The following is a 94,245-nucleotide window of genomic DNA, read 5'->3' as shown; positions in this document are numbered from 1 at the left end:
AATTCAGGGGAAAAGGTACGGCGTTGTTTGGTCATCTGACACCTCGTTCTGGCGAGCATTCTCGCCTAAATGGGTGTCCGGTTTCATTAGACCACTACACAACTCCCTTTGCTAAAGCAGGGCAGTTTACTCCAGTAAAAGCAGTAACTCCCCCAATTCAAAGTCAGCCGCTATAGCGGCAAGGACGAAGTCATGCCTGAAGAAACTGTTTTGATCCAGCCTGTTGCTGTCGTGCGGGATGAAGACGGCTGGTGGGATCATCCCGATCTGCCCGACTTCGATGAGGACTACGCGGCCTTCAAAGCCTGGATCGCTGAGCAGTGCCTGGTGCTGCAGCAGTGGCACATGAAGGCTGATATCGACGGTCATCACCCCTATGACGACGGTGAGTTTCACTGCCTCGGCTGGGACCCTGTCGCACCTGCCCCGGAGTGGTTCCTGATCGGGATCGTCGATACCGAAGACGGACCTTGCGTGAGCTGGGCACGTCGACTAGTTACGCCATGACCCACCAACCCAAAGCATGTGCTGCACTTGCCAGCACGCCCGCCACGACTGCAGCGCCCTTCCCTTTAAAGCCATGCCGCCGATTCAGCGCGACATCAGCACAGTCATCGTGAGGTGCACTGACTTCAAGCGCCAAACCTGAAAAAACTCAACAACCCACTACCGACAATCGAAGCGGCATGGAGATATAACCATGAACACACAATTCCTGCTTTTGGCACAGTACGGTGGCCAAGCGATCATCCCACTCGAACGGGTATGCGCTGATTACTTCAGCCACCTGACGCCCGAGAAGATGAAAATGAAAGTGACGTCTGGCCAAATCGACCTTCCCCTGGTACCGATGGAGCGCAGCCAGAAGTCCGCGCGAGGGGTTCACCTTAATGACTTGGCGGCGTATCTCGATGCTCAGCACAATCGCGCGCGCACCGAGCATGACAAGCTGATGCGCAACTCTAGTCTTCGTCGCGTTTTTTGATTCGCTTCCGGGCCTCAATAATGGGGCCCGCTATTATCCGTTCCAGCCAAGGCCAGTCTTTATAGTGGTCTCCCTCCCCCTTCAAATGCGTATATCTGCGCATCGAGTTCCAATCCCGGTGGCCGGAAACAGAGGCAACTTTCGGGATATCCCAACCCATCTCAAATAGACGGCTCACACCATCATGACGAAGGTCATGAAAGTGCAAATCTTCGATTCCAAGAAAGTGGCAAGCACGCGTAAATGACGCAGAGATCGAGCGGGAGTTGTAGGGGAAGATATCTTCCGCAACCTTCGGCATGGACTGCATGATTCGCCACGCTTCATCAGGCACGTGACACCAAACGTCATTGCCATACTTCTGGCCCGGGTTTTTCATATCGGTGACCAGAACCATTTGACGGGCCTCGTCCAGGGCATTCCATTTGATGCGAGTGATCTCTTCCTGCCGGCGGGTAGAGAACAAAGCAAACGCGGTGACGCGCACCATGTCGATTTCTTGCTTGCGCCTATCCCGCATTTCGCTGAAATACTCAAACAGCTTATCCAGCTCTTCCAGTGTTGGGCGACGGTTCCTCTCCTTGCTGCGAGTCACCGCACCCATCTTGCGCAGAACCTTACGCGCATCCGGCATAGCCATCGGGTCGATGTCATACCCCCAGGCTGGCCGCGCCACTGAAAGCACCGCTCCTAAGTGGGCAAGGTCATTACCCACAGTCTGAGCCTGAATCCCGTCATTCATCATTCGTCCATCAGCGTACTCAACCAGTTTCTGGCTGGTGATCTCCCTATCCTCGAGCTTACCCAGCCAAGTCTCACTGATAGCTCTGAGCGTGGCGCGCTTTGTCTTGCCCAACGGCCTGAGCTTTTCGTACTCCAAAAGGTAGCGTTCGATCATTTCCTTGACCGTAACACCTGATCGGTTGGCCTTCTCGATTGCACCAGGAGCTGACATTTCGGTTTCGACACGTTTGATCCAGGCCTGAGCGGTCGCCTTGCGGTCGAACGTCTGGCTTTCCTGATAAACTGTCACACCCTTTTGCATGATGCGGATCTGCGCGGTGTAACCCGTCGATCCATCCTTGCGCTTGCGAACGGTGATAGTGCCCATGATTTTGCTACACGAATATTCGGATTTGCTACATTGTAGCAACGAGCATTCAAAAACAAGCAAAAACAACGGTAAACAGAAGTAAACGAGAGTTACCAGAATGCCCACCAAACCCGCAGAAAACCTAGGCTCAGCAGCAAATCTGGTATCTAGGAGGTTTTCTGTTGCCCCCATGATGGATGATACGGACTGAGCCACCAGCCCCTTTAAAACAAGGGTTTACGCCCTACTTAATTTTTCTCTGTACCATTTTCGTACCAGCCAACTTTTACCTCTCTCCCCTTAAAGTCCCAGTCTTGAGCCTTCTCGTCGCTCACAGCACATCCAGTGCAGCAAACAATATCGACCCAATACATCTACCCAATGCATCTATCTCATCCCATGCACCCTCAAGCGGTATGGTCGGGACTGTAGAGTCGAGCACGTCAGACAGAGCTTTCCCACCGGCCTGAATGAATTCTCCGGTTGAGATTTAAAGTGACTATTAAAGATATTTTATTTTCTTACCTACTCTCTAACCCACAGAGACAAAGGCTTTCAGAGCTTTCATCAACCCTATTTTCCAGACCACCCCAGCTATTTATGGGGCTATCAGGACTGGTATTTTGCTAACCACGTCAACCACCTGATTTATATAGGTTTCATACTTAAATACCTTTCTAAATAGTCCTCCTGACCATTTTGTCGCCATGTATCAAAGCCACGTTCTGCAAGGGCTGTAGAGCATTAATCATCCCGTTCTGCTGGGGGTGGCTAAAAATAGCTACTTTTGACGGCTACCCGGGATTTCCCTTCTTCAAGGGGTGTTTCCAACCATTGATGAGTTGGAACCACGAAAGCTGCCTCCTGAAATCAAAGGTAATCAGGCATGCACCCTTGATTCTGCTCCTCTTTCGTACCACCCTCAGCAACCATCCACCTTCAACTGATGCGTTTGTCCGAATGTCGCCTGATGAAAAATTGCGTTTTAGGAGTTTAAATGAATTTTGATACTGAAGGCTTCACGGGAGAAAGCGGAGCTGCCATAAGAAAACAGCAACACGAAAAACACATGAAACTGTTCGCCTTTGCGAGTGCTTGCTCCAAATACGCATTACAAATATCTCAGCTCTTACCTGATTCCGAGTCAAAAACTGGGCTGGCCTCGCGGCTTTTCTTTGCGCGCAGCATCTCTCACTTCCAGGCTGCAATATGTTTGGCAGAGGGGGGAATGACGATCGAGTCGATGGTAATTTGTAGAAGTCTGATTGAGACTTTTTTTGTTCTCAATGCACTTGCGGAAGGTGTTGTCACGCCAGCGGAACTAGCAAGCCAAGATGGGGCATCGAGGAGATCTCATGCCAACGCTCTTTTAAACAGAAAAAGTACGTATCCTGGGATCGCCCCCTATGAAGACACATTAAGGAAATTCATTGAGGAAAATGCCGGGGCAATTGACATTAAAATTTTTGCGTTAGCGCAAAAAGGCAACACGTTAGCTGCATACGATGGCTTATATAGACACCTATCCCATCATGCAGCACATCCATCATTATCAGCCGTTGACCCCTACCTCATTGAGTCAAGCGAAAAACAAGTGCACGCCCAGTTCCGCCCGGTCTTGGAATACACGCCTAAAGCCGTACTTAGCGCCTGTATCGGAATTCTGATGTCTTGCTTTGCATGTGAAAAATTGGGCGTTATAAATTCAAAAACAAGTGAAGTTGGCTCAAAGCTATGGGAGGAGTATCTAACGATAGATGAAGCCCATAATTTATGGGGCTGATGTTCACTTCAACAATTACGATGTTTCTATTGTAACTTCTGATGGATCCTCATGCCTTGTTAAGAATAGATCTCAACAAAACGATAATTTTCGGCGGACCTGAACTGACCTCATGAGGACGAATCTGATCTTCGACAGTGTGCAGTCCCGTGAAATCCACCAAATACGCTACAAATCCCGTCAGTCGTGGTACACAGGGAATTCAGCCTCTCCCCGCATACCATCAATACCCGCCCGAAAAAGATCGTGTGCGCTTTTGAAAATACACCGAAACCCACATTTTAATATTTTCACCCAATGAATCCGGGCACTTGACCGTGTCCCGCTCCGTGACCGCCTCGCACACCAATGTGTAAGCGTGCTTCATTTCCCTGCAAAACTTTGCATTCTGTGCAATTGCCGATCCTCTGCAGAGGCCCACAGCCAGCCTGGGCTGCAGGTTCGTTTACACTACATCCGGATTTGCACAAAAAAAGGACACAAGGCCCGTCGGCGGGAGGGGGATAAGTGCTTTTCTAGCAAATTATTCTTCTCCGCCTCAAATTTCAATGAAGCGTAAAGTGCAGATGAGAAAACCACACCACTACATTATTATTTACTTGCTCAAGATTTAAATAGAAGGAGTCATACACTCCCTTGCGACAAACTTGTTAACAGGTGGCCTGAGCTTTTCTAGCGTAGAAATGCATAGCCATATGCCACTACCCGGGTTAGAATTGTAATCCTTGAACAGCTAGAAATTAATCTCAGATAAGCAGGAAGTTGCATATGAGCACACCTATAAAATACCACCTAAAACTTGTCGATTTTGACAACAATCCGAAGCTCGAAATTAGCGAAGCTGAGTATTTTGAGCTTATCGAAGCTAAAGGTTTTCTTTCTGCCGCCCTTAGCATTGAAGAAAAATACGAACTAGTACTAGGGAACTTCATGGATCTAGAAAAGGAACTACTATCCATCACTATGGAAAGAGTGATAGATAATAGTTTCGATTACAATCGGGCCTACACCCTTAACAGCACTGTAAATCGTAGACTGGTCAACTTTATATTAGCTGGAAAGATGTACACCGAACTAATTCACAGCATGGCTTCAAAGTGCGTAAAAAACACAGCAGAAGTCAAAGAAACGATCAGCACACTAAAAAGCAAACACTATGATGAATCTTTAGATTATCATTTAATGGAGAAGCTAAGGAATCATGTTTCGCATAGCGGACTTGCAGTACATGGCGTAACCGGCCCTGACACTTGGATTAGAAATGAAGAAGGAAAAGCCGTAAGCCGTGTCTACAACACAGACTTCTATGCCTTGAGAGCACGATTTGCTGAGAATGATCGTTTCGAAAAAAAACTTCTAGAAAAGCTGCCTGAGAAAATTGATTTAAAAAAAGCAGCTAGATCTTATATGGGGGCGATCAGCAACATACAAGATTCAGCTAGAAAACTTATAGCTGAATCAATTACAAGCGCACGCTCAACCACTATAGAAACTTTAGATAAATACGCTGCCATCAACAATGGCAATTCTTTCCCGCTTGGCGTATTTTCCTCAGAAAACAATGGGCATGAAAGTGAACCAATTATTATTTTCCTAGATTGGGATGATGTGAGAGTCACATTAACTAAAAAAAATGAACCCATTTCCAACATAGAAAAAAGACACATAAGCAATGCAATAACCTCAAAGTAGCGCTATCACCAAAAAAATCGCAAATACACTTATTGCAACATTTACAGGCAGGCCACACATGGATATCGAGAACTTCAACCAGTGCCTTCAATACTTGCAGATAGCACAAGCATCGCAACTAGCAGAGTTAGCGAAGGAGAAAGGCCCGATAGAGAAATTCATACCACTCATCGGAACCTTATCAGGCGCGGTCGTAGGTTTCTTTCTAACTCAACTTGTTTCAAGATCAAAGGAAAACAAAACAGAATCCAATAAAACCATGTGTTGCAAAGAGGATATAGGCCGACTACAAGAATCCGTTCAACTCCTAATCAAAGAAGCCTATCGAGCTTCCGAAAACATAGCATTACAGGAGACTTCTGTCAGTCATCAATTTCCAGCCAGCATTAGCTCCTTATTTCTGGCTGAATACTTTACTGACGTCGCACATAAATTCAACAAAGAACAACGCCACTGGATTCAACTGGCACTGCAGAACATAGAAGAAATAAACAAGTTACTTATCATCATGAGAACATCAAAAACCCCAACAAATGGTTACCCGTACTCATTACATCTCTTAAACCTGACAAATATCGGAACAAGAACATGGCTAGCGTGCCAAAGCACCTTAAAGAACGAAACTGAAAAGTTATCCTCTGACGAGCTAGCTAGGGCTGCAGGATGCACTGAGGACGATATAAATTACAAAAACATGCTAGAAAAAAACGCCAAAGCTCGTAATAATTTTTTGGACTTGTAAAGTCAGGGGGATTTTTTATCAATGGGAATGCCCAGAGCGTCAAAGGGTTAGTACTGTTTAACTTGACTAAAGCTTTACGGCTTCGAGTTTAACATTCAAATTATTAGCTATATTCGCTGCAGAAGAAAAAGCCGTAGCATTTGCTGGTACAGGCGTAGCCCCATGCGTATGCCCCGCCAGTTGCACGTTCATCTCCTGCACCAGGTCGAGCAAATCACACACCACCTGAAACAGGTTCACGCTCTCAGAGCCGATCCAGTTTTTAGGCGCGATCAACCGCTGGCCCTCCCCCGCCACGCTCTTGCGCAGGCCTTCGATCCGCTCCTGCATATCGCCACCCACGGTGGCGTTGTACTTATCCCCAACCACCAGATTAAGGTCGCGGCCCGTTGCCTGGTGCAAGTCATCTACAGCCGCCACGCTCATTGACCCGCCTGAAAGCAGTTTCATTGCACCCATCGCTTCGAGTGTTTTTATACCGCCGACCGTCTCTTTTGAATGGTCATCCACTTCTTGGGTGTGGCTTTGATAGTGCTCCTGGTTGTCCAGAGCCTGAATTTCGCGATCAGCTGAAAAGTCCTGTATGCGGCCATCGGTCTGCCGCGACCAGTTGCCGTCGGCGTCCACGCGCTGTTGGGCGGTTTCGCTGTGCTGCCATACCTGATCCCCTTTGGGCACCTTGGGCAGGCTCAGGCCGTGGGGCAAGATGGTCTGGATAAAGGGCTTGCTGGGCATGCCGTAGGCGAAGTTGACCACCACCATGGTGCCTTGCCCATCTCATCACCGCCCACGGGCACTGGCAGCGGTACACCGGCCAGGATCGGCAGGTTGGGGTCGGGTTCGCCGTCTTCGGCCAGTACCTGCAGGTCTACCGCGTACCGGGGCCGGAAGTTGTCGCAGATGCCGGACTGGGCCGGGGCATCGGCCACGCCTTGCACCAGGGCGAATCTGGGCAGGTGGTAGCCGCCGCTCAGCTCGGGGAATTGACGTTCTACGGCACGTTTTATTGCTTCTTCCACTTCAAACCCATTTGATTCGCGGCCAGCGACACCGAAACGATGCGTTGTGCCTGGTTAAAGGTTGCACCAGGGCGAATGCCTGGCATGGCGGCGACCATGGCGCTTTCATTGCCCTGGTAGCCGTCAAACAATTCGATTGGCAACTGCAGCGGGTCCCGGGCACCAAAAAAGCTGTCGGCCCAACTGCCCACAAAGACTTCGCCGTCACCCTGCTGCTGCCAGATCGGGTCGGGGCGGAAATGCTAAACCCCGGGCCAGGCTGATAACTGCTGCAGTTGCACCACCAGCACCGCGCGTGCGGCCTAAAAGCGGATTGTGCGTCAATCTGCGAATCTACTGCCTGACAGGGCATGTGTGTTTTTTAGGGGAAGCCATCGGAAAAAGGTAAGAACGGTAAGAGTTTTTGGAAAACCTCTGAAACGCACGGATTCAATGGGTGACAGCCGATAGCTACAGGTAATATCCGAGTAACTTAGAAGTAATCAAATTACTCTCTTATTAAGTAATTACCTATAAGGCTCAGCCCCTTACAAATCAATCATTTACGATTAAATTACCTTGCACATCACTCAAAATAACTTCTCTGTGTAATACACCAAAGCCAACAAACACGGGGCTTCCAATACCGTATCGAGGCCCTTGCCGGACGAATTACCTGTTTCCGTCGACGTCCCTGAGAATTCCTGCCATAGGTCCTGGGTACCCCCTCACCGCCGCTGCAAAAGACCTTTGCCATAAAAGCACTAACCATGCAGGGATTCGCAGGCTTATCCCCCCCCAAAAATCCTCAAGCCAGCCAACAGCCCAGCCCGCTGAGAGCCTGGTGCGGAAGTGCAGAAAAAAACACCTATATAGCCCGCAGGCGAGGTGGGGGGACGACGGCGCGCGATAAGGCGTACGCTGACGGGGGACAGGTCCGCCTCCTGAGTCTCTAATAGCCCGCACAAGAGGCACCAAACCATAGCTGCCACCAATCAAGTAACACACCGAACGGGTCGCGTGTACGCTCTCAACGCTTTGTGGGGTGCGTTTCGATTGAGTGTTTTACAGTGAGAAAAAACCGCCTGACGGCGATCCGCAGCGACTCCGGCGTCCAATGCATAGGGCTCCTTGGTTTTATTTGTCAACACAACACCGCAGATAAGAAATGATCGAAAAATGAAAGCTTGCTATCAGAAGTCATCTGTATAAAGGCACTGCTTCTCGCCAATAGCGCTTTGAAGCCAGTGTTCAACACCGAAGCCTGTACGTCATGTCTACATTTGACGCAGCAGAAATAACTCAAATCAAGGCCCCAATTGTGATTATTCAAAACAACCATTCTCTAATAGATGCCATTCGCTGCAAGACCGACAACAATGATGTCTCTAATAAAACAATCAAAAAAATAACGTCAAAATTAGAATCTGCAAAAAACACTTCAGATATAATGAACTCAGGTGCTCTAAAAGAATTGAGAATGGAAATAGACAATATTAAAGGTGAAAAGGCACGATCAAAGCTAGACAAAGCTCTTGACAAATTCGAAATGAAAAATGTGCATCTGCGCTTTGAAAGCCAGATAGCGCTACTCAATATGAGTCTTAAGATATCTATTAAGGATCAAGTTAAGGAAAGCAATACATGCAGAGATCTAACCTCCCAAATTGGAGAGATCGCTACACATGGACAAAACAATATTGAAGCGCGAGAAAGCTGCTACCAAACTTTAAGCAAAGCCAACATGCTTATTAATAAAGGCGACATAGATAACCTCAAACTAGTTTTAAAAGAAGCAGCTTCAAATATTTATAACTAGTCGAAAGGCAAAAAAAACAGCAACTAAATTTTCTCATTTTAATTTATCACCATACAAGCTGCCGAAGCAAACTCAGAGACAAAATTGAGAGTTGAAAAACCCGAATCCGGACTTAGTAAATGAACAATAAAAACAATTAGACCTTACTAGCTCTGACTGATTATCGAATACAAATATAATACAGCTCGCTTAGGCTTTTATTGTGCTGGCGATGCTATTTTGAGCACTTGGCCAGACCGATATTTCCCGCTCAGAATCCAATCTTTGCTCACCGGATTATTGCTTTTTTAACCGCCTGGGGCTTTATGAGGCCCCGGCGATTTCATACGGCTTAAACCTCACCACCTCCTCCCCCAGCCAGTCATTCAACTGCGTCATCCGCGCTTGAACCGGCTCCAACTCATTCGCTACATAAATCTCGGCAGCCTCCCGAATCGAGCCAAACCCACCCGCGTTCTGCGGCACGATGCCCATCAACTGCGGCGGTATGCGCAGGCTGGCCAGCACGTCGTCGCGGGTCTGATTTTTAATCGAGCTAAATTCGTCTTTGGCCGCGACCTCACTAACCGGGATCAGCTGAATCCCGTCCTTTTTGCCGTTAGGCGAGTAGACAAACAGGTTGCGGAAGTTGCCCGGCCCCTTGGAGTCCTTCAGCGCTTTACGCAGGGCATCGACATCGGATTCGTTCTGCGCGGGGTCAGTCATGTAGAGGATGAAGCCCGCGTGGCTGCCGTTTTCGTAGTACTTGCGGCGAAACAACGTCGCCGACTCGTTGAGCAACGCCGACTGCAGGGCGCTAATCCATTCCGGTAATCCGTACACCTCCTGGTGCAGATCAGCCTCGCGCAGGTGGAAGATGCTGCCCCCGTCGAATTCGTGCTCTTCCTTCCACCCCTGAACCAGAAAATAGCGACCGTCCCGCCCTGCCCTCATGTACTTGGCCAGCGCCGGTTTCAGTTGAAAGGTCGACCCCAGCATTGAACGTCGCGCCTCGATATACCCATTGCCCAGACTCAAAAAATCCAGCGCAAACTGCTCAAACGCAGCCCGTGACAACAGCCGGTGCGGGATAAAGGTCTTACTCAGCAAGTTGCGTTTGAAGGTCAGGCCCGAGTGCAAATGCACACTGGAACCCACCGAGCGCGACAGCCCGTCCAGCGACAACGGCGGCTCATACCAACGCCCGTTAAACCAGCACTCCAGATAATCAAACACCGCCCGACCACCCAGCACCGGGGTTGGTTCACCAAAGCTGAATGCCTGAATAGCCTGATTAACTCTGCCGCCTGCAACTTGAGGCGCAATATCAGCCGGTTTATCGTTCATCAAAATATCTCCATCCGCCCGGTATTGGCAGTGGTCTGCCCCTCCAGCGGTTCGTTGTGCAATGCGTGAAAGAGCGCCCAGGCCAGATCGGCGTGGCCGGTGGTGTCGTTGCGCCCTGCGGTGTAGGTGTATTGGCGACCGCCTGCGGTGACGGTTTTGCGGATGGCCATCAGCGACTGCGCCATATCGGTCCACCCTGCGTCGAACTCCAGCCGACCGTTGTGGATCACGTCATAGGCTTTGAGCACCAGGCGGGTTTTGACTTCCGGCGAATAGCTGAAGGTGGTGACGTTGGGGAAGAACTGGCGCACCAGCTGCGCGACGCCACTGCCCAAGCCGGTGACATCGATGCCGATGTAGGTCACCCAGTAGCGGTCGCAGACGCTTTTGATAAAGGCCGCCTGCGCCGCGAAATCCATGCCTCGGAACTGATGCCGCTCCAGCACGCGGAATTTACCGCCTGGTACCAGGGGCGGCGCGCACACCACCAGCCCCGAGCAGTCCCCCGTCTCGGCAGGGTCGTAACCGATCCAGACCTGTCTGTCGCCAAACGGCCGTGAGGCAAAGGGCTTGTAGTCTTCGGCCCATTCGACCCAGCTATCGACCATGCACGTCTGCAGCAGGGCCAGTGGAAAGATGCTCGCGCCGTCGTCGATAAACTCGCACATCAACAGGTTGGTGTACGCCTCCGGGCTGTACTCGTGGCGTATTTCCTCAATATCGAACAGGTCGCAACCACCCCGCTCCGCGTCAAGGATGGTCACGATCTGCCGCCACAATCGATCCTCACAGAACCTCCCTTGCTGCAGGCTGCCGTGTGACACATCAACTTTGGTGTGTTGCGCAGCGGGTAAGCCCTTGTTGAAACGCTCCCCCGTCCAGAAGGTATACGCCTCATGGGCCATGCTGGAAGGCGTCGAGAAATAGGTTTTGCGCCACTTCTTGTGCAGCGCCATGCCCGAAGCGACCTTGTTCAGCTCCTCAAACTTGAACGTCCAGAAGAACTCATCAAAGTAGAAGTTGCCGTGGTAGCCCTGGGCCGTCCGGGCGTTGGTACCCAAAAAATGCAGCTCGGCGCCGTTGGGCAACACAATCGGGTCACCGGTTAGCTCGATCCCACAGACCTCACGCACAAACGCCAGAATGTAGCCCCTGAACAAGTAGGCCTGGTTCTTCGAAGCCGAAAGAAAAATCTGATTACGCCCGGTTTCCAGCGCATCGAGAAACGCCTCACGGGCAAAGTAGTAAGTGGCGCCGATCTGCCGGCTTTTGAGAATAACCCTGGTGCGTTGATTCCCTGCCCGGTACCAGTCTTTCTGATAGTCGAAGCAGCCATCGATAAACGCTTCACGCAGCAGCTCGATGTGGTCTTCGCTGATCTCGTTCTTGACCGCTTTTCTCTTCGGCTCGCTGTTGCGCTTGGCCAGGTTCGGGTTGAGGTCGGTTTCGGTACCGCCGCCCTGGTACCGCACAATGCGCGCCTGCCGCTCCAGCTGGCGGTGCAGCAGATCGATCTCCTTAAAATCCCCGCCGGTCTTGCCCTCTTTGAGGATCAACTGCACCAGCCGTGCCTCCAGCGCACCACCGATTCGCTCGACGTTATCCGCCCGATCCCACTCGTCGCGGGTCTTCCAGCTGTGTAGCGTTTTCTCTTTTTCGCCCGTAGCCTCGGCGATCTCACAGATGCGCCAACCCATCCAGTACAGAAACTTGGATTGGCGGCGGGCGTCCATGGGTAACAAAGCGGTCGTAGTCATGGCCGCGATGCTGCCGCCCGCGCCCTCTACTCAGTAGCAGCCCCGCTTGTAATCCCCAGCCCTACAAGGGCGCCTCGTTGCCGCAACACGCGCGCGTCCCGACCATGCCCCTCATTGCAGCGCATTTTTTCCGACAGGAACGCGCCCCACGCACTGAGGATTCTCGGCATGAAAAAGTTTCGCAGTAATTGGTTCTGTGTCGCCGTAGAGGGCGCGACCTCTGACAAACGCACCATCAAGCGCGCCTGGCTGGAACAGGCCGCGAAAAACTTCAACCCGGCCACCTACGGCGCTCGCATCTGGCTGGAACACTTTCGCAGCCTGCTGCCCGACAGCCCGTTCAAAGCCTACGGCGATGTACTCGCTGTGAAGACCGACGAAATCGATATCAACGGCCAGAAAAAACTGGCCCTGTTCGCTCAGGTCGAACCCACCCCCGAGCTGATCGCCCTGAACAAGGCCAAGCAAAAAATCTACAGCTCCATCGAGATTGACGACAGCTTTGCCGACACCGGCGAGGCCTACATCGTCGGTTTGGCCGTGACCGATTCGCCGGCCAGCCTGGGCACTGACGTGCTGGCCTTCTCGGCGCAAAAGCCCGAATCCAGCCCCTTCAAAAACCGCCACTACTCCGCGACCTCAATGTTTACCGAGGCACTGGAAACCACCCTCACGTTTGAAGAAGTCGAGGTAAAACCCAGCATCGGTGCCCAGCTTTTCAGCAAGGTTCAAGACCTGCTCAAGCGTAAAGAAGCCAAGGACGACAGCGAATTCGGCGCCATTGGCCAAGCCGTCGAAGCCATTGCCGAACATGGCAAAAGCCTCGGAGAGCAATTCACTGCCGAGCAAACCCGCAACACCGAGCTGCGCGCCCAAGTGCAGCAGCTCAGCACGGACTTGAGCACGCTCAAAACCACCCTCGGCAACACTCAGGATCACTCCCAACTCGCACGCCCCCCGGTAACCGGCGGCGGCAGCCAGGCACTGGCTGAATTCTGAGCTGACGGCCCATATACGCCTGTCCACGACCGGAGACACCCATGCGCAACGACACCCGAAAACTCTTTACTGGCTACCTTGGCCAAGTGGCCAAACTCAATGGCGTCGAATCTGCCAACGCCACGTTTAACGTCGACCCGAGCGTCCAGCAAAAGCTCGAAACCAAGATTCAGGAATCGAGCGAATTCCTGGGCAAAATCAACATCATTGGCGTTGATGAGCAGGAAGGCGAAAAAGTCGGACTGGGCGTTGGCAGCACCATTGCCGGCCGAACCAACACCAACGTCAAAGCCCGCGAACCCCGCAGCATCGGCACCCTGTCGAGCGACAAGTACAAGGCCGAGAAAACCGACTTCGACACCTTTGTCACCTATCGCCAGCTCGATGCCTGGGCCAAATTCCCGGACTTCCAGACGCGTCTGTCGGGCGCCATTGCCCAGCGCCAAGCGTTGGACCGCATTCAAATCGGTTTCTACGGCGTCAAAGCTGCAGAACAAACCGACCGCGTCGAAAACCCGCTGCTGGAAGACGTCAACATCGGCTGGCTTGAGCAGTACCGCGTGCATGCCCCCGACCGCGTACTTCAGGAAGGTGCCGAGAAAGGCAAAATCCGTATCGGCAAAAACGGCGACTTCAAAAACATCGACGCCCTGGTGTATGACGCCATTCAGTTGCTCGACCCGTGGTATCGCCGCAATCCGGGCCTTGTGGTGCTGACCGGGCGCGAACTGGTGCATGACAAATTCCTGGCCTTGGTCAACAGAGAACAGGACGCCACCAACACCCTGGCCAGCGACCTGATCATCTCGCAACGCCGTGTCGGCGGCCTGCCGCTGTACGAAGTGCCTTATATGCCCGAAGGCGCCGTGCTGATCACCACCTTCGCCAACCTGTCGGTCTACTGGCAACTCATGGCCCGCCGCCGCTACCTGAAAGAAGAGCCGGAATGGAACCGCATCAGCAACTACGAATCGTCGAACGACGCCTACGTGGTTGAGGACTACGGCCTCGGTTGCCTGCTGGAAAACATCACCCCGGTGGACGCCGCTGAACCTGATCCAGAGAGCGAGGCTTAACCCATGGCCCTCAGCCTTGCCCAGGCCCACCAACGCCGTGCCCGTGCGGCGATGGAGTCGGCGAAAACCGCGCCCCTGCAATCAATGGCGGGCGCCACCGCCTACGAACATCAGCTCAACCAACTGCTGCAGGACCGGCTGCGCCTGAAGGCCATCCAGTCCAACGAAGGCAAAGCCACGCTCAAGCTGCAGCTGTTGCCCGAGTACATCCCCTACGTCGAAGGCGTGCTTGAAGCCGGTAACGGCGCGCAGGACGAAGTCATGACCACCGTGATGGTCTGGCGGATCGATGCGGGCGACTACTCGGGCGCACTGGATCTGGCGGCCTATGTGCTCAAACACAAACTGGTAATGCCGGATCGCTTCGAACGCACCACCGGTTGTTTGGTGGCAGAAGAAATTGCCAGCGCCGCACTCAAGGCACAGAAGGCGGGAGACCACAGCTTCGACCGTACAGTGCTGTACCGCACGCTCGAAATGACCGAAGACCAGGACATGCCCGATCAGGCCCGCGCCAAGCTCTATCTGGCATCCGGGCGCGCCACGCTGGTCGGGATTACGGCCGATACACGCGGGCAACCGGGCCAGCTTGAGGCGGGCATCGACCTGCTCAAGCGAGCGATTGAACTGCACGACGGCTGCGGCGGCAAAAAGGATCTGGAAGGCGCCGAGCGCCTTCTGAAAAAACACACGGCGGCAGCCTGAACAGCTGCTGCCGTTAACCGAGCGTCCCCACGCACCCCGCCGGCTCGGAGCTGAACAGGACCCATAAGGGATACAGCCCTGTGATGCCCCGATCACCGGCGACCTATTTAGAGCTTGCGCATGAGCGGATTCGTAGCCAGCGGCAGCACACCCGGCGGCCATATCAACACCGACCCGTTCTGGCCGTCCATCGACCTGGACGCGCTGCGCGGCACCTTGCGCATCGACGCCAGTGTCACCCCGGCCCGACTGGAAACCGCGTGCATCACCGCAGCAATCAACCTCAACCGCGAGTTGAAAGACTGGCGCACCCTTCAACAAGCAGCGGGTTACAGCAAGCTGACCGACGTGCCTGCCGAACAAGTGCAGAACGTGTCTGTGCTGGTCCACCTGTATCGCCGCGCCATTGAAGCCGGTACCGGCGCCGAAGTCTGCGAGCGCTACCGCTCTTACGACAGCACCAACAGCGGCAACAAAAACGCCGAAGAACTGACCCCCACCATCGACGACTACCGCCGCGACCTGCGCTGGGCCGTGCGCGACTTTCTCGGCATCAACCGCAGCACTGTGGAGTTGATCTGATGACCACCACCGTTCGCACCCAGCAACACGACACGGTCGACGCCCTGTGTTGGCGTCATTACGGCCGCACCGCAGGCGTGACCGAGGCGGTACTGGACGCCAACCCCGGTCTCGCGGAGCACGGCCCGTTCCTGCCCCACGGCACCCTCGTCAACCTGCCCGACGCCCAGCCCGCTGCGCCGCAACGGCACATGGTGAACCTATGGGACTGAACCGCAGCAGAACCTCAAACCCACGCCCTTTGGACAAAGGAAAACACCCCATGCCTGAACGTCCCGACACCTGGGCCTGGCTCGCCACCTGGCTCGAACAGAACTGGCCGACCCTATATGCCGCCGCCCTGGCGTTGGTCATCGCGGCCCTGCGGGTGATGTATGGCGGCGGCACATTGCGGCGCGTGTTGATTGAGGCACCGCTGTGCGGCGCCCTGGCACTCACCGCCAGCCACGGCCTGGCACTGATCGGCGTGCCGATTACCACCGCCCCGTTTTTCGGCGGCGTAATCGGTTTGCTCGGCGTGGAAGGCACCCGCGCTGCGGCCAGAAAGTTTTTCATCCGTAAGGTAGAACCGTCATGAACACACTGCGCCACGGCGACCGCTCGCAAGCGGTGCGCATCCTGCAAACCAACCTCAACAAGCACGGCGCCAAGCTCAACACCGACGGCGCATACGGCGACCTGACCGAAGCCGCCGTGCGCACCTATCAGTTGAAAGCCGGTCTGGTGGCCGACGGCGTTGCTGGCAGTAAAACCCTCGGCAGCCTGGCCGGTGGCGATTGCCAGCGACTACTGAAAAACCATGACCTGGTTAACGCCGCTCAGCGCCTCGACGTGCCGCTGGCCAGCGTCTACGCGGTCAACGAAGTGGAGTCCAAGGGCAAGGGGTTTCTCGACAACGGCAAACCGGTGATCCTGTTTGAACGGCACATCATGTATCGCCAACTGACCACCGCTCGCCACAAGGGTGACGACCCGGCCCAGCTTAAGCAGCACGCCGATGAACTGGCCGCCTTGAACCCCGCAATCGTCAACCCCAAACCCGGCGGTTATGCCGGTGGCAGCGCCGAACACCAGCGCCTGAGCCATGCGCGCTTGATCGACGACAACGCCGCCCTTGAGTCCGCCTCCTGGGGCGCGTTCCAGATCATGGGCTTTCACTGGCAACGCCTGGGTTATGCCAGCGTGCAAGCCTTTGTCGCGGCCATGAGCGCCGACGAGTCGCAGCAATTCGACGCCTTTGTGCGCTTTATAGAAGCCGACCCGGCGCTGCACAAAGCCCTCAAAGCACGTAAATGGGCTGACTTCGCCAAGCTCTACAATGGCCCGAACTACCAACGCAATGTGTACGACATCAAGCTGCAGCGAGCCTTTGAACGGCATGCAGACTGCGGTTGTGGTCAGGCGGTGGCGGCATGATCGATCTCGATGAAGTCCGCGCCCTGCGCGTGCAAGACGGCGACCTGCTGGTGGTGCCCGAAAACACCGAAACCGAAGGCATGCACGACCTGATCGAGGCGCTGCGCCATGTGCAGCCCGATGCACGGGTCATCATTATTCGTGGTCCGGTCGAGCATCTGGACATCGCCGCCATGAACCGACGGGGCTGGTACCGCGCATGAACAAACCCGACAGCCTTCGCGCCCACTTGCTCGCCACCATTGCCGAACTCAAGCACAACCCCGACCGGATGCTGATCTTTATCGACAACGGCAAAGTGCGCTGCACCGCAGCGGCCAGCCTGTCGTTTGAATACAGCTTCGACCTGCAAATCATCCTCACCGACTACGCCGGCCACCCCGACAGCGTGATGCTGCCGCTGCTGGGCTGGGTCAGCGTCAACCAGTCCGAACTGCTGGAAAACCTCGACAAGTCCGCCCTGGGCATCAAGTTTGAGGCGGATGTGCTGGACAACAGCAAGGTCGACCTCAGCATTCGTTTACCGCTGACCGAGCGTGTCGTGGTGGGCCAGGACGCTGCCGGCAACACCACCGTCAAACACCCCCGCGAACCGCAGCGGGTCGCCCACTACCTCGACCCCGCATGGCGCCCTGGCAGCCTGGGCCTCGACGGCGAATGGATGATCCATGATGGCCAATGACCTGGACGCACTGGAAGACTGGGCCGGCGTGCTGCTCAGCAAACTGGAGCCCGCTGCCCGTAGCAAATTGGCCCGGTCATTGGCGCAGAAGCTGCGTCGTAGCCAACAACAGCGGGTTAAACAGCAGCGTAATCCCGATGGCAGCCCGTATGCGGCGCGCAAGACACGGGATCTGAAAGGCAAGAAAGGGCGGATCAAGCGTCAGGCGAAGATGTTCCAGAAACTGCCCAAGGCCAGCTATCTGAAGGCCAAGGGCGATGGGCAGTCGATCACCGTAGGGTTTAGCGGGCGTGTGGCAAGAATTGCGCGGGTGCATCAGCACGGATTACAGGACAGCCCCGGAGCCAATGCACCGCAGGTTCGCTACAAACAGAGGGCATTGTTGGGATTTACGGCGTCGGATCTGGAGGTGATTCGGGATGATCTGTTAGCTCACCTGACGCAATGACGCATATTGCATGGATACAGTTCACGCCCTACCAGCGCCGGTTTCAAACACACATAAACATCTGCACACCTAGCAACGTTGACATCGCCATTGACCGTGGCATTATTGGATCACTACTCAGCCCCGTACGCAGTGATTCAGTTCGCTGGCTGTTGGGGTGAAAAAACCGGCCTAGCGCCGGTTTTTTCGATTTCAGGGGTTGGCTATCTTGCGTACAGCGTGCTTTGTAGACGGATATAACCTGTTTTATGGCCTGCTCGCAGGTACCGAGTACAAATGGCTTGATCTGCCGTCATTGCTGGCACATATCCTTCGTGTCGAACATCCTGAAAATACCCTGATATCCGTCAGCTTTTTCACTTCAGGTGTAAAACCCTCCCTTGCCAGTCGTGGCAACCTTTCCAAAGAAGCTCAAGACAGTTACTTGCGCGCCTTGATTGCACGGGGTGTCAGCGTGACTTACGGGCGCCATCAATTGGAACCGGGCAAAGCGCCTCGCTTCATTGACAAGAAAACACCAGCCTCCAGACTCGATCAAGTCGATATCTGGAAGCTTGAAGAAAAGGAAACAGACGTTCATATCGCAATCAGCCTGTATCGACTTGCTGCCCGGCAAGCCAGCTTGAAGCCGCATGAACGCATTCAGCAGTTTGTCCTGGTATCCGCCGACACCGATATGACCCCCGCCTTGCAAGCGCTGCGAGAAGACTTTCCAGAACTGCGGATCGGGGTGATTTTGCCTCACCGTGAAGGTATCAAACGAGCGCCCCCCGGGTCTCTCAAAGCCCATTCACACTGGATGCGTCACGTTGTAACGGTTGAAGAACTTGCCCGTCATCAGTTCCCCACACGTGTCCCTACGCTCAAAAAGCCCGCCATCAAGCCTGAATACTGGTAACGCGAAACCATTGGCAACCTCTGACAAGGTCGCCCTCAGTGTATTTTTATCTGGTACCGATTGTTCGACAGGTTAAGAACGGCTTCGATGATCACTCGAGTATTGCCATACACCGTTGGCCGTATGGCCTCGTAAGTGCAAGGCATGATCGGATAAAAAGCTGACATGTCAGCTCTGTTTATAAGCAGCTTAAGATCAGTGACATCGTATTTTTGCTCAATATCTTTCATCAGCCGGCTACAAGCTTCTGCACCATTATCAGATTTCGGCACTGCCTTGGCTTTCTTCTCCTCTGCCAATTTCTGTGCCTGCCTTTCAGCATTCTCGAGCGCAAACACCTGCTTCCTCAGCGGCTCAAGTCGCGGATCCTCCTCATAAGGAACATCTTCACACCCGATGGCTTTAACTGAGGCACTGGCCTGGAATAGGTCTAGGGTCAGTTCTTTCATACGTGCACATGACACGCTTGAGTAGTCTTTACTTGCGATGCAGGCAGGCGCGGCGGCGATATAGCGCTGGTCAATTTTTTTGAATTCGGTCATATCGCAAACCTCTGCCATGGCGGCGGCAGGCGCTAACAAAGCGGTGAATAGAACAAGATTCTTCATTATCGATCACTTAATCTGTTTGGATACTGCGGTTGCCAAACATTACACCCGGCGCACTGCTCAAGGCGCTCGCACCCGCAGAATCGGAAAGCCTATACCTAATAATGAATAACGTGGCACAGGAGCGGATTAAAGCTTTGCTGCTGTGATACAGGAAGGGGGTCATCAGGATACGAAGCAACATCTGGTGCATGACATCTGTAAGTGAGCACGGTATTAAAAACTCCACGCCCAGATATCAATAACGCGCCTGTCGCCAATCAGGCGCGTGCTGCATCAGTGCATCGCTACACCGTCCAACGATTTATCGACATACGCCCTGGCCAGCTCCACCAGGTGCATGACCGACAACACCCGATCGCGCTCGGCCCCGCACAAACCATCCCCCGCCTCACTCGCCGAAGCAACCGCACAGCACAACAAGTCTGATGCTTGGGCCAAAGCCGCTTCTAAATTGACACTGTTCGGGATGGCAAACATCGCCGTACTCATAGGGCGAGCAGGCAAATGGTCTTGCAGGTAGTAATTGAGCGCACGATCAGCGGCGGCACGGTCCAGCGACTGTGTATCGCACTGAGCAGCATCTTGCAGGGTAAATGAAGGGGGATCGGGGGCGACTTTTTTCATTGCGCTAACTCCTGGATTCTAAGAGGAGCTGTCACTTATCGCGACCAAACGAATGGGTGGCAGCCGTACGCAGGTTAGTCGACCGGAGAAACCAGGAACCCGGCGCGCCCTAAGGCGCCCTACGCACGGCCACCAAAAAGCGGAGGCAAAAAAACGCCTCTTTGAGGTGGCGCTGTGCGCCTGGTTTCACTACGGGCGACTAAACCCGACCGCTGATTTTGCAGCGATGGGCCGAGACTATTCCCCGATTTTGGCAGGCGCAAGCGAGCGGGATTTTCTCGGATGTTTCGCGAGATGGAAAGCGAAACGTCGTACGAAAGTCCTGATTTTCTGTCGGTAAGCTCACCTCCAATTTTCAACTGCCATACGAAGAATGAACATCTAGGAATGAAGCCTCTCGATCAAACTCGCCTTCGCCAGGAGCTGAGACAGATACCCACACAGGCTCACCGGTACCGTCAGGAAGCGGCTGACCGCACTGCAGCGAGAAAAGGAGCCGCTGAAGGACTGGTAGCCTCACTTCGAGTATTCCGCATGCATGAAGGCCCCTGCTTTTGATGTCAGCAACACAGCCATGAGAAATGAGCTTGATTTTATATCGAAACAGATATAAAGTTTCTCTAGCAGGCACGGATTCGCACACGCGAATCCATAGCTGAGACTAGCAACATGCCTGTTCGATTTTTGACCAGAGAGGGAGCGACCGATGACTACTTTCAGATGCTTAAAATGCTTGATAAGACGGAGGTGCAGCGATGCCCAACCGAGAAATGAAGGAAATTACGTGGGTTGGAAGTAGCTTGCAAGACCTGCGGGACTTCCCCGAAGTGCCTAGGCAGCGAGCGGGTTTTCAGCTAGAACTACTGCAGGAAGGGGAAGAACCTGACGACTTCAAGCCAATGAAATCAGTTGGCAAGGGTGTTCAGGAAATCCGGATTGCATGTGATGACGGGGCTTTTCGCGTGTTTTATGTGGTCAATCGGCCGGAAGCAATCTATGTGTTGCATGCCTTCCGTAAAACCACTCAAAAGACGGAAAAGCGTGATTTGGATCTGGGTAGAACCAGATACAAATTGCTGGGTTGAGCGTAGGGTGGCGTGGCGATCCCCTTTACCAACGGTGAAGGGGTAAAGCCCTAGCTATGACCTGACTCAAAAAATATATTCCTGTCACTTTTTAAAAGAACTTGTAGCAAAACAGTTGTCCAAAAATTAGTAAGCAAGTGATTGATCAGAGGAAAAGTGTATGTCAAACGAACGCCCTACCAGTGTCTGGGATGCGTTGGTTGATACGCCAGAAGAAGCCGAGAACCTGCGCGTCCGTTCTCAGTTGATGCGAGCCATCAGACGGGTTGTGAAAGCCTGGGATGTATCGCAAAAAGAAGCGGCCCAGCGGCTGCATATCACTCAGCCAAGGCTGAATGATCTGCTTAAGGGGAAAATTGAAAAATTTTCTCTGGATGCTTTGGTGAATATGTTGGCCAGTGCAGATCTGGAACTCGAAGTTCGCATCAGTAACAAGGCAGCCTGATTTTCAGGTGGTGGTATCAAGCAAGCAAAAAGGCTGGCCATGATGTGGCTGGCCTTTTTTCGTTTTAATGGCGCACAAGGACGAAAGTATGACGAACACAAATGAAAAGGCTGAACGCTTGGTCGAATGGGAAAGCGATTTAAGCATGATGCTTTCGGGGTCGCTCAATGCGTGGCGAAAATCGTTGTGCCTACAGGTCAGTGAGATGCATACCGACGGACTGATCAGCGCAGAAGAAGCTAGGGCAATGCAGGGCCGTGTTGAACGGTCGTACGAGCTACGGCTCGCAAATATCTGATAGCCCCAGCCAAGTGACTACACTGTGCCATCACCTACAAGGAGTAATACCGATGGCAGATTTTTTGATTGGTGATGTAAAGCAGGTGCGTGAGCTGACTCAGCAAAGCATGGTGAATAGCCACCTCAAAGGCGGTTGGGTAATGTTGAGCGCGGCCACCGCCGCATCGCAGGAAATGGATGGTCTTGTGTCGCGTTATATTTTGGGCTGGCTTGGTGATGACGAGCCTTTGCCGGATTACAAGTATTAAGCAGTGCGAATAACGCCGTTATGTCAAATCGGCCCCCACACTGGAGGCCACTGACCCGGAACAGGAAGAGTTCACCATGCCGTTACCCGTCACTCCGTCTTATCAGCGCGCTCTGCGCACGCTATCCCCTGATACAGCAGCACTGGCCGAGCGCATCGCACTGGCCCTAAAGTCTGAACTGTTGGACATTACACCCGATACCCTTGAGTCCCAGTTACTCAATCACCTGCAGGCGGTCGGGCAACAGCAGACGCGCAGCGCGACACGGTTCTCTGTCTGGTTAAACGCAATGGCTCGCGACGGGATGTTGACCCATCAACAGGCCGCAGCCTTTATGTGTGAAGCGTCCACCTTGGGTGGCCCGTCTGGCGTGGTACCAGAATGAGCAGCCGTGACGGTTCCACTGCTCACTACGGCTTAGAGCTCGGGCTAACGTGTTGGCATATTCAATGGGTTCTGGAGTATGAAGGCGTGACGTGCACGCTTTGCGGTGTCTGCCAAAGCGTCCAAGAGGCAGACATTCCTTTTGCTCATGTGGCTGATTGCATAGGCGCCGCCGAAGTGGCACAGCACCCTTGGCGCGAGCTAGCAGCAGTTCTACGCCATTTACCGGTCGTGCTCGATAAATGATTGGCGAAGGAATTCACGAAGACCGCTGCAGCACCTGGTGCAACAAAACGCGGCCCGGGAGTTTGCCTTCAGTTGTCACGCAAATCAGACGATATGGACGTTTCCCGTCAGGCTCGGCGGGCCGTACTCCCGGCTAATCCCAGTGCGCTCAAGCCGCGAAGTGATCCGCACCTGGACCAGCCTGACGGCGGTAGGCCGATTTGCCGAAGAACTGGGGTGCGGGGTTTTGCAGTAGAGCTGTGACCCGCCGCTGCGACTAAATCACAGACAAAAAAAACCGCCTTTAGGGAGGCGGTTTTTCCGTGAGCGTCGGTTAGGTCAACGCTCGACATCCTCGTGGGATGCACTGACGTATATCCATCTTACGGATAGGACTTCATGTCAGCAAGAACTTGTGGTCTGGTTCCTCATAGAAGATATCTAGGGATGACAAAATTTGGTGACGAACGGTCTAATGCCGTACCCATGGAGCCTACGTTACTTTTTCCACTTTCATACACAAATCAAACATGGATTCAAGCCGAGATCCTACGTTGCACAAGGCACTAGCCCCCGTATACTGCGGATGTAGCACATTGATAGCTGTTCAGCGCTGCCGATCTGGGGCCTTCTGATGCGGAGTTAAGGGACCGTGCGGACTTGTTCAGAAGGGACCACCAAAATTACGTCACCTCGTGGATGCACTGACGTGCAAAACCCAACTCTGTACGTACTCCGCCAAGTACAGAGGAAGAGGATGGCCTTACATGGATTGCCGACATGAAGGCTCTATTCGTGGTTGCGCAACTCGCATTAACTTTGCATCGGGCGTTTCGTCTATTCAAAGAATTGTGGGCTGACCGCGACATGTAAGCACTGCAGATAAGGAGAAGCCTCGACTTCGGCCGGGGTTTTTTTTCAAAAAAAATAGCGCTTAACTGGCGTTTTCATTCCGCTCGGTTGTAGAGATTAACTCTACACCCCCTGCCTGCTGCACTCCCACCCACGTAGCGCCACCATCGGCGCCATGACCAACCTCCCCGCCCTCGCACGCATGATCGAAAACCTCATCCGCTTCGGCACCATTGCCGAAACCCAGATGAAACCGCCGCGTGTGCGTGTCAAAACTGGCGAGCTGCTAACCGGCTGGCTACCCTGGATCACCTTGCGCGCCGGGACCGATACGGACTGGGACCCGCCCACAGTCGACGAACAAGTAATCCTGTTCAGCCCCTCAGGCCAGCTCGCAAACGGCATCGCCCTCACCGGCATCTACAGCACCGCGCACCCAGCCAACGGCGAGCGCGAAGGCCTGCACCGCCGTACTTACCGCGACGGCACGATGATCGAGTACGACAGCGTTGCCCACCATTTAAACGCGGTGCTGGCAGACGGCGGCACCACGAACCTGGTCAGCACCGGCGGCATCACCCTCATTGGCCCTATCACCCATCAGGGCGATTACATCCAAACCGGCAATCAAACCGTCACCGGCACGGTCACTGTTTCCGAGGATGTGGTGGCCGCTGGCATTAGCCTGGTCAAACACACCCACGGTGGCGTGATGAAAGGCAACGCTCAGACGGAGGTGCCTAAGTGAACCGCGAAAACGGCTCCGCTATCAGTACGGTCGAACATATCGGCCAGTCCATCAGCGACATTCTGACCACTCGCCTCGGCACCCGCGTAATGCGCCGCGAATACGGCAGCCTGCTGCCCGAGCTGGTGGACCAACCGTTTAACGACGCCACGCGCTTACGGGTGTATGCCGCCAGTGTGATGGCGATCATGCGTTGGGAGCCGCGCGTCAGCCTCACCCGTATTCAGCTTCAGGGTGCCAGCCTGCAGGGCCAGGTCGTGATGGGGATCGAAGGCCGCGTCCTTGACCGCAATCAGGCGCTGAGCATGAGCCTTCCCCTGCAATTAGGGGGCAGCGCATGAACACCTTTGCCGCCATCGACCTCAGCCTGTTGCCCGCACCGCAAATCGTGGAGCAGATCGATTACGAGCAGATTCTTGCAGACCGAAAAACCTATGCCATCCGCCTTTGGCCGATTGAGCAGCAGGCTGAAATCGCAGCACGGCTCGATCTGGAATCCGAGCCACTGACCAAGCTGCTACAGGAGAACGCCTACCGCGAAACCCTGTGGCGGCAACGGGTGAATGAAGCCGCTGTGGCCAATATGTTGTCACTGGCAACCGACAACGACCTGGACAACCTCGCTGCCAATTTCAACGTTAAGCGCCTGGTGATTCAGGAAGGTAATCCCAAGGCCAGCCCACCCATGGCCCGGGTGATGGAAAGCAACGATAGCCTGCGTGAGCGCGCGCAAATGGCATGGGAAGGTCTGAGCACGGCAGGTCCGCGTAACAGTTACATCATTCACGCCCGTGCCGCCGATGGCCGGGTGGGTGACGCTACCGCTGAAAGCCCCAGCCCTGCGGTGGTGGTGGTCACTGTGCAAGCCCTGCTGGGCGATGGCAGCGCCGGGCCGGCGCTGCTGGCCGCCGTGCAAAATTATCTCAGCGATGACAACCGTCGCCCTGTGGCGGATCGCCTGACGGTTCAGGGCGCAGACATCCTCAATTATCAGGTCAACGCCAAGCTCTACCTGAACACCACCGGGCCTGAATCGGAACCGATCTTTGTCGCCGCTGAAAAACGCCTGTTGGCCTATGTGCATCAGCGCCGCCGTTTAGGCATGCAAGTGTCGGAATCGGCCTTGCATGCGGCCCTGCATGTTGAGGGCGTGCGCAAGGTGGAACTGCTCAATTGGGCGGATATAAACGCCACGCCCTATCAAGCGCCCTTTTGCACGTCCGTTGACCTCTCTCTGGGCGTCGAGCCGTGACCGAACTGCCGCTGTTGCCGCGCAATGCCAGCCCTCTGGAGCGTCAAGCAGCCCAAGCCTTGGCGCAAATTCAACATGTGCCCGTTCCGTTGCGTCAGCTGTGGAACCCCAACACATGCCCTACGCAGTTGCTGCCGTATCTGGCCTGGACGTTGTCGGTCGACCGTTGGGACGGTAAGTGGACGGACGCTACCAAGCGCGCTGCGATTCGTGCGTCGTTTTTCATCCACTCACGCAAAGGCACCATCGGCGCGCTGCGCCGGGTGGTGGAGCCGCTGGGCTATTTACTTGAGGTAATCGAGTGGTGGCAGACCGTGCCGCTGGGCGAGCCGGGCACCTTCGCGCTCAAGGTCGGCGTGCTGGAAACCGGCATCACCGAGGACATGTACCGGGAGCTGACGGCCCTGATCGACGACGCCAAACCGCTTAGCCGCACTCTGACCGAGCTGGTGATCAGCCTCGAAAGCACCGGCAACCTCAACATTTACTCCTGCCTGTACGAGGGCGAGGTGATCGACGTGTATCCGCCTGCGCCGCGCGACATCGAGGTCACGGGCCACTTCGGTCCGGTCGGCCGGGAACATCAAATCGAAACCCTGGACGTGTACCCATGATTGATCAAAACAGCCAGTTTATGGCGATCCTCACTGCGGTGGGGGAGGCCAAACAATCCAATGCTGATGCCTTGGGCGTGCCGTGGACGTTCGCGCAAATGGGCGTCGGCGATGCCGGTGGCGCCGACCCGATCCCCGATCGCGCCCAGACCAAGCTGATTAACGAGCAACGCCGGGCGCCGCTGAATCAGGTCAGGATCGACCCGAAAAACAGCAACGTGATCATTGCCGAACAGGTGATCCCGGAAAACGTCGGCGGCTGGTGGATTCGTGAAATCGGCCTGTATGACGCAGACGGTGATCTGGTGGCGGTGGCCAACTGCGCCCCGAGTTTCAAACCCTTGCTTGCCCAAGGCAGCGGCAAGACCCAAGTGGTGCGGATGAATTTCATCGTCACCAGTGCGGCCAATGTCACCCTCAAGATCGACCCGAGCGTGGTGCTTGCGACCCGCCAATATGTGGATGAACGCCTCATTGAGGCACTGCCACCAACCTGCATCCCGGGCAGTTACACCAAGGTGCAGATCGACAAGCGCGGCATCGTGATGGAGGGCAGCAACCCAGACACACTGGCGGGCAATGGCATCGAGGATGCTTACACCAAAAACCAGATCGACGACTTGCTGAACAGTCAGGCGTCAGGGCGCCTGATTGGCGTAAAAACGTTCAACACCAATGGCACTTACACGCCCACCCCAGGCACCACCAGTGTGATCGTCGAAGGCGTGGGCGGCGGCGGTGGCTCGGGCGGGCTGCCTTCAACACCGGCAGGTGCAGGCTGTATTTCGGCCTCTGGCGCACCGGGCGCTTACGCAAAAGGCCGTTTCACCGCAGGGTTTACAGGCGTGGCTGTGGTGATAGGTGCTGCCGGCGCGGCGGGCTCAAACTCAAGCAACGGCGGAGCCGGAGGCACGACATCATTCGGTGCCGTAATGACCATTCCCGGGGGCGGTGGCTCGGGCCTCGGACAAGTCGGGACAGTGACAAACGCCAGCGGCGGCGGGCCCGCCAGTGCTCCAACGGGCGGCAACATCATAGCGGCGGCCGGCACGATGCCCCCGTTCGCGATTCTGGCGGCGGCATCGATTGGCACCTTGAACCAGTCCGCTGTCAGCTTGCTTGGCCAGAAGGGCGCAGGCGCCGCAGGCGGGTATTCGGCACCCTCGTCTGCCGCGACCGTGGGCAACGCAGGCGTCAGCGGTACGTTAATCATTTGGGAGTACGCGTGATGAAGATTTATGCGCGAGTGGATAGCGCGATGGTGGTGGAAATCATTCCCCCCTACGTCAACGAAAGCAGTGAAGAGGTGCCCATTGAGCAGCGATACACCGCAGAGTTTGTCCTGACCCTGGTGGACATTACCGGGGAGAACCCAATGCCTGTGGAGGGCTGGACCTATGACGGCTCAGCGTTCGCCGCCCCGGTTGCCCATGTACCCACCGCCGCTGAAATAATCGCAAGCAACACCCAGCAGCGGGCATCTCTTATTGCCTTTGCGGCACAGTCTATGAACCCAGTGATGGTGGCGCTGCAATTGGGTAATGCAACAGACGAGGAAATCGCCATTGCCAAAGCATGGCAGGCCTATTATCGGGCACTGAAAGAGGTCGATGTGTCTGCGGCGGAACCTGAGTGGCCCTCTGCCCCCAACTAAAAGAAAGATGCAACCTTCCGGCTCAAGCATTCAGAGCGTCGCCCCTCAACGCCCTGTAGCTGTATTGATTACAAGCCTCACTGCTCGCCCAATCGCCATGCGCGCGTCAGCCTGTGCAGTGTCATTCCACTGCGCAGGCACAACCCATGGCCGATTACCTTCACGGGGTGCGGGTCCTCGAACTCAGCGACGGCACCCGTCCCATTCGCACCATCCCCACCTCCGTTATCGGCATGGTCTGTACCGCCGAAGATGCGGACGCGGCATTCTTCCCTCTGGATACGCCGGTACTGATCACCAATGTACAAACCGCTGTCGGCAAAGCCGGGGTCGCGGGCACCCTCGCCGCCAGCCTGCAAGCCATCGCTGACCAGACCCGGCCTTACACCATCGTGGTACGGGTCAAGCAAGGCGCCGACGATGCAGAGACTGCCAGTGCCATGATCGGTACTACCACCGCAGACGGTAAATACACCGGCATGAAAGCCCTGCTCGCTGCCAAGGCCCGCGTGGGTATGGTGCCGCGCATTATTGGTGTGCCGGGTTTGGACAGCCTGCCGGTGGCCACCGCCCTGGTGAGCACTGCCCAGCAACTGCGGGCCTTTGCCTATGTCAGCGCCTGGGACTGCAAAACCAAAGAGGAAGTGGTCGCCTACCGCGAGAACTTCGGTGCCCGTGAGGTGATGGTGATCTGGCCGGACTTTCTCAACTTCAACACTGCCACCAGCAAAACCAACGTCGCATCAGCCGTGGCCCGCGCCCTGGGCTTGCGCGCCAAGATCGATCAGGAGGTGGGCTGGCACAAAACCCTGTCCAACGTCGCAGTCAATGGCGTCACCGGCATCAGCGCCGACGTGTTCTGGGACCTGCAGAACCCGGCCACCGATGCCAACTACCTCAACAGCAACGAAGTCACCACGCTGATCAACGAGGGCGGCTATCGCTTCTGGGGCAGCCGCACCTGTTCCGACGACCCGCTGTTTGCCTTTGAAAACTACACCCGCACCGCGCAAATCCTCGCTGACACCATCGCCGAAGCGCATATGTGGGCGGTGGACAAACCCATGCACGCCTCACTGGTGCGCGACATTGTTGAGGGGGTTAACGCCAAGTTTCGCGAGCTGATCTCGCAGGGTTATTTGATGGGTGGCAGTTGCTGGTTCCCGGACGATATCAACAGCAAAGACACGCTCAAGGCCGGCAAGCTCTACCTCGATTACGACTACACCCCGGTGCCGCCACTGGAGGACCTGACCCTGCGCCAGCGCATCACCGACCGCTACCTGATCGACTTCGCCAGCAAGATCAACCGTTAAACGGAGAGCATTCCCATGGCCCTGCCCCGCAAGCTGAAAAACATGAACCTGTTCAACGATGGCAACAGTTACACCGGTGTCGCCAAGTCGGTCACCTTGCCTGCCTTGGGCCGCAAGATGGAGGCCTATCGCGGCGGTGGCATGAATGGTCCGGTGAAGGTGGATCTTGGGTTTTCCGACGACGGCATTCAGTTTGAGTGGAAGACCGGCGGCCTTGATCTGATCTCGCTCAAGCAATTTGGTGCGGTCAATGCCTCGGGCGTTGCCCTGCGTTTTTCCGGCGCCTTTGAACAGGACGACACGGGGGAAGTCAGCGCCGTGGAGGTGGTGGTACGTGGTCGGCATGAGTCCATTGAGATGGGCGAAGCCAAGCCCGGTGATGACACTGAGCACAGCATCAAAACCACCTGCACTTACTACAAATTGACCGTCGATAACGCAGACATCATCGAGGTCGACTTGCTCAATTTTATCGAGAAGGTCAATGGCGCAGACATGCTGGAAAAACAGCGCAGCGCCATCGGCCTATAACTTCGATAACCCTTTCCCCCGGAGCCTTTTATGAAAACCAACGACACCCCTGCCATCGATGACAACTGCGTCAGCCTCGACCAGCCAATCAAACGCGGCACCTCGGAAATTACCTGCATCACCCTGCGCAAACCCTCGTCGGGTGAGTTGCGTGGTGTGTTGTTGATTGACCTGCTGAACCTGGACGTGGCCAGCCTGATCAAGGTGATCCCGCGTATCAGCAGCCCGGGCATTACTGCCCCGGAAGCGGCCAGCATGGACCCCGCCGACCTGCTGGCCGTCGGCAGCAAGATCGCCGGTTTTTTGTTGCAGAAGTCGGCGAAGGCGGAAGTATTCCTCGTTGCGTAGAAGACGCCATGGCCGATCTGGCCGTGGTGTTTCACTGGGCGCCGGGGGAGATGAATCACCTGGGCCTGCAAGAGCTGATGGACTGGCGCGAACGGGCCAGGGTGCGGAGTTGCGCGGATGGCGAATGATCTGAAGTTGCGGGTGTTGTTGAGCGCTATAGACAAGGCAACCGGCCCTCTCAGACGCATTGCCGGTGGCAGTACCGCAACGGCCAGAGCGCTCAAGGCCGCACGCGATCAAACCATTCAGCTCAACCAGCAGCAGCGCGATATCAGCGGATATCGCATCGCCAATATTGAGATGGCCAGGCAGGCACGCGCCATGCGCGAGCTGAACCGCAAAACCACCAACAACACAGCGGCCCTCGACCGGCAGCGCACGGCTCACGCCAACATAAAGGGCAACCTCAAGTCGGCCCAATCGGAATACAACAAGCTGTCCAACGCCTTGATCAATGGCAAGGGAACCTCCGCCCAGTTTTCCCGGGAGCTGGATAAAACCCGAATAAAACTGCAAAGCGCTCAGCAGGCCTACAGTCGTTCATCCAGCAGCATCAAGACGTATCAGGACCGCATTCGCGCCGCCAACAACCAGCTTGGGCAGTTGAACACCCAGCACGCAGGTAGCCAGCGCAAATTGGCCCAGTACAAAACCAGACTTGATCAAGCAGGCATCGGTACTGACGGTCTGGCAGGCAAGGTGCGTCATTTGCGCAACCAACAGAGTCTGCTTAATGGCGTGATGGACAAGCAAAAGGAAAAGCTGCGGGCACTGACCAAAGCGCAACAGCGTTTTCAGCAGGGCAAGCAAAACGCTCAAGCAGTGGCAGGCAAAGGCGCTGCGGGCATGGCTGCCGGGGGAGCTGCCTTGTACGGCAGTGCACGGGTACTCGCCCCCGGCGTTGCCTTCGACGCCAGTATGAGCCGGGTGCAGGCTATCAGCCGTCTGGACAAAAAAGATCCGCAACTCAAGGCGCTGCGCAACCAGGCACGCCAGCTGGGCGGTTCCACCCAGTTCACAGCAGGCCAGGCAGCAGATGCTCAGGGCTTTCTGGGTATGGCAGGGTTTGACCCAAAAGCGATCAAAGCGGCCATGCCCGGCATGCTCGATCTGGCGGCTGCCGGCGGTGCAGATCTGGCGCAGACCGCTGATATTGCGTCGAACATCATGTCCGGGATGGGCCTGCAAGCGGATCAGATGGGCAAACTGGGGGATGTGTTGGTGGGTACCTTCACCCGCTCCAACACCAATCTGCAAATGCTGGGTGAGACCATGAAGTACGCCGCGCCCATGGCCAGGACCTATGGCGTAGAACTGGAAATCGCCGCCGCAATGGCAGGAAAACTGGGTGATGCCGGGTTGCAAGGCAGCATGGGCGGCACCGCTCTGAGTACGATCATGAACCGCCTGGCGGCACCGCCCAAGGCCGCACGCAAAGCCCTCGACGAGTTGCAAATCAGCGCCGTGGACACCAACGGCAACCTGCGCCAGATGCCCGAGATCCTCAAGGATATTTACGACAAGACCCAGACTATGGGCAGCGCCAAACGGGGGGGATTGTTGAAGGCCATCGCCGGTGCCGAAGCGGTCAAAGGCATGGCGCAACTGGTGGATCAGGCCGGGGTTGGCGAGCTGCAAAAGCTGATTGCTACCCTGCGCGAAACCCAAGGTGAAGCCGCCAAAACCGCCCGTGTCATGGCTGACAATCTCAAAGGCGATATCACCACGCTGGGCAGTGCTTGGGAAGACTTCGGCATTGAACTGGAGGAACAACAGGACGGCATGTTGCGTGACCTGGTGCAGTCCATCACCGGCATTGTCCGTGGTGTTAAAAACTGGGCAAAAGAAAACCCTGCTCTCAGTGCCGGGCTGGTCAAAACCGCCGCGATCATTGCGGGGCTTGCTCTGGCCATAGGCGGCCTGATGATCACTGTCGCCAGTGTGCTGCTGCCTTTTGTAGCTCTGCGTTTAATGCTGGCTCAGCTGGGCATTCGTCTGCCGGGCTTAATAGGCATGTTCCTGAAACTCAGCAAGAACGTGCTGCCTTTTGTTGGCAAGGCCCTGCTGTGGCTTGGGCGAGCGCTGATGCTTAACCCAGTGGGCATCGCCATCAGCGCCATTGCAGCGGCTGCCTACCTGATCTACGACAACTGGGACGCGGTCAAACGCTACTTCGCCAGTGCCTGGGCAGAAATCAGGGCCGGTTTTGACGGTGGTGTGGGCGGCATCATTACGGTGCTGGCCAACTTCAATCCGGTCGGGCTGATGTACCAGGCCTTTGCCGGAGTGCTGAGTTATCTGGGTATCGACCTGCCCAACCGCTTTACCGAGTTCGGCAACATGATCGTCAATGGCCTGGTCAACGGGCTGTATGCCGGCCTGGGAAAAATCAAAACCGCCATCAACAACATTGGCGACTCGACCATTGCCTGGTTCAAGGAAAAGCTCGATATCAACAGCCCGTCGCGGGTGTTTGCGCAGTTGGGGAACTTCACCATGGCCGGCCTGACACAAGGCTTGGTCGATGGCGGTAAAGGCCCGCTCAAGGCCATAAACCAGCTCAGCAAGCAACTGACCGCCACCGGTGTACTTGCCCTCGGCACACTTGGCACACCGGCGCTGGCCGTCGACATGCGCCGGCCAATCGCTCCACCCGCGCCGTCTACCTACGACAGCAACGACCACTACGAAATCAATATCCACCCCGCCGCCAATATGGATGCCCAAGCCATCGCCCGGGCTGTGCGCGCCGAACTGAGCCGCATCAGCAACGAAAAATCGGCCCGGCGCCGCAGCCAACTCTCTGACCTGGACTAACCACCATGATGCTTGCCCTCGGCATGTTCGTGTTCAGCCTTTCAACCCTGGCCTATCAAGAGCTGCAGCGACAAACCGAATGGCGCCATCCCGGCAGCAGCCGGGTGGGTGCAGCGCCGGCACGGCAATTTGCTGGGCGTGGTGACGACATCATCACCCTGCCCGGCATTCTCTTCCCCGAGTTGGCCGGCACCACGCTGAGCCTCGATGCGTTGCGGCTGATGGCGAACACCGGCAAGGCGTGGCCGATGATTGAGGGCAGCGGGCGGATTTACGGCCTATGGGTGATTGAGAGCCTGAGCGAAACCAAAACGGTGTTTTTTCGCGACGGCACGCCGCGCCGGGTTGAGTTCACCCTGAGCCTGAAGCGTATCGATGATGATCAACTGGACCTGATCGGTGCGGCCACCGATGCAGGTGTCAGCTTGTTGCGAGGTTTGCTGTGAGCGCAATCGCGGGGGACGCCGGGTATCCCACCCCGGTGTTTCGCCTCACGGTGGAGGGGCAGGACATTGCCCAACGGATCAGTCCGCGCCTGATCAGCCTGGAGCTGACCGATAACCGTGGGCTTGAGGCCGACCAATTGAGCATCACCTTGAGCGACCATGACGGCTTGCTCGCCATACCTGCCAAAGGCGCGCAGTTGCAGCTCTGGCTCGGCTGGAGCGACACCGGCCTGGTGGACAAAGGCAGCTACACCCTCGACGAAATCGAACACAGTGGCGCCCCGGATACCCTGAGCCTGCGGGCCAGATCGGCTGACCTGCGCAAGAGCCTCAAGAACAAACGCGAACGCAGCTGGAGCAATACAACCCTGGGTGAAGTGATCCGTGACCTTGCTCTGGGCAATGGCTTGAAACCGACCATCGCGCAGAAACTGGAGGGGTTGCCCATCCTGCAGCTCGATCAGGCCAACGAATCCGACGCCAACCTGATCTGCCGCCTGGGTGAAGAGTTCGACGCGGTGGCCAGCGTGAAAGCCGGTTGCCTGTTGTGCCTGCCGGCCGGTGGCGGGCAGTCCGTGAGCGGTACCGCACTGCCCCATATCACCCTCACCCGTGCCGATGGCGACCAACACCGGTACCTGCAGGCCGACCGCGACAGCTACGACGGCGTGCGGGCGTATTACTACGACATCAACAGCGCCAAAAAGCAGCAGGCCATTGCCGGCGGCGGCGACAACCTCAAAGACCTGCGCCATACCTACAGTGATCAACAATCAGCACTCCGAGCCGCCCGGGCGGAATTCAGGCGCCTGCAACGGGGCAGTGCCACCCTCAGCTACAACCTGGCCATGGGCCGAGCGGACTTGATTCCTGAGCTGACTTACACGCTCCAGGGCGTAAAGGCGGAAATCGACGCGATCATCTGGTACGGCGGCAACGTGCAACACCGCCTCACCGCCGATGGCGGCTACACCGTGAGCCTGGAGCTGGAAAGCAAGTTACCGGAGGATGGCGTTGAGGATCTGGCTGAAGACCAACAGGGGGAGTACTCGGGGGTGATTGCGTATTACCGCGATCTTAAAACGGGCAAGCAACGGTCGGTGACTGCAGGGGATCAGGCTAAACCGAAGCGGCTGCTTTACCTGTATGTCAGCAAGGAGACTGCCAGGCGGGCGGTGGATCGGGAGTGGGCGAAGATGGCGCACGTAACAAGCCCTGCGTAGTGCAGGGCTGAACGCTAGCGCTTAGTGAATCAGCCGAGCGGCCGTAAATGCGATACCCGCCAGTACGGCGGCCGTGGCGACAAACCATTTGGTTTGGTTGTTAAACCCTTCAATGACGGAGGTTTTCAACTCGGCCATGGAGACTTTGAGATCGCCCAAGTCCGTTTTTGTGGCCATGGTTTTTTCAATACTGTCCAATTTGGTCTCTACCCGCACCATCCGTTCGCGGATGTCGGGGAGCGCTTTTTCCAGAGCTTCGACTCGGCTTTTCAATTCATCATCTCCTGGAGGACCTGGCGGCGTTCCACTCCCTTGATTATCGTTGCCACTTGCCTTTCTGTCACCGCCCAGGCGACCAGAGCGCCTTTCACTCAGGTACACCAGTTCAAACGGTTTGGTCATGAAGACACTCCTGGCCCGACGTTGATGTCGCTGGATTCAATTAGCACCCCGTCCAGTGCATCGAGTGCATGCAGACGCATGAAACCGCAGTATTTGCAGTACAGCAGCACGGCGGATGGGCCGTTGAGCGCGAAATTTGGCCCAAACGCCCAAGGAATCCTGACGCCTGTGGAGCCTGTCATGTGCGGTAACGCCCAGTCGTCTTGCTCACACAATGGGCACTCCGGTTTTGTTATGCGCTCCTTAAATATTTGCGCTAAACGATCTGTATCAAGACTTTGATCATCACTGGACACAGGACCTCCTGCTCAGGCTGGGGTTAAACGAAACGTCTAGCGTTCCAGAATCTCAACCCTCAGATCAGGGTCATAGTGGGTTGTCGCCCAATACCCCGGCGACTGTTGTTGTCCAAGGGTATAGCCAATAAAAGTTCGCTCGGTTTTTCGGGTTGCGGTTGCCTTGATTGTTTCTGCTACGGTTTTTAATTGTTCTGGTGACAGTTTATGCGCCAGCCGTACTTCAACTGTTCGTTTAATTGGCCCCATGTAAACATCACGCTCAAGGTAAAATGAATTGGCCAGTTCACCCAAAGCATACGTGTCTTTGCTGTTGTCATTACCCTGGGTATCGCTTTCGCTGCATGCAAGAAGCAAGAAGCAAGGCACATAAAACGCTGATGACAGATAATCTTATTAGATTGATCACTTGCCCTATCCCCTGACCTTTCGTCCTTACATCGCCGAGCTATCCGGCGAGCCGGAACAACCATGGGAGCCCAAGCGAACGCTTGGGCTGATGAACGATATAAGTTCAACCCGAGGTCGCTGCAATCACCTCCGCCACTCGACGAATATAACGCCTATCAAGTTCGGACATTTCCCTATAAAGAGTAAGTAACATCTTCTCGTCATGGGTTAACGACTCGGTTTCTACGGCCACTTCAATTACTTGACTGTCATTGGACTTAGATGGGTCCGACATGCTAACTGCTCCATTGATCGCATAGTCGGGGGGACGGTAACGGGGGTATTCCCAAAGTTAAGCGGGACAGATACGCCGTAGCTTGAAAGACTATTCTTTTCCTTTAGCAGATTGTTCCCACATGGCACCGACGATTCGATGAATAGCCGCCTGATCGGCCTCAGGTAATACCCTGTATTGATTTACCAGTTTGTCTTCAGCAGCGGTAAAGCCTTCGACGACCTGCGGGGTTGCCGCGCCTGTGACGACGTAGAGGATGTCGACGCCTTTTTCAGCCACGGCCGCGAGATAAGCCGCGTCGGGACAACGCTCACCTTTTTCGTAGTTGTACTGGCTGTTTTTCGATGCGCCAGCGACTGCCGCAAATTCAGTCTGGCTGAATCCCAAGCGTTCACGCTCTTCTTTGAGACGCTCACCAATTCCCACAATCGTCTCCCTATAGGCTTTACAATCCCACAATCATGGGAAATACTTCGTCTGTCATCACACTAAATCACACGATCAGAGACTATGCCGAACACATCCCGTTTTGAGCAAGCCTGCCAAGAGGCCCGTGAGCACCTGGGACGACTCGGCATCACGACCAAAGAGTGGGCTGAACAACATCGGTTTAACCCCTCTACGGTGTACGCGGTATTGAACGGGCAGAAAAAGTGTTTGCGTGGTGAAGCTCACCGGGCAGCCGTTTTGCTCGGAATCAAAGATGGCGCGACTACACACCAAGGCCTTGGGCGCCAAGGAGAACACTGCGAATGAAACGCCCGGTTTTGACTATCCGCAAGGACGTTGTACTGCCCCGCGCAGGAGCCTGCCGATGAGCACTTACAAGTTGATATGCCCTCACTGCCAGTCACGTATGCGAATCCGCACCAGCGAGGGCAAACATATCTTTCTGCGCGTGGCCTATTTGCAATGCACCAACGAAGGTTGCGGCTGGGCGGTGCGCGCCGAGTTTGAAATGACCCACGAAATGAGCCCCAGCGGTATGGCGAACCCTGAGGTCAGGCTGCCGATGGCCACTGCCGCGCAGCGGCGTGCGGCGATGCTGTCAGCCACCAACCAACCCGATCTGCTGGATAATCTGGAAATGGAGCGTGCGATATGAATACGGCAACCCATACCGAACATCAGGAATACGACGCCAGCATGCAATCGGCGGCTCTGTTCTTTCTGCAGCGCCATCAGGCTGAACACCTGGGCAATGATCAATTGCTGTTTTGCCGTACGGTGCAACATTTGACCGCAAGCCTAGAGGTTCCATTGCATAAGGCTGAGAAGCTGGTGACTCGCGCTTATGGCGAGTTGAAGTGCAGCAATAACCGCCACCAGTTGGATGTTGACGCCAGCTCCACCGCTGTCGCTGTGGTGACTGATCCCTCAAGCGGTTTGACTTGGGCGGTGCCGGTCAATCTGATCTACGAACGCATTATCAACGCAACGGACAATCGTCGCTTGCGCCTCGTTACGCCCTAGCTCTTAAACACCCTGCCCTGACCCGCTGGTAATGGGTTTGGGTGAATTGCACCCGAAATTTGAGGTGGACGGTCCAACTCGATGAATATGGCACTTGATTTGCGCACCGAGGTGCTACTGCGTTTGGAGCAGCACTACGGCCTTAAACGCCGCCAGAACACCCGTTATCTGCGCGGTGGCAAATGCCCGGCGTGCGGCAGGAATGAGCTGTATGCGCACTACGCCAACCCTTGGCTGATCATTTGCGGGCGTGAGGGTAAATGCTCGCAAAGCTGGCATGTCAAAGAACTCTATGAAGATTTGTTCGACGACTGGAGCAAGCGTGCGCCCGCCACTGATCAGCACCCCCACGCAACGGCGCGGGCGTATCTGGAGTTTGCCCGCGGCTTTCGCTTTGAGCTGATTCAGGGCTGGTTTACCCAGGACTCCTTTTACTCGACCCAGCTCGATGCGGGCAGTGCCACGGTGCGCTTTGCTCTGGAGAAAGGCGGCTATTGGGAGCGCCTGATCGACCGCCCTCAGCGCTTCGGCAAGATGAAAGCGCGCTTCAAGCCCCATGACAGTTACAAGGGCGTGTGGTGGTGCCCACCTTGTGTCGATCTGCTGCAGGTCAAAGAGCTGTGGATCGTCGAGGGTATTTTCGATGCGATTGCGTTGGTGCATCACGATATTGCGGCGGTGTCGGCCATGTCGTCGAATGCCTTCCCTGAAGCGTCCCTTAAAGAGCTGTCACGGCAACGCGGCGGCAAGTTACCCAAGCTGATTTGGGCGCTTGATAACGAGCCCGGGGCGCATCGTTATACCAAGCGCTGGGTGCGCCTGGCCCGCGAACTTGGCTATGTCTGCGAAGCGGCGCAGATCCCTCAGCCCGACAGCCGCAAGCTTGACTGGAATGACTTGCACCAGCGTTGGGTGGTGATTGATGAGCCGAGTAAACGCGCTGAGCGGGTCAGTAAAGACCTGAGAGCTGCCCGTTATCACGGCTCGTTATTGATCGCCGAGAGTGCTGCCGAGAAAGGCGTACTGATGTACGAGTGGCGCGAGCTGCACGAATTCCATTTTGAATTCGACAATCGGCTTTACTGGTTCACGATGGATTTTGACAAGTTCAACCGGGCCATGCTCGCGCTGGAGTCTTCGTCGCTGGAATCAGACCAGCAACTTAATGAGCGTCAACGCCGGGACAAAGCGTTGCGCCAATGCGGCGGCGTTGTTGAGATCGCTGATTGCTACCCGCAAGCGTTGTACTTCCAGCGCAATGAAGTGACGGATGAGTCCTGGTACTACTTCCGTATCGACTTCCCACACGACGGGCCCAGCGTTAAAAGCACCTTCACCGGAAGCCAGGTATCCACGGCCCCGGAGTTTAAAAAGCGCCTGTTGAGCATGGCAGCCGGACCGTTCTATACCGGCAACAGCAAACAACTCAACAAGATCATGAAGGAGCAGCTGTTTGGCCTGAAGACAGTCGAAACCATCGACTTTATCGGCTACAGCAAGCAGCACGGCAGTTATGTGTTCGGGGATATCGCGGTGCGCAACGGCGTGCTCAGCGAGGTGAACCAGGAGGACTACTTCGAGTTCGGCAAGCTGCGGCTCAAGACGCTGCAAAAGTCCAACCCGATGCACATCCAGCGCAATGCCAAGGAGTACCGCGAAGACTGGCTGCCCATGCTGTGGACCTGCTTTGGGGCCAATGGGCTGGTGGCGTTGACGTTCTGGTTTGGCTCGCTGTTCGCGGAGCAGATCCGGGCGCAGTACAAGTCGTTTCCCTTTTTAGAAGCCACTGGCGAAGCCGGTGCCGGTAAAACCACCCTGCTCACCTTTTTGTGGAAACTGCTGGGTCAGGAGAAGGAAGGGTTCGACCCGTCCAAATCTACTCGCGCCGGGCGTCAGCGAGCGATGGGGCAAGTGTCCAATATGCCGGTGGTGTTGATCGAGGGCGACCGCAACGAGCCGGACAAGCTCCATGCCAAGGGTTTTGACTGGGATGAGCTGAAGGAGTTTTTCGGCGGCGGCACCCTGGGTACCAAGGGCATGAAGACCAGCGGCAACGAGACTTACGAGCCGCCGTTTCGCGCAACGATTGCGATCAGCCAGAACGCGGCTGTCAGCGCGTCGGAAGCGATCCTGACCCGTATCGTCAAACTGCATTTTGCCCGCCCTGCCGTCACCACAGAGAGCCGTATTGCCGCTGACAATCTGAACCAGATCCCGGTCGAGCAGTTAAGCCACTTTCTGCTCAAGGCCATACGTGCCGAGCCGCAGGTAATGGCCAGGTTTGCCGAGCGGGTGGTGGTGCATGAGGAGCGCCTGCGCAAGCTCAAGGACATCCGCGTAGAGCGGATTATCAAAAATCACAGCCAGCTGCTGGCCCTGCTCGATTGCTTGCGGCTGGTTTGCCCGCTGGATGAAAACCAGCTGGCCACCACCCAGCAGCAGCTCACGGCCATGGCCCTTGAGCGCCAGTCGGCAATCAGCGCCGACCACCCGCTGGTGGCGGAGTTCTGGGAAGTTTACGAGTACCTCGAAAGCCTGGGCGAAGGCCCGCAGGTGAACCACAGCGCCGATCCGAAGCTGATCGCCATTCACCTCAACGGGTTTGTGAAGCTGGCCCGCGAGCATCACCAGAACGTGGCTGATCTCAAGGTGCTGCGGCCGCTGCTGGAGAATTCCCGCAGCCGCAAGTTGGTGGACATCAATAAGGCTACTTATAGCGCCGTTCGCGCTTCGCAGGCGGCGACCAATCCGTTGCAGAGCAACCCCAAAACCTTGCGCTGCTGGGTGTTCCAGAGCGCTTTATCGCTGTAACCAGAGGAGTACCAGCATGCAAGAGAACCCCAAGACTGGAGCATCCCCAATATGAAGACGCTCCTGGTATTGATGGCCCAATATGATGGTCAGGTTGTGATCCCGCTGGAGAAGGTGTGTACCGACTACTTCACACACCTGACCACGGAGATGTTCCAGCGTAAGGTGATGGCTGGCCAAATCAGGATACCCATCACACGTATCGAAGCCAGCCAGAAAAGTGCCAAGGGGGTGCATATCACTGACCTTGCCCAGTATCTGGATACGCAACACGCTGCAGCGGTGAAAGAGTGCATGCAACTCAACAGCGCACTGCGCAGTAGATGACTCACCTAAGTGTTTTGGCGCCTAACATCACGGGCGCCTGAAGCACTTTTTCGTACCACTTCCAGCCAGCATAGACATCACCACGACCGCGCAGATGGGTATAGCGACGCATCGAGTTCCAGTCGCGGTGGCCCGAAACGCTGGCCACACGGGGAATATCCCAATCCATCTCGAACAGGCGACTGACACCCTCATGACGCAGGTCGTGAAAGTGCAGATCGATGATCCCCAAAAACTTGCAGGCCCGTGTCCAGGATGCGGAAGTTGATTCAGCACTGTAGGGAAAAATCACGTCAACGGTCTTTGGCATTGACTGCAGGATGGCCAAGGCTTCAGGCGGTAGATGACACCACACATCATTGCCTATCTTCTGCCCGGGATTTTTCATATCCCGCACCAGGACTCTACCCCCCTCAGCGTCCAGATCCGCCCACTTGATCCGGGTGATCTCTTCCTGACGCCGTGTCGAGAACAAGGCAAACGCTGTCATCTTGAGCATATTGATTGAAGTCGGGCGCCTGTCCTGAATCGATTGAAAGTACTCGAGCAGCTTATCCAATTCATCCAGTGTCGGGCGGCGGTCACGCTCACGGCTACGCATGTTGTAGCCCAGCTTGCGCAAGACCTTACGGGCATTGCCCATTGCCTGAGGATCGACCTCGTAGCCCCATGCTGGACGAGCAATGGATAGCACTGCCCCAAGGTGGGCCAAATCATTGCCGGCGGTCTGAGGCAGCACCCCTCCGCCTTCTGGCCCCATGCGCCAGACTGCATACTCAACCAATACCTGGCAGTTCAAGTCCTGATCATTGACCTGGCCCAGGTAGGATTCGCTGATAGCTTTGAGTGTGGCCAGTTTGGTTTTACCCATAGCGCGGGCTTTTTCCATTTCAACCATGTACCGCTCGATCATTTCCTTGACTGTAGCGCCTACGCGGTTTGCCCGCTCGATCGCGCCGGGTTGGTCCAGCTCGGCTTCACGCTTGCGAACCCAAGCTTGAGCGGCCTGTTTACGGGCGAAGGTCTGGCTCTCTTGGTAGACTTGCGCCCCTTCACGAATCAGGCGTATTTGAGCCGTGTAACTGATGCTGCCGTCGGTGCGTTTGCGTGCTCTGATCGTGGCCATGGTCAACTGGTACAATTCGAAATTGAGATGGTACATTGTACCAGTGACATACAAAAAACGCCCTTTTACCCCCTAAAACACGCCTTAAACACGTAGAGCAAAATGCTAGAGAAATCAGCTACAACCCACGAAAACAAAGGCTCTGCGGTGTCCAGACGCTTTAGCGTGGCCCCTATGATGGATTGGACCGATCGTCATTGCCGCTTCTTCCTGCGCCTCCTGTCCAAAAATGCGCTGCTTTACACTGAAATGGTCACCACCGGCGCGCTGATCAATGGTGATGCCGAGCGCTTTTTACGGCATGACGAGACTGAACATCCGCTGGCCTTGCAGTTAGGCGGCAGTGTTCCGGCTGATCTGGCAGCGTGTGCGCGCCTGGCTCAGGCTGCAGGGTATGACGAGGTGAATCTGAATGTCGGCTGCCCGAGCGATCGGGTGCAGAACAATATGATCGGCGCTTGCCTGATGGCCCACCCGACGCTGGTTGCCGATTGCGTGAAGGCCATGCAGGACGCGGTGTCTGTTCCTGTCACGGTCAAGCATCGGATAGGCATTAACGGGCGCGATAGCTACGAGCAGCTGTGCGACTTTGTCGGCACTGTGCGAGATGCCGGTTGCACCAGTTTTACCGTGCATGCCCGTATCGCCATTCTCGAAGGCCTGTCGCCCAAAGAAAATCGCGATATCCCTCCTCTGCGCTACGACGTTGCCGCACAGCTGAAAACCGACTTCCCGGAGCTGGAGATCATTCTCAATGGCGGGATCAAGACGCTGGAACAATGCCAGGAGCATTTGCAGGTGTTCGACGGGGTGATGCTCGGCCGTGAGGCCTATCACAACCCTTATATCCTGGCAGAGGTCGATCAGCAGCTGTTTGGCAGCTCCGACCCCGTGATTTCACGGGCACAGGCGCTGGCGCTGCTGCGACCGTATATCGCTGCGCATATCGCTGCAGGCGGTTCGATGCACCATATCACCCGGCACATTCTGGGCCTGGGCCAGGGCTTTCCTGGTGCCCGTCGCTTCCGTCAGTTGCTGTCGGTGGACATCCACAAGGCCAAGGACCCTCTGGCCCTGCTGGATCAAGCCGCAGAGCTGCTGGAAGGCCGCTGACCAAAAAGGGGCCGCCCCTGTGCAGGACGGCCCCTTTTTCATGCGTGCTGCCTGCTCGAGATCAGTGACGCTCGAGCGCATTCACCAGGTCATGAAACGCTTCACGGTTGGAGTCGTTCAACCCCATCAGGATCTTGTGCGCCTCCAGCACCTTCACCCGCACCACTTCTTCAGACTGGTCCTGTGAAGGCAGGTCGGTCAGGCATTCCGGACACGGGATCGGCTTGCCGATAATGTTGAACACCTGATCGAAACCCATCGACTGCAGCAGCCGGGTGATGTCTTCATGGGTGGTGACCACCGTCGGCAACAGGCCTATTTTTTGACGCGACAAGATCGACAGCTTCGCCAGCAAACCCAGAGTGGTGCTGTCGATACTGCGGGTTTCGGTGAGGTCTATCACGATGGCATTGAAATTCAGCGCCGTGAAAATCCTCTCGATTGTCGCATCCAGTGCCGAACACAACGTCAGACGCACTTCACCCACAAACTTCAGGACGAAGGTGCCATCCTGTTCGGCGAACTGAATTCTACCGGTACTCATTTAAGATTCCTGCTCAACACCAACAAGGCGATATCATCCGGCATCTCCCCGAGCGTAGCTAATCCAAAAACCTGGCGCAGACCATCCAGGCTGCCGCCTGCTGTTTTCACCAATTGCGGTAAAGCAGCTTCCTTCTCTTTGAGCGTCGGCTCAGTCAGAAGATCCAGAATCCCGTCCGACATCAGCGTCAGGCTGAAGGCGTGTGGCAGTTTCAGAACATGATCTTCATAGGTGGCTTCGTTGAACAGGCCAACAGGCAACCCCCGCCCTTCCAGGTAACTCACACTCTCAGGAGTGTAGAGCACTGGCAGTGGCAAGTGACCACCAATGCTGTAGGTCAGCTCGCCGGTCTCCTCATCAATTACGCCGCCCACCATGGTCACATGCTTGCCCAGCTTGCAGTTGATCAGGCCACGGTTGATATGCCCAAGCACCTCGGAGGGCTTGAACTCCGGCAAGGTCCCGTTGCGCTTGGACTCGAACAGCAAGCGCGTGGTCATGAACTTGAGCAGCACCGTGACAAACGCCGACGAGGCGCCATGACCGGAAACGTCCGCCAGGTAAAACGCTACCCGACGCTCATCAACCCTGAAGTAGTCCACAAAATCACCGGACAGGTACAGGGACGGAATGATCTGATGCGCAAAATTGAAGTCATCGATGGCCCATGGGCTGATCGGCAGCATGTTCATCTGCACCTGCCTGCCCGCGTTCTGGTCTTCCTGCAGTAGATGCAGGCTGGCCTCAAGCTCGCGGTTGGCAGACTCCAGCTTCTCCCGATAGCGCTGGTTCTCAAGCAGTAGCCGTGCACGATCCAGTGCCCGGTGTACGGAGTGCTCAAGAACGGCGAGGTCTTCGAGCGGCTTGATCAGGTAGTCGGCAGCACCCAGACGCAACGCCTCGACCACATCACTCATCACACCTGCCCCGGAGATAACGATCACCGGGGTTTGTGACGAGCGCTGGGTGACCTGGCGAATCAACTCCAGACCACTCATTTGCGGCATGCGCAGGTCACAGATCACTAAGTCTGGCTGCTCTAGCTCGAACACCTGAAGGCCTTGCAAGCCATTACTGGCCTGAAGGACGCTGAAGCCGCTGTCTTCCAGGTAGGCCGCCAGGCTGGCGCGCACTACTTCGTCGTCATCAATGATCAGCAGCGTGGCACTGGTTTTTTGCATGTGGGCAAACGGCGCCAGAATTAGGTTGTCGCTGGAGCCCGAACACGTCGGGCTCACGACTGAATTGGCTTGTGAACATCCCTGACTCAAATCGATTGTGTTGCTCGATCCTACAAAGGTGCCCGTGTAAGGCGCAGACGGTACTCCCATCCGCGGGGGGTTTCAAGCTCAGGCAGAGGGTGGCTTCAGGTGTTCGTCGCGTTAAATTCCCGCGGGTTATAAGAACCTAGCTGGCAGCAACCAAAACCAAGGTTTAGCGGCCTGGGAACACGACGGTTTTTGCGGCCCAAAATGCAAAAAACGGCCCTGGGGGCCGTCTTCTGCGTGCTGGCTGGACGGCTTAAAAGTCGTCTTCAACCTGCCCGTCTTTGACCTTGAACTCGCGGTGCTGCAAGTAGGCGTTGCGAATAAAGACGTATTTGTCGCCTGTCACCAGTTTTTCGGCAGACAGCAAGCTGGCGCGAGTATCGATGATGTCCATGCCGATCGCCATGTTACGGGCCGGAATATCGTGCATGTACGGGTACGGTTCGGTGAAGCCGTCCGGGTAGAGGGCGACTGCGTCACGCACGGTGCTCGGGCCCAACAGCGGCAGCATCACATAAGGACCGCTTGGAACGCCCCAATACCCCAGCGTCTGACCGAAGTCTTCGCTGTTGCGCTGCAACCCCATCTTGGTACCCACATCAAAGAAACCGGCGACACCCAGGGTGGTGTTCATCAACAAGCGGGCGGTATCCACACCGGCCGAGTGTGGCTTGGCTTGCAACACATCGTTGGCCAGGTTGCGCACGTCGCCGATGTTTCGGTACATGTTGTGGATGCCGTCTTCCAGAAATTGCGGCGTGATGAATTGATAACCTTGAGCAAGCGGCTTCAAGGCATAGGTATCAAGCTTTTCGTTGAATTTGAAAATTACCCGGTTAACTCCTTCCCACGGATCATCTTCAGTGGCGGCATTGGCAGCCACTGGCAACATCACCACACCGGCACAGACACATAGTTGAGCAAGACGATCAGTCCAGCGCATAGCAAAACTCCTTGAGAATACTTAACACTTGGGCGCTATGCCCTGGGTCAGGCCGTTAGTATAACGACAAATGCCCATTAGGCAGCCCCCAAGCAATACCCTAAACAGACTTGCCCTAAAGATAGTCGTTCCGCGGCACCGGGTTTGTTTATGTACAAAATGATTCTGCGCCTTTATGGCCGATATATCGCCCACAAGGGATTTTGATAGAGATCATGCACACTCAGCGCGAGTGGATTAATCTAGAGGCCCGCTTACTGACCTTTTGTTCACTGCGAAGGTCTACAACAGAGCCTATCAATAAAGGATGAATGCTATGCCTGCCCGCGAACTGCAAGAACAACTCAACACCTTGCGCGAGCAACTGGAACAGAATCCACCGCTCACCCAGGAAGAGCGTGATCATTTGACCCAGCTTGCAACACAAATCCAGGCTCAGATCGATATCGAGAAAGCGACCAACGACACCAGCCTGGCCGACAGCGTCAACCTCGCCGTAGAGCGCTTCGAGGTCGATCACCCTACCCTGGCCGTCACACTGCGCAGTATTGTTCAGACCCTGGGCAATATCGGGATCTGATCACCCCCGCCAGTCGTCAAAAACAACAAAGCCCCGACTCATTTCACATGAGCCGGGGCTTTGTTTTGCTACTCAGGCCATCAGACCACTGATTGACCGCTCAACGCCAGGTCAAGCAGCTCGCGGTTGGCCACCGCGTACATCGCATAGTCGTTGCCCGTTGCGGCACGCAGGTCGACCAGCATCGAGCGCCAGCGCTCAACCATCGACTGGTTCTGCTCAAGCCACAACGCCAGACGCGCTTCAATGTCGGCCGGGGCATCAGCCATTTGCAGGACCGAAACGGTGATTGCACGCTGCTGCCAGTCGATGTCGTCACGGAACGCTTCACGGGCCAGCGCCTGCCAGTTGTTCTCAACCGGCAAGTTGCTGATCTGCTGCAAGTACCAGGTCAGGTCCAGCGCACTGCCAACGGCGAAATACGCCTTGGCCACGTCCGCAGCGTTCTGACCGGTCACATCCGAGGCTTCGATGATCGGCAACAGGGTGTACAGGTGCGTAGTACCGGCCACCATCCGCGCCAGCAACTCAGGTACGCCCGCTTCGACGTATGCCTGATAGCGCGTCTGCCAGCCTTCGCGGGTCGGACCTTCCAGCAGCTCGTCGAGCTTGAGCCCCAATGCCGCCAGGTGCGGCCCGAAGTGCGCCACATCACGCGCAGCATCCAGCTCGTTGCGACGGCTGCGCAGGAACCAGCGCGTTGCACGGCGACCCAGACGCATCAGCTCGTCCATCAGCGCCAGCTGGATTTCAGCCGGAACCTGATAATCCAGCGCCTCGATCTGACGGAACCAGTGCGGGAGGTGGAAAATGTCGCGCACGATGACATAAGCACCAGCCACGTTGGCCGCACTCATGCCGGTCGACTCTTTCAAGCGCTCCACAAAGGTGATGCCCATGTGGTTGACCAGGTCGTTGGCGATCTGGGTGCTGACGATCTCGCGCTTGAGACGGTGACGACGCATGGCTTCGGCAAACTTGCTGACCAGCATCGGCGGGAACGCGGTTTCCATGTCGCGGGTCAGGTAGACGTCATCCGGCACCTGGGAGTTGAGCAAGGCTTCCTTGAGGTCGATCTTGCTGTAAGAGATCAACACCGACAGCTCGGCACGGGTCAGGCCATGGCCTGCCGCAACGCGCTCGTTGAGTTGCTCTTCGGACGGCAGGAACTCAATGGCACGATCCAGCTTGCCACGGGCTTCCAGATCGCTCATCAGACGCTTGTATTCAGCAATGCGCTCATAAGCACGACGGGCCGCCAACGAAATGGCCTGAGTCTGCTTATAGTTGTTGCCCAGCACCAGACCGCCCACTTCGTCGGTCATGCTGCCCAGCAACTGGTTGCGCTGCTTCTCGGTCATATCGCCAGCCTGCACAACCTCGTTGAGCAGGATCTTGATATTCACTTCGTGGTCAGAGCAGTCCACGCCACCGGCGTTGTCGATAAAGTCGGTGTTGGAGCCGCCGCCATTGAGGTTGAACTCGACACGACCCAACTGGGTCATGCCCAGGTTACCGCCCTCACCCACGACCTTGCAGCGCAGCTCGTTGCCATTGACGCGCAACGCATCGTTGGCCTTGTCGCCCACATCGGCGTGGCTTTCGCTGCTGGCCTTGACGTAAGTGCCGATACCGCCGTTCCACAACAGATCCACCGGCGCCTTGAGCAAAGCGTTCAGCAGTTCGGTCGGGGTCAGTTTGTCGGCCGTGATTGCGAAGCGCTCTTTCATCTCCGGGGAGATGGCGATGCTTTTCGCGCTACGGGAGAAGATCCCGCCGCCCGCCGACATGATGCCGGTGTCGTAATCCGACCAGGCCGAACGCGGCAGATCGAACAGGCGCTGACGCTCGACGAAGCTGCTGGCTGGCTCCGGGTTCGGGTCGATAAAGATATGCAGGTGGTTAAAGGCGGCGACCAGCTGCAGCTTGTCGGACATCAACAGGCCGTTGCCGAACACGTCCCCGGCCATGTCGCCCACGCCGACCACGCTGATGCTGTCTTTCTGGACGTTGATCCCGCGCTCTTTGAAGTGACGCTGCACGCCAACCCAGGCACCCTTGGCGGTAATGCCCATCTTTTTATGGTCATAACCGGCCGAGCCGCCCGAGGCGAACGCATCACCCAGCCAGAAGCCGTAATCAATGGCGATGCCGTTGGCAATGTCGGAGAAGGTCGCAGTGCCTTTGTCGGCGGCAACGACCAGGTACGGGTCATCGTCGTCGTGACGCACTACGTTCAAAGGCGGTACCAGGGCGCCGTCCTTGAGGTTGTCGGTGATGTCCAGCAGGCCGGAAATAAAGATCCGGTAGCAGGCGATCGCCTCGGCCTGGATCTCGTCACGGCCGCCGCCCAATGGCAGGCGACGCGGCACGAAACCGCCCTTGGCGCCCACCGGCACGATCACCGAGTTCTTCACTTGCTGGGCTTTTACCAGGCCCAACACTTCGGTGCGGAAGTCTTCCTCACGGTCCGACCAGCGCAAACCGCCACGAGCCACGTTACCGAAGCGCAAATGCACGCCTTCAACCCGTGGCGAGTACACGAAGATTTCAAACTTCGGCACCGGCTTTGGCAGCTCGGGAATCAGGTGCGGGTTGAACTTGAAGCTGAAGTACGAACGGTTATGACCGCTGGCATCCGGCTGGTAGAAGTTGGTCCGCAAGGTGGCTTTGATCAGGTCCAGATAACGGCGCAGGATGCGGTCTTCGTTCAGCACCTGAACGTCGTCCAGTGCCGTCAGAATCGCCTGCTCCAGACGTTGCTGCTTGTCCTCGAGGTCTTCGGCCGTCAGCTTGCGCGCCAGGTAGAAGCGGGTCTTGAACAACCGCGTCAGTTCGCGGGCGATATCGGTGTGATTGTTCAGGGTGCTGGCGATGTAACCCAGGTCAAAGCCCAGGCGGATCTGCTTCAGGTAACGGGCGTAGGCTCGCAGCAGCGCCACATCGCGCCAAGGCAAGCCGGCGGTCAGTACCAGACGGTTAAAGGCATCGTTTTCAGCATCGCCGCGCACGATATGCACGAATGCATCCTGCAGCGTGTCGTTCAGTTGCTGGATATCCAGGTTCAAGCCTTCGCCGGCAGTAAAGGCGAAGTCATGGATCCAGAACTCACGGCCATTGGCGTGACGCAGACGGTACGGGAACTCGCCCAGCACACGCAGGCCCAGGTTCTCCAGAATCGGCAGCACGTCCGACAGCGCCAGCGGCGTATCGGCGTGGTACAGCTTGCAATGCAGCTCCTGACCGGCGCTCTGGCCCAGGGGCTGATAGAAGCTCATCACCAGCGGGTTTTTGTCGCTCAGGTTCATCAGGTGCTGCATGTCGACCACGGCCGAGTGCGCGGCAAAGCGCTCGCGGTAACCTGCCGGGAAGCCTTTGGGGAAGTCCGCCAGCACCTTGGTACCATTGGCCTCGCCGAAGCTTTCGACCACCAGGCTTGCGTAGTCGTCCTGCCAGCTGCGGCAGGCCTGTACCACTTCCTTTTCCAGCAACAGCGGGTCGATATCGATCCGGTTTTTTGGATCGACCCGCAGAATCAGTTGCACGCGAGCCAGCACAGATTCCGAGAAGAAGGTCCAGAACTCGCAATCCGAAGCCTGCAGACGCTCCATCAGCACCTGCTGGATTTTCTGCCGCACTTCGGTGGAATACACATCGCGCGGCACGTAGGCCAGGCAGTAGCAGAAGCGGCCATACGGATCTTTGCGCAGGAACACGCGAATCTTGTTGCGCTCCTGGATCTGAACAATCGACATCACGGTGGTGAACAGCTCGTCCACCGGCGTCTGGAACAGGTCGTCACGGGGCAGTACTTCAACGACCTGAGCCAGTTCCTTGCCCAGGTGAGCCTTGGGCTGGAAGCCCGAACGGCGTTCGATCTCGGCCACCTTGCGGCGGATGTACGGGATCACCCGCACGCTTTCACCGTACACCGAGGAGGTGTACAGACCCATGAAGCGGCATTCCTTGATCACGTTGCCGTCGGCATCGATCTGGCGGATCGACACGTAGTCCGGGTAAGCCGGACGGTGGACGCGGCTCGGGTGTGCAGCCTTGGCAAACGACAACAGGGTGGGCTTGCGCAGGTAGCTGACGGCGTAATCTTCGATACGCAGGTCTTCGGCGGTCAGGCCGGCCCGCAGCAGCTTGGTCAGCCCGAGGAAGGAGCTGGCGTCATATTCGATATGCCCGCCATCCGCCTCGTCACGCACCACAAATTCTTCATAGCCCAGGAAGGTGAAGTGGTTGCCCACCAGCCATTCCAGGAAGCTCTTGATCTCGGCTTTTTCATCGGCGTCCACGGCGTACTGGCAACTGTCGACACTCGCCAGCAGCTCCTGCACCTTGGCCTTCATCGGCTCGAAATCAGCCACGGCCACCCGCACTTCGCCCAGAACCTGTTCCAGTTCCTTGCTCAGCACATTCAATTCGGCGACATGGGCGCAGCGATCGATTTCCAGGTACATCAGCGACTCTTGCGAGACACCTTCGCCACTGGTGCCCTTGGGCAGGATTTCCAGCAACTCGCCTTTGCTGCCACGGCGAACGCTCAATACCGTGGTTTGCAGGGTATGGATGCTATAGCCGCGACGGTTCAGCTCGGTACGCACCGAGTCCACCAGGAAGGGCAAGTCATGATGCAGCACTTCAACTGCAGTGTGCGTCGACTGCCAGCCATGACGCTCGTAATCGGGGTTAAAGACCCGCACTTGCGGCTGGGCCGGGTCGAAGCGCTCCAGCAGACGCCAGGCCGACAGCGTGCAGCCTGCCAGATCGGACATCCGGCGTTGAGTGAGTTCATCCAGAGAAATGATGCCGAAGAATTGCTCAGCGAACAGCGCCACTTGTGGCAGTGCCTGTTCACTGATGTGCTGCGCCAGTGCCGCTTGCAGTTGATGCTGGAAGTCGGCTTTGCTGGCTGCGGTGAAGAACGCCATCTGTGGTACTCCGCTTGGGCTTGTTATTGAGAGAAGCGTCGCGTGTTATTCCCGCATGGGGAGCTGCCTATGCTGTGCAGGGCCTGCCTTGGTATTCACCTTGGCCATTCACCTTGAAAGCGCAACATGACAGGGAGGTGAAGCTGGCCGTGACCCAAGGGTCACATTCACGTTCCAGGATGGGCATCTACAAAAACGACTGCCGGATAAACAGGCTGTGCCTTTAGAGATAACTATCACCGCGCAGCTTAACGAGTGAGCCGCCCGGCCTGCTTACGGTGCGGCGACATATTCGGTCATCGGGACGTAACCTCAGGGCCTGATAGTGAATAACCCTAGCATTCGCGGGCAATAAATCTTCATAAAAAAGTCTTATTTTCCACTGCTGGCACCGGATGTGACCTGCAAATCCTTGCCAGTCATTTGCCATGACCCGCATTCAAATCTGCACAAATCGGTTCATGCTGGCAAAATTGGCCCCCTGTTCGACCTACCCGCGCCCAGAGCGCCAGGAATTCCCCATGCACATGACCACCGACCACCTGCTTGCCAACCCGTGCGATGACGAAGAAGACAACATGGCCATGCTGTGCTGCCACACGGATCAGGGCGAGATGTTCCTGATGACCCGCTACCCTGACGAAGACGAGCTGGAAATCACCCTCGACGACGAGCCTTCGACGCTGGACGGGATCAAAGTCACCTTGAGCCCTACCCGCCTGCTGATTGAAATCGGCGCGGGCGATACTGACGTTCTGAAGGGCGACGACGTTCTGGAAATCAGCCACAACACCGCGGCTGCCGACCTGGCCGAAGTCGAAGAAACCCTGCAAAACATCCTTAAGGGCACCGGCACCTACGTCAGCGAACTGGGCTAACCCTCTCTGAGGAAGGGAGCCTTGCAGGGCAGCCCACATTGTGGGAGCGAGCCTGCTCGCGATGGTATCAGCGGGGTGGGCCAGGCAGACCGCGTCACCTGCATCGCGAGCAAGCCCGCTCCCACAGTTATGCACTTCCACTGGAGCTCACCACCATGCCCCCGATCTTCGATGCCCACTGCCACATCATCGACCGCGCTTACCCGTTAATTCCCAACAACGGGTTTGTACCCGGGTTCTTCAGTGCCGATGATTACCTGTCACGCACCGAGCCCCTGGGTATCGTCGGTGGTGCCGTGGTCTCGGGGTCTTTTCAGGGCTATGACCAGAGCTACCTGATCGCCGCATTAAAACGCCTCGGCCCAGGCTTTGTCGGTGTCACGCAATTGCCCGCCACCGTCACCGACGCAGAGCTTGAAACCCTGCACCGGCACGGCGTCCGCGCCCTGCGCTTCAACCTCAAGCGCGGCGGTTCAGAGCAACTCGACCAGCTGGAGTCGCTGGCCAGGCGCGTGCATGAACGCGTGGGCTGGCATTCAGAGCTGTATATCGACTCGCGGGAACTGGCCCCTCTCGAAGCCCGGCTACGGCGCCTGCCCGCCTTGAGCATCGATCATCTGGGCCTGAGCCACGAAGGCTTGCCCAGTCTGTTGCGCCTGGCTGAGCACGGCGTACGAATCAAGGCGTGCGGCTTTGGCCGGGTCGATTTTGCCGTGCCGCAGGTGCTGCAACAGATCCACAGCGCCAACCCCCACGAGCTGATGTTTGGCACCGACCTGCCGTCCACCCGCGCACCCCGAGTGTTTGAAGACAACGACATCACCTTGCTGCGCGACGCACTGGGCGAAGACGGCGCACACCAGGCTCTGTGGCAGAACGCGAGAGCGTTTTACTCCTGACCCTTGCGCCGGCCCATGCCCAACCTGTTTTTCTGGCACCGCGAAACCGGCCTGCACGGGCCGCGAGATGCCTTCGCGGCGCTGCTGGCAGAGCATTTCCGGGTTGCCCCCCCTCTGTAGCCGCTACCGAGAAACGAGGCTGCTACAAGGATTCACAGCTCCCAAAGCCCATACAGATGAGCACCGTTCTCAACAACCTCGCACTTTTCAGCTTTTTCCATAAAAAGCCCGCCTGTAATTAGTCCCAACCCCCCGCAATGGATTAAAGTAACGCCCCCAGCCCCGGCGTAATTCTTACGCCGTTGGTGTCCTTTTCAGGAACAGTCATCGATGGAACATCGTGAAGCGCTGCTAGCGCTGCGAACCTTTCTCTCAACCCAGATTCTCGGTCAGGAAAAGTTGATCGACCGCCTGCTGATTGCGCTGCTGGCTGACGGCCACATGCTGGTCGAAGGTGCGCCCGGTCTGGCCAAGACCAAGGCGATCAAAGAGCTGGCTGAGGGCATTGAGGCGCAATTCCATCGAATCCAGTTCACCCCCGACCTGCTGCCCGCCGATATCACCGGCACCGAGATCTATCGCCCCGAAACCGGCAGTTTCGTGTTCCAGCAAGGCCCGATCTTCCACAACCTGGTACTGGCGGATGAAATCAACCGCGCCCCGGCCAAGGTTCAGTCGGCCCTGCTCGAAGCCATGGCCGAGCGTCAGGTCAGTGTCGGGCGCAGCACCTACGAGCTGTCGCCGCTGTTTTTGGTGATGGCCACGCAAAACCCCATCGAGCAGGAAGGCACCTACCCGCTGCCTGAAGCCCAGCTCGACCGTTTCCTGATGCACGTCAAAATTGGTTTCCCGGATGCCGCCGTCGAGCGCCGCATTCTGCAACAGGCCCGTGGCGAAGCCCTGAACGGCGAAACCAAGCCCGAGCGCAGGGTCAGCCAGCAGGCCATCTTCGCCGCACGCAAGGAAATCCTCGGCCTGTACATGGCCGATGCCGTGGAGGAATACCTGGTGCAACTGGTCATGGCCACCCGCACCCCGGGCAAGTTCGACCCCGAAATGGCCGACTGGATCGCCTACGGCGCCAGCCCCCGCGGCTCGATTGCCCTGGATCGCTGCGCGCGGGCCCACGCCTGGCTGGCCGGACGCGACTTCGTCAGCCCCGAAGACATCCAGGCCGTGCTGTTTGACGTGCTGCGCCATCGCATCATTCTGTCGTTTGAAGCCGAAGCCGCCGGTATCGACCAGGACCGCGTGGTACAGCGCATCCTCGACGTCGTTGCCGTTGCCTGACCGATGAACAACCCCCTGCCCGCCGAACCCGGCATCCGCGTCACCCTCGCCGAGCTGATCGAGATGCGGCATCGGGTGCGCGAAGTGCAACTGTTCGCCTCCCCCAGCCAGCGCAGCCCGCTGGTGGGGCTGCATCACTCCAAACTGCGCGGGCGCGGGGTCGACTTCGACCAGGTGCGGGTGTACCAGGCCGGGGACGATGTGCGCACCATCGACTGGCGCGTCACGGCACGCACCCAGGAACCCCACACCAAAATGTTCCATGAGGAACGCGAGCGGCCGATTTTCATCCTCGCCGAACAAAGCCGGCGGCTGTTTTTCGGCTCCGGGCTGATGTTCAAGTCGGTGCTCGCCGCCCAGGCTGCCAGTCTCATCGGCTGGGCCGCGCTGGGCCATAACGACCGCGTCGGCGGGCTGGTGTTTGGCGACCACGAACACTACGAAATCAAACCCCGGCGCAGCAAACAGAGCCTGCTGCAACTGCTCAACCGCCTGGTGCGGGTCAATCAATCCCTGCACACCGAAGTGCAATCGGACCGCGATGCCCTGGGTATGGCCCTGATCCGTGCCCGCGAAGTGCTGCGCCCCGGCAGCCTGGTGATCGTGATCTGCGATGAACGCGCACTCACCGACGCAGCCGAGCAACAGCTGAGCCTGCTGGCGCGCCATTGCGACCTGATGCTGCTGCCGCTGTCCGACCCGCTGGACCACGCCCTGCCGGCTGCCGGGTTATTGCGCTTTGCCGAACGCGGTGCCCAGCTTGAGCTCGACACCCTCAATTACGATCTGCGCCAGGCCTACCGTGCCCAGGCCGAGGCCCGCATCGCCCGCTGGGAACTGCTGGCGCAAAAACTGCGGGTCATGCTGATGCCGCTCAGCACCCAAAGTGAAATGGTCGAACAACTGCGTGAATACCTGAACGCCAAACGGCCCGGCAAAGCCCTATGAAAGAACTTGAACAGCTGCAACCCCTGATCCCGCCAGCGCCGATTGGTCTTTGGCCGCCAGCGCCCGGCTGGTGGTTGCTGCTGATTGTGCTTGCCCTGCTGGGTTGGGGGTTATGGTGGCTGCGCCGCTATCTGCCCGCCAAGCGCCTGCCGCGCCGGGCCGAGCAACCTCTGGACCCGGTCCGGCTGGCGGCCCTGGAAGAACTGGCACGCTTTCCCAAACCCTATGACGGCGCACCCGCCGGTGCCTGGCTGCAGCAACTCAACGGTCTGCTCAAGCGCCTGTGCCGCAACCACTACCCCTACAGCCAAAGCCATACCCTCAATGGCCGCAAATGGCTGGCGTTCCTCGATAACCGCTGCCCGGCTGCCGGCCTGACACGCTGGATGGTGCTGGTCGAGGGCGCCTACAAGCCCGAATGCAAGCTTGATGACAAAGCCATCGCCGGGCTCAATCAGGCGGTTGAAACCTGGATTCGCAAACATGTTTGAATTTGCCTGGCCGTGGCTCTTCGCCCTGCTGCCTCTGCCCTGGCTGATGCGCCGCCTGCTGCCTGCCGCCGACAGCGGCGAGGCCGCGCTGCAAGTCAGCTTTTTGAGCGACCTCGAAGAACTGTCCCGGCGCAAGGCACGCGCCACGCTGCCCTCCTGGCGTCAGCAAACCCCCTACGTGCTGCTGTGGCTGTTGCTGCTGACGGCTGCCGCCCGCCCGCAATGGCTGGGCGAGCCGCTGCCCATCGCCGCCAGCGGCCGGGACCTGCTGGTGGCGGTGGATGTCTCGGGGTCGATGGACTACCCCGATATGCAATGGCAAGGCGAAGACGTCACCCGCCTTGACCTGGTCAAAAGCCTGCTGGGGGACTTCCTGGAAAACCGTGAAGGCGACCGCGTGGGGCTGATCCTGTTCGGCAGCCAGGCTTACCTGCAAGCACCCCTGACCTTCGACCGTCACACCGTCCATACCTGGCTCGACGAAGCACGCATCGGCATCGCCGGTAAAAACACCGCCATCGGCGACGCCATTGGCCTGGCCCTCAAGCGCTTGCGCCAGCGCCCGGCACAGAGCCGGGTGCTGATCCTGATCACCGACGGTGCCAACAACGGCGGCCAGATTGACCCGATGACAGCCGCACGCCTGGCCGCCGAGGAAGGGGTAAAAATCTACCCGATCGGCATTGGCGCCGACCCGCAAGAAAGCAGCAGCAAGGGCATGTTCACCATCAACCCGGGGGTCGACCTCGATGAGCCGGCGCTCGAAGAGATCGCCAAAATCACCGGCGGCCAATACTTCCGCGCCCGCGATGGCGGCGAACTGGCGACCATCAAGGACACCCTCGACCAACTGGAGCCTGTGGCCCAGCAACCCACCCAGGCCCGCCCGGCGCAGTCGCTCTACAGCTGGCCACTGGCAGCGGCCCTGCTGCTGAGCGTGCTGCTGGTAATCCGTGAACTGTGGCCCAACAGCCCCGTGCAACGCTGGCTGAGCAAGGAGCGTTTTTTGCAGCAACATCCCGACTGGCGCGCGCGCCTCAAGCGCCTGCGCCTGCGGAGGCGCCGATGAGCGCGCTCTGGCCGCACTGGTTGCGCCCCGAATGGCTGCTGGTTCTGCCGCTGCTCGGCTGGCTGCTGTGGAAGCGCTGGCACCGGGAAAAACGCGCAGGCCGCTGGCAGATGATCCTGCCGGTCGCCTTTCATCGCGTCCTGCTCAGCGGCGGCAATGGCCGCAACAGCAAGTTGCCGTGGATCGCCCTCGGCCTCGGCTGGCTGCTGGCCCTGCTGGCTTTGCTCGGGCCCAGCTGGCAAAGGGTCGAACAGTCCACGCAAAAACCTGCCGACCCGCTGGTGATCATGCTCGAACTGACCCCCGAGATGCTCGCCACCGACAGCTCCCCCAACCGCCTGGAGCAGGCGCGGCGCAAAATCTACGACCTGCTGCAAAACCGCATGGACGCCCAGACCGCCGTGATCGTCTACGCCGGCAGCGCCCACACCCTGGTGCCGCTGTCCGATGACTTTGCCACCAGTCGCAACCTGCTTGAAGCCCTCAAGCCGTCCATCATGCCCCAACCCGGGCATCGCGCCGACCTGGCGGTTGCCAGGGCCCTCAAACTGCTGGATCAGGGCGAACTGGGCCCGGGCCGCTTGCTGCTCATCACCTCGGCCCTCAGCGAACAGGAGCGGGACGGCATCCGCCAGACGCTGGACGGCCGCTCCCCGCAGTTGCTGATACTGGGTATCGGCAGTCGCGAAGGCGCCCCGGTGGTGGACGAAAACGGGCAATTCCTCAAGGACGACCAGGGCGCCATCCTGCTGCCGCGCCTCGACAGCCCGAGCCTGCGGGCATTTGCCCTGGACGTGGACGGCCGCTATCGCCAGGCCCGTATGGATGACAACGACCTGCGCGGCCTGGGCCTGCTCGATGGCCCCCGAAACCTGCGCGACAACGGTGAAACCCTGCGCCTGGACACCTGGGCCGACCAGGGCTATTGGCTGCTGCTGCCCCTTCTGCTGCTGGTGGCCTGTGCCGGTCGGCGCGGCTGGCTGTTTTGCCTGCCCTTGCTGTTCCTGCTCGCCCCTCAACCCGGCTACGCCATGAGCTTCACCGACCTGTGGCTGCGCCCCGATCAACAGGGCCAGCGCCTGCTGGAGCAAAAAAAACCGCTGCAAGCCGTCGAGCGCTTCAGCGACCCGATGTGGAAAGGCCTGGCACTGTATGAGGCTGGTGACTATGCCGGCGCGGCCCAGCGCTTTGCCGAGGTCAACAGCGCCGGTGCGCACTATAATCGCGGCAATGCGCTGGCCATGAGCGGTGAGCTGGAAGCCGCCATCGATGCCTATGAACAGGCGATCGAACTGCAACCCGACCTGCAGGCCGCTGCGCACAACAAGGCCCTGATCGAGCAATTGCTGGAGCAGAACAAGGCCCGGGCCGAACCCGAAAAAACACCCAACCCCGAGCCGCCGCCCGCGGAGCAGCCAACGCCGCTCAGCAGCAGCGCACAGGGTGCTTCAAGCACCACGGCACACAATCAGGAAAACAGTTCGGCCACCACCCCCACCGCCGAGGCGCCACCGGACGAGCCGACCAACCCCGACGCCGCACCGCACGCCAACGGTGAGCCCGGTGAGCCCGGTGACGAGCCGACCACTCGCCCGCCAGCGCCCGCCGCCAACCAGACCAGTGAAGAGCAGCGCCAGGCACTGGAACAATGGCTCAGACAGATCCCCGACAACCCCAGCGAATTGTTGCGACGCAAATTCTGGTACGAACAGCAGCTACATCAGGACTCGCCTAAATGAACCGCCTCTGCGTATTGCTTCTACTGCTGTGTTGCTGGACCTTGCCGGCCCACGCCATGGGACTGGTCGCCAGTGTTGACCGCGATCAACTCAACTCCGGCGAAACCGTCGATCTGACACTTGAATCCGACGACGTCACGCTGTTCGGCAAGCCCGACCTGACGCCGCTGGACAGCCTGTTTGAAGTGCGCGGCACACGCCAGGTCAACCAGCTCAACAGCATCAGCGATGACAACAAGGGCACCACCCGCTGGATCATCACCCTGCAGCCCAGACAGACAGGCACGGTGGTTATCCCGGCGCTGCAAGTGGGCGAGTATCACAGCCAGCCGATCAACCTCACCGTCACTCAAAGCGCGGCCAGCGACAACGAACTGGCCCCGGTGTTTATCGAAGCCAGCCTCGACCAGCCCAGCGTCTACGTGCAGGCCCAGGCATTGCTGACCCTGCGTATTTACCACTCCGTGGCACTCTACGACGACAGCAGCCTCACCCCCTTGCACCTCGACGACGCCATCGTCGAGCAACTGGGCGAGTCCCGCACCTACGAGAAGCTGATCAACGGCGTGCGCCACGGCGTGATCGAGCGCCGCTACGGGATCTACCCGCAACACAGTGGCGAGCTGATCATCCCGGCGCAAACCTTCAGCGCCACCCAGGTCGACAGCCAGCAAGCCACCGCCCCGGCCCCGCTTGGGCCCAAACCCGGAAAACTGGTACACGCGACCTCGTCCGAGATCCCGCTGACCGTCATGCCCAAGCCCGAGGCCTACCCGCCCAATGCACCCTGGCTGCCTGCGCGCAGCCTGAGCATGAGCGAAACCTGGAACCCCGAGCCTGACCATACCCTGGTCGGCGAATCACTGACCCGCACCCTGACCCTCAAGGCCGAAGGCCTGTCCAGCGCCCAACTGCCGCCGCTGCCCGCCACTGACGTCAACGGTTTGCGGCGCTACCCGGACCTGCCGCAACTGAGCAACCAGATCACCGAAAACGGCCTGATCGGCAGTCGCGAAGAACGTGAAGCGCTGGTGCCGACCCGAATCGGCCAGATCGAATTGCCCGCTGTCGAAGTAGTGTGGTGGAACACCCATGAAGACCACCTGGAGCGCACTTACCTGCCCGCCCGCACGCTGCTGGCAGCGGCCAACCCGAACCTGGCCGTGGACACCCCCGTCAGCAACACCCCGACGGCACTCAACGAAGAGTCCTCGCTGTGGATCTGGCAACTCAGCACCCTGATCCTGGCCATCACCACCCTGGCGAGCCTGGGATTGTGGTGGCGCGCCCGCTGGCAACCGGCGATTCTGCGTGCCGCGCAAACCGGTCCCAGCCCGCGCACTTTGCTCGACGACCTTAAACGCGCCTGCCTGGCCAACGACCCGCAGGCCACGCGCCAGGCCCTGGATGCCTGGGCCCGGCAACAACCCGAAACCCTGGCCGACATGGCCGCACGCTTTGTGTTGCTGTCCGACGCCCTGGACGGACTCAACGGCGCGCTCTACAGCGAAACCGGCCAGTACTGGCAAGGTGAAGAACTGTGGAAAGCCATTCGCAGCATTCCTGCCGCCGAGCGCGAGCAGGACGCGGGCAGCGAACCGAGCAGCCTGCCACCCCTCTACCCCAAATAATTTCCCGGCAACCCGTGACCGCCTGAGCGAGCGGGTTGCCAGCCCTTTTTAACGGATTCTGTTATGCGCCTGTTTCACACTTCCGACTGGCACCTGGGGCAAAACCTCCATGGCCAGGAACGCGACTTCGAACACGCCTGCTTTTTAACCTGGCTCCTGGCCCAACTGGGGCAACAGCAACCCGATGTACTGCTGATTGCCGGGGACATCTTTGACACCGTCAACCCGCCGGTCAAAGCCCAGGAACGGCTCTACGACTTCATCGTCAGCGCCCACGAGCAACAACCCAGACTCACCATCGTGATGATCGCCGGCAACCACGATTCCGGCTCGCGCATCGAACTGCCCGCCCCGCTGATGCGCCGCTTGCGCACCCACGCGCTGGGCCGGGTGTTATGGCTCGATGACGGCCAGCTCGACGCCGAACGCCTGCTCATCCCCCTGCCCGATGCCAACGACAACATTGGCGCCTGGTGCCTGGCACTGCCGTTTCTGCGCCCTGCAGAAGTGACCGGCGCGCACCTGGGGGATGACTATCTGCGCGGCATTGGTCAGGTCCATGAAAAGCTGATCGCCGCAGCCAACGCCAAGCGCCAGCCCGGCCAGGCCCTGATCGCCATCAGCCACGCGCACATGGCCGGCGGCTCGGTGTCTGAAGACTCCGAGCGCAGCCTGATCATCGGCAACGCCGAAGCCCTGCCCGCCAGCCTGTTCGGCCCCGGCATCAGCTATGTCGCCCTGGGCCACTTGCACAAGCCGCAGCGGGTCAACAGCGAAGACCGGATCCGCTACTGCGGCTCGCCGATCCCGCTATCCTTCTCGGAAATCGCCTACCAGCATCAGATCCTTGACGTGAAACTCGATGGCGAAACCCTGCTCAGCGTCGAGCCACTGCTGATCCCCCGTGCCGTCAATCTGCAACGTATCGGCCCGCAGCCCCTGGCCGATATCCTCGCCCAGCTGGCTGAGCTGCCCGATATTGACTTACTGGCAGATACCCAGCGCCAGCCCTGGCTGGAGGTGCGGGTCACGCTTGACGAGCCGCAACCGGACTTGCGCCAACAAATCGAAACCGCGCTGCAGGGCAAATCCGTGCGCCTGGTGCGCATCGCCGCCGAATATGCCGGCAGCGGCAGCCGGGCCGGGGATGACGACGCCTCACGACTGATCGAACTCGACCAGTTGACACCCCAGGAACTGTTCAGCCGGGCCTGGCAAGAAAACTACGGCAGTGACGCCGACGAACAGACCCTCAAGGACTTCGCCGTGTTGCTGCAGGAAGTTCAGCAAGAAGGTGAACAGCCATGAAAATTCTCGCCATTCGCCTGAAAAACCTCGCCTCCCTGGCCGGGCCCTTCGAGCTCGATTTCACCGCAGAACCCCTGGCCAGCGCCGGTCTGTTTGCAATCACCGGCCCCACCGGCGCCGGCAAAAGCACCCTGCTCGACGCCCTGTGCCTGGCCCTGTTTGGCGCCGTGCCGCGGCTGAACAACACCGGCCGCGATGCCAAGGTCCCGGATGCCGACGGCGAAATCGCCACCGGCGACCCGCGCACCCTGCTGCGCCGTGGCACCGGCGACGGCTATGCCGAAGTCGACTTTGTGGGCATCGACGGCCGTCGCTACCGCGCCCGCTGGGAAGCCAACCGCGCCCGCGAAAAGGCCACCGGCAAACTGCAAGCCAGTCGCCAGAGCCTGCGCGACCTGGACAGCGATCAACTGCTGGCCAGCCAGAAAGGCGACTACAAAGTCCAGCTCGAATCCCGGCTGGGGCTCAACTTCGAACAGTTCACCCGCGCCGTGATGCTGGCCCAGAGTGAGTTCAGCGCCTTTCTCAAGGCCGATGACAACGAGCGCAGTGAACTGCTGGAAAAACTCACTGACACCGCGCTCTACACCCGTCTGGGCAAGCGCGCATTCGACAAGGCCAAAGAAGCCAGGGACGCGCACAAGCAACTGCAAGACCAGGCCGTCGGCGTCACGCCCCTTGAGCCACAAGCCCGTGCCGAACTGGATCAACGCTTCAATGAGGCGCAGCAGCAGTTAAAAAACCAGCAAGGCCAGCTCAAGCAGCTGGAACTGCAACACACCTGGCTCAAAACCCTGAGCGAACTGCAAGAGCAGCAACACAGTGCCGCCGAGCAATTGCAGCAAGCCCAAACCCTATGGGACAGCCAGGCTGATCAGCGCCAGACCCTGCATCTGCTCGAACAACTGGCGCCGCAGCGCCACACGTTTGCCCGCCTGGCCGAGCTGGATACGCAACTCAGCCCGCTGGCCGTGCAAATCAGCGCCCATCTTCAGCAACAAAACGATCTGACCCGGCACCAGGCCCGGCTTGAAGCACAGTTGCACACCGCTCAACTGGCGGCGGCGCAGGCGCAGGCGCAACAGCGCGAACACGCGCCACGGGTCCAGCAGGCACATCTGGAGCAGGCCAATCTCAACCGCCTGAGCCAGGCCCTGAGTGCTCAACAGGCCCTCAAGCTGCAAGCCGAACAGGCCTGCGACGCCGGGCAACAGACCCTCAACACCCTGCTTGAACGCCAGCAGCAAGGCGCCGAACGCCTGGCCCAAATAGCCACGCAACTCGAGCACAGCAGCCAACTGGCGCCCCTGGCCAGCGCCTGGGATGCCTACCGTCCGCGGTTGCAGAAACTGGTGCTGCTGAGCAACACCCTGGTCAAGGGCCGCGAAGAGTTGCCCGGCCTGGAGCAACGGGCCCGACAGGCCTCGCAACAACTGACCGAACTGCGCAACAGCCTGGAAATCCTGTTCCAGGAAGCCGGTGCCGAACCCCATGCGGTCAACGAGCAAATCCAGACCCTGGGCAGCCTGCTCAATGACAACCGCCAGCAACAGCGCGCCTTCGAGGAGTTGCAACGCCTGAGCAGCAGCCAGCAGGCGCTGGACAGTCGCCTGCAAGAATTGCAGGCCAAGCAACACAGCGTGCAACTGGAGCGCGAGCGCCTGAGCCAGCAAGGCATTCAGGCCAAGGCCGACCTTGAGGTGGCCGAGCAAACTCTGCAGATCACCCGCCAGCTTCTGGAGCGCCAGCGTCTGGCCCGCAGTGCCAGCGTCGAAGAACTGCGCGGGCAGTTGCAGGACCACCAGCCTTGCCCCGTGTGTGGCAGCGCCGAGCATCCGTATCACCAGCCGCAAGCCTTGCTGCAAAGCCTTGGCCGGCACGATGAACAGGAAGAAACCAGCGCCCGCACCGTGGTCGACGGGCTCAAGGAAACCCTTGCCCAGCTGCGTGAAAAAGTCGGCGGGCTGATTGCCCAGCAGAAAGAGTTTTTACTGCAACAAGAGCGGATCCATCAGGAACAACAGGCCCTGACCCAGAGCCTTCAAGCCCACCCGCTGTATGAACAATGGCTGGGCCAGGCCCAGGCCAAGCGCGAGCCGTGGCTGACCCATCGCCTGACTCAGCTGCAGCACAGCATCAACCAGGACGCACAGCGCCAGAACGCCCTGCTCACCCTGCAAAAAGAAGCGGCGCACCTGCAACAGCAAGTGCAGCGCTGCACCGAGGCCAGCCAGCTCGCGGCGCAACAGCTGGCACAGCAGCAATTGCACCTTGACGCAGACAGCCAGCGCCTTGAAGACGAACTGACCGAGTTTGCCAGCGTACTGCCTGCCGATACCCTTGCGGCGCTGCGGGACAATGCGTCTGCATGCTTTATGGCCCTGGACCGGCAAGTGGCGGACCGTATTGCGCAACTCGATCAGCAGCGCGACGAACAAGGGGAGCAGACCGAACGGGCAAGCACCATCGAGCGCGAGCAGTATCAACAGGCCAGCCGCGGCAAAGAACTGGAGACCCTGCAACGCAGCGTCCTGGAACTGAGCGAGCAGCAACAGGCCAGCCAGCAAAGCCTCAAGGACATGCTGGGCGAATACGCCAGCGCCGAACACTGGCAGCAAGCCCTGGAGCTGGCCGTTGAACAGGCCCGCACGGCCCAGACCCAGGCAGCCGAGGCGTTGCAGGCTACCGCCAACCAGCTGCTGCAACTGGCAGCCGAGCTCAAGTCCGGGCAAGAGCGCCAGCACGCCTTGCAACAGGAACACGCCACACTGAGCGCCCAGGTGGCCCAATGGCGCGCCCGGCACAACGAACTCGATGACGGTCGTCTGCAGCAGTTGCTGGCTTATGACGAGCCGCAGCTGCGCGAACTGCGCCTGCAACTGCAAAACAGCGAAAAAGCCGTCGAACAGAACCGCGTATTGCTGCAAGAGCGCGAGCAGCGCCTGGCCCGGCATCAAGCCCAGGCCAATGGCAACCTGGACGCCGAGTCACTCGCCAACGCCCTCAACGAGCTGAACGCTCAACTGGCTGCCAGCGAACAGCAATGCGCCGAATTGCGTGCCCTGCAAAGCGAAGACCAGCGCCGCCAGCAGGCCAACCAGGCTCTGGCCCAACGCATCGCCCAGGCCTATGAGGAATGGCAGCGCTGGGCGCGGCTCAGTGACCTGATCGGTTCCGGCACGGGGGACAAGTTCCGCAAGATCGCCCAGGCCTACAACCTCGACCTTTTGGTGCACCACGCCAACGTGCAGCTGCGCCAACTGGTGCGCCGCTACCGCCTCAAACGCGGTGGCAGCATGCTCGGCTTGCTGGTGATGGACACCGAAATGGGTGACGAGCTGCGCTCGGTGCACTCGCTGTCGGGGGGTGAGACCTTCCTGGTATCCCTGGCCCTGGCTCTGGGCCTGGCCTCGATGGCCTCCAGCACGCTGAAAATCGAATCGCTGTTTATCGACGAAGGCTTCGGCAGCCTCGACCCCGAGTCGCTGCAATTGGCGATGGACGCACTGGACGGCTTGCAGGCCCAGGGGCGCAAGGTGGGGGTAATTTCCCACGTGCAGGAAATGCACGAACGCATCCCGGTGCAGATCCAGGTGCAGCGCCAGGGCAACGGCTTGAGCACCGTGGAGGTCAAATGAGCGGGCACGTGCTGTATTCCTTCCGCCGTTGCCCCTATGCCATGCGTGCACGCATGGCATTGCGCTACAGCGGTGTGGCGCTGTCGATTGTGGAAGTCAGCCTTAAAGCCAAACCGGCCGAAATGCTGGCCGCCTCGCCAAAAGGCACGGTACCGGTACTGGTCTGTGCCGATGGCCGGGTGATCGAGCAAAGCCTGGACATCATGCACTGGGCGCTGGCCCGGCATGACCCGGATAACTGGTTGCAGCCGGCTAGCGCGGCACTGATCGAGGCCAACGACAACAGCTTCAAGGTGCTGCTGGACCGCTACAAATACGCCATCCGCTACCCGGAACATCCAATGGAGCATTACCGGGCACAGGGCGCCGATTTTTTGCAGCGTCTGGAAGACTTGCTGGCGCGTACGCCCTACCTTGCCGGGCACGCCTTGAGCCTGGCCGATGTGGCGCTGGCGCCGTTTGTGCGCCAGTTTGCCCATGTAGACCGCGAATGGTTTGAACAGTCGCCGTTCCCGCACCTTAAAGCCTGGCTGGCGCGGTTTTTGCTGTCTGAGCTGTTTGTTTCGGTGATGGTCAAAAACCCCTCACCCTGATCCCCCGGGGAGAGGGCCAAGGGTGAGCACGCAGAATCAATCCTTGCCCCGCACCATGCTCTCCAGCACCCCGTCGCGGCGCACCCAGCCATGGAACAGCGCCGCCGCCAAATGCAGCAATACGGTAAAGAACAGCAAATACGCCAGGTACGTATGGGCCTTGCGCAAAAAGGCAAAAGTGCCCGGGCTGGCCGGCAATATGGCCGGCAGTTGCAATGAGCTGCCCAGCATCACCGGATCCCCCGCCGCCGAGATCATCGCCCAGCCCACCAGCGGCAACACAAACATCAAGGCATACAGCAACAGGTGGGACAGCCTGGCCGCCAGCACCTGCACTCCGGGCAAATCGGCCGGCAACGGCGGCTGGCGGGTCGAGAAACGCACAAACAGGCGAACCACCACCAACAGCAAAATGGCGATGCCCAACGGCTTGTGCAGGTCGAGCAACCATTCATGGCGCTGCGACACCGAAGCCGCCATGCCCGCGCCGATAAACAGCATCGCAATGATCATCAGCGCCATCAGCCAGTGCAGCAGGCGCGCCAAAGGAGCGAAATGCGAGGTGGGTGTGCTCATGGCCGGGACTCCTGGGGTAACTGATCGACTTCACTGGTACGCCGCACATAGGAACTGGCGTAGGCCGCTGAACGCGCCGCCAGCAAGGGGTCGTCCGAGCCTTCAATGCCGCTCGGCAAAATCAGAGGGTCGTAGTTGATGTCGCGGCATTCGCCGGTGTTCTGCGGTTCGGTTTTTTCCAGCACCAGGGTTCCGGCATTGATCACCTTGCGCCCGGCCGGCCAGGCCTTGCTGGCATCATTCACCGGGTCGCCCGCCTCGGCCAGGGTCAGGTTGAACTGCCATTTCAAGGGCCCGGCCGCCAGGCGCTGCGCCAGGTCTTTTTCCAGATAGTCCGCATCGTTGGGCGCCGTAGCGCCGGCTGCGTCCTGCCCCTCGGGCACCACGCCCCAGCGTACTGCCTGGCGTTGACCCGCGGCATTCACCAGATAAAACGCATTGATCCCGTTGTAGCTTTCAGTGGCATAACTGGCCGATGGTTTTGCAGTTTTAACCCACTGCAAAAACGCCGCCGTTTCAGGGTGCGCTGCAAAAAACGCCGGCATCGCCCCAGGTGCAGGCTTGCCCGTGGCCGCTTCTGGCGCACCCGCCTGCAGCATCTGATAAAACGCTTCAGGCGTGCCCACGGCGAACACCGGCATGCTGTTCATCCCCGTGCGCCACTGCTGCCCGTTGGCCTGGGTGAAGCGCAGCGCAAAACTGCGAATCGGCACACTGCTGTCGGGCGCATAAGGGTTACCGCCGGGCAAGGCAAAACGCCCCACCACCGGGGTACGCCCGGCACTGAACACCTGGGCACTGGACAGCGCCTGCCCATCGCCGCTGCTCTGGAAATAACCCACCACACACATGCCCTTGGCATGGTTGCGCCGGTAGCCCGGGTGTACGCCGCTGTTGTGCTCCAGTGCGTCGACAAAGCCTTGGGGGCGCAGGCGCTGGGCGTCCAGGCTGCCGTTGACGTAGTAAAACGCCCCGGCGAAAACCGCCACCACGGCGCCGATGCCCGCCAGTCGCAACATCACGCTGGCTCGGCTCAAGGGCGGTCTGGCAGGCCGCACAGGCGGTAATTGATCGTCCATACATAACTCCGGGGCCGCAGGGCCGTCAGGTGGATGGCCTATAAGACGCAGGCCACCGGGGCTTATTCCCTCGGGTAATTTTTTATTTTCCGGCGATTTATTTTTAGCGGCCGGGAATAAGGTTTAATCCTGAGCGTCTGTCTGGTTCCCACCCGGTTAATTGGCCCACTCCATGACCTCATTCGATGAGCAACTGCGCGAACTGATACCGCGCCTGCGACGATTTGCCTTGTCGCTGACCCGTCATGCCAGCAATGCCGACGATCTGGTGCAAACCTGCCTGGAGCGGGCATTGGGCAGTGTCGACAGCAAGCGCCCGGAAGGCGATTTGCGGGCCTGGCTGTTCACCATTCTTTATCGCCAGTTTGTCGACAACCACCGCCGCTCCCGGCGTTATGCACGGATGCTCGAGTTATTCACCGGGCGCGACGACACTCAGCCGTCCACCGAACGCACCGTGCTCGCCCAGTCGACCCTGGCCGCCTTCGACCAACTGAGCACCGAGCAACGGGCCCTGCTGCTCTGGGTGTCGGTCGAAGGCTTGAGCTACAAGGAAGTCGCCGAAATACTCGAAGTGCCGATCGGCACCGTCATGTCGCGCCTGTCCAGAGCACGCCACGCCTTGCGCCAACTCAGCGAGGGCGAAATCACCCGCCCTGCCCTGCGGAGACTTAAATGATCACCACCCCGCCCAGTGAGCGCGACCTGCACGCTTACGTCGATCACGCGCTCAACGATGCCGAGCGCCACGCAGTCGAGCTTTATCTGCAAGCCAACCCGCCCATCGCCGCGCAGGTCGAGGCCTGGCAACGCGATGCGCAAAACCTGCGTACCGCGCTGCATCAAGACTTGCTGCAAGCCGCCAACCCGGCACTCGACCCGGCCGCGATACGCCAGCGCCAGCACCAGCAATCCCGACGCCATTGGGCCAGTGCGGCGGTGCTGCTGATTGCCGTGAGTGTGGGTGGGCTGGGGGGCTGGCAGGCCCGGCAAATGACTCAATCCAGCAACCTGCCCATGAGCGACGCACTGGCGGCCCATCGCATGTTTGCCGAACAGGGGTTTCTGCCGGCCGACTTTAAAGTTGCCCAGGGCAGTGAGATGCAGGGCTGGATCGACCGCTACTTCAGCCACGCCGAACGCTTGCCGGACTTGACCGGCGCAGGCTTCCTGCCAGTGAGCAGCCGGCTGCTTTCAACCGACCAGGGCGCGGCGGCGATGGTGCTGTACGAAGATGGCAAAGGGCAGCAGATCAGTTTCTATATCCGCCCGCCCGGCCCGCAGAACAATCTGTTGCCAAGGGGCAACCGTCGCGACGGGAATTTGCAGGCCGACTATTGGTCTGGCCCCGGCTACAACTACGCCATGGTCGGCCCGGCAGACGGGCCCGCGGCGAAGTTGCTGGATACGGTCGGACTCTAAACCCGCTCAGGACCGCAATGCTGTTCACTTAAGCGATCTCTAACTCTGTGGGCGCGGCGGTGCGACGGTTCGGCTTGCTCGCGATGGTCGTAAACGATGACGCGTATTTACTGAGTAAATGCGTCGCTCTGAAGACCATCGCGAGCAAGCTCGCTCCCACAATTGAGTAGCGTTGCTCTATAAATGAACAACATTGCGCTCAGGACCGGGCTTTATGATCCAGCGCCGCATAAAAGTTGGCGCTTTGTTGCAGGTATTTTTGGGTATAGGCGATAGATTTCTTGTCGCTGACCACCGTACTGGCGCTGACAGGCAGTGCAACCGTGGCAGAAATGGCGGACGCGGCAATCACGGAGAAAAGATTGAAGTTCATGGCAGTAACCCTCGACGATTCAGTTGGCTTGCTTGCCTTTTCAGGCCGTGAAGCCAACTTAACGCCAAGGGTCATTGCGCAGAAATTCATTGCGTTACTAGCGTCTATCACCGTGCTTGATAGACGCCCGCAAGCCCGTGATTACGGGCGGTTGATGAACTTCACATCCGACGGTGCATCCATCGGCAGGGTTTGCACGGTTTTACCCAGCTTGCCCGTAACAGGGTCGCGCTCCAGCACCACGATGGCATTGCTCATCTGGTTGGCAATCAACAGGAACTTGCCGTTGGGGCTCAGGGCGAACTCTCGCGGGTGATCGCCATCCACCGAACGACGCTGGATTTCGGTCAGTTCGCCGTTGGCCGGGTCGATGGCAAACACCAGGATTTCATTGGCCTTGCCACGGTTGCTGACGTACAGGAACTTGCCGTCGGCAGAGGCATGCAGGGCGCCGGCCGCGCGGTTCTGCGCGGGCATCCCCTTGGCCAGTTCCAGCGCCTGGCGCTGCTTGAGCTGACCGTTGTCGTAGTCGAACACAAACACCTGGGCACTCATTTCAGTGGTCAGGTACGCGTGCTTGCCGTCTTTGGAAAACAGCAGGTGACGCGGCCCGCTGCCTGGCGGCAACTGGACAAAGGCCGGGTCGGCGGCCACCAGCGGATGCTCCGGGCTGGCTGCCGGATCGTAGCGGTAGACGAAGACCTTGTCCGCGCCCAGATCACTGGCGTACACAAACTTGCCGTCCGGTGAAGACACCACCGAATGCACATGGGCGGACATCTGGCGCTCGGGGTTGACCCGGCTCGCAGGATGACTGCTCATCTGCGTCACGGGTTGCAACTGGCCTTCGGCATTGATCGGCAACACCGCCAGGCTGCCGCCCGGGTCGGCGTGCACGCCGTAGTTGGCCACAAACAGGTAGCGCTGATCAGGGCTCAAGCTGGAATGGGTCGGCTCTTCACCCAAAGTGCTGACCTGATTGACCAGGCTGAGCTCGTTGGTCTTCGGGTCGATGGCCACACTGCTGGCGCGACCGACGACATCGGCCTGGCCCTGGCCGTTTTCATTGACCACAAACAGCCGGCGCTGATCGCCGGACAAGGTCAGCCACGAAGGGTTGGCCGCCTTGAACACTTGCAGCGGCTTTGGGGTGATGTGCCCCTTGTCGCTGTCAAATTGCAGGCGGTAAATGCCCTGGCTGGTGCCCTGGGTGTAAGAACCGACCAACAGTTCAGCATCGCCACTGGCCGCGGCGTGCGCAGACATCGCGCCCATGCCCAAGGCCATCAGCACCGGCAAACCTTTAAGCTTCATCGGCAACCTCGGTTTCATCGTCGTCATTGTTTGCAGCCACGGCGCTCAGGCAAACCAGGCGGTGCTCGCCCGAGTCGCCGACCAGGGTCCAGCTTTGCAAGGTTTCGTCGAACACCGCGGCGGCGATCTGTTCAGAGGTGAACTTCCAGCGCTTTTCAGCCCGGCCGTCCATGCACTTGATGAGCAACTGCACATCATCCAGAGAAAAGTCCCAGGCATGCAGCCCGTCAATCACCAGCATATCGCTGGTTTCAAGGGCTGCACGCAAGGTCTGGTTGGAATCGCTCATTCATCAATCACCTGTAGGAAAGGCGTAATGATAGGTCATATGAGCGAGCTAACCTAAACCAAACACACTCAAAGTGCCGCGCGTGAAACCTGACCGTCCACCAGGCGCTGAATCCCCAGCGGATTGGCGTTTTTCAGGGCATCGGGCAGCAGGCTGTCGGGGTAGTTCTGCAAGCACACCGGGCGCAGAAAACGGTCGATCGCCAGCGTACCCACCGACGTGCCACGGGCATCGGAGGTCGCAGGGTACGGCCCGCCATGCACCATCGCATCACAGACTTCCACACCCGTCGGATAGCCGTTAAGCAAGATCCGGCCGACTTTTTGCTCCAGCAGCCCGGTGAGTTCGCCGAACTGTTCGAAGTCCGCCGCTTCGCCGATCAGGGTGGCGGTGAGCTGGCCGCGCAACCCGTTGATCGCGGCACTGAGCTGGGCCTGATCCGCCACCTCGATCACGATCGTGGTCGGGCCGAAGACTTCCTCCTGCAACGCTTCGTCCCCTTCCAGCAACAGCCCGACATCCGCCCTGAACAGCTGCGCCCGGGCCTGATTGCCCTGCTGCGCCTGCCCTGCCAGGTGCTCGATACGGTCATGGCCGAGCAATACACCCAAGCCTTTGCCATAGCTGCGCAGGGTGCCGGCATTGAGCATGGTCTGCCCCGGCTGCTCGTTGATATGCCCCGCCAGTTGCTCGATAAAGGCGGTGAACGCCGTTGACCGGATACCGAGTACCAGCCCCGGGTTGGTACAGAACTGCCCGCAGCCTTGCACCACCGAAGCGGCCAGCTCCCGGGCAATGGTTGCACTGCGGGTCGCCAGCGCCTGGGGCAGGATAATCACCGGGTTGATGCTCGACATCTCGGCAAACACCGGGATTGGCTGCGCCCGTGCCGCCGCCATATCACACAACGCCCGCCCGCCGTGCAGCGATCCGGTAAAGCCCACCGCCTGAATCGCCGGGTGCTTGACCAGCGCTTCACCCACCCCAGAGCCATAAATCATGTTGAACACACCGGCCGGCATGCCCGTGCGCTCTGCGGCGCGGATCAGGGCATCGGCCACCCACTGCGCCGTGGCCATGTGCCCGCTGTGGGCCTTGAACACCACCGGGCAACCGGCCGCCAGCGCCGAGGCGGTGTCGCCACCGGCAGTGGAAAACGCCAGCGGAAAATTGCTGGCACCAAACACCGCCACCGGCCCCAGGCCAATGCGGTACTGGCGCAGGTCCGGGCGCGGCAGCGGCGTGCGCTGCGGCAACGCCCGATCAATTCGCGCCCCGTAAAAATCCCCCCGGCGCAGCACCTGGGCGAACAGACGCATCTGCCCGCTGGTACGACCGCGCTCACCCTGGATACGCCCGGCAGGCAATGCGGTTTCGCGGCAAACAACGGCCACAAACTCATCGCCAAGGGCATCCAGTTCATCGGCGATGGCATCGAGGAATTCGGCGCGGCGCCCGGCGCTCAAGGCTCGAAAGGCCGGGTACGCGGCAGCGGCAGCGCGGGCGGCGCGGTCCACTTCGCCGGGTGTGGCCTGATAAAAATCCTGGGGCAGGACTTCGCCGGTGGTTGCATCGACGCTTTTGACGATAACGCTGCCTTCGGCGCTGCGTTGGCCGCCGATATAGTTGTAACCCTGAGTCATGAAAGTCTTCCCTTTAAAGTGTGCCAATGGCGCCGGGTACGAACACGGCGTCAACCGGTGCGATGCCATTGATCAATGGCGCGCCGAACTCGGCCTGGCTGATTTCGAAACGATCCCCCGGCTGCGTGCGAATGCCATCGGCAAACGACAGGGTAGCGGTGCCGAAAAAATGCACGTGTACGTCACCTGGGCGCAGGAACTGGCTGTATTTGAAGTGGTGGTATTCGAGGTTTTCCAGGCTGTGGCACATATTGGCCTCGCCGCTGAGAAACTCGTTCTCCCACAGCACCTGGCCATCGCGCAGGATGCGGCTGCTGCCAACCAGATGCTGCGGTAACTCCCCTGCCCGCAGTTCCGGGCCGAACGAGCAACTGCGCAATTTGGAATGGGCCAGGTACAGGTAGTTTTGGCGTTCCATCACATGGTCGGAAAACTCGTTGCCCACCGCAAAACCCAGACGCCAGGGTTTGCCGTCATGGCCGATCACATACAGGCCGCCGATCTCCGGCTCTTCGCCGGCATCCTCGGCAAACGGCGGCAACGGGAACGGTGCCCCCGGGCGCACGACAATGCTGCCGTCGCCCTTGTAGAACCATTCCGGCTGCACCCCCGGTTGTCCGGCCGCCGGTTTGCCACGCTCCACGCCCCATTTGAAGATGCGCATGGTGTCGGTCAGGGTCGTTTCGTCCCCGTCCTGCTGGTGCATTTTGTCCCGCGCCGATGCGCTGCCCAGATGGGTCAGGCCCGTGCCGCTGATCAGCATGTGCGCCGGGTCCGGGTGGTCCAGCGGCGGCAGAATGCGCAGCTCGGCCAGCAGTGCCGGGTAATCATGTGTTTTGCCCAGGCCCTGCAAGTCAACTTGCCGGGCCAGGCTTCTACCGCCCTCGATCGCCGCCAGCGCCAGCTCCCGCGTGCTGGTTGCGTCTTGCACTTCGTGCACCAGGTCGCCCTCCACCAGGCCGACGCGGCGCTCACCGTTGTTCAATTCAAACTGTACCAAACGCATATGGAGTCTCCTTAAAGATGAGTGGCCGGGCGCGCACTGGCCGCGAATTCTTCGGGTTGCAGTGCGTGCTTGCGCTCAAGCACGCGGTACACCACAAAGGTCAGGATGAGGCCGAAGACCATCACACCCGACAGGAAGTACAGCCCCGACGACAGGTTGCCGGTGTATTCCTTGAGTGAACCGATCACAAACGGGCCGATGTAGCCGCCCAGGTTGCCCACCGAGTTGATCAGGGCAATCCCGGCCGCCGCACTGGCACCGGCAAAGAAGCGCCCCGGCAGGGTCCAGAAAATCGCCGTGCAGGAAAACAGCGAGAACGCCACCAGGCACAGCGCCGCCAGTTGCAGTACCGGCAGGGTCAGCCAGGCACTGAAGAACAGCCCGATGGCTCCCAGCACATAGAGCACCGCCAGGTGGCCGTAACGGTCATTCATCCGGTCGGAACTGCGCGGGACAATCAGCAAACCGATGATCCCGAAAATGTACGGCACCGAAGACACGAATCCGGTGGTCAGGTCGCTGCCGCCAAACTGCTTGATCAGCGTCGGCAACCACAGCCCCAGGCCGTAGATGCTCAGGGTCACCGGCAGGTAGAACAGCGCCAGCAACAGCACGCGCTTGTCTTTCAAGGCATGCAGCGGGTTGCCGTGACGGGTCTGGCCGTAGGCTTGCAAGTCTTTTTCCAGCTCGCCCACCAGCCAGTCCTTCTCGTCCTGGCTCATCCACTTGACCTGTTTCGGGCCGTCGGGCAGGTAACGCAGCACCGGCCAGGTGAGCAGGATCGCCGGCAGGCCGATCACGATAAACAGCCACTGCCAGCCGTGCAGCCCGAGCACCCCGTCCATGCCCAGCAGACCGCCGGACACCGGCCCGGTGATCATCATGGCGATGGGTTGCGAAAGGATAAACAGCCCCAGGATCTTGCCGCGATGGCGCACCGGGAACCACTGGGTGATGTAGTACAGAACGCCCGGGAAGAAGCCCGCTTCGGCCACCCCGAGCAAAAAGCGCATCACATAGAAGCTGTGCGGCCCCTGTACAAAGGCCATGCCGATGGTGATGGCGCCCCAGGTAATCATGATCCGGGCGAACCAGCGCCGGGCGCCGAAACGCTCAAGCATCAGGTTGCTGGGGATCTCCATCAAGAAGTAACCGATGAAAAACAGCCCGGCGCCCAGGCCGTAAGCCGCGTCGCCAATGCCCAGGTCGGCCCCCATGTGCAGCTTGGCAAAGCCCACGGCAGAACGGTCTACATAGGCAATCAGGTAGAGCAGGATCAGAAACGGAATGAGTTTCAGCGTGATGCGACGGATAAGCCCAAGTTCCTGGCTCATGAGACGGTCTCCCATTGTTTTTGTTATGGCACCTCTGGAGTGGCCTCAGGCAGTGAAACGCCAGGATCAGCTCTCAGTTGAAATCGACTATATAGTAATACTATTTACCCAACAACCCTTCCACAAAGGGGGCAAGTTCGGTATGTTGCGACCATAAAAGCCAATTAGTCATACAATAAGAGATATCCGCCATGTCTGATAAAACCCCTCCACTGCGTTCGGCCCAATGGTTTGGCAGCGCGGATAAAAACGGCTTCATGTACCGCAGCTGGATGAAGAATCAGGGCATCGCCGACCATCAGTTCCAGGGCAAGCCGATCATCGGCATCTGCAATACCTGGTCGGAACTGACCCCGTGCAACGCGCACTTTCGGACCATCGCCGAGCATGTAAAGCGCGGCGTGATCGAGGCTGGCGGCTGGCCGGTGGAGTTCCCGGTGTTTTCCAACGGCGAGTCCAACCTGCGCCCGACGGCCATGCTGACCCGCAACCTGGCGAGCATGGACGTGGAGGAAGCGATCCGCGGCAACCCGATTGACGGCGTGGTACTGCTCACCGGCTGCGACAAAACCACCCCGGCCCTGTTGATGGGTGCCGCCAGCTGTGACGTGCCCGCCATCGTGGTCACCGGCGGGCCGATGCTCAACGGCAAGCACAAAGGCAAGGACATCGGCGCCGGCACCATCGTCTGGCAGATGCACGAGTCCTACAAAGCCGGGAATATCAGCCTCGACGAGTTCCTCTCGGCCGAAGCCGGCATGTCGCGCTCGGCGGGCACCTGCAACACCATGGGCACGGCCTCGACCATGGCCTGCATGGCTGAAGCCCTGGGCACTTCACTGCCGCACAACGCAGCGATCCCGGCAGTGGACTCGCGCCGCTACGTGCTCGCCCACATGTCGGGCATGCGTGCGGTAGAAATGGTTCGCGAAGACCTGCGCCTGTCCAAAGTGCTGACCAGGCAAGCCTTTGAAAACGCGATTCGGGTCAACGCCGCCATTGGCGGTTCGACCAATGCCGTCATCCACCTTAAAGCCATCGCCGGGCGCATCGGCGTAGACCTGGAGCTGGACGACTGGACCCGCATCGGTCGCGGCACCCCGACCCTGGTGGACCTGCAACCCTCCGGGCGCTTTTTGATGGAAGAGTTCTACTACGCAGGCGGCCTGCCGGCGGTGCTGCGCCGCCTGGGTGAAAACGACCTGCTCCCGCACCCTGACGCCTTGACCGTCAACGGCAAAAGCCTGTGGGACAACGTGAAAAACTCGCCGATTTATGGCGACGACGAAGTGATCCGCGCCATTGAAAACCCCTTGGTGGCGGACGGCGGCATTTGTGTATTGCGCGGCAACCTGGCGCCACTGGGTGCGGTGCTCAAGCCTTCGGCGGCCACCCCGGCGCTGATGAAACATCGCGGGCAAGCAGTGGTGTTTGAAAACTTCGACATGTACAAGGCGCGGATCAACGACCCGGAACTGGAGGTCACTGCCGACTCGATTCTGGTGATGAAAAACTGTGGTCCCAAGGGTTATCCGGGCATGGCCGAGGTGGGCAATATGGGCCTGCCGGCCAAGTTGCTGGCCCAGGGCGTGACCGATATGGTGCGCATCTCGGATGCACGCATGAGCGGCACGGCGTACGGCACCGTGGTGTTGCACGTCGCGCCGGAAGCGGCGGCGGGCGGCCCTTTGGCAGCCGTGCAGGAAGGCGACTGGATTGAGCTGGACTGTGCCAGCGGGCGTTTGCACCTGGACATACCGGACGCAGAACTCGCCGCGCGCCTGGCCGATATTCCACCGCCGCAAAAACTGCTGATCGGCGGCTATCGCCAGCTGTACATCGACCACGTGATGCAGGCGGACCAGGGTTGCGACTTTGACTTTCTGGTGGGTTGCCGCGGCTCGGAAGTGCCGCGCCATTCCCACTGATAGCAGGGCTGCGCGCTGGATCGCAGCCTCGCCGGGGCTTGTATGCGGGGGTAAAGGTAAAAGCTCTGCATATCTGAGGGTTTTTGGGCCCGGGGTAACCCCGAGCAGCATGGAAATGCTCGGCCCCGACATGCCCGTGCCGGGTGAAAACGATGGCCTGCCCCGCCAGCCGGACGTGGCGTATTACCTGTGGATCCGCGCCAACACGACCTGTGAGCTGATCAAGAGCCGCCAGGGGCTGCAGCCGCTGGCTGCATACGAAACGCCACGCCAAACCGGTTGAACGCGTTCATCAGGCCAATGGCATAGGTCAGGTCGGCCAGTTCCTTGTCGCTGAACTCGGCGCTGGCGGCTTCATAATCGGCGTCCGGCACACCGGTTTGCGCGACGCTGGTCACGGCCTCGGCCCATCCCAGGGCCACACGCTCACGATCACTGAACAGCGTCCCGCCCTCACGCCACACGGGCACCAGCACCAGTTTTTCGACCGCAAGCCCCTGCTTGAGCAGGTCACGCGAGTGCATGTCGATGCAGTAGGCGCAGCCATTGATCTGCGAGACCCGCAGGTACACAAGGTCAATCAGCGCCTTGCCAAGCCCGCTGTTCTGCACCGCCATATACACGCCGCCAAAGGCTTTATAGGCTTCAGGTGACGCTTTGGAATAATCGATACGCTTGCTCATGGGCGGTCCTTACCGGGGGTTGGTTTGAGGGCCCATAGTGCGGATTCTTGGCCTGTGGTAAAAGAGCCATAATCCGACTTTTTATGCAGGCCATAAACACCTCGCCATGCGCATCAGCGATCTGAACCCGAACTCCAGCGAACCCATCTACCGGCAAATCTACCGACGCTTGCGCGAGGCCATCGCCAGCGGGTTACTGACGCCGGGCGACCGGGTGCCCGCCGCCCGGTCCCTGGCCAAAGAGCTGGGGTTGGCCAGAAGCACGGTCGACTCAGCGTACTCACTGCTGACTTCCCAGGGTTATCTGCAAGCCCGTGGCCAGGCCGGAACATTCGTGGCCACGGGCGTCAACGCCCAGCCCGCGGCCGCCCCCGCGTCTAGCCCCCGCACCGCACCGGCAGGCGCTGCCACCGCGCCAGCCATCCTGCCCTTTCAAATGGGCCTGTCGGCGCTGGATGCCTTCCCCAGAAAAAAATGGGCGCAAATCGGTGCTCGCTGTGTGCGCAGCACGCGCCCCCAAGACATGGCCATCCCGCCGACCCATGGCCTTGAGTCGTTACGCAGCGCCCTTGCGACTTACCTGCAAGTCGCAAGGGGCATCCATTGCTCGCCTGACCAGGTATTCATCACCTCGGGCTACCGCGACACTCTGGCCCTGATCGCCCACGCACTGCTCAAACCGGGCGACCGCGTACTGGTGGAAGACCCCGGTTACCCGTCTACCCGCCAATTGCTGGAGCACCTGAATATCCACCCGGTCGCCCTTGCCGTCGACCAGGACGGCATGCGCGTATCAGAAGGCCTGAGCGATGCCATCGGCGCACGTGCAGCCGTGGTCACACCGGCCCATCAGAGCCCGTTGTGTGTAGCGCTGTCACTGCCACGCCGACTGGAACTGCTGGCGTGGGCCAACCGGCAACAGGCCTGGATTGTCGAAGACGACTATGACGGCGAGTACCGCTACGTAAGCCGCCCGCTGCCGGCCCTCAAGAGCCTGGACCGCAATGGCCGGGTGCTCTACAGCGGCACGTTCAGCAAGGTGCTGTTTGCGGGCCTGCGCCTGGCCTATCTGGTGGTGCCGGCCGCACAGGTCGAGGGGTTTGAGCGGGCCAGCCAGACCTTCCAGAGCGGTTGCCCGCACCTGACCCAGGCCATCGTTGCGGCGTTCATGAACGAAGGTCATTTTGCGCGCCATATCCAGCGCATGCGCAAGCTGTATGCCGAGCGCCGGACGTTCACCATCAACGGATTGAACAAGGTCCTGGGCTCGCACATCCACATCGACGCCAACCCGGGCGGCATGCATTTGATTGTGCGCCTGAGCGACCGGCAGCCGGACCGGCAACTGGTCCAGCGCATGCGCCAGGCCGGCCTGTTCGCCGAAGCGCTGAGTGACTGGTACGTACAGGGCGAGGCCCCGTCCGCGCTGCTGCTGGGGTTCGCCAATATTGATTCTCAGGCCAGCGCCGAGGCACTGGGCACACGCCTGCTGGCACTGATGCAAACCCGTGAACCTTGAGGGCAGCGCATCGACAGCCTGCCCCTGCCCCCCCGAATACCTATAAGGAAATATCGAAGATGCCCGGCACCGCCCCGCTCCAAAGCTCCGCCAGCCCCGCGCCGCGCCGGACCTACGTTTACGTGTCCAATGCGGCTGACGGCACCCTCAGCAGCTACCAACTGTCCGCCGAAGGCCAACTGCAGCCCCTGGCCACCCTCGAAGCGGGCGCAGGCGCCCTGTCCCTTGCCTTGAGCCCCGACCGCAGCAAACTCTACGCCGCCATCCGGGGCAAACCCTTCACCCTGGCAACTTACGGCATCGACCCGGCCAATGGCGCACTCAAGCTTCTGAAGCGCGCGACGGCGGCTGACAGCCTGGTCTACATCTCGACCGACAACAGCGGGCGCTACCTGCTGGGGTCTTCCTATGGCGACGACCTGCTCAGCGTCAACGGGATCAATACCGACGGCGTGGTCAGCGATAACCCGCAGCACGTGATCGATACGGGGCCCAGCGCCCACTCGATCATCGTCGATGCCAGCAACCGCTTTGCATATGCCACGATCCTGGGCGCCGACCAGCTGCTGGCATTCAACTTCGACCCTGCCAGCGGCGCACTTGCCCCGCTGGCCACGGTCCAGCTGCCACAGGGCAGCGGGCCGCGTCACGCGGTGATATCGGCGGACAACCGTTTTTTGTACCTGCTCAATGAAATGACCGCCAGCGTCAGCACTTTCGCTATCGACCCCCAAAGCGGACAACTCCGTGCCCTCCACGAAATCGACGCACTGCCCGAAGGCTCGGGCCTGGCACGCGGCATGGGCCGGCCCATGCTCAAGCCGGGGCAGCCGACACCGCCACCGTTGCCGGACAACCTGATCTGGGCAGCGGATATCAAGCTCACACCTGACGGGCGTTTCCTCTACACCTGCGAACGTACGGGCAGCACGGTCAGCGTGTTTGCACTCGACCCGCACAGCGGCGTGCCGCATCTGGTGCAACACCTTAAGGTCGAGCAACAGCCACGGGGGCTGGCCGTAGACCCGACGGGGCAATGGTTGCTGGTCACCGGCGAGAAAAGCCCCGAGGTCGGCGTGTATGCCATCGACCCGAGCCAGGGCACCCTCACCCGCCATGCCGCCGCGCCCTCGGGCAAGGGTGCGAACTGGGTGCTGATGGCGAGCTATTCATAATTTCGGCGGGATCAGATAAAGCTGCGAGGCTCGCGCAACAGCGCCTCCAGCTCCACCGGCGGCAGGGGCCGGCAAAACAGGTAGCCCTGCACCTGGTCACAACCGTTTTCGGTCAAGAATGCCAACTGCTCAACCGTCTCCACCCCTTCAGCGATAACCTGCAATTCAAGGCTATGGGCCAGTTCAATGATGGTACGGGCGATGGCCGCATCTTGAGGGTTGATGGTGACCTCGCGGATAAACGCGATATCAATCTTCAGTTTGTCGATGGGGAACCGGCTCAGGTACGCAAGGCTCGAATACCCGGTACCGAAGTCATCAATCGAGATCTTCACCCCGATATCGCGAAGCGTCAGCAAGCTGGCTATGGTGTGGGGCGTGTTTTCCAGTAGCGAGCCCTCGGTCAGCTCCACTTCAAGCCATTGCGGCTCCAGCTGATGGGCCTTGAGCGAACGCTGGATATCAGTGACCAGATCCCCTTCGCTGATCTGCTGCGCCGACACGTTCACTGCAACTTCCAGCAGCCCCAGGCCCGACTGCTGCCAAAGCGAAATCTGATTGCACACCCGGTCAATCACCCACTGACCCACGTGGGAGATCAGCCCGAGGCTCTCCAGCACCGGCACAAACACCGCCGGAGACACCGTGGTCATTCCAGGCCGGTGCCAGCGCAACAGCGCTTCGGCCCCGCAGATCCGACCGTCAGCCAAGCCTATCTTGGGCTGGTAATACACTTCGAACGCCTGTTTGCGCACCGCATCGCGCAGTGCGGTCTCCAGCTCCTGACGCGCAAGCACCTCGACATTCATCTGCGCCGTATAAAACCGGTACGTATCCCTGCCCGCCAGCTTGGCGCGGCCCATGGCCGTATTCGCATGCTTGATCAGGCGGTGTGCGTCAGCGCCATCGTCCGGGTACAGGGCAATGCCGATACAGGCTGTAAGCGGGATGTCATGCCCGGGCAGCTTGAACGGCTCGCGCAGCACTTCACGGATGCGGTCCACCATCTGTCGGGGCCCGGCCTGGCCCTTGCGGATCATCAGGATCAATGCCAGCTCGTCGCCGTCCATCCGCCCCAGGGTGTCGCTGACGTTCAGGCAATTGGACAGGCGATGGCTGAACTCGGCCAGCACCTGATCCCCCATCGCATGGCCCCAGGTCTGGTTGATGTTTTTAAGATCGTTGAGGCCAACCGTGACCACCGCCAGTTGCCAACCCCGCAGCTCTGCCTGGGTCAGGCCCATCTGCAACGTGGTGTAGAACAGGTTGCGGTTGGGCAGGCCGGTCAGCGGGTCGTAGTTGACCATTTTCAGCAGTCGCTCATCGCCGCCCAGCGCCGTGCGGAACCGCTCCAGGTCGATGGTGCGCTTTTGCAGTTGCTGTTCGAGCATCAGGGTATTAACCGCCTGATTGTCGCCAAAAGCCTTGAGCCGTAACAGGTTGCGCACCCGCAACCACAGCTCGTCACTGGCCACCGGCTTGCAGAGAAAATCCTCGGCGCCCGCCTCCAGCCCCGACAGACGTGCACTTTGCTCGCCCTGGGCCGACAGCATGATGATCGGGATATTGGCCGTCGACTTGTTGGCCTTGAGCTGACGGGCCACCTGATACCCGTCAGTGCCCGGCAGCATCGCGTCCAGCAGGATCAAGTCCGGTGCCTGTTGCGCCACCATGGCCAGTGCCTGCTCACCGGAGCTGGCAGTCAGCGTGCGGTAACCCTGGTCTTGCAACAGCAGCTCCAGCAGTTCGCGAACATGGACATCATCGTCAACGATCAACAGTGTGGCAGGTGTATTGGACATGGGGAGCGCTCAAATAAGAGGCTGCAAAGGCGGCTTGATGCCTGATCTGCGGGAGGCTGGCCCATGACTGCACGGCCATATATGAATGGAGTAAAGCACCGATATGGGCCCTTCACCACGGGCGGCGACCAACAAAAGCTGTACCCGGGCGCAAAAAACAAAAAAGCACCCGAAGGTGCTTTTTGTCAGCTGGATGGCTTAACCGCTCATGCCACGGTTTTGGCCCGCGCGCTGTGCAGTTTTTTGTAGCTATCGATCAGGCGCAGGTGCCTGTCGAGCCCTTCCAGCTTCATGCTGGTGGGGGTCAGGCCATAAAAACGCACGCTGGCATCCACCGAACCAATTGCGGCGTCGGTGCGTTCGCTGCCAAACATCCGGCGCAAGTTGGCCTCGTAGTCTTCCAGCTCCAGATCCTCGTCCAGCTTCATCTCCAGCACCACGTTCACGGCCTGGTAGAACAAGCCGCGATCGACGGTGTTGTCGTTGTACTGCAGGAACATCTCGACCGCCTCCTTGGCCTCTTCAAATTGCTGAAGGGCGAGATAAATCAGCAGCTTCAACTCCAGAATCGTCAACTTGCCCCAAGGCGTATTCTCGTCAAACTCGATACCGATCAAGGTGGTGATGTCGGTGTAGTCATCCAGTTCGCTCTCCACCAGACGCTCAACCAGTGCCTGCAGGCCCTCGTCGTCCAGGGCGTGCAGGTTGAGGATATCGGCACGGAAAAACAGCGCCTTGTTGGTGTTGTCCCAGATCAGGTCATCAGCCGGGTAAATCTCCGAGTAGTCCGGCACCAGAATGCGACAGGCCTTGGCACCGATATGCTCGTACACCGCCATGTAGACCTGCTTGCCCATGCCTTCGAGAATACCGAACAGGGTCTCGGCCTCCTGGACATTGGAGTCTTCGCCCTGGCCGGAGAAGTCCCACTCGACAAATTCATAGTCAGATTTTGAGCTGAAGAAGCGCCACGACACCACCCCACTGGAATCGATGAAGTGCTCAACGAAATTGTTGGGCTCAGTTACCGCGTGCCCTTCAAAGGTCGGCTGTGGCAAATCATTCAGCCCTTCGAAACTGCGGCCTTGCAGCAGCTCGGTAAGGCTGCGCTCCAGCGCCACTTCCAGGCTCGGGTGCGCGCCGAACGAAGCGAAAACACCGCCCGTGCGCGGATTCATCAGGGTGACGCACATCACCGGGAACTCACCGCCCAGGGACGCATCCTTGACCAGCACAGGGAACCCCTGCTCTTCCAGCGCCTGGATACCAGCCAGAATCCCGGGATACTTGGCCAGCACGGCTGGCGGTACATCCGGCAGGGCGAACTCGCCCTCGATGATTTCACGCTTCACCGCACGCTCGAAAATCTCCGACAGGCACTGCACCTGGGCTTCAGCCAGGGTATTGCCGGCGCTCATGCCGTTGCTCAGGAACAGGTTTTCGATCAGGTTGGACGGGAAATACACCACCTCACCGTCCGACTGGCGAACAAACGGCAACGAGCAGATACCGCGTTCTTCATTGCCGGAGTTGGTATCGATCAGGTGCGAGCCACGCAGCTCGCCATCGCGGTTGTAAACCTTGAGGCAGTACGGATCGAGAATCTCGACCGGCAGCTCATCCTTGCGCCCCGGCTTGAACCAGCGCTCCTCGGGGTAATGCACGAAATCCGCGTTGGCGATCTCTTCGCCCCAGAACTGATCGTTGTAGAAGAAGTTGCAGTTCAGACGCTCGATAAACTCCCCCAGGGCCGACGCCAGTGCGCCCTCCTTGGTGGAGCCCTTGCCATTGGTGAAGCACATCGGCGATTGCGCATCGCGGATATGCAGCGACCACACGTTGGGCACGATATTGCGCCACGAAGCGATTTCGATCTTCATGCCCAGGCCCGCCAGAATGGCCGACATATTGGCAATGGTTTGCTCCAGCGGCAGATCCTTGCCGGCAATGAAAGTGCCCGCACCGGAACCGGAAGCAGGCATCAGCAATGCCTGCGCATCGGCGTCCAGGCTCTCCACTTCTTCAATCACAAACTCGGGCCCGGTTTGCACCACCTTCTTGACCGTACAGCGGTCAATGGAGCGCAAAATGCCCTGACGGTCCTTGGCGCTGATATCAGCCGGCAACTCGACCTGAATCTTGAAAATCTGGTTGTAGCGGTTTTCCGGGTCAACAATATTGTTCTGCGACAGCCGGATATTTTCGGTGGGGATACTACGGGTATCGCAGTACAGCTTTACAAAGTAAGCGGCGCACAACGCCGACGACGCCAGAAAGTAATCGAACGGACCAGGTGCCGAGCCATCGCCCTTGTAGCGAATCGGCTGATCGGCAACCACGGTGAAGTCATCGAATTTGGCTTCAAGTCGAAGGTTGTCGAGAAAATTGACCTTGATTTCCATGCAGGATTACCAGAATAACCATTAAATAATTGGCGGCCATTATCCGGCTTTTGAGCTTGAAGTCTTGCGCTTTTGCACCCTCACCGCCCACCGGCTCAGGTCAAAACCCGTATTCAGATCGCAGCCACGACCCAAATCCTGTAGCTACTCGGTTGCCGGTCAAGGCATCCCCAGTGGGAGCGAGCCTGCTCGCGAAAGCCGTTCGCGACCAGGCTCGCTCCCACAGCTGAAGTTTTACAGTAGCGGCAGCCGAGGAACCAAGACTGCGTTCAGCGGCGCAGCCGTCGTGAAACCATACAGCGCGGTGTTACACACACCCCACGCTCTCTAGCCCATGCCATGACCAAACACATCATTCAGGTCACAAATTTGCGACACGTCATATATGCGACACTGCCTATATGCACTAACTTCCCGGGCAAACTAACAACTTCACACTTATATAAACCCCTCCTCCCCAACTAACATTCAGAGTTCCACCCGCAACCCGAACTTATAAAAGCCACTTCACCGCCGCTATTTACACAGACATGTCACAATGCCACTATCGGCGTATTGCACTGAACACGGGGCGCCCCGGATACCTGATCCGCACCCCGAAAACCCGCGTTCAGACCAATAGATATCGGCCTTCGCTCACCGGATTCAGCTGGTGACGGTCCCGGCAAGGGCTACACCACAGCCCGGGGCAGCGCCTGCTAGCACAGGGCCACGCCCCTGGCACCTGCCATTGGGCGGGGTTATTTTTAGTCGGGAATGACAAAAATGTTATTTATTGTCGGTCATTAACTATTGATTAACGGCTATATAGCCTGAATAAAATTCTTTGCCTATTTAAAGGTTGATATTGCGATGGTTTCGCAGTTAATATTTTCGGTGTTCATCTTCGTAACGACCCTTTATCCGTAATAAAGCGGGAGCAACTGTGCTTCCGCCCAGGCCATCGCCACATCAAACTGATGCGGGCAGCCTTTATTGATAGGCACCGCCATTCCCTGGATCGGGGATATTGGTCGTGACGAATCGTTAAATGCTCTCGCCGGCTGAGCATGTTTGGCACAAAGGAAGCTGCCTTGTTTAAACGAATCATGATTGTCTGCATTGGCAATATTTGCCGCAGCCCCACCGCCGAACATCTCATGCGGGTCGCCCTTGCGCCATCCGACATCGTCGTGACCTCCGCAGGCCTCAGCGCCGTAAAAAGCAAGCCCATCGAAGCCACCGCTGCCGCTGTTCTTGAAGAACACGGCCACGCCGTGCCCGAGCACATCTCCACCCAGCTGACTGCCGCCAAAATAAATGAGGCTGATCTTATTTTGGTCATGGAACAACATCATATTGGTGGTGTCCTAAGCCTCGCTCCCGAGGCGAGGGGCAAAGTGTTTCTGCTGGGCAAATGGCAAGACAACCGCGAAATCAACGACCCGTACCGCCAGGGCAAGCCTGCTTTTGTGCACGCGTACGCACTGATTGATGCCGCCGTAAATGCATGGGCCCAGCGTATAAAGCGCTGAGTCATTCCACGAATTATCTGTGAAGAAAAAGAACCGACTTATGCAGCAAGCACCCGTGATAAAGCCCCATGAACAAGATGACGGCAACGACGAAATTGACCTTATGGGGCTGCTGGGCACGCTAATCGACCACAAATGGTTGATTGCTGGCGTGACAGGCGTCTTTATGGCTGCGGGTGTTGCTTACGCCCTGCTGGCTACACCCGTGTATCAAGCCACTGCGCTGATACAGGTTGAAGCCAAGAAAAACGATATGCTGGGTTTCTCCGACATCGGCAGCATGCTTGGCAAAGAGTCGCCGTCAGCGACAGAAATCGAACTGATCAAGTCCCGTAAAAATATCGGTGCAGCAGTTGACAACCTGCAACTGGATATTGAGGTCGAGCCTAACTATTTCCCTCTGATTGGTGAGTTTCTCGCTCGGCGCTTTAAACCTGAAGCAGAAAATAGTGTAGCCAGTCCCCTGTTAGGCATGAACAGCTTTGCTTGGGGTGGCGAACAACTGAAACTAGCCAAGTTTGAGATCCCCCAAGAGTTACTGGGCACAGATCTGACGCTGATCAGCGGTGAATCAGGTAACTTTAGCCTGTTTGATGAAGATAATAATCTGTTAGCCAAAGGTCAGGTCGGACAAGTTTATGACCAAAATGGTATTAAGCTGCAGGTAGAAACCCTGCAAGCCAATCCCGGCACAAAGTTTAATGTAGTGCGTAGCCCTCGCCTGACCGCTATTTTGAACTATCAGAAATCCCTGGATGTTGCCGAGCGCGGTAAAGAGTCCGGCATGATTAGCATCGCACTCGAAAATACAGAGCCTACAAAAGCCATTCAGACTCTGAATGAAATCGCTCGCCTGTACGTGCAACAAAACATTGAGCGTACTTCGGCCGAAGCAGCACAGAGCTTAGGTTTTTTGAAAGATCAGTTGCCTCAGGTACGCAAGGACCTAGAGAAAGCTGAAACCGCGCTGAACCAATTTCAGATTCGTAGCAAGTCGATTGATATCAGCCTTGAAGCCAAGGCAATTCTCGACCAAATCGTATCGTTGGACACAGCCATATCGACACTTAAACTGCAGCAAGCCGAGATGGACCGCAAATTTACTCCTCAGCATCCAGCCTACCGAGCGTTGATGGGGCAATTGGCCGAACTGACGAGCAAACAACACCGCTTGGCAAAACAGGTAGAGGGTTTGCCTAGCACTCAGCAAGAATTGCTCAGCCTGACACGCGACTTGAAAGTCAGCACCGAGATTTATACCCAGCTACTCAATAAATCCCAAGAACTGGATGTAATGCGTGCTGGTGCCGTTGGTAATGTGCGTCTGATCGATATCGCAGATGTAGACTTAAAAACCCCTGTAAAACCGAAAAAAGCGTTGATCGTGCTGATCGCTACACTGTTCGGTGCGCTCCTAGGTATTGGTTGGGTACTGTTTCGCAAGGCACTCAACCGCGGAGTGGAAAACCCCGACGATATAGAAAAACTTGGCTTGCCGGTGTATGCCTCTATTCCATTCAGCTCACTACAAAAAGTTGAAGACGAAAAAAGCACAAACGGACGTGGAACCCGTGCTACCCCATTGCTGGCTAGCAGTCACCCAACAGATTTGGCTATTGAAGGGCTGCGTAGTCTACGCACAAGCCTGCACTTTGCCATGCTGGAAGCCAACAATAATCGCCTGATGATTTCCGGCCCGAGTCCGAAGGTAGGGCGGCGGCAAAAACTGAGTGCAACACCTGACCTTTCCGGTACGGTGCTGCCCCTATGTCTTATACCGAACTCAGCGTTGAAGAGCGCGCCACCATTCAAATCGGTCGTACCCAAGGCTTCAGCCTGCGCAGGATTGCCTGCTTGATCAACCGATCCCCTTCGACCATCAGCCGTGAGCTGCGCCGTAACCGAGGTGCTTGCGGTGGCTACTCGGCCCGTCTGGCCCAGCAGCAAATGCAGGCCCGCCGCCAGGTTTGTCGACCGGCGCGAAAACTGTTGCCGGGTAGCGAGCGCTTCGAACTGGTGACCCATATGCTGCGTGAGCGTTTGTCTCCCGAGCAGATTGCCGGCAAGCTGCGCAGCATGAACATACCCAACCTGCGAGATGCCTACGTCTGTCGCGAGACGATCTACAACGCGATCTATGCCCTGCCAGTGGGTGAGCTGCGTAAGGAGCTGATCATCTGTCTGCGCCAAGGCAAGACGACGCGCCGGCCGCGCTCTGGCGGCGTGGATCGGCGCGGCCAGATCCCTGAGATGGTCAGTATTCATGTGCGCCCGCCGGAGATTGAAGACAGGCTGATGCCGGGGCATTGGGAAGGCGACCTCATCAAGGGCAAGGCCAACGCCTCGTCCGTCGGTACGCTGGTGGAACGCACCAGTGGCTACCTGATGCTGGTGAAGATGAACGACGCGACGGCGACTTCGGCGCTGGAAGGCTTCAGCGCCGCGCTCAATGGCATGCCGCTGGAGATGCGCAAGAGCATGACTTACGACCAGGGCCGGGAGATGGCGCGACACGCTGAGATCACCCAAAGAACCGGCGTGGCGATCTACTTCTGCGACCCGCACAGCCCCTGGCAGCGCGGCAGCAACGAAAACATCAACGGCCTGATTCGCCAGTACTTGCCCAAGGGCACAGACCTGTCGGTACATAGCCAGGAGGAGCTGGACGCCATTGCGCTGCAACTGAACATGCGACCGCGCAAGCGCTTCGACTTCAAATGCCCCATCGAGGTGATGGGAGAGGTCATGCAAAATGCCATGGCGATGCGGCATGATGCTCCGGCTTCAATTCAATAACCGTGTTGCACTCAGCTCCTGCAACCGCCTAGGTAAATCTTTCGTATCCGCCAACCTAGCAGCAGTGATTGCACAATCTGGGCAGCGGGTACTGCTTGTAGACGTTGATATGCGTAAAGGCTATATCCATAAAATATTTGGTATTCCCGTAGGAAATGGCCTATCTGATTTACTGGCCAAACGTTGTGACCTTGATACTGCCATTCATAAAAGTGAAGTCGAAAATCTCGATGTGATCGGCCGCGGTCAAATTCCTCCGAATCCGTCTGAATTGTTAATGCATAAAAACTTCAGTGAGTTCCTCGAACAGGTCAGCGCCAAATACGACCAGGTAATTCTGGATACTCCGCCATTCCTGGCAGTTACTGATGCTGCCATTGTCGGCCGTCAGTCGGGCACTAACCTGATTGTGACCCGCTTCGAGCTAAACCCGGCCCGTGAAATTGAATTGACCATGCGTCGCTTTGCCCAAAATGGCATTGAACTCAAAGGCGCCATCTTTAATGGCGTTGAAAAACGCGCATCGGCCAAGTACGGCTACGGCGCCTATGGGTATTACAACTACGAATACAAGTCTGACAGCGTTTAAAACAGCATCATTTCAAATGGTTACCTAACGCCCTTAATTACCTAGGGGCGTTTTTTACAGCATCTGCCAGGCATAAGAATGCTGCACAAGCTAACTCAGCCGCTTTCAGGGACTTGCGAGTAATCCTGGGGCGGTAGCGTGCCTAATCGAGAGTTCAGAAGATGTCATTAATGTCCGGGGTACCTTTCTAGCTCAGCAAAGTCATCAGTAATAGGTTGCGACTCACACCTCTTACTAGTTCAGCGGAGAGTTATGAAAGCTGCGATTTTTTGGAGTTCATCACAGTCAAACTTTAACTAAATAGTTGACTGATTCAAAAGATCACAACCTTTGTTCATCGAGCCAAAGTTTCAAATTTTAAATCATTCAATTTTTATCACCAGCCATACGCTCAAAGGGAATCGACATGAAAGTCACAGTTTTTGGCATCGGCTACGTCGGCCTAGTTCAGGGCGCCGTCCTCGCAGAGGTAGGCCACGACGTAGTTTGTATTGACATAGATGCCAACAAGGTCGAGCGCCTTAAGCAAGGCTTTATTCCAATCTACGAACCCGGTTTAGAAGCACTGGTAAAAGAAAACCACGCAGCAGGACGATTGAACTTCACTACTGATGCCGCAGCAGGAGTGAAGCATGGTGAAGTCCAGTTTATTGCAGTAGGCACCCCCCCGGACGAAGATGGTTCAGCAGATCTTAAATATGTATTGGCTGTTGCTGAAACCATTGCTCAGCATATGGAAGGCCATCAGATCATCATTGATAAATCTACTGTCCCGGTAGGTACAGCAGACAAAGTTAGTGCTCGTATCAGACAAGTATTAGCTTTACGTCAGCGTGAAGATTTGAGCTTCGATGTGGTGTCCAATCCTGAATTTCTCAAAGAGGGTTCTGCCGTCGCAGACTGCATGCGTCCAGATAGAATAGTTATCGGCACCAGCAGCGCAGCAGCAGAAGACGTGATGCGCGAACTATACGCTCCCTTCAATCGCAATCACGAAAAAATAATTTTAATGGATGTGCGCAGTGCCGAGCTGACTAAGTATGCAGCCAACTGCATGTTAGCGACGAAAATCAGTTTCATGAATGAAATGTCCAATTTGGCAGAAATGCTCGGCGCCGATATCGAAATGGTTCGCCAAGGCATAGGTTCGGATCCACGTATCGGTTACCAATTCTTGTACGCTGGCGTCGGTTACGGTGGCTCGTGCTTCCCCAAGGATGTACAGGCGCTAATCCGCACTGCGGACAGTATCGACTTTGATGCCAAGGTACTCAAGGCCGTAGAAAGCCGTAATGACGAGCAGAAATCTGTACTATTTAAGAAAATATCGAAACATTACAATGGTGACCTGAGTGGAATGACGTTCGCTCTATGGGGACTTAGTTTCAAACCTAATACTGACGATATGCGTGAGGCCCCTAGCCGAGTACTAATAGAAGCTCTATGGAAGGCTGGAGCCAAAGTTCAAGCCTATGATCCAGAAGCCATGGAAGAAACCCAACGAATTTATGGTAGCCGAGATAATCTAAGCTTGTGCGGCACTAAAGAATCTGCACTTAAAGGCGCAGATGCTCTAGTCATTGTGACCGAATGGCAAGCTTTCAAAGCTCCTGATTTTGAACTTATAAAGGAACAACTTAAACAAGCCGTAGTTTTCGATGGACGAAATTTGTTTGACCCAAAACGGATGAATAATAAAGACATCATGTACTATTCGATCGGACGCTAAGGCACATACACAACAGCTATTCTTCGCGCCTGTAAGGCTTACGCTAACCAGGCGCGTCGTTATTAAATACTACTTAAAAAGATGACGAACATTATTACCACCTACTCATAAGGCACAAGATAATCGAACCCTAACTACACCCTGGTTCGATTACAGACAGGCTGGACCATAGCCAAAAGCCTAAATTCCAAGTCCACAACTTAAGCGTTATCATTACGACTCTGATATAAAAACCAAAACATCCAAACCACTGTCCTTGCTCTGTATGTTCTGTAATTACTAACAGTAACATCATCAAAACTGACCATTGAAAGCCGGACACCAATGCAAAAATTCAAACAGCTATCTCTACTTGCACTTACAATTTCAGCCAGCGGCATAAGCTTTCTAACCTCATTAATAATCGCAAAAATCTATCAAACTACCGAATTCGGAGAATTCGCTTACTACTTCGCCATTGCGACGATCCTTTCAGGTTTTTTATCGCTACGAATCGACACTACCTCTCTAGTTCACCCAGAACTAAACGGCACTGACAAAGTATTTATAATATTGGCAACATCAGCAACCTTACCAGTTGTGATTTTTTTCGGCGACACCAATGCTACGCTTACACTAATGTTAGCGGCTTCGATGGCAGTATTCACTTCAAGCGCATATAGCCTTATCCCAAAAAACAAACAGACATTAATTGGACTCTTCAAGCTTATACTTGCCGCATCAATTCTTTCAACACAAGTTTTAATTAGCCCTCTGGAGATAAGCTCCAACAAATTACTACTAGGAGCTACTCTAGCAAACATAGTTGTATCCGTATTTTTCGCAATAGCCTCCAAAGGTAAAACCAACAAAATCAATCTACAAAATGAAATAAAAAAAGTTTACGACAACGGCTGGTCAATTTCTAAAAATCTAGCCGCATGGTTCATAGAAACATCAATCTCATTCACTCCAATCATCATAATAACTGCAAAATTTAGCCCTCATAGCGCGGGCCTATTTGCCTTTTCTGAAAAATTATTCAGAGCACCAACCGCCATAATTATATCTTCCGTTATACCATTCGCCATCAACAAGCTCATGAAATCTTCAAAAGCCATTCCAACCATCAAAAAATACTGGATTGGCAGCGTGATACTAACATCACCTCTTCTACTCACGCCCATAATTGCCGAGCCTCTTATCTCTTATGCATGGGGGCAAGAATGGTTAGAGGCTGCACAGATATGCATCACTCTCTTCCCTCTATTTATTCTTCAGACCGTCGTTGGAGGAACGAATTTTATATTCAACAAGACAAACAAACTAACTTTATACTCAACCCTACAAGCTGTGCATTTAGCAGTAATATATTTAGCACTGACTTTTCCAGATTCGCTATTAACGTCTTTGAAGTTATACATGGCTACCTCTGTTACATTTTACCTACTCATAGCCCTCCTACAATTAAAGCTCGGAAAAGAGAATGATAAAATCAATTTTAGCTAAAATCTTTTACAAGATAAATGTGATCAAACACTCCTTAATATGCAACAGAATATCCATAGATGCTGAAATAGGAAAAGACGTTAGGATAGCGAGAGGTACAGAATATATTGGAGATGTAAAAATCTCATTTGGATCTACCGTTGGGAAAGGCAGTTACATAAATTCCGGGATTATACAGAACACCTCGATCGGCGAATATTGCTCTATTGCCTATGGTGTCATGATCGGTCTTAGAGAACACGACCATACATTCCAAACAACCTCTCCAATTTTGGCAGGCGAAAAGTATGGAAACTCAGAACTTGCCAACATCCCACGAAAAAGAACTACTATCGGAGATGGCACCTGGATTGGAGCAAACTCTATAATCCGTCAAGGTTTAACTATAGGTAAGGGCGCAGTAATAGGTGCAGGATCAATTGTACTGAAAAATGTTCCTGATGGTGAAATCTGGGCTGGCAACCCCGCAAAAATGATCAAAACGAGAATAAACCTTGACTAAGCTTCTGATACTAGTAAAGAAATATCCAACCGAGCATGAGCCATACGCCCTGGCTTATGTACACTCGAGGTGTATCGAGTACAAGAAACGCGGCGTTAGTTTTGACGTGCTGTCGTTTGATAACTCCATAGCATACAACTACCAAGGCATCAGTGTTATAACTCGCGCTGAAGCTGCATTAAATATAGCTAACTACACACATATCATTTCGCACGCGCCTAATCTACGACAGCACTTACCATTCCTACTTAAGTATTGCGTAGGCAAAAATAAAACTTTTTTTCTACACGGCCACGAAGTACTTATAAAAAGCCACCATTATCCGAAAGCTTACAACTTCACATCCAAAAACACACTACACCGCTTAGCTCACAACCTCACACACAGCATATACGACTCAGTAAAAGTAAGATTATTACGCCATCTTATTGCAAAGACAAGAAATTCCAAATTCATTCTAGTTAGTCAGCACCTAAAAAATCTTGCTCAGAAGGATTTAAAAACAAAATTCCCGAACAACAAAACACACATAATAAACAACTGCGTCAATGAAGAATTTATAATCAACTCATACACTTCTTTAACTCCAAAAACAGCTGATATCGTAACAATACGACAGCTCGATAACTCTACGTATTGCATGGATATTGTACGCAAACTGGCCTTAGATAATCCAAAGCTAACATTTACAGTTTATGGAAAAGGCGTATTTTTTGACTACTATCTACCACCGCCAAACGTTACAGTTATCCAGAGCTTTTTTAAACACGATCAACTGCCCGAAATACTTTCCGCTCACAGAGTAGCCCTCATGCCGACAAAGCATGACACTCAAGGTGTTATGTCATGTGAAATGGCAACATTCGGAATTCCATTAATAACGTCAAACATAAGTGTTTGCCAAGAAATATTTTCAGGTATGCCAAACGTAGCTCTAATTGATAACGACTCTACAGTTGACTTAGAAACACTTATTCATTCACTGACAAAAGACTTATCCCTTCCTAACAAAATAAAGTTCAGTCCGGCGCATACCACCGAAAAAGAACTTTCCGCCATAATTGATAAATCATGAAAATCCTACGCGTACCACAATCTACCTCTCTGCTTCTCTGCATGCTGTTGACAACATTGATTGCAACAGACAGCTTGAAGATCGTAGGGTTTGCCGCGCTAGCGATGACACTTTTAATCACACTTAAGAAAAATATAAGAGCACAAAAAAAATCGCCGCTCACCATAAAAAAAGATCTTGCGTACTTTTATCTATGGCGGCCGCGAAAACTGAGTGCAACACCTGACCTTTCCGGTACGGTGCTGCCCCTATGTCCTATTCCGAACTCAGCGTTGAAGAGCGCGCGATCATTCA

90 protein-coding genes and 5 pseudogenes are annotated in these 94,245 nt (G+C 57.4%); 68 read left to right on the top strand and 27 right to left on the bottom strand.

Annotation, left to right across the window (positions count from 1 at the left end; genetic code table 11):
- The first annotated feature begins 192 nt into the window (after positions 1-192).
- Both ACZRMS_RS21130 and ACZRMS_RS21125 read left to right on the top strand, forming a co-directional pair.
- Complete coding sequence (locus ACZRMS_RS21130; RefSeq protein WP_463996928.1) at positions 193-507, top strand: hypothetical protein; 315 nt, start codon at positions 193-195, stop codon at positions 505-507.
- Between the two features lie 193 nt (positions 508-700).
- Positions 701-985, top strand: coding sequence for a pyocin activator PrtN family protein (locus ACZRMS_RS21125; protein WP_463996927.1), 285 nt, complete (start codon positions 701-703; stop codon positions 983-985).
- Here ACZRMS_RS21125 and ACZRMS_RS21120 read toward each other — a convergent pair.
- On the bottom strand, positions 963-2,096 hold the full coding sequence (locus ACZRMS_RS21120; RefSeq protein ID WP_463996926.1) for a tyrosine-type recombinase/integrase: 1,134 nt from the start codon (positions 2,094-2,096) through the stop codon (positions 963-965). The two genes, ACZRMS_RS21125 and ACZRMS_RS21120, sit on opposite strands and share 23 nt — an antisense overlap.
- Positions 2,097-3,075: 979 nt before the next feature.
- Here ACZRMS_RS21120 and ACZRMS_RS21115 point away from each other — a divergent pair.
- The 3 genes from ACZRMS_RS21115 to ACZRMS_RS21105 all read left to right on the top strand — a co-directional run bounded on the left by ACZRMS_RS21115 (position 3,076) and on the right by ACZRMS_RS21105 (position 6,295).
- A complete protein-coding gene (locus ACZRMS_RS21115) occupies positions 3,076-3,861 on the top strand; it encodes a DUF5677 domain-containing protein (RefSeq protein ID WP_463996925.1) in 786 nt (261 codons plus the stop codon).
- Positions 3,862-4,629: 768 nt separating this feature from the next.
- On the top strand, positions 4,630-5,553 hold the full coding sequence (locus ACZRMS_RS21110; protein ID WP_463996924.1) for a hypothetical protein: 924 nt from the start codon (positions 4,630-4,632) through the stop codon (positions 5,551-5,553).
- A 58-nt stretch (positions 5,554-5,611) separates the two neighbouring features.
- Positions 5,612-6,295: a hypothetical protein gene (locus ACZRMS_RS21105; protein WP_463996923.1), complete on the top strand. Its 684-nt coding sequence runs from the start codon at positions 5,612-5,614 to the stop codon at positions 6,293-6,295.
- A gap of 66 nt (positions 6,296-6,361) precedes the next feature.
- Here the strand turns inward: ACZRMS_RS21105 and ACZRMS_RS21100 are convergent.
- Together ACZRMS_RS21100 and ACZRMS_RS21095 are read right to left on the bottom strand one after the other, a co-directional pair.
- Positions 6,362-7,314 (bottom strand): annotated as a pseudogene (locus ACZRMS_RS21100) (hypothetical protein).
- Positions 7,299-7,544, bottom strand: a pseudogene (locus ACZRMS_RS21095) (hypothetical protein); the annotation flags it as partial. The pseudogenes ACZRMS_RS21095 and ACZRMS_RS21100, both read right to left, overlap by 16 nt.
- Before the next feature lie 1,022 nt (positions 7,545-8,566).
- On the opposite strand from ACZRMS_RS21095, the gene ACZRMS_RS21090 reads away from it, so the two are divergent.
- Positions 8,567-9,112: a hypothetical protein gene (locus ACZRMS_RS21090; protein ID WP_463996922.1), complete on the top strand. Its 546-nt coding sequence runs from the start codon at positions 8,567-8,569 to the stop codon at positions 9,110-9,112.
- 303 nt (positions 9,113-9,415) lie between these two features.
- Here ACZRMS_RS21090 and ACZRMS_RS21085 read toward each other — a convergent pair whose 3' ends face one another.
- Positions 9,416-10,438 carry a phage portal protein gene (locus tag ACZRMS_RS21085; protein ID WP_463996921.1) on the bottom strand — a complete coding sequence of 341 codons (1,023 nt, stop codon included), beginning with the start codon at positions 10,436-10,438 and terminating at the stop codon, positions 9,416-9,418.
- A complete protein-coding gene (locus ACZRMS_RS21080; protein WP_463996920.1) occupies positions 10,438-12,195 on the bottom strand; it encodes a terminase ATPase subunit family protein in 1,758 nt (585 codons plus the stop codon). The genes ACZRMS_RS21085 and ACZRMS_RS21080 overlap by 1 nt, the downstream gene beginning before the upstream one ends.
- Positions 12,196-12,363: 168 nt before the next feature.
- Between ACZRMS_RS21080 and ACZRMS_RS21075 the strand changes: the two genes are divergently transcribed.
- From ACZRMS_RS21075 to ACZRMS_RS21025, 11 genes are all read left to right on the top strand, one after another.
- Positions 12,364-13,194 (top strand): GPO family capsid scaffolding protein, encoded by an 831-nt coding sequence (locus ACZRMS_RS21075; protein ID WP_463996919.1) that lies wholly within the window; start codon positions 12,364-12,366, stop codon positions 13,192-13,194.
- Between the two features lie 41 nt (positions 13,195-13,235).
- Entirely contained in the window at positions 13,236-14,270 is a 1,035-nt protein-coding gene (locus ACZRMS_RS21070; RefSeq protein ID WP_463996918.1) for a phage major capsid protein, P2 family, read from the top strand.
- Between the two features lie 3 nt (positions 14,271-14,273).
- Complete coding sequence (gene gpM, locus ACZRMS_RS21065) at positions 14,274-14,975, top strand: phage terminase small subunit (protein ID WP_463996917.1); 702 nt, start codon at positions 14,274-14,276, stop codon at positions 14,973-14,975.
- A gap of 120 nt (positions 14,976-15,095) precedes the next feature.
- The gene (locus tag ACZRMS_RS21060; RefSeq protein WP_463996916.1) at positions 15,096-15,557 is read left to right on the top strand and encodes a head completion/stabilization protein; all 462 of its coding nucleotides are present in this window, start codon (positions 15,096-15,098) and stop codon (positions 15,555-15,557) included.
- Positions 15,557-15,769: a tail protein X gene (locus ACZRMS_RS21055; protein WP_463996915.1), complete on the top strand. Its 213-nt coding sequence runs from the start codon at positions 15,557-15,559 to the stop codon at positions 15,767-15,769. The genes ACZRMS_RS21060 and ACZRMS_RS21055 overlap by 1 nt, the downstream gene beginning before the upstream one ends.
- Before the next feature lie 50 nt (positions 15,770-15,819).
- Complete coding sequence (locus ACZRMS_RS21050) at positions 15,820-16,134, top strand: phage holin, lambda family (RefSeq protein WP_463996914.1); 315 nt, start codon at positions 15,820-15,822, stop codon at positions 16,132-16,134.
- The gene (locus ACZRMS_RS21045; protein ID WP_463996913.1) at positions 16,131-16,973 is read left to right on the top strand and encodes an N-acetylmuramidase domain-containing protein; all 843 of its coding nucleotides are present in this window, start codon (positions 16,131-16,133) and stop codon (positions 16,971-16,973) included. The genes ACZRMS_RS21050 and ACZRMS_RS21045 overlap by 4 nt, the downstream gene beginning before the upstream one ends.
- A complete protein-coding gene (locus tag ACZRMS_RS21040; RefSeq protein WP_463996912.1) occupies positions 16,970-17,176 on the top strand; it encodes a hypothetical protein in 207 nt (68 codons plus the stop codon). The genes ACZRMS_RS21045 and ACZRMS_RS21040 overlap by 4 nt, the downstream gene beginning before the upstream one ends.
- Entirely contained in the window at positions 17,173-17,655 is a 483-nt protein-coding gene (locus ACZRMS_RS21035; protein ID WP_463996911.1) for a phage tail protein, read from the top strand. The genes ACZRMS_RS21040 and ACZRMS_RS21035 overlap by 4 nt, the downstream gene beginning before the upstream one ends.
- Entirely contained in the window at positions 17,645-18,103 is a 459-nt protein-coding gene (locus ACZRMS_RS21030) for a phage virion morphogenesis protein (protein ID WP_463996931.1), read from the top strand. Before ACZRMS_RS21035 ends, ACZRMS_RS21030 begins: the two co-directional genes overlap by 11 nt.
- Before the next feature lie 208 nt (positions 18,104-18,311).
- Positions 18,312-19,001, top strand: a complete 690-nt coding sequence (locus ACZRMS_RS21025) for an NYN domain-containing protein (RefSeq protein WP_463996910.1) — start codon at positions 18,312-18,314, stop codon at positions 18,999-19,001.
- Positions 19,002-19,036: 35 nt separating this feature from the next.
- On the opposite strand, the gene ACZRMS_RS21020 is transcribed toward ACZRMS_RS21025, so the two are convergent.
- Positions 19,037-19,609 (bottom strand): hypothetical protein, encoded by a 573-nt coding sequence (locus tag ACZRMS_RS21020; protein ID WP_463996909.1) that lies wholly within the window; start codon positions 19,607-19,609, stop codon positions 19,037-19,039.
- Positions 19,610-19,885: 276 nt separating this feature from the next.
- On the bottom strand, positions 19,886-20,236 hold the full coding sequence (locus ACZRMS_RS21015) for a DUF6124 family protein (protein ID WP_463996908.1): 351 nt from the start codon (positions 20,234-20,236) through the stop codon (positions 19,886-19,888).
- 755 nt (positions 20,237-20,991) lie between these two features.
- On the opposite strand from ACZRMS_RS21015, the gene ACZRMS_RS21010 reads away from it, so the two are divergent.
- The 18 genes from ACZRMS_RS21010 to ACZRMS_RS20925 all read left to right on the top strand — a co-directional run bounded on the left by ACZRMS_RS21010 (position 20,992) and on the right by ACZRMS_RS20925 (position 34,724).
- Positions 20,992-21,321, top strand: a complete 330-nt coding sequence (locus ACZRMS_RS21010) for a type II toxin-antitoxin system RelE/ParE family toxin (RefSeq protein WP_463996907.1) — start codon at positions 20,992-20,994, stop codon at positions 21,319-21,321.
- Positions 21,322-21,481: 160 nt separating this feature from the next.
- The gene (locus tag ACZRMS_RS21005) at positions 21,482-21,766 is read left to right on the top strand and encodes a helix-turn-helix domain-containing protein (RefSeq protein ID WP_463996906.1); all 285 of its coding nucleotides are present in this window, start codon (positions 21,482-21,484) and stop codon (positions 21,764-21,766) included.
- Positions 21,767-21,854: 88 nt separating this feature from the next.
- Positions 21,855-22,064 carry a hypothetical protein gene (locus tag ACZRMS_RS21000; RefSeq protein WP_463996905.1) on the top strand — a complete coding sequence of 70 codons (210 nt, stop codon included), beginning with the start codon at positions 21,855-21,857 and terminating at the stop codon, positions 22,062-22,064.
- 52 nt (positions 22,065-22,116) lie between these two features.
- Entirely contained in the window at positions 22,117-22,314 is a 198-nt protein-coding gene (locus tag ACZRMS_RS20995; RefSeq protein ID WP_463996904.1) for a hypothetical protein, read from the top strand.
- Between the two features lie 76 nt (positions 22,315-22,390).
- Positions 22,391-22,699: a hypothetical protein gene (locus ACZRMS_RS20990; RefSeq protein WP_463996903.1), complete on the top strand. Its 309-nt coding sequence runs from the start codon at positions 22,391-22,393 to the stop codon at positions 22,697-22,699.
- A gap of 1,251 nt (positions 22,700-23,950) precedes the next feature.
- Positions 23,951-24,523, top strand: coding sequence for a phage baseplate assembly protein V (locus ACZRMS_RS20985; protein ID WP_463996902.1), 573 nt, complete (start codon positions 23,951-23,953; stop codon positions 24,521-24,523).
- Positions 24,520-24,864 carry a GPW/gp25 family protein gene (locus ACZRMS_RS20980; protein ID WP_463996901.1) on the top strand — a complete coding sequence of 115 codons (345 nt, stop codon included), beginning with the start codon at positions 24,520-24,522 and terminating at the stop codon, positions 24,862-24,864. Before ACZRMS_RS20985 ends, ACZRMS_RS20980 begins: the two co-directional genes overlap by 4 nt.
- Positions 24,861-25,775, top strand: coding sequence for a baseplate J/gp47 family protein (locus ACZRMS_RS20975; protein ID WP_463996900.1), 915 nt, complete (start codon positions 24,861-24,863; stop codon positions 25,773-25,775). Before ACZRMS_RS20980 ends, ACZRMS_RS20975 begins: the two co-directional genes overlap by 4 nt.
- Positions 25,772-26,389 carry a phage tail protein I gene (locus ACZRMS_RS20970; RefSeq protein ID WP_463996899.1) on the top strand — a complete coding sequence of 206 codons (618 nt, stop codon included), beginning with the start codon at positions 25,772-25,774 and terminating at the stop codon, positions 26,387-26,389. Before ACZRMS_RS20975 ends, ACZRMS_RS20970 begins: the two co-directional genes overlap by 4 nt.
- On the top strand, positions 26,386-27,618 hold the full coding sequence (locus ACZRMS_RS20965; protein WP_463996898.1) for a phage tail protein: 1,233 nt from the start codon (positions 26,386-26,388) through the stop codon (positions 27,616-27,618). The genes ACZRMS_RS20970 and ACZRMS_RS20965 overlap by 4 nt, the downstream gene beginning before the upstream one ends.
- Positions 27,618-28,043 carry a tail fiber assembly protein gene (locus tag ACZRMS_RS20960; protein ID WP_463996930.1) on the top strand — a complete coding sequence of 142 codons (426 nt, stop codon included), beginning with the start codon at positions 27,618-27,620 and terminating at the stop codon, positions 28,041-28,043. Before ACZRMS_RS20965 ends, ACZRMS_RS20960 begins: the two co-directional genes overlap by 1 nt.
- A gap of 146 nt (positions 28,044-28,189) precedes the next feature.
- Positions 28,190-29,359, top strand: coding sequence for a phage tail sheath protein (locus ACZRMS_RS20955; RefSeq protein ID WP_463996897.1), 1,170 nt, complete (start codon positions 28,190-28,192; stop codon positions 29,357-29,359).
- Between the two features lie 15 nt (positions 29,360-29,374).
- Positions 29,375-29,890 carry a phage major tail tube protein gene (locus ACZRMS_RS20950; protein WP_463996896.1) on the top strand — a complete coding sequence of 172 codons (516 nt, stop codon included), beginning with the start codon at positions 29,375-29,377 and terminating at the stop codon, positions 29,888-29,890.
- 30 nt (positions 29,891-29,920) lie between these two features.
- A complete protein-coding gene (locus tag ACZRMS_RS20945) occupies positions 29,921-30,238 on the top strand; it encodes a phage tail assembly protein (protein ID WP_463996895.1) in 318 nt (105 codons plus the stop codon).
- Positions 30,239-30,246: 8 nt separating this feature from the next.
- Positions 30,247-30,366, top strand: coding sequence for a GpE family phage tail protein (locus ACZRMS_RS20940; protein WP_463996894.1), 120 nt, complete (start codon positions 30,247-30,249; stop codon positions 30,364-30,366).
- Positions 30,356-33,055, top strand: a complete 2,700-nt coding sequence (locus ACZRMS_RS20935; RefSeq protein WP_463996893.1) for a phage tail tape measure protein — start codon at positions 30,356-30,358, stop codon at positions 33,053-33,055. The genes ACZRMS_RS20940 and ACZRMS_RS20935 overlap by 11 nt, the downstream gene beginning before the upstream one ends.
- 5 nt (positions 33,056-33,060) lie before the next feature.
- Positions 33,061-33,501 (top strand): phage tail protein, encoded by a 441-nt coding sequence (locus ACZRMS_RS20930; protein WP_463996892.1) that lies wholly within the window; start codon positions 33,061-33,063, stop codon positions 33,499-33,501.
- Positions 33,498-34,724 carry a phage late control D family protein gene (locus ACZRMS_RS20925; protein WP_463996891.1) on the top strand — a complete coding sequence of 409 codons (1,227 nt, stop codon included), beginning with the start codon at positions 33,498-33,500 and terminating at the stop codon, positions 34,722-34,724. The genes ACZRMS_RS20930 and ACZRMS_RS20925 overlap by 4 nt, the downstream gene beginning before the upstream one ends.
- 21 nt (positions 34,725-34,745) lie before the next feature.
- Here ACZRMS_RS20925 and ACZRMS_RS20920 read toward each other — a convergent pair whose 3' ends face one another.
- The 4 genes from ACZRMS_RS20920 to ACZRMS_RS20905 form a co-directional block, all read right to left on the bottom strand.
- Positions 34,746-35,126, bottom strand: coding sequence for a hypothetical protein (locus ACZRMS_RS20920; RefSeq protein WP_463996890.1), 381 nt, complete (start codon positions 35,124-35,126; stop codon positions 34,746-34,748).
- Positions 35,123-35,422 carry a hypothetical protein gene (locus tag ACZRMS_RS20915; RefSeq protein WP_463996889.1) on the bottom strand — a complete coding sequence of 100 codons (300 nt, stop codon included), beginning with the start codon at positions 35,420-35,422 and terminating at the stop codon, positions 35,123-35,125. Before ACZRMS_RS20915 ends, ACZRMS_RS20920 begins: the two co-directional genes overlap by 4 nt.
- A 36-nt stretch (positions 35,423-35,458) precedes the next feature.
- Positions 35,459-35,716: a hypothetical protein gene (locus ACZRMS_RS20910; protein ID WP_463996888.1), complete on the bottom strand. Its 258-nt coding sequence runs from the start codon at positions 35,714-35,716 to the stop codon at positions 35,459-35,461.
- 481 nt (positions 35,717-36,197) lie between these two features.
- Complete coding sequence (locus tag ACZRMS_RS20905) at positions 36,198-36,533, bottom strand: helix-turn-helix domain-containing protein (RefSeq protein ID WP_463996887.1); 336 nt, start codon at positions 36,531-36,533, stop codon at positions 36,198-36,200.
- Between the two features lie 84 nt (positions 36,534-36,617).
- Between ACZRMS_RS20905 and ACZRMS_RS20900 the strand changes: the two genes are divergently transcribed.
- The 5 genes from ACZRMS_RS20900 to ACZRMS_RS20880 all read left to right on the top strand — a co-directional run bounded on the left by ACZRMS_RS20900 (position 36,618) and on the right by ACZRMS_RS20880 (position 40,718).
- Positions 36,618-36,863, top strand: a complete 246-nt coding sequence (locus ACZRMS_RS20900) for a DNA-binding protein (protein ID WP_463996886.1) — start codon at positions 36,618-36,620, stop codon at positions 36,861-36,863.
- Between the two features lie 58 nt (positions 36,864-36,921).
- Complete coding sequence (locus tag ACZRMS_RS20895; protein WP_463996885.1) at positions 36,922-37,212, top strand: Ogr/Delta-like zinc finger protein; 291 nt, start codon at positions 36,922-36,924, stop codon at positions 37,210-37,212.
- Positions 37,209-37,580 carry a hypothetical protein gene (locus tag ACZRMS_RS20890; RefSeq protein WP_463996884.1) on the top strand — a complete coding sequence of 124 codons (372 nt, stop codon included), beginning with the start codon at positions 37,209-37,211 and terminating at the stop codon, positions 37,578-37,580. The genes ACZRMS_RS20895 and ACZRMS_RS20890 overlap by 4 nt, the downstream gene beginning before the upstream one ends.
- A gap of 81 nt (positions 37,581-37,661) precedes the next feature.
- The gene (locus tag ACZRMS_RS20885) at positions 37,662-40,391 is read left to right on the top strand and encodes a toprim domain-containing protein (protein ID WP_463996883.1); all 2,730 of its coding nucleotides are present in this window, start codon (positions 37,662-37,664) and stop codon (positions 40,389-40,391) included.
- Positions 40,392-40,442: 51 nt separating this feature from the next.
- Positions 40,443-40,718 carry a pyocin activator PrtN family protein gene (locus tag ACZRMS_RS20880; RefSeq protein WP_463996882.1) on the top strand — a complete coding sequence of 92 codons (276 nt, stop codon included), beginning with the start codon at positions 40,443-40,445 and terminating at the stop codon, positions 40,716-40,718.
- A gap of 1 nt (position 40,719) precedes the next feature.
- Here the strand turns inward: ACZRMS_RS20880 and ACZRMS_RS20875 are convergent, their stop codons facing one another.
- A complete protein-coding gene (locus ACZRMS_RS20875; protein WP_463996881.1) occupies positions 40,720-41,844 on the bottom strand; it encodes a site-specific integrase in 1,125 nt (374 codons plus the stop codon).
- 102 nt (positions 41,845-41,946) lie between these two features.
- Here ACZRMS_RS20875 and dusA point away from each other — a divergent pair, with 102 nt between their 5' ends.
- Positions 41,947-42,957 carry a tRNA dihydrouridine(20/20a) synthase DusA gene (dusA, locus tag ACZRMS_RS20870; protein ID WP_463996880.1) on the top strand — a complete coding sequence of 337 codons (1,011 nt, stop codon included), beginning with the start codon at positions 41,947-41,949 and terminating at the stop codon, positions 42,955-42,957.
- A gap of 61 nt (positions 42,958-43,018) precedes the next feature.
- Here the strand turns inward: dusA and rssC are convergent, their stop codons facing one another.
- The 3 genes from rssC to ACZRMS_RS20855 form a co-directional block, all read right to left on the bottom strand.
- Complete coding sequence (gene rssC, locus ACZRMS_RS20865; RefSeq protein ID WP_010657349.1) at positions 43,019-43,501, bottom strand: anti-sigma factor antagonist RssC; 483 nt, start codon at positions 43,499-43,501, stop codon at positions 43,019-43,021.
- Positions 43,498-44,682, bottom strand: coding sequence for a two-component system response regulator RssB (rssB, locus tag ACZRMS_RS20860; protein ID WP_463996929.1), 1,185 nt, complete (start codon positions 44,680-44,682; stop codon positions 43,498-43,500). Before rssB ends, rssC begins: the two co-directional genes overlap by 4 nt.
- A 340-nt stretch (positions 44,683-45,022) precedes the next feature.
- Entirely contained in the window at positions 45,023-45,712 is a 690-nt protein-coding gene (locus ACZRMS_RS20855; protein WP_463996879.1) for an MlaA family lipoprotein, read from the bottom strand.
- A 316-nt stretch (positions 45,713-46,028) separates the two neighbouring features.
- Here ACZRMS_RS20855 and ACZRMS_RS20850 point away from each other — a divergent pair, with 316 nt between their 5' ends.
- Positions 46,029-46,292, top strand: coding sequence for a DUF4404 family protein (locus tag ACZRMS_RS20850; protein ID WP_048358152.1), 264 nt, complete (start codon positions 46,029-46,031; stop codon positions 46,290-46,292).
- A gap of 80 nt (positions 46,293-46,372) precedes the next feature.
- Here the strand turns inward: ACZRMS_RS20850 and ACZRMS_RS20845 are convergent, their stop codons facing one another.
- Complete coding sequence (locus tag ACZRMS_RS20845; RefSeq protein WP_463996878.1) at positions 46,373-51,229, bottom strand: NAD-glutamate dehydrogenase; 4,857 nt, start codon at positions 51,227-51,229, stop codon at positions 46,373-46,375.
- A gap of 521 nt (positions 51,230-51,750) precedes the next feature.
- On the opposite strand from ACZRMS_RS20845, the gene ACZRMS_RS20840 reads away from it, so the two are divergent.
- From ACZRMS_RS20840 to ACZRMS_RS20790, 11 genes are all read left to right on the top strand, one after another.
- On the top strand, positions 51,751-52,107 hold the full coding sequence (locus ACZRMS_RS20840; RefSeq protein WP_463996877.1) for a hypothetical protein: 357 nt from the start codon (positions 51,751-51,753) through the stop codon (positions 52,105-52,107).
- Between the two features lie 155 nt (positions 52,108-52,262).
- Complete coding sequence (locus ACZRMS_RS20835; protein ID WP_463996876.1) at positions 52,263-53,006, top strand: amidohydrolase family protein; 744 nt, start codon at positions 52,263-52,265, stop codon at positions 53,004-53,006.
- Positions 53,007-53,336: 330 nt separating this feature from the next.
- The gene (locus tag ACZRMS_RS20830) at positions 53,337-54,296 is read left to right on the top strand and encodes an AAA family ATPase (protein WP_003444726.1); all 960 of its coding nucleotides are present in this window, start codon (positions 53,337-53,339) and stop codon (positions 54,294-54,296) included.
- 3 nt (positions 54,297-54,299) lie between these two features.
- Entirely contained in the window at positions 54,300-55,244 is a 945-nt protein-coding gene (locus ACZRMS_RS20825) for a DUF58 domain-containing protein (protein WP_463996875.1), read from the top strand.
- A complete protein-coding gene (locus ACZRMS_RS20820) occupies positions 55,241-55,735 on the top strand; it encodes a DUF4381 domain-containing protein (protein WP_463996874.1) in 495 nt (164 codons plus the stop codon). Before ACZRMS_RS20825 ends, ACZRMS_RS20820 begins: the two co-directional genes overlap by 4 nt.
- Positions 55,728-56,804 carry a vWA domain-containing protein gene (locus ACZRMS_RS20815; protein ID WP_463996873.1) on the top strand — a complete coding sequence of 359 codons (1,077 nt, stop codon included), beginning with the start codon at positions 55,728-55,730 and terminating at the stop codon, positions 56,802-56,804. Before ACZRMS_RS20820 ends, ACZRMS_RS20815 begins: the two co-directional genes overlap by 8 nt.
- Positions 56,801-58,543, top strand: a complete 1,743-nt coding sequence (locus tag ACZRMS_RS20810) for a VWA domain-containing protein (protein WP_463996872.1) — start codon at positions 56,801-56,803, stop codon at positions 58,541-58,543. Before ACZRMS_RS20815 ends, ACZRMS_RS20810 begins: the two co-directional genes overlap by 4 nt.
- Positions 58,540-60,174 (top strand): BatD family protein, encoded by a 1,635-nt coding sequence (locus ACZRMS_RS20805; protein WP_463996871.1) that lies wholly within the window; start codon positions 58,540-58,542, stop codon positions 60,172-60,174. Before ACZRMS_RS20810 ends, ACZRMS_RS20805 begins: the two co-directional genes overlap by 4 nt.
- A gap of 63 nt (positions 60,175-60,237) precedes the next feature.
- Positions 60,238-61,482 carry an exonuclease SbcCD subunit D C-terminal domain-containing protein gene (locus tag ACZRMS_RS20800; protein ID WP_463996870.1) on the top strand — a complete coding sequence of 415 codons (1,245 nt, stop codon included), beginning with the start codon at positions 60,238-60,240 and terminating at the stop codon, positions 61,480-61,482.
- On the top strand, positions 61,479-65,120 hold the full coding sequence (locus ACZRMS_RS20795) for an AAA family ATPase (protein ID WP_463996869.1): 3,642 nt from the start codon (positions 61,479-61,481) through the stop codon (positions 65,118-65,120). Before ACZRMS_RS20800 ends, ACZRMS_RS20795 begins: the two co-directional genes overlap by 4 nt.
- Positions 65,117-65,713, top strand: coding sequence for a glutathione S-transferase (locus ACZRMS_RS20790; protein ID WP_463996868.1), 597 nt, complete (start codon positions 65,117-65,119; stop codon positions 65,711-65,713). The genes ACZRMS_RS20795 and ACZRMS_RS20790 overlap by 4 nt, the downstream gene beginning before the upstream one ends.
- Positions 65,714-65,749: 36 nt before the next feature.
- On the opposite strand, the gene ACZRMS_RS20785 is transcribed toward ACZRMS_RS20790, so the two are convergent.
- Both ACZRMS_RS20785 and ACZRMS_RS20780 read right to left on the bottom strand, forming a co-directional pair.
- The gene (locus ACZRMS_RS20785; protein ID WP_463996867.1) at positions 65,750-66,289 is read right to left on the bottom strand and encodes a cytochrome b; all 540 of its coding nucleotides are present in this window, start codon (positions 66,287-66,289) and stop codon (positions 65,750-65,752) included.
- A complete protein-coding gene (locus tag ACZRMS_RS20780; RefSeq protein ID WP_463996866.1) occupies positions 66,286-67,368 on the bottom strand; it encodes a catalase family peroxidase in 1,083 nt (360 codons plus the stop codon). The genes ACZRMS_RS20785 and ACZRMS_RS20780 overlap by 4 nt, the downstream gene beginning before the upstream one ends.
- Before the next feature lie 172 nt (positions 67,369-67,540).
- On the opposite strand from ACZRMS_RS20780, the gene ACZRMS_RS20775 reads away from it, so the two are divergent.
- Positions 67,541-68,047 carry an RNA polymerase sigma factor gene (locus ACZRMS_RS20775; RefSeq protein WP_463996865.1) on the top strand — a complete coding sequence of 169 codons (507 nt, stop codon included), beginning with the start codon at positions 67,541-67,543 and terminating at the stop codon, positions 68,045-68,047.
- Positions 68,044-68,790: an anti-sigma factor family protein gene (locus ACZRMS_RS20770; RefSeq protein WP_463996864.1), complete on the top strand. Its 747-nt coding sequence runs from the start codon at positions 68,044-68,046 to the stop codon at positions 68,788-68,790. The genes ACZRMS_RS20775 and ACZRMS_RS20770 overlap by 4 nt, the downstream gene beginning before the upstream one ends.
- A 199-nt stretch (positions 68,791-68,989) precedes the next feature.
- On the opposite strand, the gene ACZRMS_RS20765 is transcribed toward ACZRMS_RS20770, so the two are convergent.
- The 6 genes from ACZRMS_RS20765 to ACZRMS_RS20740 all read right to left on the bottom strand — a co-directional run bounded on the left by ACZRMS_RS20765 (position 68,990) and on the right by ACZRMS_RS20740 (position 74,749).
- On the bottom strand, positions 68,990-69,163 hold the full coding sequence (locus ACZRMS_RS20765) for a hypothetical protein (RefSeq protein WP_463996863.1): 174 nt from the start codon (positions 69,161-69,163) through the stop codon (positions 68,990-68,992).
- A gap of 141 nt (positions 69,164-69,304) precedes the next feature.
- Complete coding sequence (locus ACZRMS_RS20760) at positions 69,305-70,477, bottom strand: lactonase family protein (protein ID WP_463996862.1); 1,173 nt, start codon at positions 70,475-70,477, stop codon at positions 69,305-69,307.
- On the bottom strand, positions 70,467-70,766 hold the full coding sequence (locus tag ACZRMS_RS20755; RefSeq protein WP_463996861.1) for a DUF5629 family protein: 300 nt from the start codon (positions 70,764-70,766) through the stop codon (positions 70,467-70,469). Before ACZRMS_RS20755 ends, ACZRMS_RS20760 begins: the two co-directional genes overlap by 11 nt.
- 68 nt (positions 70,767-70,834) lie before the next feature.
- Entirely contained in the window at positions 70,835-72,409 is a 1,575-nt protein-coding gene (locus ACZRMS_RS20750; protein ID WP_463996860.1) for an aldehyde dehydrogenase (NADP(+)), read from the bottom strand.
- Between the two features lie 13 nt (positions 72,410-72,422).
- Positions 72,423-73,415, bottom strand: a complete 993-nt coding sequence (gene araD1, locus ACZRMS_RS20745) for an AraD1 family protein (protein WP_463996859.1) — start codon at positions 73,413-73,415, stop codon at positions 72,423-72,425.
- 11 nt (positions 73,416-73,426) lie between these two features.
- The gene (locus ACZRMS_RS20740; RefSeq protein ID WP_463996858.1) at positions 73,427-74,749 is read right to left on the bottom strand and encodes an MFS transporter; all 1,323 of its coding nucleotides are present in this window, start codon (positions 74,747-74,749) and stop codon (positions 73,427-73,429) included.
- 191 nt (positions 74,750-74,940) lie between these two features.
- On the opposite strand from ACZRMS_RS20740, the gene ACZRMS_RS20735 reads away from it, so the two are divergent.
- Complete coding sequence (locus ACZRMS_RS20735) at positions 74,941-76,677, top strand: IlvD/Edd family dehydratase (RefSeq protein WP_463996857.1); 1,737 nt, start codon at positions 74,941-74,943, stop codon at positions 76,675-76,677.
- Between the two features lie 85 nt (positions 76,678-76,762).
- Positions 76,763-76,960: pseudogene (locus tag ACZRMS_RS20730) on the top strand (hypothetical protein); the annotation flags it as partial.
- Here the strand turns inward: ACZRMS_RS20730 and ACZRMS_RS20725 are convergent.
- Complete coding sequence (locus ACZRMS_RS20725; RefSeq protein ID WP_463996856.1) at positions 76,899-77,360, bottom strand: carboxymuconolactone decarboxylase family protein; 462 nt, start codon at positions 77,358-77,360, stop codon at positions 76,899-76,901. The pseudogene ACZRMS_RS20730 and the gene ACZRMS_RS20725 overlap by 62 nt on opposite strands.
- Before the next feature lie 106 nt (positions 77,361-77,466).
- Here ACZRMS_RS20725 and pdxR point away from each other — a divergent pair, with 106 nt between their 5' ends.
- Positions 77,467-78,879 (top strand): MocR-like pyridoxine biosynthesis transcription factor PdxR, encoded by a 1,413-nt coding sequence (pdxR, locus tag ACZRMS_RS20720; protein ID WP_463996855.1) that lies wholly within the window; start codon positions 77,467-77,469, stop codon positions 78,877-78,879.
- A 59-nt stretch (positions 78,880-78,938) separates the two neighbouring features.
- On the top strand, positions 78,939-80,054 hold the full coding sequence (locus ACZRMS_RS20715) for a lactonase family protein (protein ID WP_463996854.1): 1,116 nt from the start codon (positions 78,939-78,941) through the stop codon (positions 80,052-80,054).
- Positions 80,055-80,065: 11 nt separating this feature from the next.
- Here ACZRMS_RS20715 and ACZRMS_RS20710 read toward each other — a convergent pair whose 3' ends face one another.
- Entirely contained in the window at positions 80,066-81,856 is a 1,791-nt protein-coding gene (locus ACZRMS_RS20710; RefSeq protein WP_463996853.1) for a putative bifunctional diguanylate cyclase/phosphodiesterase, read from the bottom strand.
- Positions 81,857-82,062: 206 nt separating this feature from the next.
- Positions 82,063-84,258, bottom strand: coding sequence for an OsmC domain/YcaO domain-containing protein (locus tag ACZRMS_RS20705; RefSeq protein WP_463996852.1), 2,196 nt, complete (start codon positions 84,256-84,258; stop codon positions 82,063-82,065).
- 1,073 nt (positions 84,259-85,331) lie between these two features.
- On the opposite strand from ACZRMS_RS20705, the gene ACZRMS_RS20700 reads away from it, so the two are divergent.
- The 9 genes and pseudogenes from ACZRMS_RS20700 to ACZRMS_RS20660 all read left to right on the top strand — a co-directional run.
- Positions 85,332-85,772: a low molecular weight protein-tyrosine-phosphatase gene (locus ACZRMS_RS20700; protein ID WP_463996851.1), complete on the top strand. Its 441-nt coding sequence runs from the start codon at positions 85,332-85,334 to the stop codon at positions 85,770-85,772.
- A 40-nt stretch (positions 85,773-85,812) separates the two neighbouring features.
- Positions 85,813-87,489: pseudogene (locus ACZRMS_RS20695) on the top strand (GNVR domain-containing protein); the annotation flags it as partial.
- A gap of 50 nt (positions 87,490-87,539) precedes the next feature.
- Positions 87,540-88,568: an IS30-like element ISPsp7 family transposase gene (locus ACZRMS_RS20690; protein ID WP_048391870.1), complete on the top strand. Its 1,029-nt coding sequence runs from the start codon at positions 87,540-87,542 to the stop codon at positions 88,566-88,568.
- Positions 88,564-89,157 (top strand): annotated as a pseudogene (locus tag ACZRMS_RS20685) (polysaccharide biosynthesis tyrosine autokinase); the annotation flags it as partial. The gene ACZRMS_RS20690 and the pseudogene ACZRMS_RS20685, both read left to right, overlap by 5 nt.
- A gap of 406 nt (positions 89,158-89,563) precedes the next feature.
- Positions 89,564-90,886: a UDP-glucose dehydrogenase family protein gene (locus ACZRMS_RS20680; protein WP_463996850.1), complete on the top strand. Its 1,323-nt coding sequence runs from the start codon at positions 89,564-89,566 to the stop codon at positions 90,884-90,886.
- 324 nt (positions 90,887-91,210) lie between these two features.
- Complete coding sequence (locus ACZRMS_RS20675; protein ID WP_463996849.1) at positions 91,211-92,374, top strand: lipopolysaccharide biosynthesis protein; 1,164 nt, start codon at positions 91,211-91,213, stop codon at positions 92,372-92,374.
- Positions 92,352-92,876: a DapH/DapD/GlmU-related protein gene (locus ACZRMS_RS20670; RefSeq protein WP_463996848.1), complete on the top strand. Its 525-nt coding sequence runs from the start codon at positions 92,352-92,354 to the stop codon at positions 92,874-92,876. Before ACZRMS_RS20675 ends, ACZRMS_RS20670 begins: the two co-directional genes overlap by 23 nt.
- On the top strand, positions 92,869-93,951 hold the full coding sequence (locus ACZRMS_RS20665; protein WP_463996847.1) for a glycosyltransferase: 1,083 nt from the start codon (positions 92,869-92,871) through the stop codon (positions 93,949-93,951). Before ACZRMS_RS20670 ends, ACZRMS_RS20665 begins: the two co-directional genes overlap by 8 nt.
- Positions 93,948-94,245 (top strand): hypothetical protein (locus ACZRMS_RS20660; RefSeq protein ID WP_463996846.1); only part of this gene is annotated, 298 nt, incomplete at its 3' end. The genes ACZRMS_RS20665 and ACZRMS_RS20660, both read left to right, overlap by 4 nt.

It is taken from the genome of Pseudomonas sp. B424 (genome assembly GCF_055408345.1).
Note: the sequence above shows the minus strand (reverse complement) of the source record. Positions and strands in the feature narration are given on the sequence as shown.

Coding starts and splice junctions, on each gene's coding strand:
- ACZRMS_RS21130 (WP_463996928.1), top strand. CDS start 193: ATGCCTGAAGAAACTGTTTTGATCCAGCCTGTTGCTGTCGTGCGGGAT.
- ACZRMS_RS21125 (WP_463996927.1), top strand. CDS start 701: ATGAACACACAATTCCTGCTTTTGGCACAGTACGGTGGCCAAGCGATC.
- ACZRMS_RS21120 (WP_463996926.1), bottom strand. CDS start 2,096: ATGGGCACTATCACCGTTCGCAAGCGCAAGGATGGATCGACGGGTTAC.
- ACZRMS_RS21115 (WP_463996925.1), top strand. CDS start 3,076: ATGAATTTTGATACTGAAGGCTTCACGGGAGAAAGCGGAGCTGCCATA.
- ACZRMS_RS21110 (WP_463996924.1), top strand. CDS start 4,630: ATGAGCACACCTATAAAATACCACCTAAAACTTGTCGATTTTGACAAC.
- ACZRMS_RS21105 (WP_463996923.1), top strand. CDS start 5,612: ATGGATATCGAGAACTTCAACCAGTGCCTTCAATACTTGCAGATAGCA.
- ACZRMS_RS21090 (WP_463996922.1), top strand. CDS start 8,567: ATGTCTACATTTGACGCAGCAGAAATAACTCAAATCAAGGCCCCAATT.
- ACZRMS_RS21085 (WP_463996921.1), bottom strand. CDS start 10,438: ATGAACGATAAACCGGCTGATATTGCGCCTCAAGTTGCAGGCGGCAGA.
- ACZRMS_RS21080 (WP_463996920.1), bottom strand. CDS start 12,195: ATGACTACGACCGCTTTGTTACCCATGGACGCCCGCCGCCAATCCAAG.
- ACZRMS_RS21075 (WP_463996919.1), top strand. CDS start 12,364: ATGAAAAAGTTTCGCAGTAATTGGTTCTGTGTCGCCGTAGAGGGCGCG.
- ACZRMS_RS21070 (WP_463996918.1), top strand. CDS start 13,236: ATGCGCAACGACACCCGAAAACTCTTTACTGGCTACCTTGGCCAAGTG.
- gpM (WP_463996917.1), top strand. CDS start 14,274: ATGGCCCTCAGCCTTGCCCAGGCCCACCAACGCCGTGCCCGTGCGGCG.
- ACZRMS_RS21060 (WP_463996916.1), top strand. CDS start 15,096: ATGAGCGGATTCGTAGCCAGCGGCAGCACACCCGGCGGCCATATCAAC.
- ACZRMS_RS21055 (WP_463996915.1), top strand. CDS start 15,557: ATGACCACCACCGTTCGCACCCAGCAACACGACACGGTCGACGCCCTG.
- ACZRMS_RS21050 (WP_463996914.1), top strand. CDS start 15,820: ATGCCTGAACGTCCCGACACCTGGGCCTGGCTCGCCACCTGGCTCGAA.
- ACZRMS_RS21045 (WP_463996913.1), top strand. CDS start 16,131: ATGAACACACTGCGCCACGGCGACCGCTCGCAAGCGGTGCGCATCCTG.
- ACZRMS_RS21040 (WP_463996912.1), top strand. CDS start 16,970: ATGATCGATCTCGATGAAGTCCGCGCCCTGCGCGTGCAAGACGGCGAC.
- ACZRMS_RS21035 (WP_463996911.1), top strand. CDS start 17,173: ATGAACAAACCCGACAGCCTTCGCGCCCACTTGCTCGCCACCATTGCC.
- ACZRMS_RS21030 (WP_463996931.1), top strand. CDS start 17,645: ATGGCCAATGACCTGGACGCACTGGAAGACTGGGCCGGCGTGCTGCTC.
- ACZRMS_RS21020 (WP_463996909.1), bottom strand. CDS start 19,609: ATGAAGAATCTTGTTCTATTCACCGCTTTGTTAGCGCCTGCCGCCGCC.
- ACZRMS_RS21015 (WP_463996908.1), bottom strand. CDS start 20,236: ATGAAAAAAGTCGCCCCCGATCCCCCTTCATTTACCCTGCAAGATGCT.
- ACZRMS_RS21010 (WP_463996907.1), top strand. CDS start 20,992: ATGCCCAACCGAGAAATGAAGGAAATTACGTGGGTTGGAAGTAGCTTG.
- ACZRMS_RS21005 (WP_463996906.1), top strand. CDS start 21,482: ATGTCAAACGAACGCCCTACCAGTGTCTGGGATGCGTTGGTTGATACG.
- ACZRMS_RS21000 (WP_463996905.1), top strand. CDS start 21,855: ATGACGAACACAAATGAAAAGGCTGAACGCTTGGTCGAATGGGAAAGC.
- ACZRMS_RS20995 (WP_463996904.1), top strand. CDS start 22,117: ATGGCAGATTTTTTGATTGGTGATGTAAAGCAGGTGCGTGAGCTGACT.
- ACZRMS_RS20990 (WP_463996903.1), top strand. CDS start 22,391: ATGCCGTTACCCGTCACTCCGTCTTATCAGCGCGCTCTGCGCACGCTA.
- ACZRMS_RS20985 (WP_463996902.1), top strand. CDS start 23,951: ATGACCAACCTCCCCGCCCTCGCACGCATGATCGAAAACCTCATCCGC.
- ACZRMS_RS20975 (WP_463996900.1), top strand. CDS start 24,861: ATGAACACCTTTGCCGCCATCGACCTCAGCCTGTTGCCCGCACCGCAA.
- ACZRMS_RS20965 (WP_463996898.1), top strand. CDS start 26,386: ATGATTGATCAAAACAGCCAGTTTATGGCGATCCTCACTGCGGTGGGG.
- ACZRMS_RS20960 (WP_463996930.1), top strand. CDS start 27,618: ATGAAGATTTATGCGCGAGTGGATAGCGCGATGGTGGTGGAAATCATT.
- ACZRMS_RS20955 (WP_463996897.1), top strand. CDS start 28,190: ATGGCCGATTACCTTCACGGGGTGCGGGTCCTCGAACTCAGCGACGGC.
- ACZRMS_RS20950 (WP_463996896.1), top strand. CDS start 29,375: ATGGCCCTGCCCCGCAAGCTGAAAAACATGAACCTGTTCAACGATGGC.
- ACZRMS_RS20945 (WP_463996895.1), top strand. CDS start 29,921: ATGAAAACCAACGACACCCCTGCCATCGATGACAACTGCGTCAGCCTC.
- ACZRMS_RS20940 (WP_463996894.1), top strand. CDS start 30,247: ATGGCCGATCTGGCCGTGGTGTTTCACTGGGCGCCGGGGGAGATGAAT.
- ACZRMS_RS20935 (WP_463996893.1), top strand. CDS start 30,356: ATGGCGAATGATCTGAAGTTGCGGGTGTTGTTGAGCGCTATAGACAAG.
- ACZRMS_RS20930 (WP_463996892.1), top strand. CDS start 33,061: ATGATGCTTGCCCTCGGCATGTTCGTGTTCAGCCTTTCAACCCTGGCC.
- ACZRMS_RS20920 (WP_463996890.1), bottom strand. CDS start 35,126: ATGACCAAACCGTTTGAACTGGTGTACCTGAGTGAAAGGCGCTCTGGT.
- ACZRMS_RS20900 (WP_463996886.1), top strand. CDS start 36,618: ATGCCGAACACATCCCGTTTTGAGCAAGCCTGCCAAGAGGCCCGTGAG.
- ACZRMS_RS20895 (WP_463996885.1), top strand. CDS start 36,922: ATGAGCACTTACAAGTTGATATGCCCTCACTGCCAGTCACGTATGCGA.
- ACZRMS_RS20890 (WP_463996884.1), top strand. CDS start 37,209: ATGAATACGGCAACCCATACCGAACATCAGGAATACGACGCCAGCATG.
- ACZRMS_RS20885 (WP_463996883.1), top strand. CDS start 37,662: ATGAATATGGCACTTGATTTGCGCACCGAGGTGCTACTGCGTTTGGAG.
- ACZRMS_RS20880 (WP_463996882.1), top strand. CDS start 40,443: ATGAAGACGCTCCTGGTATTGATGGCCCAATATGATGGTCAGGTTGTG.
- ACZRMS_RS20875 (WP_463996881.1), bottom strand. CDS start 41,844: ATGGCCACGATCAGAGCACGCAAACGCACCGACGGCAGCATCAGTTAC.
- dusA (WP_463996880.1), top strand. CDS start 41,947: ATGCTAGAGAAATCAGCTACAACCCACGAAAACAAAGGCTCTGCGGTG.
- rssC (WP_010657349.1), bottom strand. CDS start 43,501: ATGAGTACCGGTAGAATTCAGTTCGCCGAACAGGATGGCACCTTCGTC.
- rssB (WP_463996929.1), bottom strand. CDS start 44,682: ATGCAAAAAACCAGTGCCACGCTGCTGATCATTGATGACGACGAAGTA.
- ACZRMS_RS20855 (WP_463996879.1), bottom strand. CDS start 45,712: ATGCGCTGGACTGATCGTCTTGCTCAACTATGTGTCTGTGCCGGTGTG.
- ACZRMS_RS20850 (WP_048358152.1), top strand. CDS start 46,029: ATGCCTGCCCGCGAACTGCAAGAACAACTCAACACCTTGCGCGAGCAA.
- ACZRMS_RS20845 (WP_463996878.1), bottom strand. CDS start 51,229: ATGGCGTTCTTCACCGCAGCCAGCAAAGCCGACTTCCAGCATCAACTG.
- ACZRMS_RS20840 (WP_463996877.1), top strand. CDS start 51,751: ATGCACATGACCACCGACCACCTGCTTGCCAACCCGTGCGATGACGAA.
- ACZRMS_RS20835 (WP_463996876.1), top strand. CDS start 52,263: ATGCCCCCGATCTTCGATGCCCACTGCCACATCATCGACCGCGCTTAC.
- ACZRMS_RS20830 (WP_003444726.1), top strand. CDS start 53,337: ATGGAACATCGTGAAGCGCTGCTAGCGCTGCGAACCTTTCTCTCAACC.
- ACZRMS_RS20825 (WP_463996875.1), top strand. CDS start 54,300: ATGAACAACCCCCTGCCCGCCGAACCCGGCATCCGCGTCACCCTCGCC.
- ACZRMS_RS20820 (WP_463996874.1), top strand. CDS start 55,241: ATGAAAGAACTTGAACAGCTGCAACCCCTGATCCCGCCAGCGCCGATT.
- ACZRMS_RS20815 (WP_463996873.1), top strand. CDS start 55,728: ATGTTTGAATTTGCCTGGCCGTGGCTCTTCGCCCTGCTGCCTCTGCCC.
- ACZRMS_RS20810 (WP_463996872.1), top strand. CDS start 56,801: ATGAGCGCGCTCTGGCCGCACTGGTTGCGCCCCGAATGGCTGCTGGTT.
- ACZRMS_RS20805 (WP_463996871.1), top strand. CDS start 58,540: ATGAACCGCCTCTGCGTATTGCTTCTACTGCTGTGTTGCTGGACCTTG.
- ACZRMS_RS20800 (WP_463996870.1), top strand. CDS start 60,238: ATGCGCCTGTTTCACACTTCCGACTGGCACCTGGGGCAAAACCTCCAT.
- ACZRMS_RS20795 (WP_463996869.1), top strand. CDS start 61,479: ATGAAAATTCTCGCCATTCGCCTGAAAAACCTCGCCTCCCTGGCCGGG.
- ACZRMS_RS20790 (WP_463996868.1), top strand. CDS start 65,117: ATGAGCGGGCACGTGCTGTATTCCTTCCGCCGTTGCCCCTATGCCATG.
- ACZRMS_RS20785 (WP_463996867.1), bottom strand. CDS start 66,289: ATGAGCACACCCACCTCGCATTTCGCTCCTTTGGCGCGCCTGCTGCAC.
- ACZRMS_RS20780 (WP_463996866.1), bottom strand. CDS start 67,368: ATGGACGATCAATTACCGCCTGTGCGGCCTGCCAGACCGCCCTTGAGC.
- ACZRMS_RS20775 (WP_463996865.1), top strand. CDS start 67,541: ATGACCTCATTCGATGAGCAACTGCGCGAACTGATACCGCGCCTGCGA.
- ACZRMS_RS20770 (WP_463996864.1), top strand. CDS start 68,044: ATGATCACCACCCCGCCCAGTGAGCGCGACCTGCACGCTTACGTCGAT.
- ACZRMS_RS20765 (WP_463996863.1), bottom strand. CDS start 69,163: ATGAACTTCAATCTTTTCTCCGTGATTGCCGCGTCCGCCATTTCTGCC.
- ACZRMS_RS20760 (WP_463996862.1), bottom strand. CDS start 70,477: ATGAAGCTTAAAGGTTTGCCGGTGCTGATGGCCTTGGGCATGGGCGCG.
- ACZRMS_RS20755 (WP_463996861.1), bottom strand. CDS start 70,766: ATGAGCGATTCCAACCAGACCTTGCGTGCAGCCCTTGAAACCAGCGAT.
- ACZRMS_RS20750 (WP_463996860.1), bottom strand. CDS start 72,409: ATGACTCAGGGTTACAACTATATCGGCGGCCAACGCAGCGCCGAAGGC.
- araD1 (WP_463996859.1), bottom strand. CDS start 73,415: ATGCGTTTGGTACAGTTTGAATTGAACAACGGTGAGCGCCGCGTCGGC.
- ACZRMS_RS20740 (WP_463996858.1), bottom strand. CDS start 74,749: ATGAGCCAGGAACTTGGGCTTATCCGTCGCATCACGCTGAAACTCATT.
- ACZRMS_RS20735 (WP_463996857.1), top strand. CDS start 74,941: ATGTCTGATAAAACCCCTCCACTGCGTTCGGCCCAATGGTTTGGCAGC.
- ACZRMS_RS20725 (WP_463996856.1), bottom strand. CDS start 77,360: ATGAGCAAGCGTATCGATTATTCCAAAGCGTCACCTGAAGCCTATAAA.
- pdxR (WP_463996855.1), top strand. CDS start 77,467: ATGCGCATCAGCGATCTGAACCCGAACTCCAGCGAACCCATCTACCGG.
- ACZRMS_RS20715 (WP_463996854.1), top strand. CDS start 78,939: ATGCCCGGCACCGCCCCGCTCCAAAGCTCCGCCAGCCCCGCGCCGCGC.
- ACZRMS_RS20710 (WP_463996853.1), bottom strand. CDS start 81,856: ATGTCCAATACACCTGCCACACTGTTGATCGTTGACGATGATGTCCAT.
- ACZRMS_RS20705 (WP_463996852.1), bottom strand. CDS start 84,258: ATGGAAATCAAGGTCAATTTTCTCGACAACCTTCGACTTGAAGCCAAA.
- ACZRMS_RS20690 (WP_048391870.1), top strand. CDS start 87,540: ATGTCTTATACCGAACTCAGCGTTGAAGAGCGCGCCACCATTCAAATC.
- ACZRMS_RS20680 (WP_463996850.1), top strand. CDS start 89,564: ATGAAAGTCACAGTTTTTGGCATCGGCTACGTCGGCCTAGTTCAGGGC.
- ACZRMS_RS20675 (WP_463996849.1), top strand. CDS start 91,211: ATGCAAAAATTCAAACAGCTATCTCTACTTGCACTTACAATTTCAGCC.
- ACZRMS_RS20670 (WP_463996848.1), top strand. CDS start 92,352: ATGATAAAATCAATTTTAGCTAAAATCTTTTACAAGATAAATGTGATC.